Here is a 115212-nt window from a genome sequence, read left to right on the forward strand (position 1 = left end):
GTAGTAAATAAGTAGTAAATTGATGTATTTGTTCCCTTGAAAATGCTGATAGATACTGTGTTTTAGCGGATAATCAGATTTTTATTGTGTTTTTAGGATAATAAATATTTATAGGAAATTATTGTATATTTTTAAGGAGTGATTCTATGAGTATCTCCAATAATAATGATGAATTATGAATGATGAATTTAAGTTCATCATTCATAATTATATTAAATATCTAATAGGTTTCTCTTATATGAAGAGTATAACTTTCTTAGCTCTTCCATTTTTTCTTCTAACTCTATATACAGATTAGAAGCAAGTTCTAAATCTTTCTTATCAAAAGCTTCTTTTATCCTAGTGAATAAACTCTTATTTGTATATGTGTCTTTCATTATATAAACTCTTAAATTATTTATATTAGTCCAATTAGTTATATCTAAATCTAAGGCCTTGTCAACTGAATGTAGAGCCTTATATCCTCTTATCTTATCTCCATAGCTATTTATTACTCTATGGCTTATTTCTAAAATCCATCTATTAGTTACTGCCATTTTTACACTATCTATCAGTTGTTCAGTTAATACATCATTTCTCTTTAATACTTGCACCTTTTCTGGATATTTAGCAAGGGCACTGATATTTTCATAAATTGTTGCTGGTGCTTTACCAAAGTATTTATCTCTTTCTTCATCACTAAATGCTTCGAAGACATCCTCTTCACTTCTATACTCTCTATCTTTTTCTAAATAATCTGCAGCTTCCCCTGATTTTTTAGATATTTCAGCTAATAAATCATCTTGAGATTTATTATTATTTACTGCATATAGTATACCATCAAGCATTGCCATATACGATGTGGCCATTGTTAAATAAACATTGGAATGAGGATTTGGTGATCTAAGTTCAAACCTTGTAGCTAATGGACTTGCTAAATCTCTTATCAAGCCAACTAATATACTTCTATTTCTTGAAGGATTGCTTGGTGAAATTCCTAGTGATGTTACAATACATACTGGTGCTTCAAATCCTGGTTTTAATCTCTTTAATGAATTATTAGTTGAAGAAATAAATGGATTCATAACTTCATAGTTCTTTAATATTCCCATTAAGGCACCATAGCCAATAATTGATAAAAAGTGTTCTTTATCAGTATGGAATAAATTGATTCTCTTGCCATCCTTAAGCTTTAAGCTCACTCCTAAATGCACGTGCATTCCTGAACCTGCTACTCCATCAATTGGTTTGGCCATGAACGTAACTTCCAATCCTCTTCTTCTAAATGTTTCCTGTACAAGTATCTTTACAAATAATTCATTATCTGCTGCTTGAACAGCATCTGCATATTTCCAATCAACTTCTATTTGTTCCATTACATGATTAAAATCGCCACTTGAGCTTAGCTTAGCCTTAACTCCACCTACTTCCTTATGGCCCATTTCTGGCTCAAATCCATAAAGTTCCATCAGTATAAGTGTTTCTTCTAAAGCTGTACGAACACTTCCTTTTGTTCTAGTCCAATAATGTTCATGTAATTCTTGAGATGTTGATAACTGTTCTATTTCAGCTACATCATTAGGAGTCTTAACCCAAAATTCTAATTCAGTGGCTGAAGTAACTATAATTTCTTCTACATCATCTCTAGATATATTATATCCTGCTAGAACTTCAGGATGATTATCAAATATATTCCATAGATTGCCCTTAAATGTTTCTATGGAAGAGCTAAGTATATTTCTTGAATCTACTGCCTTATTATCGTGGTGTAAGAAACAAGGAATTCTTAGTGTACCAATTGGTTTTTGAGTTTCTGGATCCATAAAATCATAATTATAATCAACAAACCATTTTGCATTTAAATCCGCTATCATATCAACTTTAGCATTATTAAGAGTTGCTATTCCTGGAAGCACAACAGAAGATCCATCTGTCTGTACAGCAACTCCATTGATAAATGATTCTAAATCATCTAAAAAAAGACTTACTGGTATTTTTTCATCTGTATCATTTCCTGATAAGTCAACACCTACAAATGAAACAAATTTAATTTCTGAATGACTTTTTAATATGGCTTTGATATTTTCCTTAGTATGTTTTTCTTTAGGTATAGTATAAATTAAATCCTTCATCATAAAACAATTTCCTCTTTCTTATCAAATATTTTTTGATTTTTTAGAATATTAAATTCTACTCTATATTGCTTATATCTTCCTTATTGTTAAATATCTAGAAAACTTGTATTGAGCATTGAAAAATATTATAAATCATTATCAATTTTAGCACAATATATAAATTATACCATATACTTCTTATAATTTATATCTTATATATAAAGGAACCACTATAAGCTTAATTAATATCCCTAGTGGTTCTTATCTTTATTATATATTTGTAATATAATACTTTTAGAGTTAAAAATTTATACGAGGTGTTATTAATGAAAAAGATTTTAAGACCTGCATGGGCTGAAATAGATTTAGATGCAATAGCTTATAATACAAGAAATATAAAAAAATTAATTGGCGATAAAGACTTAATTGCAGTGGTAAAAGCAAACTGTTATGGTCATGGAGTCATAGATATAATTCCAACCTTGCTGGAAAATGGGGTTTCTCGCTTTGCTGTTGCCATGATTTCAGAAGCTCTTGAAATAAGAGATAATAAGATAACTGCACCTGTAATGATTTTAGGTTTTACACCTTTATACTTAGGTGAAGAGCTTATTAATAATAATATTGAACAAACTGTTTATGATTTAGATTATGCAAAAGAGTTATCAAAAATAGCCTTAACCCTTAATAAAAAGGCTAAAATTCACATTGCCATTGATACTGGAATGGGGAGAATTGGCTTCTTGCCTAATGAAAAATCAATTGATAACATAGCTGAAATTTGTTCCTTAGAAGGAATTGAGGTAATAGGAATTTTCACTCATTTCTCTACTTCAGATGAAAAAGATAAAGAATATAGTCATGAGCAATTTACTAAGATGATATCAGTGATGGATACACTAAAAAAAAGAGGTATAGATATTCCTCTTAAGCATGTAGCTAATAGTGGTGCTATTATTGATTTACCTGATACTTATTTAGATGCTGTCAGGGCCGGAATAATCCTTTACGGTTATTATCCTTCCGATGAAATAGATAAAAATAACCTTGCTTTAAAGCCTGCTTTAACCTTAAAAGCAACAATAACTAATGTAAAAACTCTAGAAAAAGATATGTATGTAAGTTATGGCAGAACATTCAAAACTAGTAATGAAACAATTGTGGCTACTATACCTGTTGGCTATGCCGATGGTTATTTAAGAAAACTTGCTGAAAATGGTAAAGTAATAATTAAAGGTGAATTTGCTCCTATCATAGGCCGCATATGCATGGATCAATTTATGATCGATGTAACAAATATTCCAGATGTAAAAATTGGTGATGAAGTAATTCTTCTTGGCGAAAAAAATGGTCTTAAATATAATGCAGATGATATGGCCAAAAAACTTGACACTATCAATTACGAAGTTACATGTATGCTTAAATCTAGACTTCCTAGAGTATATATCAAAGATACGCATATTATAAATGTTAAAAATCATATATAAATTATAGCTAATAAAAAATAGTAGATAAGTTTAATTTTATCTACTTTTTTTATTAGATTGATGATTATTTTCTAACACAAAAGAATAAAATTATCCTCTAAAATGTTTTACCATTGATTCTATTGATTCATTGAATTCTTCTGTTGATGAATTTTTAAATACCATTAGTCCTGGAATATCTGGTTTTTCAAAATTACACCTGCTTATATACTTGTCCCAATTTTCTAGTTTCCAAGTATCACGATCAGAATTACGTTCAATCATTCTTTGGTGACATACTTCTGGATCTGTTTCTACCCATATTACTACTAACTCAACATCTCTTTCTGCAAGTTTTTCACGTAAGTTATCCATATATTCTTTATCTCTTACTTCTCTAGTAAATGGAGCATTTACTAGTGCTGTATCACAGTAGTTTAAAGCTTCTAAAGCTAAATCTAACGCTACATCATACTCATAATTTCTTATATGCTCTTCAAAGAAATCGGAACTTCTGTTATACTCTTCTCCAGCAACAACAAAGATTTGCTTAGATAATCCAATTAAAGTATCTTTATCTAAGTATACTATTGGATTTAACGCTTTCGCTAATTCTTTTGAAACAAATGTCTTTCCACAAGCTGGTGGCGACGTAACTAAAAGTAAACTTTTCATATGTATTCCCCCTATTGTTTATTATTTAGAATAATAAACTAAATTCTTAAATTTATTTTTTTCACAGTAATATTATAATTTCATATATACAATTAGTAAAGGATATGAACCGTTAAAGAAAGCTATATTTTTAATAATAAAACAATTTTTTAACAAAATTCGCCTTTTTTATCAATAAAATTGTTCCTTAATGTATATTAAACAAGCTCTTTTCTAATAAAGCTGTTCTTTTCTACTTTGTATGGAATCTTAACTTTGCACATCATTCCAGGGTGTGGGCATGATTCTAATTTATTGCCTTCTAAATCATAAATTTCTTCTACTACAAATTCTCCACCATCAGAGTTTGAAGAAAGTATTTCTACCTTTTCTCCCATTGAGAACTTATTTCTTTGCTTACATGTAGCTATTTGAGTTTCTTCATCATATTCATGAACAATTGCCACTACATCATATTCTCTTACATGGTTATTTGTTTTATAAATTATTCCTTCATGCTTTGGCTCATTAAAGAAGAAACCAGTATGGTATTCTCTATGGCTTACTTTATACATTTCATCTAATAATACTTTAGGTAACTTATAGTTTTCTGGATCTTCACAGTATAAATCTATTGCCTGTCTATACGCCTTAACAACTAGTGCTAAATAATATTCACTTTTATTTCTTCCTTCTATTTTTAATGATTGTGCTCCTGCTTGCATAAGCTCTGGTATATGCTCAATCATACATAAATCCTTTGAATTCATTATATAAGTTCCATGCTGATCTTCTTCTATTGGGAAATATTCATTAGGTCTTTTTTCTTCTACTAAAGAATATTTCCATCTACAACTTTGTGCACATGCACCTCTATTGGAATCTCTTCCTGTCATATAGCTTGATAAAAGACATCTTCCTGAATAAGAAATACACATTGCTCCATGAACAAATATTTCAAGTTCTAACTCTGGAGAAATATTTTTACGTATATCCTTAATATCTTGCAGTGTGCTTTCTCTTGCTAGTACTACCCTTTCAGCTCCTAGCTCTTCCCACATATTACAAGCTGCATAATTAGTTGTGTTTGCTTGTGTACTTATATGTATTGCTAAATTAGTATACTTCTTAACCAACGCTAGTACACCTAAATCTGAAACTAAAACAGCATCTACTCCAACTTCATCTAGCTTTTTTAAGTGCTCAATTAAAGCATCTATTTCGCTATTCTTAGGCATTATATTAACTGTACAGTAGATTTTTTTTCCTAAACTATGTGCATATTCTACTCCTTCCTTCATTTCTTCATATGTAAACTTTTGTGCCGTAGCTCTTAGTGAAAAGGCTCCTCCTCCAAAATATACTGCATCTGCTCCATATTGAAATGCTATTTTTAATTTCTCCAAACTACCTGCTGGAGCTAATAATTCAGGTTTCTTTATCATTTCTGTCATATAGTATCTTCCTTTACAATTATTTTTTAATAATATCTATTATATATCAAATAAATAAATCTTAAAATTATATAAATGGAATATTTCATAATAATATTACATTAAAAAAAGGGATTTTTAATGCAAATCCCCTTTTTTATCTACGAAATATCAAATATTATTTTAATACAATCTCTTTAGATTATTTTCTTGTTTCATAAATTTCTTTTTCAACTGAAATGAATATATCAGCAATTACTTGGTAAGCTTTTTCCCATGCTTCCATAACTTCATCAGTAGCTGCATCTCCTAATACTTCTTTTATAGTTAATAAAAGATTTTTTCCTACTATTGGATAATGTTCAGCTTGAATTTCTTTATTACAGTGAACTTCTCCAATTTTCTTAACTACTGGTAAAATAGCTGGAAGATTATCTATGTTTTGAGCTGCAGCTAATATTGTCATTGCTAAAGCTTTTGGTTGTTCACCAGAATCTTGCTTGTCCATATTAAATAAAGGTTTTACTTCTGGGTTATTAGCAAACATATTCTTGTAGAAAGTAGTTGTTATTTCTAATCCGTGAGTTTTTAATGCTGGTACAGTACTTTTTATTATATCTCTTGTCTTTTGATCTAACATAATTATTTCTCCTCTATATTGATTATTAATTAATAATTATTATTTATCTATAAATTTAATATATCATAAAGATTTTAAATGTGCAAATAAAATATACATTTATTTATTATTTTCTATAAACTTTTCAATAGATTAAAACTTTCTAATACATAATTCATCTTAGTATTCTTTTTAAAAACTGCTCTTTAATCAAATATACATATCTATATAATAAATAATATGGATATATAAGCCATATTACCGCTGAAGATTTGTTAATAAATATACTTTCTTTTAATATATAAATAGCCATAAAAGTAATAATAAATAACGCAATAATACTTATAAATAATTCTTTCATAGAGTTAATCTCAATATTTCTCTTATTTACGAAAAATAGTATTATGGCTATTATAGTGCATAAAAATATTTTATTTAAATATGAAATTACATAAATATCAAGCATATATTTCTTCATATAAATAACATATTTTATCTTATCCATACATTCTTGAAAAAATTTACTCCAATAATCAAAATCAGACCATTTGTTTGGAAGAATATCCACTGGAATAGATATTTTGTATCTTGTTATACAAAAGAATGCAGTTATCCATACTATTATCATCATAATACTAAATATGAACAATACTGGTCTATCTTTAATTTCAATAGCTTTTTTTAAAGCACTCCATACTATAATCAACAATATTATCAATGGAAACATACTTGTACACATTTTTCCTAAGTTATAATAAACTGTAGAATTAACGCCATATTCTTTTACACCATATCTCTCACTTATAAGCTTTATATTTTTTATACCATCATTGCTTATATCCATAAGTAATCCTTGAATTTTATCTTTTGAATCACTTTCTGCCTTCATTATTATAGTATCTTCCATTGCTCTATGGATGCCTCTAATAATAAATTCTCCACTATCATAAATAATTGTATTACCTATGACGTCATTGCTACCAAAAAGCTTGTATGCTGTTTCTTCATCAATTAAGCACCCTTTTATATCATCTTCAAATAATATAGGTCCTTCTGCCACAAGAGAAGACTGCCCACAAATAAATATTATGTTACTTTCTACCCTTCTATTAAAATTACTATTTAATACTGTTTGCTTTTCTTTTTCATGCCATCCTGTAAATACTAGAGAGTTTCCCTTATCTTTTTCTTCTTTCTGCATTTTATAAATATCAGCAGGAAGATATTCTTCTTCATCAAAATATATGTTAAAAGTATTTTTTACTGAAGCTAATCTATTGGTGTATCCTATAGATAAAACCCAGCATATAATCATAGCCAAAACTAAAGCTATCTTAATTACATGGCTAAATACCCTTTTCATTTATTCTTCCTCCAAACGAACTCTATCGCCTTCTTTTATAGTCTTATTGCTACTAATTATTATTTTCTGACTATTGCTTATAGTACCTTCTTCTAAAGCTGCATAAGTATCATTTTTATCTGCAATAGATACATCAACTCTTATAGCAACTTTTTCTGTTCCTAGTATAGTTTCTTCTTCTCCTACCACTAAGATATAATATTTATCTTGCCCTTCTTGATGCAATGCTTCTAACGGTACACATACTTGATATTTCTTACTCTTACTAGATAAAGTAAGCTTACCTAAGTCACCTATTTCTCCTATACCAACTGGTAGTATCACTGAAATATTATAATTATCACTTTCACTTTTACTTATACTATCTATGGTTATATCTCCTATTTCATTATTGGAACTACCTATTTTCAATACAACTGATTGCCCTTGCTTAGCATATTTTTTTAAATCCTTAGATAATTCCGCTACAAACTTATATCCTGATTCTTTATCTGCTAAATATACTGTACTTCCTCCACTAGTGATATCTCCTACCGTTACTACTACATTAGTTATAATACCTTCCTTCTCTGATACAATCTTTCCTTCTGCTCCTTCAATTTTTTTAAGGCTTTCAAGCTTCTTTTTAAGCTCATCAGTATTAGATGCTTCCTTAATATCTTCTAAAGTTCTCTTTTCTGCTAAAAGATTGTTACTTTTATCATTCGTAGCTTGATCATAAGCCGATTTCTTTAAGTTATAATCATATTCAATACTTTCCTTATCTAATGATTGCTTTTCCTGTTCACTGGCATTATTATATTTGTTAACTAAAGCCTCAGCTTCCTTATATGCCGCTAATGCATCTGAAATTATTTTATCTTGCCTAGATACTGCTAAATTATAATCCTCCGTAGCTCTAGATAAATTCTTTTCCTTTTCAGATATTTGACTTTCAATTTGCTGAATCTGTGATTTTAAATCTGTTAAATCTATTTCAAACAATGTATCCCCTGCTTTAATTTCACTACCTGGATATACATTTACATATGAAACCTTTAAATTTTCCACTACAGCAATACCCTCTTCTCTATTTTGAATTATACTTCCATCTACCTCAACTTCATGAGTAATAGTCATTCCTTTTGATGTTTCAACCTTTACAATTGGTATCAATAAAGAATCTGCAAATCTTGATAATATAGTAAGGATAACCATTAGTACTAAAAAGTAGGCTAAAAGCTTCAAGGCTTTTTGCTGTAAGGTTTTATTTGTCTTGCTTTTCCACTGATATTTTATTATTTCTTTTATCTTCATACTATCATTCCTTTACTGCCGTTGCTGCTATTCCCTGCTCTAGATGACTTTGACCAGCAAAAAATACTATTATTGCTGTTATTAATGTTACAGCAGATGCTGCAAATGCTACATCTGCACTTTCCAGACCAATACTAGGTAGATATAATGATAAAGGCCAAAGGCTCTTATCCTTTAAAAATGTTAATGGCTGTTCAATTAAGTTCCAATACTCTAAAAATCCAAGTATCATTGCTGACATAATTCCAGGCTTTCCAAGAGGTATTCCAATCTTGATAAAAATTTTAAACTCGCTAGCCCCATCTAGTCTTGCACATTCTATAATGCTTTCTGGAATACTTATAAAAAATCTATACATTATGAATACAGGAAATGTAGAAAAAACTGCTGGTAACACTATACTCATTGCTGTATTTATAAGTTTAATCTTATCAAGCACTAAATATGTGGAAAGCATTGTTACTTGGAAAGGCATAAGCATCAGCACTATATATAAAGTAAATAGCAGTTTTTTATATGGAAATTCATATCGTGCAAATCCCCAGGCTGCTGTTACTGATACTACTAACTGTCCAATTAAAATACTTACTGTCATACCTACAGAATTCCAAAACATCACAAAAAACTTTGGTGTATCTAGTAAAAGCTCTACATATGATCTTAAAGTAGCATACTTTGGTAGTACACTCCAAGTAACATATCCGCTCCCATCATTTAATACTGGTCCCAAATACTCTTTGATTTCTGCAGCTCCCATAATAGATCCTGAAAGTAGAAATACTATAGGAAAACACATTATCATTGCTAAAATAAATAAAAGTAAAGTTATTATTTTCTTTTTCATATTATCTACCTTTCTTTAATTTTCTCTTTCCCATACTTTTTGTAATAATGCTATTAGAATATATATCACTATAGCCATAATCACTGAACCTGCTGACATTTTGCCAAAGGATAAATCTCTAAACCAATTATTAAATAAATGCTGCAATACATACATACTTTTATCAGGATAATCTCCACCAATAAGATAAGCTTCTCTAAATACCTTAAAGGAATTTAAAAGAGATAGCACTGCTACTGTATATAATGTAGTCTTCAAATTAGGAAGAGTTATTTGTGTAAAACATTTCCATTCACTGGCCCCATCAACTCTAGCAGCTTCATATACACTTTCAGGTATACAGCTTAAACCAGCTAGCCATAAAACAATATTATAACCAAGATTTTTCCATATATAACTAAAAACTAATATCCAAAAGGCAAATTTAGTGTTCATCCAGTCAAATCCATGACCCCCTACTTTAACTAACCATGAACTTAATGCCCCATTTTCATGAAAAATTATTTTCCATATCAATACTATGGAAGCTATAGGCACAGCCATTGGTATTAAAAAAGCTGTCTTTATTATATAAGCATTTCTTACAAACCTCTGCATTAATACTGCTATAATAAGAGAAATTATCAGTAATAATGGAATGCATATAAAAACAAACTTTATGGTGTTTGTTGCTGCTAACTTAAAAGCTGCATTTTTAAATACCTCCATATAATTTTTAAAAAATACAAATTCTCTAGTTATTGGACTTTGAAAAGATCTTATGACCACATCTGCAAATGGAATTAAAATAAATATACTTACCCCAATTAAGCTTGGAAGGATAAAAAAACACCCTTCCATTTCATATTTTTTTCTTTTCCTTTTCTTTAACTTTTCCATACTATTCCGCCAATATTAAATCAATATTATCGCCTATATTCTTAACAACTTCATCTAATGTCGCATTTCCATTTGCATATTTATCAAAGGCTTTTGCCACTTCCTCTAAAACAATAGTATTAACTGTAACTGGCGACTTTAAACTTTCTATTTCAGCTTTAAAGTTGTTAAAATATTCTTTCGTTGGCCAATACACTTTTAATTCCACTGTTGTTCCATTTTCATTTGAAAATCCCCATGTACCAATAGATTGATCTTCACTATAACCTTCTCCATTTTCTCCAACAAATTCATCGGCATATGGATATTCTGAAATTTTATCAAAAGCTGCTTTATTAATAGGTAAACCATCATAAGATTCTTTACTTTGACTTTCTTCACTTAATAAATAAGAAATAAACTTCTTAGCCATTTTCTTATTATCACTTTTAGCATTAATACCCATTAAGTTTTTTGGAACAAATACTCCTGATGTTTGTCCATTAATTAAAGCATAAGATATATCTTGATTCCCTTTACTTAAAGAATACATATACTCTATAAAATCTCTTCCACTAATAACCCCTACTGCAAGCTTTTTAGACGATTCATTCATAATACTCATCGGATTTAAATAATTATCTAAATAATAAATCCCTATATCTTCACCATATTCATCTATATAAGACTGCATACTTTCCTTATATTCTTCATATTGAGCTTCATCATAAGTAGCTAAATATGCATCATATATATTTTTTGTTTCCTCTAAAAATTCTTTTATATTATCTTCATTTATTGTATTATCCTCATTTAACCAAGTACTACCATTAGCATAGTAAAGCATACTGACTAACATTGATGGAGTATACATTTCAACATATTTATCATCATTGGCTTTACCAGAGTTTTCTGCTGATTTAACTAATGCTGCACTTAATGTCTGTAAATCAGTAACTGAACTTACATATTCAGTTTTTCCTACCACTACTGGAATTGTAATCTTTGTTGGAATTGAATATACTTTTCCATTTTTATCTGTATATGCATCTATTATATTTTCAAATAATAAGTCATTCTTTGTATAATCTGCTATAACATCACTTATATCTTCTAATAATCCTTGTTCAAAATATGCTTCTGACATACCATCAAGTAATATTATATCTGGACCCTTACCTGCCATTATCTCAGTATTTAAAGTTCTTAAAGCATCTGATTCTGTAACAGCATCCTCACCTGAAGTACCAATTTCAAGCTTAATATATATATCTGGATTAGCTTTTTGATATAGCACTATATTTTGTCTTATCTGATAATTTTCATATAATGAATAAACTGTTATTTGATTCTCTGGAACCTTTGGTGTATCAGCTGAATAAGTAAACCTTATGATACTTGTACCAACTTCATAGCTGTTATAATCTTGTCCACAAGCCAAGAAAGTATTATCTTTGCCTACTACAAACGTACTAATATACATATTGTCATCACCTATGGAGCTTAATGACCCTTCTATGATTTGCTCTACTTCCTTTTCACCTAATTTATACTTATAAAGCCCTGTGGTACTAGTATAATATATAGTTTTATCATCATCAGAAAATATATTTGAAATACCATAGAAATTTGAGTTATTTTCATATAATACTTCACTTTCTAAAGGTTTAATATTTCCTAGTTCTTTACCACTTTCTAAACTATATTCCTTTACAGAATTACCTCCAACAATAACTAAAGAATCTCCTACAGTAGTAAAATCACTAATATATGAATCATCTAAAACAAATTCATTTTTTATCTCACCACTAGCTGGATCTAATTGATATATCATTCCATTATCATTGGAGAATACAATGTCTCCATTCTTAGCAAACTTAAATGTATAATAATATCTACTATAAGACATATCCTCATCTTCTGCTGTATTTTGAGAAATTTCATCTAAAGAAATATCATGTATACTCCCTTCATCATCTATAAATGCATATTTGTATTCTGGTTCAAAATACTTATCATCTGTAGCATCTTCTGCATTGTCATCCACTGATTCCTCTTTTAAATTTTCATCTTCTTCAGATTTCATATAATCATAAAAATAATATGAAATAAAAATATTTCCATCTTTTGACAAAATAGCATTATTTACTGATAGCATGCTATTTTCCGAATCACCCTGTGGTAAATTTATCTCTTTTCTATTCCAGTTTTGACATTCATCGTCTGATATATAAAGTTCAATTTCTTTTTCCCCATACGCTAACATTCCTATAGTACCATCTGAAAGAACTCTTAAGTCTCTTACATCATAAATTCCTTCTGGTGCATCATAGAATTCTTCTATGTATCTTCCCATTTCTGCTGCTGATCCTACTTTAGTACAGCCAAACATGCTTAAGGCAAATACACTGCTTAAAGCTACTAAACCATATTTATTATTTACTTTTCCCATAAACTACCTCCAAATGTTAATAATACTCTGATTTTATCATAATATTTTATAAAAATATACATTAATGTATTTTTTTTGATTTTATTCATATTTTTATAATATTAGTTTGAATATTGATTATTTATATATCATTATAGCTTTGTTACAATTTAATAAAAAAACTTCCAGTAGCTAAAACTACTGGAAGTTTTTTTATATTATTTTATCTTCTTTTAATAATTTATATAACGTAGGAATCACATTAAATTCATTAATTAATGATTTTACTTCCTCTAAAGATTTCTCTTGTTTTTCTTGTGATATATTGGCTTTTGATGCTCTTATTAAAATATTTTTAGGAGAATGTGCAATATTAATAAACTCTAATAATTGAGTTTTATACCCAGCACATTCCAAAAGATTTGCTCTTACACTATCAGTCATTAATGCAGCAATTCTTTCTTTTACTATGCCGTATTTAGTTAATATTGAAAAATTATCACTTTTCATTTGAGCATTAAATTCATGCTGACAACAAGGAACTGAGAAAATCATTTTTGCATTCCACTTTATTGCATTATATAAAGCATAATCTGTGGCTGTATCACAGGCATGAAGTGTAATAACCATATCTACATTATTATTATACTTATATCCATTAATATCACCTAGTTCAAAACTTAAATTTTTATATCCATAATTTTTAGCAATATCGTTACATTTTTTTATTACATCTTCTTTTAAGTCTAAACCAATCATTTTTACATCAATTTTCTTAATTTCTACGAAATAGTAATATAAAACAAATGTTAAATATGATTTTCCACAACCAAAATCTAATATTGTAAGTTCCTTATAATCATTCTTCTTTATCTCATCGTCAATTATCTCTATAAATCTATTTATTTGCTTATACTTGTCGTATTTAGAATTTATCACTTTTCCTTCTTTAGTAAATACACCTAAGTCTATTAACGGTTCTATTATCATTCCTTCTTTAAGTATATAATTCTTTTCTTTATTATGTCCCTTTTTAGCAAATTTTTCGTTATTTCCATCTTTCTTGCTACAATGTACCTTTCCTTTTTTAGAAATCTTCACATCATATGTAGTTACATTTGACCAAGCTGTGAATTGTTTGTAATTTCCTGATGTATATTCTAATACCACAGATTTAATTTCCTCCAATGATATATTTTTGTGAAATACCTGTTTATCTGTAAACTTTTCTATTTGATAATATTTTTTAGTTTTAATTTCCTTTAAAAGAATATTTATCTTATTATATTTTACATCTTTATTAACCTTGTTACTTATAACTAATTTTATTATTTCTTCACTAAATATATCATTAATTGTTCTTTTTAACTCTTCCATAAATTTTAATTCACCTTTTTCTTTTTATAATTATGTTAAAAAAGTTATTGCTAATCACAACAACTATATTACTGCTAATACCAAAAACTTTATATTGTCTTCATTATCATTTGTTAATTTAAAATTTTGTTCATATTATTACTTTCGTAACTTATTCCATAAATGTTTATAAAATATATGCAAATTATGTAAAAGAAAAATACTTTAATTAATATAATTAGAGTTTTTTCTTTTACACTTAATCATAAACTAATTAAATTATTATTTTAATTCTTTAATAATTGCATTTTCTATATTTGAAACAACTTTATTTTCATCAAATTTTTCTACTGATGATATACACACTTCTTGTGAAGGCAATTCTATTTTGTTGTTTATTATATTATTTATTATTTCTGCAACCTTAAAATAATCATTTTTATCAACAAGCCACCCATTAACTCCATCTTGAACTATATCTTTAGGTCCCCCAGATTTAGTTGATATAACTGGTATACCTCTTGATAAAGCTTCTGCTAGAACCATAGAAAATCCCTCTGTATTTGAAGTTGAAATACATATACTAGCTTCATCTATATCTTTCCACGGTTCTTCTTTCCACCCACTCCAACTTATATTTTCATTTATTCTTAATATTTTAGCAACATTTTCTAATACCTTTCTTTTACTACCATCACCAATTATATTAGCTTTCCATTTTCCTCTTATCTTATTTAAAGCATGCATAAGCATAAATAAATTTTTTTCTTCTTCAAGCCTTCCAACACTTAAAATTTTAAAAATACCATCCTGCGGTCTTTTTATAATATTTTCCTTATTTATACTAATTGGATTATTAACTAAATATATATTTTTTTCCTTATCATAGCTTCTTATTCCATCACCAACTGCCGAACTTATCGCCAAATGCGCCTTAGCATAGCTTATTAAAAATGGATCTTTATAAATATTTATATCTCCATGGATCCAAGATAAAATTGGTATGACTTTATCTGTTTTTTCCCAATTAATACCTAAACTACATATATAGCTTTGAAATGGTATATGAGCTGCAATACATATATCTGGTAATCCTATTTTCTCCATAAGTTGTTTATAGCTTTCTCCTAAATATTCATACGAATCATTTTTCATTTCATTTCCATAATAATAAACTTCACCTAAGGAATCTATCCATTTTAAGTAAGGAGGAACATATGCTATAATCACCCTTACCCTATGACCTTTTTTCTTAAGATTTTCATATACTTTTGTAGTAACAGTTTCTACTCCACCTCGTCCTCCAACATAGTATAATGCTATATCTATTAACATCTTTTTTCACCTAACTTCTTTATCTTACACGTGTAAAACCATAAAATTTATAATAAGTTTTTATTATCACTTCTTCAATTTTATTTATAACTACTTGTTCATCAAACTTCTGTATTGAATCAATACAAACTTCTGCCTTTGGCAAAATATATTTACCATCTTGAATTTTAGATAATATTTCTGCTAATCTAATATAATCACCTACTTGGTATAACCATCCATTAACGCCTTCAACCACCATATCTTCGGGACCACCACATTTAGTAGTAACCACTGGAATCCCTCTAGCTAATGATTCAGCTGTAGTCATTGAAAAACCTTCATATAATGATGAAATTACTGTAACAGATGCTTCCTTAACAGTATCCCAAGGATTTTCATGCCATCCAGTCCACTGAATATTTTCATTGATATTCTTTTCTTCTGCCAAAGTTCTTAAAGTAGAATAATGTCCCCCATCACCAACTACTATAAGCCTCCATGGCTTTTTTAAAATTGCTAAAGCATTAATTAAAGTCTCAATATCCTTTTCTGGACTCAACCTTCCTAATGATAATATGGTCAGTATTTCTTTAGGTCTATTTATAACATCTAAATTCTTAATCTGTACTGGATTTCCCACAACATATATATTTTCTCTATCTAAAGCTAATGCTAAATCATCACCTAACTTATTACATAATGCCATATGTGAATTACTAAAGCTTAAAAGTTCTCGACCTCCATAGGCACTTACAGGTCCATGCAACCAAGAAATTTGCGGAATTACATTATAATTTTTCCCGTTTAAGGCAACATTACAAATATAACTCAAACTGGTGGATTGAGTTGCAATAACTATATCTGGCCTTCCCTTTTCTTCAATAGCCTGTCTATATTTCATTGCATATTGATGTAATCCTGAATTTATCATAGAAAAAGGAATATCTTCACCATAATAATATATTTCGTCAAAATTTCTTTCCCACTCAATATATTCCGGCCTATATGCTTGAAATACTCTAACTCTATGCCCTTTCTTAACTAATCCATTATATACTTTTGATATAACATTTTCTAATCCGCCTCTGCCTACGGCATAAACAAGAACTATATCAATTAGCATATATGCTCTCTCCTTATTAATTTTATAATTATTATCTGACAATTTAATATATGATTTGCAACTAAATTTTGTCCTCAATTTTACATACTTTATGTCATTTTATTTTTTTATATTATTTTTTCACTTATTATTTTAAAATATCTACTTTATACTTATATAAATATAAATTTTTCATATCCATTTCCATTTTTATACAATTTATGTTATGATAATTATATTACTTTTCATAAATGAAAGGAGTATTATATGAGTTGTTGGACCGTACTAGAAATTAATCCTACAAAAGATTTAAGGGAAATAAAAAAAGCATATTCAAGATTAATAAAATGCTATAACCTTGAAAAAGATACTAATGAATATACAATACTGACAAATGCTTATGTAAAAGCAATGTCACTGGTAAATACTTCAGTAAAAGATATGTCTAAATGCTTATCTAACAATTCAATTGATTATACTTATGAAAATATCAAAAGCTATTGTGATGACTCATTAGATAATAAAAATTACATATCTGATTTTAATTATAATCTTAACTATATATACACCAATCCAGTCTTAAGATTCAATATTGATAGCTGGATAGAATTATTAAAATCTTATATGTTTATCAATAAAGAAATACTAAATGTTTTAGAAAATGATTTAATAAATTATATTTTTATTCATAGATATATACCTCATGAAATATTTTTGCTTTTTGATAAATATTTAAAATTTAATGAAAGAGAAGCTGAGCTATATAAAAAATATCCTAAAAATACCATTGATTATCTACTACAAGAAATAAATCATCCTCTTAATTTAAGCTATAACTATCTTTCAACCATCAGCAAAGATAAAATAGAAGAATATCTTGAACTCCGAGAAAAAGCATTTATTTATATTAGTGATAAGAATGTTATTGAATATCTTAGTAAGGCCTATACTATCTACTCTTATGATTTGGATTTATTAAGACTTCTTGGTGCCTATTACCTTAATAAAAATGACACCATAAGCGCCTTAAGATATTTTAGAGAGGCTTTAGAAATAAATAGCTCTGATATGTACTGCTTAGCGAGTTTTGGGCATCTTTTAGTAAAAACAAAACAATATACTAAAGCAATTCTTTGCCTTGAAAAATACACTTCAAAATTAAAAAATAATCTTGATATTGATGCATTAACTGATTTAGCTTTAAGCTATTATTATTCTTATGAATATATTAAAGCTTTAGATTTATTCCAATTATTAAATAAGTTAACCCCCCTAAATGCATCTATTAAAAAATATATTAATGCTATCAAAGAAAAAATAAAAAATCCACCTAATGATAAAATCACTTCAGCACCAATGTATAAAAGATTTATTACTACAAAAGAAACTCTACTTATTAATAAATTAAATGAAATTTATACTAACTTCCAACTAAGAATAGATATTAATAACTGGAAAGACTTATTAAGTTATCAGATATTCTCTTTAGAAAACCTTTCTTTTTATATTGAACAAATAATCATTGAATATCTAACAACTCATAAGTTCATTCCTAACGAAGTATTTATCTTATTCTCTAATCACTTTAAATGGCTAGATAGAAAAAAAGAGCTTTTTCACTTATATACTAACCTAAATATAGACATTCTTTTCAAAAACTTATATGAACTACATCCATTATCATATAGCCATTTAAAAAATATTAATGCTGAAAATTTAGATAAGTACCTTAAATTAAGAAGTCTTGCATTATACTCGTTAGATAATAATATAAATGAAACTCTTAATTATTTATCTGAAGCATATAAAATTTATGATAATGATTATGAGCTTTTTAGAATATATGGTGATTATTTTTTATCCTTAAAAAAATATGATAAAGCAGCAAAATACTTTACTAAGTCTCTTTCCTTAAATGATTTAAATTATTACTGTATGTATAGACTTGGTCTTATTTTTTCTCAAAGGCATGAATATGATAAAGCTCTTATCTATCTAGAAAAGCTTTCTTTAATAAAAAAGGATGTGTATTTTATTCACTCAGAAAAATTCTTAATGGAAATTGCTTTATGCTATTACTATACTAATAATCTACTTCTTGCCAAGAAGTATTTTAAAAAACTAAGTCTTATTAATAATAGCCTTCATTTTATAGATATTTATTTAAAAAATATAAACTATAGATTAAACGGAGTTAATAAAAAAGAAATTCATATCTCTGTTATTTCTAATCCTAATTATAATGATGAGAATATCATCTTAAAATTATTTAAAAACTCCAAGCGAAAAATCTCTCTATTATTTACTTAATAAAAATAAGATATAGCATTACTATATCTTATTTTTATCCTCTTCAATTTTGCAATGCTCACAACATATTGCTTTTTCACATTCTAAAGTATTTCCACTAAGGATTACCTTACTTCTTGCTAAAGTCCTGCAAGTGTTTTTCATATGGTAGTTTTTACCATTAGGTGTCCAATAGACTATAATTTCTTTTTCTTCTGGAAATTCAATACTTTCATTGCTTTCAACTATCTCTTCTACCTTTTCATCAGCTTCTATTTTTGCTAATGGTGCTTCATTTATTACTTGTTCAGTTTTAATATTATTTTCATCTTTTTTAATATGAATTTGCTCTTTTTCATTAACCATTTTCTTTTTATTTTCATCTTTGAAAATTCCTAATGGCAAATTAGTCACTATAGTTATAACTGTATCTCTATGAAAAATATCTTTATTATATAAAAATAAAATTAATATTAAAACTACTATTAACGAAAGCATCATAATCATTTTCCAAGTACCTTTCCTCTCCTTATATTTGCTATTAACTCTTAACATAATAAATATTGCCATTATTCATTATATTGCATTTATTAAAAATTTAAATAGGTTTATAAAAAAAACTTATGTAATTAAACCCATCTCTTATTTTAATAGCTTCTAAAAAAAGATTAAAGGAACTCCCTTAGAGTTCCTTATCATCAATATCCTATTGTTCAGCAAATTGACTGTTATATAGTTCTTCATAGAAACCACCTTTAGCCATAAGTTCCTGATGATTTCCTTGTTCAATTATATTACCATCTTTTATTACAAGGATTAAATCAGCACTTTTTATAGTTGAAAGCCTATGAGCTATAACAAAGCTTGTTCTTCCCTTCATTACATTTTGCATAGCTTGCTGTAACATAAGCTCAAGTCTTGTATCTACAGAACTAGTTGCTTCATCTAATATTAAAATAGCTGGATCTGATAGTATTGCTCTTGCAATGGTAAGAAGCTGCTTTTCTCCCTGTGATATATTAGATGCCTCCTCATTTAATACCATATCATAGCCTTCTGGCAATGTCTTAATAAAATGATGTACATTAGCAATCTTTGCTGCTAATATAACATCTTCCTTACTGGCATTAAAGTTCCCATACTTTATATTTTCTTCAATAGTACCATTAAATAACCAAGTATCCTGTAGTACCATTCCAAAAAGACTACGTAAATCTTCACGCTTCATATCTCGAGTATCTACTCCATCAATCTTTATTGAGCCACCTTTTAGCTCATAAAATCTCATTAATAAGTTGATTAACGTAGTTTTTCCAGCACCAGTTGGTCCAACTATAGCCACCATTTGTCCTGCTTTAATTTCTGCATTTAAATCATGAATTAATATTTTATCATCATTATAACCAAATTTTACATGTTCAAAACTTACATCTCCTCTTGGATTATCTAGTTTGACACTTTGCTCTTTATCTGGAATTTGCTCTTCTTCATTTAAGATTTCAAACACTCTATCTACCGCTGCAAAAGCTGACTGTATTGCTGATGATAATTGAGTTACTTGTGATAATGGCTGATTTATTTGCCAAATATATCTTATAAAAGCCTGTAAATTCCCTACAGTAATTCTACCAGCTACTGCTGTAATTGCTCCTATAATTCCAATGGCAGCAATTCCAAGATAACTTACTAGTGATACTAAAGGCCCCATTGTACTGGAAATAAATTGAGCTTTAAAACCTGAAGCTTGTAATTTACTATTTATTTCAACAAATTCATTTATGGCACTTTCTTCTTTACCATATAGCTTTATCTCATTGAAACCTGTGAACATCTCCTGTACAGTTCCATTTAGCTTTCCTAAAGCATCTTGCTGTGCTTTAAAATAGCCTTGTGATTTACTTACCACAATTTTTGATACAAGAAAGCTTAATGGTATTATTAGTGTTGCCACAAAAGCCATTTTTACATTTATTCTAAACATCATAATCAAAGCTAATAAAACTGCTAAAATAGAATTAATTATCTGACTTAAACTTTGCTGCAAAGCATTTGATATAGTATCAATATCATTAGTAATCCTGCTTAATACATCACCATAGCTGTTTCCATCAAAATAACTTACTGGCAATCTTTTAATCTTATCCTGTATGGCTCCTCTTAAGTCTCTCATACTATTTTGTATAGAGTTAGTTAATAAAAAACTTGCCCCATAAGTTGATAATACATTACCTAAATATATACATACAAGAATCACCAATACCTTTAGTATATATTTAAAATTTACACTAGCGCCTTCAACACCTCTGATTATATCAAGAGAATCATTGGTAAGTTGAGTTATTATAAAACCTTCCACCATAGGAGCAAGAGCTGTAAATACAGCTGCTGAAATAATAAGTATTATGGCAAAAATAAACCCTTTCTTATAATTTTTTACAAAGGGGGCTATTTTTCTAATTGTATCTTTTATCTTATTCATTATGCAAGTTCCTCCTCTGTAAGTTGTGATAATGCTATTTCATGATATACGTTGCAAGTACTTAACAATTCTTTATGCTTACCAACGCCTACAACTTTTCCTTCATCTAATACAATTATCTTATCTGCATCCATGATTGATCCTATTCTTTGCGCTACTATTAAAACAATTGCATCTTTAGTTTCTTTTTTCAAAGCCTTTCTAAGAATAGCATCTGTCTTAAAGTCTAGGGCTGAAAAACTATCATCAAATATATATATTTCTGATTTTCTTACTAAAGCTCTAGCTATTGATAATCTTTGCTTTTGCCCTCCTGATACATTAGAGCCTCCTTCACTTATAGGTTCATCAAAGCCCTTTTCTTTAGTAGTAATAAAATCATAAGCTTGTGCAATTTTTGCACTATTTTCAACTTCATCATGAGTAGCATGAGGTTTGCCAAATTTTATGTTACTTTTTATAGTACCGGTAAATAATAAATTCTTTTGTCTTATAAAGCCTATTTTCTTTCTTAGTGCTTTTAAATTAAACTTTCTCACATCTATACCATCAATTCTTATACTTCCTTCTGTTACATCATAAAATCTTGGTATAAGATTAATAAGTGTTGACTTTCCACTACCTGTACTACCAATAAAAGCAATGGTTTCTCCTTTTTTAGCACTAAATGAAACATTTTTAATTACTGGTTCTTCTCCATCTGGATAAACAAATGTAACATTTTCAAATTCTAATGTTCCTTCATTATTTGTTTCAGTAATTCCTTGTTCTGGATTTTTAATCATAGGCTCTGCATCTAATATTTCCTGTATTCTTTCTGCTGAAACTTGTGCTTTAGGATACATAACAAAAACATTAGAAAATAACATTAAAGAGAACATTGCATGAAATAAATATTCTATAAATGCAACTAATTGCCCAACTTGCAATGAGCCAATATTTATCATCTTGCTAGCCATCCAGAATATAGCTATTATAGCTAAGTTTAATAATAAAAAGAAAGTAGGTTGAGCCACTGACATAAGTTTAAATAGCTTTTTTGAAATGAAAGCATATGCATTATTAACTTTTTTAAATCTCTTTCTTTCATAATCATCATTACCAAAAGCTCTAATAACCCTAATTCCTGTTAAATTCTCTCTAGATATTCTATTAAGCTTATCTAAATTATTTTGTTGTGTTTGAGACCATGGATGGGATGTTTTAGCAATTAAATATACGCCTAAAACAATAAGTGGTAAGGTAACTGATAAGATAGCAGATAATCTCACACTTGTTGATAAAATTAAAAATACGCTTATGATAAACATAATAGGACATATCATTGCCATTCTCAAAATAGTATTAGTAAATTGCATAACTTGAAAGGCATCATTGGTAGTTCTAGTTATCATTGATGATATACCAAATCTATCGTATTCACTATGAGAAAATTCTTGAGACTTTTTAAAGATATCATTTCTTATATCTCTAACAACGCTGGTGGAAATCTTCGCTGAAGTAAATCCTAAAAGTATTGACCCCATAACACCTAGCACAGATATAATAACAATAACAGTTCCCATTTTCTTTATATAGCTTATATCATTATAAGCTATACCTTTATCTATGACTGTAGCCATTATTGTAGGTATACCTAACTCAACTAAAGCAAATCCTAATACACCAATTATATTTAATAAAACTAAACCTTTATATCTGTTTAAATACTTTAATATTAATTTCATTTATTCATCTCCTCTTCATTATTATTCCATTAGTCTTTAGTATCATATCTACTTATTTATTTTGTGTCAATAATTAAATTTTATCTATATCCATCAAAAGAGAAATATATAAAACCATGCTATATACAAAATTACTATAAAAATCTATATTGGCACTTACACCTTTACATATATATTTAAAAGGGTCTGTTCATAGTGCGACAGCCCCTTCTACTTACCTTTTCCTATGTCTTACTAATAATACTATTATTAATATAATAATTATCACAGCACATAATATAATTAAACCCATATTAATTACATTAGGTGCAAAAAATGATAACCTCACTTCTGTATTTGTATTTAAATCCTGCAGAGTATAACTCCACTTGTTTGTATAATCATCAATTTTTGTTGTTGCATTACTTTCTGTAATCTTAAAAGGTATGGAAAGTGTTAAATCATATGGTATTTGTGCCACATAATTTTTGATGGTATTTGTTACATTTCCAATTAAAAAACTAGTTACATTACCATACAAATATTTTTGTATTTCTGGTGTAATATAGTTATTTATATTATTACTTACTTCATTTTCAATATTAGCATCTATCTCTAATAATAAATCTTTAGTAAGACCTATATTAATTGTATATTTATCCTTTAAAACTCCTTTTTCTCTTTTCACATCGTACTTAATAATATTGCCATAATCATATGACAAATTGCTTATATTTAAAGCATTAGATTTTAATAAATCCTTTATATTTATTTTGGAAGTTGTAATTGTAACCTCTTCAATAGTATTATTATCTTGTGAATACACATTAACTTCTGTCTCTGTACCTAATACCTGCTGTAGCAATCCATCTCCTACCACATTTTTTATACTTTCATCATAAACTAATCTAAATACTGTATTGCTGCTTCCATCTTTATTTACTTTTACATTTGTACTTACTTCCATTGTTCCACAACTTACTAAAAATATCATTAATAAACTTATAATAATACTCATAACCACTTTTTTTAATTTGTAATACATTGTACTTCCCCCTATGCATATTACTATAATAAAAAAACTTCATAATTTATATTTTAAACTAGCTATAATAAAAATATGATATAATCAATATTATTTATATAAAATTAAACTTGGTCTTATGTCAATAAAACCTATATGGTGTTAATATAAAGTAATGGACATATTAAAATAAATCTTTTAATAAAATTAAATCTACAAGAAAGCTAAAAAATACTTTAAAAAAAGATGTAAGTGTCTTCTTACATCCTTATATTACATTTATTAAAACAACTTTTTTTTCTTTCAATGATTTTTTTACATCAATAATTCTTTGATTTTCTGAACCTCTATATTTTAAGCTTAAATTTTTCATTTCAGCCTTAAATGGACCATCTATTAAAACATCAACTTGTTCTAATATTTCCTTTCTTTTTGGATTACTTATTATCTCTTCATAAGTATATCCTGACCAAAGCCATATTTCCTTATTAGTTTCTTCTTTTATTCTAGTTAAAAGTTTTAATAAAGAATCATCCATTAACTGCTGCATAGGCTCTCCACCTAAAATACTTACCCCATGAACATTGGGACTTTTTACATAAGAAACGAATTGTTCTTCCACTTCTTCAGTCCAAAATTCTCCATACTCAAAGCTTTGCTGATCTTTATTAAAGCACTGAGGACAATTATGTGTACATCCACTTACAAATAAAGTAGTACGCACCTTGGGCCCATTTGTGACGTCGAACTTCCTAATTTGTGCATATTTCATTTTAGAATTCCCCTTAATTTTTACTTTCATATGTTAATTTTATTGTTAATCATATTATACTACTAATTATATAAATATGCTAAATTCATAATTTATACTTATTATAAGTAAAAATATGATATACTTAATACTATTAATATTATTTATATAAATTTAACAAAAGAGGCGGTATTATTTAATGAAAAATTTAAAAATCTATTTTACATCTGACCTTCATGGATATGTTTATCCAACTGATTATGTAGAAAGAAATGAAAAAAATATTGGTTTGCTTAATATAATTAATCATTTCAATAAAGATGGAAATACATTAATAATTGATGGTGGAGACACTATTCAAGGTTCACCTTTTACAAATTACTTAAGTAATTCAAAATTTGATGTGCATCCATTAGCAACTATTATGAATGCTGGAGGATATGATTTTATAACTCTTGGTAATCATGACTTTAACTATGGAAAGGAATATTTAAAGAAGTACTTAAATAATTTAAATGCTACTTGTCTTTGTGCTAATGTTGTAGATAAAACTAATGAATTACCTATTTTCCCTTACAAGATAAAAACAATGGAAAATGGATTAAAAGTAGGTATAATTGGATTTACTACTGACTTTATAAACAGATGGGAGCGTCCTGAAAATATAAAAGATATAGATATCACTGATACTTTTGACTCAGTAAAGAAATATTATGAAACTGTAAAAGAACAATGTGATATCCTTGTAGGTGTTTACCATGGTGGATTTGAATATGATTTAGAATCTCACAAACAATTAAGCACTACAAAAGAAAATATTGCTTATAAAATATGTAAGGAATTTGATTTTGATATACTTCTTACAGGTCATCAGCACCTTCCTATAGCTAATAAAAATCTTCATGGAACTCACATAGTTCAAACTCCACATAATGGAAGTAAATTCTTAGAATTAAATCTTACTATAAATGATGATTGCAAAGTTGAAATAAATTCATCATTAAAAGATTTAGAATTAAATCCTAATAAGGAAATGTATGATAAATTCTTACCATTAGAAGATAAGGTTCAAGAATGGTTAGATACTCCTGTTGGTGTTTTAGATACTAAACTTCAGCCTACAACTCATTTAGATATGGCTTTAAATGGTTCAAATTTAGCTAACTTTATAAATCAAATTCAACTTGAAAGTAGCAATGCAGATATATCTTGTACTACCTTTGCAAATGTAATAAAAGGATTTAGTAAAAATGTTACTGTAAGAGATATTTTATCTACTTATCCATATCCAAATACATTAGCTGTTCTTGAAGTTAATAAAAATATATTAAAATTAGCATTAGAAAGAGCTGCTAGCTACTTTGAAAATAATAATGGAAATGTAACAGTATCTGAAAGATTCTTAAAACCTAAAGTTGAACATTATAATTATGATTACTTCTCAAATATAAACTATACTTTTGACTTAACTAAAGAAGTTGGAAATAGAGTTACTTCTATTAAATTTAATGGTGAAGAATTATCTGAAGATAAAAACTTAACTTTAGTTATGAATAACTATAGAGCTAGTGGTGCTGGTGGTTATGAATGCTATGAAAATTGTAAGGTTGTTAAGGAAATATTAATTGAAATACCTGAAATAATTATTAATTATTTTAAAAACAATCCTAAAGTTGTTGTAGATACAGCTAGATACTACAAAACTATATCTTAACCAAAATACTGTATTAACTCTTAGTATTTTAAAAAGTTAATATTTTAATATAAAACTTTAAACTCCAACAAATATAAAAAAGTTTGGTTGGGGTTTTTATTATGACTTTGGTTAAGCTAAGTCTTTTTATAAATAAAAAGAGAATCGGACGCATCCGATTCCCTTAGGTGTAGTCCGCAGACATTCACCGCTATTCGATATATATATTTTACTATATACATTAGCTGGAACACTTGGTTTAAAGTTATTTAAAATATTTTCAAAATCACTTACAAATTTATTTAGTTCAGTTTTAGTAGTATTAATATTCTTTAAAAGATATACTATAAGAATTATATAATCAACAATTTTATAACTGCTTTTTAGATATCATATAATTCTACATAAGCACTCTAATAACTTTATTTGATAGCATTTTTAAATTATTATTGTTTTTTACATTTATACTCCTAAAAATATAATTTAAAAAAAGGAGGATTTAAGTTCTAATCCCCCTTTTATTATATATTAGTATTAAAAATGATTTTCATACTATATATTTTATTTATCCTAACCTCTAGCAAGTTTAGTTCTTATTTTAGTTGAAATTATTTCTACAACTAATACTAAAATTATTAATCCACAAAGAATAGCACCAACTTCATCCCAATTAAATGCATTCATTGCAAATATTAATGGTGCTCCTATTCCCCCTGCACCAACTAGTCCTAATATAGAAGCATCCTTTATATTTATTTCAAATCTATATATAACTGTAGAAACGAAATTTGTAAATAACTGTGGTAATATTCCATATCTTATTTTTTCAAAAGTACTACATCCTGCAGCATCTAGAGATTCTAATATTTTAGTATCTAAATCTTCTATTGATTCAATAAATAATTTAGCTATCATACCTATAGATATTACTGATACTGTAAGAACCCCTGCAAAAGCACCAGGTCCAGTTACACGAATAAACATTAATCCATAAACAAATGCTGGGAATGTTCTAAGTGCTGCTATAATAAATAATCCTATAACACTTATCCACTTAGGCATTATGTTAGTAGAAGATAAAAATGCTAACGGAACTGCTAATACTGCTCCAATTAAAGTACCTATTAAAGCTATACAAATAGTTTCTAATAATAATGCTGGAACTTCAGTTAATAACATTTCTAAATCAGGATGTAGAATTCCTGATAATACATTTTTAGCAATATCAACTCCATTTGATTTAATTCCATTAAAATTAATTCCCTTTGAAGCCCATACTATTACAATTACTATAAATAATACAGTTAGGGCTTTACTTATCCATGTATTTGGCTGTTTTTCTAATTGTTTTTTTAATGATAATTCCATACTACCCTAACCTTTCTCTTATATATTTACTTCCATTTTCTATAATTAAGACTGTTATAAATAACATAACAAGGATCATACCAACCCTATCATATTCTCTCCAACCAATTTTTTCATTTAATATAAGACCTATACCACCAGCTCCTACATATCCAAGTATCGCAGCAGCTCTTACATTTATCTCCAAACTGTAAAGACAAATGGATAAATATGAAGGCATTATTTGAGGCATTATTGCTCCAACAAAGGCTTTTACTCTTGTCGCACCAACAGCTTCCATAGCTTCGAAAGGTCCCATATCAACAGTTTCAACCTTTTCATATAACATTTTAGTTACTATACCAAAAGTAAATATTGATATTGCAACAGTACCTGCAAAAGTTCCTAATCCAAATATATAAGTTGATATTAAAGCAATAATTAATGTTGGTAATGTTCTTGTAATACTCATTACAACTCTAACTAAATTTAAAATAATTTTAGATTTATTTATATTAACAGAACATAACATAGCAAAAGGAATTGCTATAAAACTTCCTATTAAAGAGCCTAAAACAGATATTTTTATAGTTTCTATAAGTGGTGGAATAACTGTCTTCATATAATCAAAATTAGGTGGAAACATATCTTTTAATATTACAAAAAACTCATTTCCTCTCTTAATTATTGTTTCAAAATTAAACCCAGTTACATCTCCTGCAACTATTAAAGATAAAAATAGTCCAATTATTACAAAAGGTGCAACTGAAGCTTTAGGCTGAACTTCTTTGCCATTGTTCAGAATAATCTTTTCAGGCTTAAATATATTTTTTATTTTTCCTAACATAATTAAGCCCCCATTACTTCATCAGCAGATAATTCACGGCCATATATTTGCTTTAATACTTCACTATCTACTTCTGCAGATGGTCCATCATATACTATTTCTCCTGCCTTTATTCCAATAACTCTATCAGCATATTTTAATGCTAAATCTACATGGTGAATATTAATTAATACTGACATATTTAATTCTTTATTAATCTTTTTGAAGTCATCCATAACTTGCTTTGCAGTTATTGGGTCAAGTGCTGCAACTGGCTCATCAGCAAGAATTATTTCTGGCTTTTGTGCTAATGTTCTAGCTAAAGCAACTCTTTGTTGTTGTCCACCAGAAAGTTGATCAGCTCTAACATAAGCCTTATCTAATATACCAACTTTGTCTAATGCTTCTAAAGCTATAACTTTATCTTCTTTAGAATATAAACCTATTATAGACTTCCATAATGGCATATCTGGCACTCTTGAAGTTAATACATTGTTTACCACTGTAGTTCTAGTTACTAAATTAAAAGATTGGAATACCATTCCTATTTTACGTCTAAATTTTCTTAAATCTTTTCCTGCTAAATCATTTATTTCTTGTCCATTTACAGTTAATGATCCTTCGCTAATGTCATGCATTCTATTAATTGTTCTTAATAATGTAGACTTACCAGCTCCTGATAAACCTATTATTGCTACAAACTCGCCTTGATTTATTTCAAGTGATATATTTTTTAGCGCATGTAATCCATTTGGATAAACCTTATTTACCTTATCAAACTTAATCACAAGTTTCCCTCACATTCTAAATTTATCTTTTTGTAAACTTTTTGTATATTATACTTTTATATACCAAATGAGTTCATGTTAAACATGAACTCATTTTTACAGCTAATAAAATAAAAGATATTTTCTTTTAAAATTATTGCATAGACTTAATTAATTTTTGTGCTTCTCTTTCTGCATCGTAGTCAGAACTATTTCCAATTTCATAACCTTTGTGGCTGTATATTGAAATAATTTTTTGACCTTCTTCTGTATTACCTATGTTAATGAAAGCTTGTTGTATAGCTTCCTTTAATTCTGAAGTCATTGATGCATCCTTAGTAACAGATATTGTATCATTGTAAATACCATCTGTTACACCAATAACATTTGTTTCATCCCATATAGAAGCTGTTCTTCCAAAATTAGAATTCCATTGATCAACATAGTCTAAACGTGCATCAGCATAAGTTACCATTACATCAATTTGACCACTTGCTAATTGAGATAATGATGTTGCATAGTTATCTAAAGCCACTTTACTTTTTAAATCTGTTATTGATATTCCAAAGTTCTCTTGTAACCAAAGGCTTGGATAAATATATCCTGCTGGTGAAGTTGTATTTGATGAAACTCCCCATGTAGCGCCTTGAATATCATCTAGAGTTAACTTTTCTCCGTTGTTAATCTTTGCAGCTAATTTTTGTCCTTTTTCACTTGGACCAGCAATTACTAATGATCTATAGTATTTAACTTTATTGTTTGTATTTTCTGTTGGAGCTGTATTCCAATCTGCTGGATTTTCTGAATCATGGTTTAATCCAAATCTAGTTGCTGTTAATGCAACATCTACACCATCATCATATAATACGTAAGTTCCCCCTGGAATAAATCCTACTTGAGCTGTTCCTGAAGATAATGCTTCACCAACTGCTTCAAAGCTTGTACCAACTTCAATTCTTACTTTTTCAAAATCGTAACCTAATTTTGATAATTCAGCCTTTAACATTTCTGCTAATGGTTTAGTTGCTTTTTGAATCTCTGCTGGATCTCTTGATGGTACAAAGTATACAACTAACTCATCATTATCTGCTGTTTTTGAACCGCATCCAACTAACATTGACATACTTAGTACTAAAACTGAAAGTAATGCTAAAAATCTTTTCATTTATCTTCCCATCCTTAAATATTTTTTCCTTTTTATCATAACATATTTTTCGACACATTTATATATCTTATTTAAAATTTTCTTTATTTTATATACACTTTTTATTAATTAGTATACATTATATTTGCACTTTTATTTCTTAAAATTAAGTACATAACTAAGTAAATAATATTATAAAAACAAAACCTATAGAAATTAAATTTAATACTATAAGTTTTATGTAAAATATTATTTTTTTGTATTACTATAAATCTTCTATTCTATAAACATTTCCTTCTCTAAATGGATAAGCAATATTCATCTCAACATACTTCTCAATTATTTCATCAAAACTTGATTGTGGCATTGATTCAATATGTTCTAATGATGCCTTTAAATACATAACAGGTGCAAATCTAAAATTTCCTTTTACAATATTAACATCACGTACTTTTCCTGCAAATTCATATATATCTTCAAATAAATATCTATGAATATCAATTAATAACCTTTTTGATTTTATTTTTATCTTAATTATAGCATTAATTTAAAAGATAAGTGTTATATTAAAACTTAATTTTATATAACACTTATCTTTTTTACTTATAGATGTAAGACTCTATCTCCAATTTCTGCTGTTCTTCCTTTATTCCAGAAATTAGTTCCAATATATCCACAAGTTCTTCTCATAACTTGCATTTCATTTTCATCACTATTTCCACATGATGGACAATGCCAAGTTAAATCCCCTTTATTTAATTGTATTTCACCTGTATATCCACATTTGTAGCATATATCTGGTTTTGTATTTATTTCAGCATATTGAATATTATGATATATAAAGTTTATTATATCTTCAACTGCTTCAATATTTTTACTCATATCAGGTACTTCTATATATGAAATGCATCCACCTAAAGATATATCATGGAATTGAGATTCAAATTTAAGCTTGCTAAATGCATCTATTTCTTCACATACGTGCACATGATAAGAATTAGTATAATATAACCTATCAGTTACATTTTTAATTTCCCCAAATCTAGCTTTATCTAATCTACAGAATCTATAAATTAAGTTTTCTGCTGGTGTTCCATAAAGACCAAATCCTAAACCAGTTTCCTTCTTCCATTCCATACATTTATCTTCCATATGATTCATTACTTCTAAAGCAAACTTTTCTCCTTCTGGAGTAGTATGGCTTACCCCTAGCATTGCATAAACCATTTCGCATACCCCTACATATCCTAATGATAATGTTGAGTATCCATCTTTTAAGTATTTATCTATTTTTTCACCTTTTCCAAGTCTTGCTATAGCACCATGTTGCCAGTGGATTGGTGATACATCTGAAGAAGTACCAAGTAACATGTTATGTCTAATCATTAAAGCATCCTTACAAAGTTCTAATCTTTGATCTAACATATCCCAAAATAACTCCATATCTTTATCTGCCGTAATAGCAATTTGTGGTAAATTTAGACTTACTACACCCTGGTTAAATCTACCATACCACTTGTAGTTACCATTTTCATCTTTACATGGTGATAAGTGCGATCTACAACCCATTGGTGGGAATGTATTCCCTTCATAATTCTTTCTCATAATTTTTGCTGATTGATAATCAGGTACCAATCTTTTGGCTGTACATTTAGCTGCTAATTTAGTGATATAATCATATTTTCCACCTTCTAAGCAATTATGTTCATCTAATAAATAAACAAGTTTAGGGAATGCTTCTCCTATTTCTTGCCCTCTATAATTTTTCATTCCTTCCAATCTTTGCTTAATCATTTCTTCACAAATTAAAGCCATTTCCTCTTCATAAGGATGACCTTCTTCTATTTCTAAATAAATTGTTGAAAATGGAGCTTGTCCATTTGTTGTTTGTAATGTACTTAATTGGTATCTTATAGTTTGTACACCATCTTTAAGCTCTTTCATTTTCATATCTAAAGCAAGCTTCTTAGCTAACTCTTCATCATTTAAAAGCTCCATATAGTGATTATAAGCTTTATCTTCTGTTACCTTTAAATATTTAGCTAAATGCTTAACTGTTATACTTTGACCACCATATTGGTTACTAGATACTTGTGCTATTATTTGCGTTGTTACAGTACAAGCTGTACCAAATGATTTTGGTGATTCAACTAATTTATCATTAATAACAGTACCATTTTCCAGCATGTCTTCTAGATTTATTAAACAACAGTTAAATATTGGTGATAAAGTGTATAGCGATAGGTAAGACTTTGATATTATCTTCATCTTTTCCCCCGCTCCACACCGTACGTGAGACTTTCGTACTCATACGGCGTTCCATCAATATTATCGAAAACAGTTTATTCAAACCAATTTGATTATGGCATTATCATTATTGGTTCTAGGTTTAACATTTTTCTAAGTTTATTTAAATATGCTTTATTAATTTTTCCTCCAAGATTTTTAATTAGTTTAATGTACCTTTGTATAGTTTCCTTATTAGAGCTATGAACTAATTTGTGTGCATATTCATTTAGCATAACTAAATTTATATATTTGTCACTGCCACCATTTACTTTTGCATCTTTATGGTGAATCTCAAATCCATCACTTAGTGGTAACTCTGTTATAGGACATTTACCATATTGTTCTGTATATAATCCCATAGCGTGTACTGCTACTAATGAGTTAACCCATTTACTATTACAATAGTTTTCTATTAATTGCTCTCCTTCTGAATTATCCCATTTTATAGTTTTATACCAATACTTGACTAAATCCTCTCTAACATATGGACTACTGTTTGGATTTCTTTGTGATAATTTTTTCTGCTTTACAGCCCATATAGGGTATATGACACCACCAAAGTTTGACATAAACGTAAACCCATTATATTCACTATATCGCTCATTAATTAAATTACTAACCTTTTTAGCTTCTTTCATACTAACGTATTTCAAAATCCCATAATATCTTTTAAGTACACTCATTCTAGTGTAATTTCTCAAATACACTTCATTTAAATCCCTGCTTGGATATGTACTTAATCTACAATAATTTTGCCATACAAGAATTTTTGCGTTTAATCGCCCAATAATCTTTGATGAATTATTAGCATCCTTGACTAGTAATTTAAGTGATTCCTTAAACTCTCTACTCATTTCACAAATTTTCTCTTTGCTAACTCTTACTTGTAATATATATTTGGTTTTTGAACTTTTATTCTTTACATTAGTTCTACGCTCCTTATGTTTCCTTTTGGTGTTCACAATTTTTAATTCAAAGCCTAAGAAGTTACTTTTACTTTTCTTCAAATTAACAATTTTTGATTTCTCTTCACTTATTTCTAAGTGTAGCCTTTTCTCTATAAATTGCTTAATTCCATTAAACCATTTTATAGCTTCTTTATAATTCGGAGTAAAAATTTTAAAATCATCAGCATATCTAACTATATATCCTGTTTTAAGTGTCTTCCATTTCTTAAAATATTTTATGTTCCCTTTTACTTTCCGCTTAGGATTATAATTAGGATTTGGAATCTTCTTTTTGTATTGCAATTCTTTAATGAACTCCCCTGGAGCTTTATTGCTATCACAATGTTTCTGAAATTCTTCCCATTGACTTGCTACCCATTGGTCTAATTCATTAAGAACTATATTACTAAGAAGTGGATATAAAACCCCACCCTGTGGTATACCTTTTGTTGGTACAACTCCATCAACAGGTGCTTTAATTATTTTCTTAATTAACATTAAAACTCTTTTGTCTCTTATTCCTATGTTCCATATTTGTTTCATAAGTCTATTACTATGAACATTATCAAAAAAGCCTTTAATATCTATATCTACACAGTATTCACATCTAGCATTTATAACTAGATGATGACAACGAGCAATAACTTCCCCAATTTGTCTAGTGGGTCTGAATCCATAACTATGTTTATAAAATTTCCCCTCACAGTAAGGTTCTAACACTTGTTTTATCATCTGCTGAATAAGTTTATCAATAGAGTTTGGAATACCTAGTAATCGTAGTTTTTCATTCTTTTTCGCAATGAAAACTCTTCTTACCCCTAAGGTTTCATAATTATCTATTAATTTACAAACCATTTGATGTAACTCGTCTGTAGAATGACTTTGTAGTAATTCTGTAAAAGTTATTCCATCTATTCCGGCAGTCTCTGCTCCTGTATTTGATTTCATACACCGTATAGCTATTAACATATTTCTCTTATCCTTTATTATTGACATAAGATTTTTCACATTAATATTTTTAATACTTTTTAAGTATAAATCTTCATATACTTTAGACATACCATAGTAATCAGCTGATTTAAAGAATTGCATTCTTGTCAGATTTTTAGTATATTCGGGCTTCATATATTATCCACCCCTCTTTTTCTTAACTGATCTATACTATTTCTAATTTAATATTTTACCATATTTTGTTTTCTAATATTGACTTAGGGTCTTCGCTCCATTACTTATTATCATAACTTCTTCGCTACTATACCCTTACTGCCACTCTCTTAAAAGAAACTTCGGTAAACCGACCTTATATTCTACCATCACCTCTAACAAAGGCTATTTAGATGTAGAGAGCTTCAAACGTTCCACATTACCTAGCATATGATTGATTTAGGTGTCTCCTATTGCCCTGTAAGCTTGATATCCACCATAAGGATATATGGACTTTCGCCAAGACTATGAACTACTAATCCACACTTACTACCCATTACGCATTTGTAAAGAGTATGTATACCTTTCGGTATACCCGATCTTTAGGACAGTACATTCGAAGATTCGTCAGTTATTTGTGTATATTTGCTTAACATTCTCACCATATCAATCGCCATCCGCACTATGCCTACCTAGTCACCTCTGACTTAGTTTTCCTCACCATTACGTGTTAGGGTAGGTTTCACTCGACTTTACCCAGCTTTACACATATTTATTTGTTAGCTAAACATGCATATGGGAGGTTTCAATGTAACCCCTTCGAACTTTATTGGTGTTCTCATTTGAGTTATCAATAATGCAGTTAGAGTAATTAGTTACTCCTTCAAATCCCCTCAAGTAATTAAGCTACTTGAGTTTCTTGAAAACGTTTCACACAATCCATATCATGCCAATGAATGGTTCCTTCATCATGAGCTTGAACCATATGTGATGGTATTAATCTTCTCCTTGAAATATCCTTCGATACTTCTCCTGCTATTAAATCTCTTTGTGTAGCAGCTATAGAAGCATTCTTATTAGAATTTTCCTTCATAACATCATCATTAGTCTTATTGATTAAGCTTAAGATACTTTCATCAGTTGTATTAGTATTTCTCTTAAACTCTTGTACTGCTCTATATCCTTCATAAGCTTTAGCTGTTACTGATTGTTCATAATGAACTAATCTATCATAGACATAGCTTTCTATCTTATATATAGTTGGGGTTTCATCTTCCTTACTAAAATATTTCTCTGCATCATCAGCTATTATCCCTGCAATATCCGGTAAGTATATACCACTACCATTTTTCATAGATTTACATATAGCTTCTCTTATTTTCGACTTATCGAAATCAACTGTACTACCATCGCGCTTAATTACTTGCATTCAAATCTCCCCCTATTTAGTTCTAATATATATTAATTTTGTTATTAATTAATATGACTATTTATTATAACTCAAAAAACTTTTTTTATCTTTTTTTCCTTTCTTTTTATTTGCTAATTTCCCATTAAAAACTTCATTTTGCTATAAAAATCTTTAATTTTAAATAATATAATCAATTTGACAGTATTATTCTTCCATTTTTAAAACACTATATATGTGTTCTATAAACCTCCTCATACACTATATATAGTTATTATCTGATTTTTGTACAAAAAATAAATTAATAGTTAAAATTTAAAGCCCTGCTACAATTCACTGTAACAGGGCTTTAAATTATTCAATCTTAATTTTATTATCTTCATTCATTGATTTCTCCTGTTTTGGTAAGGTAACTTCCAAAACACCATTTTCAAATTTTGCACTTATAGCAGATTTATCAATATTACCTACATAAAAGCTTCTTGAAACTTCTCCATAATGTCTTTCTTTCCTTATATAATTTTCCTTCTTATCTTCCTTAGTTTCATTCTTATGAGCGTGTATAGTTAAGTAATTTTGATTATATTCCAAGTTTATATCTTCCTTTCTCATTCCAGGAAGATCAGCTTCTAATATATAGGCTTCTTTAGTTTCTCTGATATCTGCTTTAATTGCAGTATTCATATTAAGATTATCATTAAAGAAATCTCCAAATAAATCATTAAACATTGTGTTACTATTATTAAGATCCTTATTCATTTTAAAAGGTACTAAACCAAACATATAAAATCCTCCTTTATGCTTTCACACATATAAATAATTTTAAATTGCTATTTTTTAATTAAAATATTCAAACACTATTGAATAGGTATTCCATTATAGCTTGATCTTTCAATAGTCATCTTAGGTAAGATAATATCTAAAACTCCATTTTGGAATCTAGCTTGTATTTGATTTTTATCAACATTATCAAAATAAAAGCTTCTTGCTATTTGTCCATAATGTCTTTCTTGCCTCAAATAATTATCTTGCCTATCCTCAAATGTCTCATTCTTCATTGCTGAAATTGTTAAATAATTATTATCATAATCTAAACGTAAATCATCCTTATTAACTCCTGGAAGCTCTGCCTCCACTAAATAAGCCTCATTTGTTTCTCTCACATCAGCCCTTATATCATTTCTGTCATCAAAAGTTGATATAAAATCATCACTAAAGAAGTTATCAAAAAGATTAGTTAATGATGATATTGTATTACCACTTCCTCTTGTCATTCTAAAAGGTATTAAACCAAACATACAAAAACCTCCTTTTTTCTTTACCTTAATATCCCTTAGCTCTTGTTCTTCATATCCCTCATCTCTTTTTACAAGTAAAGTATAAATCTAAAATCAAGGAAAGTCAAAGTTTAACTTTTTATGATTTAAAGAGATATTCAAAGTTTTTTCAAGCTTCCATTATCCATTTATTTTTTTTAAAACAAAACTAAACATCATCGCCCATTTTGTCAAATTTTAATCATTTTTAAATAGTTTATTAATTATTACATAATTTGTATAATAATAATGATATAGATATAAAAATTTAAGGGGAATGAGAATATTATGAAAGTTTTACTTATTAACGGAAGTCCTAAAGAAAAAGGATGCACTTATACTGCATTATGTGAAGTGGCTAAGACTCTTAATGAAGAAAATATAGAGACAGAAATTTTTCATATTGGCAATAAACCTATACGAGGATGTATTGGATGTGGTAATTGTGCTAAAACACAATCTGGACGCTGCGTATTTAATGATGATACCGTAAATGTTGCCTTAAAAAAAGCACAAGAAGCTGATGGTTTTATCTTTGGCTCTCCTGTACATTACGCCGCTGCTTCTGGTGCTATAACAAGTTTTTTAGATCGAGCTTTTTATGCTGGTAAAAAGTACTTTGAGTATAAACCTGGTGCTGCTATAGTTAGTTGCCGTAGAGCTGGTTCCACTGCCACTCTAGAACAATTAAATAAATACTTTACTATTTCAAATATGCCACTTGTTTCTTCGCAATATTGGTGTATGGTTCATGGTAATACTCCTGAAGAAGTAGTACAAGACCTTGAAGGTATGCAAATAATGAGAACATTAGGTAAAAATATGGCTTGGCTTTTAAAATGTATTAAAGTTGGCCAAGCAAATCACATTAATATTCCTAAAAAAGAAACAAAAATTCAAACAAACTTTATTAGAAAATAGTAAAAAAGATAGCTCTGGCTATCTTTTTTACAGACTGATGACTTTACTTATTAAAGATAAGCTGATTGAATTAATAACTTGGTATATTCATGTTGAGGATTATTAATAACCTCCTTTGCTTCTCCAACTTCTACTACTTTTCCATTTTTCATAACTGCTACTCTATCACAAAAACTACTTACTAATGCTAAATCATGAGTAATAAATAAGTATGAAATATTCATTTTTTCTTGCATTTCTTTTAGTAATTCAACTACTTGTGCTTGAACTGATACATCTAAAGCACTGGTAGCTTCATCACAAACTAAAATCTTAGGATGGGCTGATAATGCTCTTGCAATAGCTGCCCTCTGACATTGCCCTCCACTTAATTCATGAGGATATCTATCTTTATACTCCTTTGGCAAACCTACCATCTGCAAAAGATTATCTACCTTATGCTTTTTTTCTTCTTCCGTTGTAGAACATAAATTACAAACATACTCCATAATAGATTCTTCAATGGTTAGCCTTGGATTAAATGAGCCAATGGCATCTTGAAATACCATTTGAATTTCCTTATAAACTTCTTTTAATTCATTTCTTTTTACGTTAGTAATATCTTTATCATTTAATATTACTGTTCCACTATCTGCTTTTTCCAGCTTCATAATGATATTAGCTAAAGTGCTTTTTCCACTACCACTTTCTCCAACTACCCCTAAACACTCACCTTGCTTTATATACAGATTTATATCATCACAAGCAACATGTAAATGATTTTTCTTTTTATATGTCTTTCTTAAATTATTGCATTGTAAAATTATTTTATCCATATTTTTTCTCCACACCTTCTACATAATCACAAGCTATGTATCTTCCATCATGCATCTTCTTCAAATATTGCTGATTTTTTATACATACTTCATTACATTTTTCACACCTTGGTGCAAAACTACAACCAGTTATATTTTCTGTAAATAATGGTGGATTTCCCTTTATACCTTTTGGTATAGTTCCATCCATCTTAGGAACTGCATCTATTAAAGCCTTAGTGTAAGGATGTTTAGGATTTCTAAGTATATCTTCTTTATCTCCATACTCCACGATATTTCCACTATACATAACTGCTACTTTATCTACCATTTGTGATATAACACTCATACTATGAGTAACTATTATTATGCTTGTCTGAAAATTATCTCTAAGTGACATCATTTCCTTTACTACCTGTGCCTGTACCGTAACGTCTAATGCACTGGTGGGCTCATCAGCTATTAATATTTCTGGCTCTAAAATCATGGCCAAAGCTATGGTAACTCTTTGCTTCATACCTCCACTTAGTTCAAAAGGATAGCTGTTTAATATACATTTGCTATCCTTTAAATTAACCTTCTCAAGCATATTTGCAGCTTTTTCTAAAGCTTCATTTTTATTTATATTAATATGACTTTGCATAGTTTGTACAAATTGTTTACCTATTTTTCTAATAGGATTTAATGTTGCTCCTGGATTTTGAAAAATTACTGCCAGATTATTTCCTCTTAATTTTCTTATCTGCTTATTATCTAATGATAAAAGATTCCTTTCATTAAATAATATTTCACCACTAATTATTTCCTCTGATTTATTCATCATTTGAATCAAAGCTCTAATGAGCGTACTTTTTCCACAACCACTTTCTCCAACTATGCCTAATATCTCACCTTTTTTTATATTAAAAGATATATTCTTTAATATTTTTACGCTATTATTATTAACAGATAAATCTTTAACTTTTAATATCTCTTTCATCGCTTCACCTACTGAATATATGTATCTTTATTAAATTGATAATAATCTGTAGGATGCGCCTTAAATCCCACTACATTATTTTTCATCAAGAAACTAACCTTAAGATGTGCTATAAAATTATAACCATCATCATCTAAAACCTTTTGAACTATTTCTTCTGCTAAATTATTTCTTTCTTCTATATCAAATTCTAACTGCATTTTATCTAAAAGCATATCTACTTCCATATTACTATAATTACCATAATTTAATTCTCCATTACTTCTCATGGCATTATTTAAATAAGATAAAGGCTCTCCAGTAGATGATGTTACATTGGAATATAAACATAAATCAAAGCTTCCCTTAGATAATATATCTGAAATATTTTCAGATATTTCAATGGATACTTCTATACCAACCTCTTTTAAATCTGCTTGAAGTGCCTGGGCTATTGTTGGCAACTCAGCTCTTGCTGAATATGTAATTAATTTTAAAGTTAAATTTTCTCCATCCTTATCTAAAATTCCATCACCATTGGTATCGCTATACCCTTCTTTTGTAAATATTCTTATTGCTTCTTCTTTATTATAACTTGAATTATCAGTTACATTAGAACCATATGTAGTGTTCTTTGGAAATGGTCCTACTGCTGCTGTTGCATTACCATTTAAAAGTCCCTTTGCATACTCTTCTTTATTTATAAGCATATTAATTGCTTTTCTCACATTTTTATTATTTAAATTGCTGTTATTTTCATTAAAATACATTAATATTGCTCTTGAGGTATCTATACTACTTAACTTATAATCGTCATTTTCCTTTAACAAAGCCATAAGTGATGTAGATATTCCCTGAGCAATATCAATTTCTCCAGATTGTAGTGCCATGGCTAATGTGTCACTATCACTAATAGGAATAATCTTTAAATTGCTTAGCTTTACATCACCATCCCAATAATTATTATTTCTAGTTAAATAACTTGAGCTGATAGTAGTAAACTTTTCTACTATGAAAGGACCTGTACCTACTGGATTACTATCAGGAGTTTCTGTACCATTCACATCAATAATTGCTGCAAAAGGATCACACAAATCATTTATTAAAGTAGGATTTTCCTCTTCCATATTAAAAATTAAATATTTTCCATCTACTTCAATATTTTTTATTTTTAAAGTAGATTTAGCTCTACTATTTAATTCAATTACTCTGTCTAATGACTCTTTCACTTTTTTTGCTGTCATCTCTACTCCATTTTGAAAATATATATTTTCTTTAATCTCTATACGCCATGTTGTAGTATTTAATGCTTCATATCCTTGTGCTAGCCATGGAATTGGTTCCATAGCATCATCTAATTTAAAAAGCGTTTCTGCCACTCCATACCTTACAGTAAACCATCCACTATATCCTTGTGCTGGATCTAAACTTTTAGTACTGATTGTTGTTCCAAATACTAATTCTTCCTTGCTTTTCCAAACAGTATCATCATTACTTTTGCCACAGCCCGTTAATATAAGAAAACATGTTAAAATTCCTAAAGCCATTATGTTTATTTTTCTTTTCTTCACCAGTTAACTCCTTATTAATATTCTTTTTGCTTAGGATCTAGCATATCATGTACTACATCACCTAGAAGATTAAATAATATGACAATAATAAAAATTGCTATACCTGGTGCTATGGTTATCCATGGTGCAAATTGAATCATACTTTTTCCTTCATTCATCATTGCTCCCCATTCCGGTATAGGTAGTGGTGAACTTAATCCTAGGAAAGAAAGCGCTGCCATTTCCATGATAGTAGTTCCAATATCTAAAGATGCTGTAACTATAAGAGTACTTAAAACTCTTGGCATAATATGCTTAAAAACAATATACATAGAACTATTACCACTTAACCTAGCAGCTTTTATAAATGTTTCTTCCTTTATCTCCAATACTTCACCTCTAGCTAACCTAGCATACTTAGTCCAACCGATAACCCCTATGGCTATCATAGCATTAATCATACCACCACCTAAAACTCCTGCAACAGCAATGGCCAACACCAAACTAGGAAATGCTAAAAATACATCAACAATTCTCATTACTATATTGTCAAATAATCCACCTATATATCCACTAATAATTCCTATAAAGCTTCCAAATACAAACATTAGTGAAACTAAAATAAGTGATGAAAAAATAGTTCTAGATGCACCATATATCATTCTAGAAAATACACATCTACCTAAAGCATCAGTGCCTAAAAAGAATTCTCTACTTGGTGCCTTTAATGTATTTTGTAAATCTATTTTATACGGATCATTAGGTGCTATATATGGTGCTAACAAGCTTATACCCAAGATTATTACTATCAATATTAAAATCATTAAAAATTTATTCTTTCTTCTATCTTTTGTACTCATATTTATCCCCTCACTATGCTTCAATTCTTGGGTCAATAAACTTATATAGCAAATCTGTTATTAAATTTATCAGCACAAAAATTATTGCCATCCAAAGAACATATCCTTGAATAACAGGATAATCTCTATTGAATATAGCATTTAATGCTAAGCTTCCAATTCCAGGCCAAACAAATATAGCCTCAATTACAGCACTTCCTCCCATTAATGAACCTATAGATAATCCTACTAACGTTATTATTGTTATCATTATATTTTTAAGTACATTAAAATAGAGTATTCCTGCTTCACTTATTCCTCTAGACCTAGCTCCCCTTACATAATCCTTTTCTAATTCCTCAATAACAACTACTCTTATCTGACGTATATACTTACTTATCATAGGTATTGCTAAAGTTATAGAAGGTAAAATTATACTCTTAATACCACTTTCACTTAATATAGGAAACCATCTTAATTTTAAAGAAAAGACTAATAATAATATCAATGCTAAAAAGAATCCTGGAATAGAATTGCCTATAAAGCTGATTGTCCTTATTATATAATCTATATATTTATCTTTATTAATTGCTGCTATTATTCCAATGGGAATCGAAACAAGTATAGTTATAGCCATAGCTGTGGCTGTAAGTGTTATAGTATATGGTAAATGCTTAAATAACTCTTCCTTTACCGATACCCCTGTAGAATAGGAAATGCCAAAATCTCCTTTTAAGCAATTTTTCATCCAATTTAGATATTGTACTAAAAAAGGTTTGTCTAATCCCATCTCTACCCTAGTGCTTTCTAAAACTTCTGATGTTACAACAGCTCCCTGAGAAGTCAGTATTGCTTCTGCCGGATCTCCTGGTGCTAAATTCATAAGCCCAAATGATACAAATGATATTATTATCAAAATGGGTATTACTCCTACAACTCTCTTAAAGATATATTTTAATAATTTCATAAATTAATCTCCATTTCATAATGCAAATGATTTGCATTTACCTTTATAAATTTTATATCTTATCTCCTATTGTGTCAACATTATTATTAATTATTAAAAAAAATCATACATGCCATAACATGTATGATTTCTTTTACTCAAGCTTACCATAAGCCACTAAAGGGCTATCCTTTGCAACTGCTAACGCTACTGTATGATACATTACAACACCATTAAATTCTGCGTAATATCTATCTACTAAATTGCCAAAAAAGTCTGTAACTTCTCCTAATACCTGTCCTTTAGAAATTAATTCTCCAGCCTCCACAAAGCTAGTCCAACACCCTTCATTTAAAGCTTCTAGATAATTTGCTTCTGTAATATCTATAGGAATTTCCTCTTTAATAGTTTCTTCCGTTACCAATATCTCCATTTTATTTAAAACACTATATAAATCTTTCTTATATGCTTTAACATCTTCTGTAAGACATAACCCCATTCCTCCACGCTCTAAAAGCATACTTGGAGTTCCACTAATAGAACCATAGCTATGAACTCCTGTGGTAGAGTTAGACTTAACCATATATTTAACGTCTAGCACAGCAGCCACCTCTTTAATTTTATTAATAATTTTCAATTCTGCCTTTCCTGCATAATATAAATGTGGAGTTAATGCTTCATTTAAATCTCCTCCATGAATATCTAAATGGAAATCTGCTTTACTTTGCATTTCATTAACTATAATATAAGCTATTTTTTCTGCTATTGTTCCATCTTTTTTTCCTGGGAATATACTATTTAAATTCTTATTATCTTCTGGAACAACTGCTGGAGTTCTTTTAAAAAATGCCTCAACATTTACTGGATGTACAATTATTATATTTCCACAAACATCTGCTGGATTTATTTCTTTAGCTATTTCTATGGCAGCCTTTATACATGGATATTCTCCTCCATGAACTCCAGCTGTAATAAGAAGGCTCTTTCCTTCCTTTGCTCCATTAATAAGAGTTACTGGTATTTTTCTATCCGTATCTAAAATATTTATAAATCCTTGTACTTTAGTAGCTACTTCTGCCTTTAACCCATTTATTTCTAAAATATTTTTCATATTTACCTCATATATATTATTTATAATTATATTTTAATTGATAATAATTATCATTATAAACACTAAATGTTTTTATGTCAATAAATACAAAGTTTTAGAATTAAATTAAGTTGTTAGCAAATTCTTAACAGTTTCAACTCCACTTTTAGTTTGTGAAAGCATTTCTTGAACAGCTTGTTCTAATATTGAATTTTTAGAATATTAGAATTTATTCTATCTACCACAGTTCCATCATTTTTTATAATTAATAATAAAAAGTGCCTAAGCAATGAAACACTTAAGCACTTTTTTTATTATCTATTTTTCTTAAATAAGTATGCACCTATTAAAGCTATAACAGATCCAATAGAAACTATTATTCCACTACCAACTGCTGCTCCTGTAGTAGGTATCTTAGAACTATTTGTTGTAGAGTTATTATTTTCACTAATAACATTTTCATTCTTAGAATCACCACTATTTACATTACCAGTATTTTGTCCTGTGTTTGTCCCATTGCTAGAACTATTTATATTGTTTCCTGGATTACTTCCTCCATTATCTGGTTTATTTACACTATCTCCTGGATTGCTTCCTCCATTGTTTGGTTTATTTACACCATCTCCTGGATTGCTTCCTCCATTGTCTGGTTTATTTACACCATCTCCTGGATTGTTTCCTCCATTATCTGGTTTATTTCCACTATCATCAGGTTTTTGGTTATTATTTGGTTTTTCAACTACCTTTAAAATAGCTTTTACTTCTGATTCATTTCCATACTTATCAATAGCTTTATATGTTATTGTATATTCACCTGGTACACTTATATCATAGTCTTCAGATACTTGAACCTTTATTAAAGCCCCTGTAAAATCTGTAGCAGTAACTCCATCAAGCAGATCAAAATTTTCACCAACCTTTATTTCGATGTTACTCTTGACACCATTAATTACAGGTGCATCTTGTTTAACTACCTCTAATGTGGCAGTATCTGTAATTGTGTTACCATATGTATCAGTAACTGTATATGTTAATACATAACTTCCTACTACTTCTACATCATAACTTCCTGTAACATTAACAGTTAACTTTCTTCCTTGATAATCTGTTGCAGTAACACCAGCTAAAGGATCAAACTTATCACCTTGTCTTATTTGAATATTTTTATTTGTTATATTCATAACTGGATTGCTAACAGACTGCTGAACTTCTTCTACTATTACATTTACATCTAAATTAGTAGATTCTCCTTCTTTATCAGTTGCAGTATAAGTAACTTTATAACTTCCAGGTTTTTTATTATTAACATTTAAACTATTTGCAGTTATATTAACCTCTTCACCATCTTCATCATCTGTTGCTTTAACATACTCTAAAGGCTTAAAAACATCACCTGTTTTTATAATTATATTTCCTTCAACAATTTTAGGTGATTCTACTAATGAAATTACTGGTGCTGTATTTACTGTTAATTTATCTTTACTACTATTTACTATATCTGAACCCTTAACCTGTTTGTTAGTTCCATCAATAATATAGTTATATGCAATACCTTCCGAATTTACATTTGGTACAACAGTATATCCTTCTGTACTATTTTTATTTTCCTTAGCAACATTAATTTCACAAATTTCTAATAATCCACCATCAATTTCTATATTAGAATTTGATAATATAAATATATCCATTTGCTTTTTATCAGCACTTATTTTAACATCTGTTTTTAAATCATCATTTTGTGACTTAACTAACCACTTTATAGAATCATCAGTAAAAATAGCATTTCCTTCAATCTTAACACTTAATTGTAAAGATTTTGCTAAATCTGAAAAATTACTTAATGATAATTTAATTGTATCTTTATTTTGTTTATCTACATTAAGTTCTATAGCATTATCTGATACCTGTGCATATTGTTCAGCATTAGTTACATTATCACTTTTTAAATAAATAGCCGTCGTCATTACTGCAGCTGTTGATAAAGCTATAACTTTTGTTTTAGTATTAACCTTTTTCATGCATTTACTCCTTTGTACTATCTATTTTCTTTAATAGCATTTAATATATCAGTTTTTATATCAATAGCCTTAACTTCATTTACACTTCTACTTGAAGCAGATAATGTTATTTCAGGAAGTTCTTTTGGTACATCAATTTTAAATGTATCACTTACTAATCTTTGTCCACCTTCTAAAGCATCAGCCGCATCTGTTCTATATAACTCTGCAAAAATTTTCTTATTATCTTCTTTAAATTTAGTTGCATCTTCTGGATTTACCCAATAAATCCAAGTTCCTTCTGCTACTTCTTCCAAATTACCATTGTCAGGTACTTGAGCTAAAAGAATACATTGATACTTATCTGCTATATGTTGTTCTTTTTCATTAAGAACTAATGGAACATTAAATGCAGGATTTCCCCTATATTCCCCAGTTATTATAACTGAACCAGCTGGAATAAATTTTCTTTCATTTTCATTAGTATCTGGATTATCTGCTTGATATTCATAATCATTTTTTAATACACCAATTCCATTAGTATACGTAATATTATCATCAGAAAGTCCAATTTCAATATTATCTCCAGGAGGTGTTATTAAATCTAATTCCGACGCAGCAAAATTCTTAGTATCTAATGCTGTTATCTTCACATATCTAGCATTATATGAACTTAATTGGTTACCACCTGTAACACCTTCTGCATCAAAGTAAATTGTTTCTGTTGGATTTTGTGGATCTAAGTTTAAAGTACCTTCTTTAACAGTTGTCCAACTTGCTCCATCCTTACTTACTTCTATCTTATATTTCTTCAGTGCATTGTCAGCTATAGATGTACTCTTAAATATAAATCCTGATTTTGTTGTAGGTGCTGTATATTTTATACCTACTAAAGTTTTCATTTCAGTAGTATCTAAAATTACATATGGATTATTATTTGGATTCATTTCAGCAGTATGAATACTTGAGTTATATTCATCCTTTGTAAGCATTCTACCTTCATAAACAGTAGATTTATCATTATCTAAAGCATGTTTTAAATCTTCATTACCATCACATGAATGAATATCATTACTTTCTTCATGAAGACTTATAGTATTAGAAGATATTATTAAACTTTTCTTATCTACTCCACCTTCATGACGTATTTTAACAGTTCCTAATTGAACTTCATTTGTTGGATTTAAGTTATAATCATAAGCTACTGCTTTATACTCTACAACTCTATTATTTATATTTTCAACAGTATCAGTATATACAGTTTGTGAATTTGCTTTATCTCTTTCTATGAATCCACAAGGCTCACCATTTCTATAAATTTCATACCCTAAAATTCTATCATTACTTTTATCTACTGATAAATTAATTTTAACTTCTTTAGAATCTACATAAGAACCTGTAGTAATTCCATCTGCAAATGATGCACTTAATGTAGTACCCTCTTCCATATCAGCAGTTCCTGCTATTCTTTGTCTTCTGGCTTCATCATTTATATATTGAATCTTTTTAGTTTCCTTAGGGAACTTAGAAACATACGCTAATGTTGTTTCATTTGCAATTATTCCATGAGCCTCATAGAAATCAGTTAAATCTTTACCAACAACTTTAGAAGTTAATCTTATTAGCCATTGATCTCTGTCACCATTAACTCTTTCTTCTTCTGACATTTCTCTATATGCTCTATTTAATTTAGCAAAATATGAATCATTAGTTAAGTCAGCATCAACATCTGTAAATAACATTTCATAAGTAATATTATCTTCATATGCTAAATAAGGTTGCCATAACATATTTAAAACTACAGTTCTATCAGTAGATAAACCTATTGTATTAGAAGTAACCTTTTCATATACCTTTTTAAATGAATCAAAGTAAGGACTATTTTCATTTAACATAGTTCCTGTAATAGCAGTCATTAAGTTATTACTTGTTTCTGGATATAATCTATCACCAATATCCATAACATGTCCCATTTCATGACCTATTAATCCACCATATAAATGAGCAGAATCTGCATTAGTAACCTTTCCATTTTCATCAAATTTATAAGGAACACCTTGAATATATTGAGATGAGCTAAATCCTACACCTATATGATGATTAGATGCATAAGCTGCTGCTCCCATCATCATTCTTTGATATTTAATATTTAATCTTGTAAGTGGTGCTCTGTGCTTTCTAAAGTAAGCTCTATCTTCATCATCAATTTCACCATTACCATTAAAATCTTGAACTTCTTCAAATACACCTTTTTTAGCAAAACCAACTTTTACTTCTTGTTCCCATGCTAAAAGTGCATCATATACTCTATTAACTTGAGCTTCAGTATTACCTTCTAATCCACTTTCTATCCCTTTAAGAATTTCTGATGCTGGTAAAGTTAATGTAAATCTATCTCCTTCAATATCAGTTGTATTTAAAGGTGATGTTTGTTCATCATAAAGATATACATTATTAATCTTATCTTTATCAGAAACTTCTGATGGATATAAAGTATTTATATCATTCATATATGTTTTTAATTCTGATATATAATTTCTTATTTTATCTTTTACTTCTTTTTCCTTAGTAGTATCATTTATCATATTGTTAACATTTAAGTTAGGAATTTCAGTAACTCCACTTAAACGTATCTGAACATTGGCAGTTGTTGAACCTTGAGTAACTCTTGCCATAACTTGTCCACCTTTTTCCACATCAGCAGAAATGATTGATGGTATAGTTATTTCTGTTCTTCCTGGTGATACTGTTTGCACTTTACTCATATACGAACCTGGAAGCCCATAATTTTGTAAAAATACTATATCAACTCTAGTATTTGGATCACTTGACCCCATGTATACTACAATTTGCTTACTTGTACCCTTGTCATCAACTGAAGGTCTTGCAACACTTCCTAAAGATTGATAACTATTTCCCATTCCTAAAGATGGACCTTCATTATTAGTTCTAATACTAGCATCAAGAGTTGTAATTTTTTCTGAAACTTCCTTATCATCAAATAACTTTTGAGCTGTATCTAACTCTTTCTTTAAAACGTCCTTATCTGGATGATATTCTCCACTAATAGGATCTGGTGTATCTAATCTCTTAGCCAATTCATTTAATACATCTTGAGTAACAGATTTCTTAAGAACTAATCTTAAATCATCTTCATATAAATTCTTTATATCATCACTTAAAGTATCATATTCATAGAACTTAAGCTCTGATATTATTTGTGTACTTCCACCATATCCTGATGTGTCAACTTTTATTTTCTTTGCTCTTATAGGTTCATTTAATTTAACCATATAATAACTGTTTCCATTTGACCATTTTTCATTTATTGATTCTGTATAAACTACATTTTTATTATCATTTTCATCCCAATAAGTAACCTTTACTTTATAAAGTCCCATATAATGACCACTTTGAAGAGTTCTACCAATACCTATACTACCAATTGTATATGTATCATCAAATGTAATTTCTGAACCTCTATCTGCACCATAACTAGCCCCTGTATCCCAGTTATCAACCTTCCATTCAGTAGTAAAATCTCCATCTACTAATGCATATTTAGAATCATAATGTAAGTAGTCATCTTGTTGATTCCATCCATTTTCATCCTTCTTATTACGTACATCAACAATATGAGTAGTTCCTATTTCATTTTCACTTGTTGGTCTATTAATTAACTTGTATTCTTGCATTGATGGTGGAGTAACTGATGTTGTACTTGCTATATATGACTTAGACATTTCACTTGTACCTAAGTGGTTAGTAGCAGTAACTCTTACTTCATAAGTAGCATTATCATCAAGATTATTAACTGTATAACTATGACTTCTTACCAATTTACTCTTATCTGGATTTGTAATATCAGAGCTACCTTCAATAACTTCTTTGTGATTATCATTAGCCTTTATCCAGTTTTTATTGCTATCTCCAATTTTTCTATAATATATATCAAAATCTCTTGCTTGAGAATGTTGTTCCCAACTTACTGTAAAAGATTTATATCCTTGATTTGTAGTTAAATTTCTTGGTGGTTCAGGTGAGTTTAAAGGAATAACTTGTATTTCTGATACACTTCCCTTATCACCATTATAATAGCTATCTATTGGATTAAAATCAGCATCTACATTATCTGCTTTTCCATCAAATGCTGTAGGTACATCTTTTTCAGTTAAATATCCACTGCTCCATTCCCCACTTAAAGATTGAATACTTACTCTATATAAATCATAAGGTTTTATATCTTTATCTAATATATTTAAATTTGTTTTATTTGTTTGTAACTTTTTAGTGCTTATAACTTGACCACTTTCATTAAGCTTTTGATACATTACTTCATATGAAGTTACATTTGCTTGTGGTTCCCATGATATTGTTATTCTTTCATCATGAAGATTAGTAGAAGTTTCTAAAGATTTTATTGTTGGAATATTCATATCTGGCTTTGGAACTTCTTTATATACATTATTTAAAAACTCTATTTTTGCAATTTGAGAAATCTTCTTGTTTCCTCTATTTCCTGTTACATTTATAGATATTTGCTTTACAGCAACTTGACTTCCTAAATCAATAACAACATCATTTGATGCACCACTTCTTTTAAGATTTTCTTCATTGAATGGTACAGTTTCTGTGTTACCATCAACATCAGTGTAAGTTATGTATCCTTGTGATGGAATAGATGCATCTTCACCTTCAACTGCAGAACCTTTTATTACAACTGATTCCATTTCAACGCCTTCGCTATTAGCTGTTCTAAGAGTTCCATTTTTTGTAGTATCTAATCCCATAGATATAGTTAAAGGTTTGTCTGCACTTGGTGCTTCTCCATCTGCTCTCTCTAAATTAACAACAGTATCTGCACTTGTTAATATATCCTTGATATTTTCTGCACCTTTTAAATCTTTAGTGTCTATGTCAATATTTTCAGGGTCTAATATCTTTTCTAAATCTACTATTTCCACTTGTCCTTTAGTTTTTCCAATGTTTGAATTAACATAAGATAAATCTGCTATATCAACACTTCCATCTCTATTTAAATCATATTTACTGTCTTTGCTTCCAATAGCATCAAAAACTAATTTATAATCCTTCATGTCTATAACAAAATCATTATTAACATCTCCTGCTAAGAATACTGGATTATAATTTTCATTTGAAATCATCTCATTTATAGATGTTCCTAGTTTTATTCTCTTAGAATAATCAACTATATCTATATTATCTACTGTTGTATTTATGTATCCTTCTCCATCTATATCAACAGAATAATTTCCTCTTTCTAAACCTTCAAATACAACTCTTATATAATATATTGAATCTCCTTGCTCTAATGGTTGCTTTTTAGAATTTAATTTTTCAACAGTATAAGTAACACCTGAGTTTAAATTTCCATTTAAAATATCATTTATATCAACTTTTCCTATTAATTCTTTATTAGAATTTTTCAGATTTAAAGATATTCCTAAATTTGAAGTATCAGCTAGTGGTAATGGGAAATTCATATCAACTTCTAATTTTCCTACAACTTTACCTTCTGCTTTTTTAACTTCTATTTTTTCCTCTTTTTCTTTTGCTTTAGAAATTTCTTCCGATTTAACAACCTCTTCATCATCTTCTAAAGACTTTTCTCCTATAGTATTATCTTTTATTTCAGTATTATCTTTTATTTTATCTTCAACTACATCTGATTCATTTTTCACTTCATCTGTGCTTTCATCAGATTTATCTGCATCTTGATCTTGAATTTTTTCTGTATTTTCAATTTCTACTTCTACATTTTCCTTTAAATTTTCATCAGCATTATTTTCAACTGAATTATTTTCAGTTGCACTAACTACTTCACTATCAGCATTAGGTACTATTGATGTTGCCAATGTTGCTGCCAATGTATACGAAACTATCTTCTTATTTTTCACTAAGATATCCCCCTCATTGTTAATAATAAAATTAAAAATAATTTTATTATTATTATCGTCAATTATTAACGCTACTTTATACTGCATACCTACTAATTTAAACATAAAGTTTAATATTATTTAATTATTTAAAAAACCACAGAAAAAATACTTTTTTCTGTGGAAAATTTTGAAATTTATTCAAATTTAAAATACAACTAACTCAGTTTCTTCTATTGCCTTATTTACTAAAGCTTCAACATCTAATACTGATTCTGACTTTCTCATAGCTTCTAATTGCGGTTTAGTTTTTGGATGTTTTGGTACAAATATTGTACAACAATCTTCATATGGTAATATAGACGTTTCATATGTACCTATTTCTCTTGCTATATCCATTATATCTCCCTTATCCATTGTTATTAATGGTCTAAATACTGGTCTGTCAGCACAATCAGTACTTACTATTAAGCCCTCCATTGTTTGACTGGCAACTTGCCCAATACTTTCTCCTGATGATATTGATTGTACCCCATTTTTTTCAGCTAAAGCACATGCACATCTCATCATAAATCTTCTCATTAAAATTGTTAATTCATCTTCTCTGCAACCTTCAATTATTGCCATTTGAATTTCTGTAAATGGTACTATATATAAATTAACTCTTTCTGTATACTGAGCTAATATCTTAGCTAAATCTTTAACTTTATCCTTAGCTCTTTCAGAAGTATATGGATGGCTATGATAGTATACACAATTTAACTCAACACCTCTTTTAGCCATTAAGTATCCTGCCACTGGTGAATCTATTCCACCTGATAACATAAGCATAGTACTACCATTTATTCCGTAAGGAAGTCCTCCAACTGCTTTTATCTTATCTGCGCTAGTAAATATGTACGCATGCTCTCTTATTTCTATATTTAATACACACTCAGGATTCTTAACTTGCACATCTAAATCACCTTCATAGTGATGTAATATATATCCACCTACATCTCTTGAAACCTCTAAAGAATTCATAGTAAACTTCTTATTTGCTCTATTAGTTTCAACTTTAAAAGTCTTTGGCTTAACTTCATTAATTTTCTTTAAAGATTCTTCTTTTATTATATTTAAATCTCTTTCTACTTGAGTTACTATGCATACTTCTGCAACACCAAATACTTTTCTTACTCTTTCTACTGCTTCATCAATATTATCAGTCTTAATAAACCATCTGTTTTGGTCATTTATTATTTCATAATCTAACCCTTCAAGCTTTTGCTTAATATTATTTAAAAGTTTTCTTTCAAATTTCCCTCTATTTAATCCCTTTAAAAATATTTCTGCTGCATATTTTACTAAAATTAATTGATTCATTACTTACGCACTCTCCTTAAAAACATTAACGAAGTTTTTAACACTTCAATTACTTTGTCTACTTCTTTCTTTGTATTATTGTGGTCAAATGAAAATCTTATGGCACTTTCCACTTCTTTATTGTCTAATCCTAAAGCTTTTATTACATAACTTCCTGATGCAGCACTACTTTTTGATGTACATGCTGATCCTGTGGCAACATATATTTTAGCATCCTCCAACAAATGTAATAATACTTCCGCTCTTGCTCCTATAAAGGAAACATTTAAAATATATGGAGAAAAATCATCTTCTAGAGGACTGTTAATTCTTATATCTTTTATTTCCTGCAACCTTTCAATCATATATTTCTTTATGGCTAAAACACTGTTATAATTTTCATCAATCTTATCAAAAGTCATTTTAGCTGCTTTTTCAAAACCTATTATAGATGGTAAATTCTGAGTACCTGCTCTAAACCCTCTTTCTTGACTTCCACCAGAAATTAAAGAGTTTATACCAGCACCTTTTTTTATATAAACAAATCCTGTTCCCTTTGGTCCATGAATTTTATGTGCTGCTGCTGTAAAATAATCTATATTCATTTTTTTTACATCTACAGGAAATTTCCCATAACTTTGTACTCCATCCACATGGAATTTTGCTCTTGAGCTTCTTGATTTAATTATCTTACCAATAGCTTCTAAATCTTGTATTGTACCAACTTCGTTATTGATATGCATTATTGATACTAATACTGTATCCTTTGTTATTGCTTCATCTAAATCTTCTAATGAAATCCTCCCAGCTTTATCCACAGGTAAATATGTTACCTTAACACCATTATTTTCAAGTATTTTACACGTATCTAATACCGATTGATGTTCATAAGCTGTTGTTATTAAATGATGACCTGGTTTAAGTAATCCCTTTAATACAAAATTATTCCCTTCACTTCCTCCAGAAGTAAAGTATATATCATCTTTATCAGCTTTTATAGTTGAAGCAAAATACTCTCTTGCCTCATTTAATCTCTTTTCACATTTAAGACCTATATTATGTAATGAAGATGGATTTCCATAATATTCTCTCATAGCCTGGCAAGTTTCCTCTATAACTTCATCATAAGGCTTTGTAGTGGCACTATTATCAAAATAAATCTCCATGTTTCTCACTCCTTTCTTACTAGTATTTACATACTACCTATATTCAATTCTTCAATCATTCTGCTATAAAAATGTACTTTTGTCAAATAAAAATAAAAATGATGAATTATTAATAAAAACTAACAATTCATCATTATTTTTTATTCTATTGCAATAAGCTCAACATTATCAACACCATTAATATTATTTATTTCATTTAAAAATATCTTAAAGTTTTTTTCCATACTACTTATATCCATAGTTATACTTAAATTAGCCACATCATTTATAGGAATTCCTTGATTAATAGTTAGTATATTTCCACCTTCCTTAGATATTTCATTTAAAATAGTTGATAATAACCCTTTTTCATGTTTTACCATCATGCTAAAAGTAACTTTTCTGCCAGCAGACATCTTAGAAAACTCAAAAACATAATCCTTATATTTATAAAATACGCTTCTACTTATACCTGTTACCTTAGTTGCTTCTGTTATTCCTTTTGCATCACCATTTTCTATAATCTTTTTAGTATCAATTACCTTCTGAAAAATTTCTGATAGTACTTTCTTATCAATTACTAAATAATCGTCCTTCATTTTTATTCACCTCTAAAACCGTTGCCCCAATTTTGTCTATTTTTAGTTCAACAACAGTATATTTTAAGTTATTCTCTTCAATAAATTTCTTAATATTGCTTTTAAATGCTTTATCCTCACTACCTACAACTGTCATTATAGTTGGACCTGCTCCACTTAAAAAGCATCCCAAAGCTCCAAGCTCCATACTTTCCTTAATTAACATATCATATCCTTCTATTAATCTGCTTCTATATGCTTGATGAAATTTATCTTTCATTGCATATTTTAACAAATTATAATTACCATTTGCAAATGCAGAAACAAGTAAAGCAGTTCTTCCAACGTTATAAACTCCATCTTTCAATGAAATTTCCTTAGGTAAAATACTTCTTGCTTTTTCTGTAGAAAATTTAAATTCTGGAATAAGGGCCACAAACCTAACCCCTTCCTTAATATCTATTTTATTAAATATAGGAGCATTATCTTCCATTACAACTGTGACCATACCTCCATAAATAGCTGGACATACATTATCAGGATGACCTTCTATTTCTACGGCATATTTTAATACTTCACTTTTATTACTATCCTTGCCCATTATTGAAAATGCCCCTATAATTCCTGCAATTATGCAACTGGAACTTGAACCTAAACCTCTTGAAACTGGTATATTGCAATTGATAATTTCAATCCTTAAACCACTATAATCATAATTATAATCTTTAAATACCTTTTCCATAGCTTTAAATATTATATTATTCTTGTTGGCAAACTCACTTTGAAAACCTATAAATTTTACTCCACTTTCAATTTCAGCAAAAATATATTCATTGAACAACTTAAATGCTATCCCTAATGAATCAAAACCAGGCCCCATATTAGCACTGGTTGCTGGAACCATTACTTTAAAATATCTATCATTCATATAAAAAACTTAAAAGCTCCTTTTTAATATCTTCTTTCTTACAAACAGCTTTGTGTAGTATTGGCTTACTATCAAGGTTTCTTAAATTTTCTGGAATAGGTATCTTAGTATAGCTATTTAATATATTTAATACTTGAAAATCACTATAATTTTTCACGTCAATACCTAAAGCACTACAAATGCTTCTTGGAAACTTATAAGGACTTGCTGTCGCTATTATAAGAGATTGCTTATAATCCTTACTTTCATTTTTATATTTTCTTAGTACAGTATGAGCAACAGCAGTATGAGTATCCATTAAATATTTTTCTTCATGATAAAGCCTATTTATATCTTTAAAAATTTCGTCTTTAGTTGCATAATTTCCATAGAAGTCAACTAAAAACTTCTTTGAAATTTCATCTAAAACATATATTCCATTATTATTTAATTGTTGCATCAAATTAGAAACCTTTTCTCCATCTCTGCACACTGCTTCAAAAATCAATCTTTCCAAATTAGATGATACTAATATGTCCATAGATGGTGAATCTGTTATAAATAATTCCCTTTTTCTATCATAAGTTCCTGTCTTAAAGAAATCTGACAAAACATTATTTTCATTAGATGCACAAATAAATCTATCAATTGGTAACCCCATTCTCTTACTGTAGTAAGCTGCTAATATATTACCAAAATTACCTGTTGGCACTGCAACATTAATCTTTTCTCCAAGTTTTATCTTCTGCTTATTAACAAGTTTAAAATATCCATAAAAATAATAAACTATTTGTGGCACTAACCTGCCTATATTTATAGAATTTGCTGACGACAATAAGATTCCATGATTTTTAAATTTATCCCTTAACTCTTCATCAGCAAATATATTTTTCACACCTCTTTGAGCGTCATCAAAATTACCTTCTATAGCTATAACCTTAACATTATTCCCCACCTGTGTATTCATTTGCCTTTCTTGAATTGCACTTACTCCATTCTTAGGATAGTAAACTACACACTTAAATCCTTCTACATCATGAAATCCTTCCAATGCCGCTTTGCCAGTATCACCAGATGTAGCTGTCAATATAGTTATTTCATCATTAATGGCAAGTACTTTCTTTGCCTTTTTCATAATTTGTGGAAGAAATAAAAGTGCTACATCTTTAAATGCTGATGTAGGCCCATGATATAATTCTAAAAATGCCCCTTTTTCCAGTATCTCAAATCTACCTCTATATGCTTCATCAATAGCTTCCTTTAAATCTTCCTCTGGAATATCATCAAAAAACTCTTTTATTATTTCAAATGATAACTCTTCATATGAAATACTTGCTTTCTCTTTTAACTTTTGAAAAACCTTTGGAAAATACTCTGGTACAAATAATCCTCCATCATCAGCTAACCCTTTAATTATAGCTTCTGCTGCTGAAACTTTTCCACTTTTTCCTCTTGTACTTATAAACCTCATTCCCTCTCCCCCAGATTTAATTAATTGCTTATATATGTTAAAATTAACATTTTTTAACTTAAAAGAATTTTATCATTTGCTTTTTACAAATACAAGTGTTTTCTTTGTTAACAATGGATTAGGAGGAAAATAATTATTTTATTTTTAATTATTATGAAATTTGTTTTGTAACACAAACTAGTCCAATCTTAGTAAACCTTGTATGTAGTTTGTGTTCCTCAGACTAAGATTTGCCTTAGACTTCTTTCAGATTCTACCTCACCATAGACACCTTTATCCTTTGCTAGTAGTTACCAATACCAAGCCCACAACTGACTTTCACCGTCAAGTTATTGCCAATTCTCTGATCACATATTAAAAAATAGACAGTAAAGTTACTGCCTATTTAATGCCTAATATACCTTTAGTTCTATTTAATGAAGTTTCTACCCTTTCATATACATCACTACTTATGCCATATTTCTTTGGATCTGCCAGTGCTTCTTCTACAGGAATTATTTTATGATAATATGTTCCATTCCCTTTTTCTTCCTTATAAACCCATGTTGGGATTATCTTATATTCTTTTAAAGATACATTTCCATCTTTCTTTTCTAAAGTAAACTTTATCATTATTCCATCTTCACTTTCAGCTACACCAATTTCTTGCTCTGATTGATTAGACAGAGAATTTCCCTGTGAATATATTACAAAAGTAGAATTTCCACTTTCATTTCTCATTATTTCATATGGCTGAATAACATGGGGATGTCCACCTAAAATAATGTCCACACCTAATTTATTAAGTCTTTTAGCTATTTCATTTTGAGATGCTTCTATATATGTATTATATTCTTCTCCCCAATGCATTGATGTTATAATAAACTCAACACCTTCTGATTTCATTGCTGATATTTCATTTTCAATTTTCTTATAAAAGCTTTCTAAATCATTATAATTAAAAGTATTTATAAGATTTTCACTATATGTGGATAATATATTACTATTTATTGTTTTATGGCCATTAATCATTGATGTTTCAAAAACATACGCTAGAAATCCTATCTTTATTCCATTTACTTCCTTCACTAAATAATTTTTTTCTTTTTCTGTAGATTTTACTCCTAAAACATCTAATCCCTTTTCCTTTGTAACATCAATAGTTCTTTGTAAACCTACATCTTCATAATCATAAATATGATTATTAGCGTAATTAATTATATCAATTCCTGTATCTTTTAAAGCATCAACTACTTCATCTGGCGAATTAAAAAATGGATAGCCACTTGGTTCACAACCTGCTAAAGCACCCTCTAATATTCCCATTGATATGTCTGAATCTAAAATCATTTTCTTAATATATTGAAAACTCGGCGAAAAATCATAAGAATTTTCTTGTTTTGCTCCATCTATTTGTGATTGATGTATTATTAAATTTCCTAGAGATATAATATCAACATATTGCACTTCTTCATTTACTGAATCACTATTTTCTTCAGTTTCATCTATACCATTATTTAAATAAATATTTTCTTCATTTTCCTTTTCCTTATAATATGTATTAGCTAAAACTACTATTGCTACTAGAAACATCATACTCATTAATATTTTTATCATATTACTATTTTTTTTCATGCATATCTCCCATGAAAATAAAAGCTTGTCTAAAATTAGCACTTTATTTTCTTAATTTGCTATAATAAAATTCTTCTTAATTATATACTCCTAATTTCATATTTTCAACTATATTATAGTATATACTAAATATTTCATAATAATGTTCTATTAACCTTTTATTATAAACAAAGAAAGCTAGATAATATTTAATAGTATATTACATACAAAATATTATCTAGCAACCTTTTTAATTATACTCCTTCTTTCCCTTACTTTTAATATATAAATACACGCTATTTATTAAGAATATTATTCCTGAAAAAAATAATACTAATGCCCATTGATCTAAATTTAATGAAACAGTATTAAACACTGATTTCAAGAAAGGTATATATAAAATACTACATATCATAATTACAGAAACACATACTGCTCCCAATAAATATGGGTTAGAAAAAATCTTAATTTCAAATATGGAATGCCTTTCAGACCTACATTCAAAAACATGTAATAATTGAGACATTACAAGTGTACATAATGAAATAGTCCTACAAGTAGCCAAATCCATAGCAAAAAGCCTTGCAAGCTCAAAAGAAAATAATGTACATACACCAATAAGACATCCTCTAACTATTATCTTTTCCCATAGACCTCTAGCAAATATCCCTTCACTCTTTCTACGTGGTTGTTGCATCATAATATCCTTATCTGGTGGGTCTACTCCTAAAGCAATGGCTGGAAGACCATCAGTTGCCAAGTTAACAAATAAAATTTGTATTGGTGTCAATGGATTAGGTAAGTAAAATACAGACGCTAAAAACATTGTAAGAACTTCTCCTAAGTTACATGATAATAAATATCTAATAAATTTTCTTATATTATCATAAATAATTCTACCTTCCTCTACAGCAGATACTATAGTTGCAAAATTATCATCAGTCAGTATCATTGCTGCTGCTTCCTTAGTTACATCTGTACCTGATATTCCCATTGCTATACCTATATCTGCTTCCTTTATAGCTGGTGCATCATTAACTCCATCACCAGTCATGGCTACTATATTATTATTCTTTTTAAATGCTTTTACTATCCTTAACTTATGATTTGGTGATACCCTAGCAAAAACTCTTACTTTCTTAACTGCTTCTTCTAAATCATCATCACTGATTTTTTCAAGTTCTTCTCCGGATAAACCTTGATCATCACTATTACATATATTTATACTTTTTGCAATTGCCAGTGCAGTATTTTTGTGATCTCCTGTTATCATAACAGGCTTGATTCCTGCCAGCTTACATTTCATTACTGCCTCTTTTACTTCTGGTCTTGGCGGATCCATGCTACCTGCAACACCTATAAATATTAAATTATTTTCCACATCTTCTGATTTCTTTATATCCTCTTTTTTATATGCTGCTGCAATACACCTTAAAGCTTTGTTGGACATAATATCAATATACGAACATATCTGTTTCTTTTTGGCCATGGTCATAGGCTTTACTCTGCCATTTTCTAAAATATAATTACACTTATTTATAACCCTCTCTGGTGCACCCTTCATATAACAAGTCTCACAATTATCTTCCTTCATTATTACAGTCATCATTTTTCTAGTAGAATCAAAAGGAATATCATAAACTCTTTTAGCTTTTTCCACAAAGTTTTTCATTTCCTTAACATCTTTAAAAAATGCACTTATAAGTGCTGTTTCTGTAGGATCTCCCATCAGTGCTTTTTCTACTTTGCTGACGTTATAGTCATAGTTAGTATCATTACAATATACAAATGCTTTTTTCAACATTTCATAATTACTTGGCAATTCTCTATCTAATTCATATATTCTTCCATTTATAAAGATTTCTTTAACAGTCATTTTATTTTGAGTTAAAGTACCAGTTTTATCAGAGCATATTACTGATGTACACCCTAATGTTTCCACTGCTGGCAGTCTTCTTACAAGTGCATTTCTTTTTAGCATTCTATTTACACCAAGTGCTAATGCTACTGTTACTATAGCTGCTAACCCTTCTGGTATTGCTGCCACTGCTAACGAAACTCCAAGTAAGAACATTTCAGTAATATCATTACCTCTTATTATTCCTAAGATAGTTACTACAGCACAAATAACTAAACAGGCAATTACAAGAATCTTTCCTAATGAATTTAATCTTTCTTTTAGTGGTGACCTTTCTTCCTCTATATTATCCAAAAGATTAGCTATTTTACCCATTTCTGTATTCATGCCAATAGCATCAATAAGTATCATACCTCTTCCTTTTAAAATTATTGTCCCCATATATCCATGATTTTTATCTTTCGTAGTATCTTTAGAAACTCCTACAGACTCTCCTGTAAGCAATGATTCATCCACTACCATATTAGAAGCATCAATAAACTTACCATCTGCTGGTATTCTATCTCCTGCTTCTACCACCACTACATCACCTAAGGTCAATTCCCTAGACGTAATTACTTTTAAACTTCCATCTCTAATAACCTTACATGTGGGAGCAGCTAATTCCTGCAATGCTTCTAATGATTTTTCCGTCTTAAACTCTTGAACAAATCCTAATATAGCATTGACAAACACAATTATTAATATGGTTACTGCATCTGCCTTATCTCCCATTATACCTGATATAACTGTTGCAACTATTAAAACCCAAACTATAAAATCATTAAATTGAGATAAAAAAATTAATATGGCTGATTTATTCTTTTTATGTTTAAGTTCATTATAACCATATGTTTGTATCCTCTTTTCTGCTTCCCTAGTTGTTAGTCCTCTTGTGAATTCTCTTTCCTGAATCACATCTTCTCCTCCCATAAAATAACTCTTCTATAAATATATATTAAATCCAATATAAATTAAGAATTAAAAATTATGAATTTCATTGATTTTTAATTTTACATTTTTAATTATTTACAACCTTTATACTTATGCGATAAAATATTGTCATATGCTTATTTTTAGAAAATACAAAGGAGGCAATTGATTTGAAAGATATAATATATGTAACTGGTCATAAAAATCCAGATTCAGATTCTATATGTGCAGCATATTCTTATGCTGAATTTAAAAATCTAACAGGAGATACAAAAGCTGTTCCTGTAAGACTTGGTAACGTAAGCCAAGAAACACAATTTGTTCTTGATTATTTTGGTGCTAAAGCTCCAGAATTATTAAAAACTGTAAGACTTATGGTTGAAGACTTAAACTTCGATAAAATAAATCCAGTTTTACCTACACTTTCATTAAAATCTGCTTGGAATGTAATGAAAGAAAACAACATGAAGACATTACCTGTTGCTGATGAAAACAATCACTTATTAGGTGTTCTTTCTGTTTCTAATTTAACTTCTTGCTACATGGACATGTGGGACAACACAATATTATCAAAAAGCAATACTACGTTAGAAAACATATTAGATACACTTTCAGCTACAGCTTGCTATATAAATGAAAACTTAAAAACATTCCCAGGCAAAATAGTAGTTTCTGCTATGGATCCAAAGAGCATGGTTGATCATATAAATGATGGAGATATTGCTATCGTTGGTGATAGAGAGGAAGCTCAAGTAGCATTAATAGATAAGAAAGTATCATTAATGATTGTAACAGGTTCTCATACACCATGTGAAAACATCATTACTTTAGCTAGAGAAAATGGCGTTACTGTAATAGTTACTCCTCATGACTCATTCACAACTTCAAGACTTATTGTACAAAGCGTACCTGTTGAATATGTAATGGCTAAGGAAAATATCGTATCATTTACTAATGATGACTTAGTGGACGATATAAAAGATGCTATGGCTCAAACTAGATTCAGAAGCTACCCAGTAACTGATGAAAATGGTAGAGTTTTAGGAATGGTTGCTAGATACCACTTAATTTCTAAACACAAGAAAAAAGTTATCCAAGTTGACCACAACGAAAGAGGTCAATCTGTTGATGGATTAGAAGATGCAGAAGTATTAGAAATCATCGATCACCACAGAGTTGCTGATATTCAAACAAGCAATCCTATCTTCTTTAGAAATGAACCAATAGGAAGTACTTCTACAATAGTTGCTAAATGCTTCTTTGAAAGAGGTTTAACTCCATCCAAGACTGCTGCTGGTTTATTATGTAGTGCTATAATCTCTGATACATTATTATTCAGAAGCCCTACTTGCACACCTCAAGATGAAGAAATCTGTAGAAGACTTGCTGAAATAGCTGGTATTTCATCTGTTGAAGATTACGCTAAAGAAATGTTCAAAGCAGGAACTTCATTAAAAGGAAAAACTGTGGAACAAATCTTCAATCAAGATTACAAACCATTCTCAATTGAAGATATCAAAGTTGGTATAGCACAAGTTAATACAATGGATATTGATGGATTTATGCCATTAAAAGAAGAAATGTTAGCTTACATGAATGAAAAAGCAAAAGAATCATCATTAGATATGGTTATGTTATTATTAACTGACATAATCACTGAAGGTTCTCAAGTTCTTGTTGTTGGTGAAAGATCTGACATAGCTGAAAAAGCATTCAATGCAACATTAGTAGACAATACTGCTTTCCTTCCTGGAGTTCTTTCAAGAAAGAAACAAGTTGTACCGCCAGTAACAAACGTAATAACAAATGCTTAAAAAAATAAGAGATGCTTTGCATCTCTTATTTTTTTACCTATTAATTATTTAAGTAATTGTATTATTTGCTCTGGTGCAGAATTAGCCTGTGCCATCATAGATTGAGCTGCTTGTAATAATATATCACTCTTTGCATTTTTAGTAACTTCTAAAGCCATATCCGTATCTCTTATTTTTGATTCAGATGACATGGCATTTTCAGATGAATTATTTAAATTGTTAACTACAAATTCTAATCTATTTTGATATGCACCTAAGATTCCTCTTTGTTCAGATACTCTTCCAATAGCATTATCAATTACTCTTATTGACTTTTCAGCATTTTCAGAAGTAGTTATGTCTAATGCACACTCATAATTTCCATTTCCATCATTAACTTTATATTCATTGCTATACCCATCTCCTGGTCCAACTAATCTTAATGCCTTTGCAGTCATTTCATTTATAGTAATCAATACTGATTCATTTTCATTTGCTCCAACTTGAAGGTTTAGTTCAAGTTCATTTCCAGTTGCATTTCCATTAAATACTTCCAGATTACTATTTGCTCCAACTACTTGAGATGTAATGATTAATTTATTACCATCTTTAGCTAAATCAACTCCTTGTAATTTATTTTGAGTTTGAGCTATTATTGCATCAACTAATTTTTCTGGATTAGTTACACCTTTTATATCTATTTTTATAGCTTTACCCATATATGGACCATCATCTGAATTAAAAAACTGTATAGTTTGTCCATTAATACTCATACCTGTCCCTACAAGATCTTTTATATCACCTGGTGTAGCAGCAGCTTTAGAGAAATCTATTGTAGTGGAAGCTCCCTTCGCTGGTATATCTTGCCCTGCTATAGTTCCTCCTGCACCAATTTGTCCACCAGTATTAACATCTGTTACAGTAAATGCTTTATTAACAGAAGATATTCCTGTAATATTCATTGTTGCATTTGTACCTGTACTATTTCCAGAATCTAAAGCTTCAACTATAATTTGACCACCTTTAGCATATGCTCTAAAATCGCCATTTAAAGCTGGATTAGTATCAATTTGACTTTGAACTAATTTAGCTGTAGCTTCTGCTACTTTTTCAATATCTTTAGCTTCCAAAGTTCCATTGGGAGTATTAGTAATTTTAATTTGGCCTCCCGTAACTACACCATTGGGAGTAGGTGATTGAGTTATAAATCCATTTGGATCTTTTACTCCATAAGTAATATCTCCTACATTTCCATTAGGTAAATAAACATATGTAACCCCTAAATCTATTCCATTTATCTGAAAACTAAAACGATCAGGTTGAGGATAAGTATTGCTTGATATACCAGCATCTAATGTCATTGCAACCTTCATATTCTTCGTTATAGCATCATTCCCCTTAGTGTGAGTAACTTCTGTACCTGCAAAATCTAACTTTATAGGCTTTACTCCATTTCCATTGCCACCAATTAATATCTTTTTAGTATTATATTCTGTAGTATTAGCAATTCTATTTATTTCTGATGTAAGTTCATTCATTTCTTCTTGAAGAGCTTTTCTATCACTTTCAGTATTAGTGTCATTAGTAGCTTGTACAGAAATCTCTCTCATTCTTTGAATTATAGAATGAGTTTCAGTTAATGCACCATCTGCCGTTTGAATTAAAGAAATACCATCTTCTGCATTTATTGAAGCCTGATCTAATCCTCTAATTTGTGCTCTCATTTTTTCAGAAATAGCAAGACCTGCTGCATCATCTCCAGCACTATTTATTCTTAAACCTGAACTTAATTTTTCTATTGATTTAGAAGAGATTTTACTATTAATTTTCATATTTCTTTTTGAGTTCATGGCACCCATATTATGATTAATTTTCATTATTTCTTCCTCTGTTATCTAAAATTTCTCTCTATATCTATTGTCGAAAAAACTCTTATTAAATTAATAGTTTATTAAAAAATAATGGATAAAATTTATTTTAAATTTTATCCATTATTTTTTATCTAAGATTATTTATCATTTGCCACATTTCATCAGCAGCTGTAATTCCCTTAGAACTTAATTGAAAAGCTCTTTGAGCTACTATCATATCCGTCATCTCTTGTGAAAGATCCACATTGGAAGCTTCTAAATATCCTTGATACATATCGGCATCTAGAGTTCTATATACTTGAACTCCATTTAACTCTTTAAATAAATTATCTCCAACAGATGTAAATGCATCATTGCCTACTGCTGTATATACTGCAATTTCTCCAACCTTTTCAAAGTTACCATTGTTTTCTGCAAATATTTCCCCTTTTTTATTTATAGTAAAATTATCAGCTGTAAGACCTGTATTATTTTGTGAATACCCATTTGCATACTGAACCTCTAAAATATTCCCATTGGCAGTTACAAGTCTTCCATAAGAATCTAATTTAAAACTGCCATCTCTAGTATAATACCCTGTTCCATTACTGGAAATCACTTTAAAATATCCTTCACCATCTAATGCCAAATCAGTTTTTTGATTTGTTGCTTGTAAACCACCTTGGCTATTATCTTTAGTAAAATTACCAGCTTTAACTCCACTTCCTACTGTAGCTGTTTTATCATTTAATGGATTTCCCCATTCATCTAACGAAGATGAAATTAAATCCTTAAAACCTGCATTAACTTTTTTATATCCTGTAGTATTTACATTTGCTATATTATTTGATATTACATCTAATTTCTCTTGATTGGCATTAAGTCCTGATTTACTTGTCCATAATGTTGTTAACATCTATATATCCTCCTACACTTTACCTATGCTGTTAGCAGCTAAATCTAAAGTACCATCTATCATCTTAAAGATACTTTGACTACTTTGGAAATTACGCATTGTACTCATCATATTAACCATTTCATTTGTTACATTAACATTAGACCCTTCCAAATAACCTTGATGTGTTTTTACTACAGAATCCATAATAGGATTTTCTGCTGTATAATAATTATCTCCTACTTTTTTTAATGTACTATAATCTTCAAAATCAGCTGTAACCATTTGATAATTAGCTAATCCCTCAACATTTAAAATATTATTTGCTCCTAATGTATATTGATTATTGCCTACAAAAATAGGTTCCATTATCCCTGTATTCATATTTCTTCCCATTACAGAATCTCCTGAAGTAGTCTTTAAAGTTCCATCAGCTCCCACAGTAAAATCTCCATCTCTTGTATACAAATATTCATTACCTTTTTGAACTACAAAAAAACCTCTTCCATTTATAGCAAAATCCGATGAATCTGATGTACTTTTAAGTCCACCTTGAGTAAATGATTTTTGTACTGTGTCAATGGCAGCTCCCAAACTCAAACTACCTATTACACCATTTTCTCTATTACCTATGTATACTTCATTAAAACTCTTAGTAACTAAAGATTCTGATTTATATCCATTTGTATTAGCATTAGATAAATTATTTGTTATTGATGTTTGCTGATTTTCTAAAGTAATCATTGATGATAATGATGTATATAAACTTCTAATCATTAAATATATCCTCCTCATTAGCTTCTGTGGTGCTATTAGTAGTAGCATCATTACTTGAAGAATTATCATTTTCAAAAAAAACCTTACATTCATCTTCATAATGCATTCCCATAGCTCTTGCTGCTTTTTCTATTTCTGCATTTGACATTTTATTAGTGCCAGATAAAAATAATATTAATGTAGATATAATCATCCCAATTCCAATTCCCATTAAAATCTTTTTATCTCTAAATATATAAATACTTTCTTTTATTGATTGTATAATCCTCTTACTAATAATACTTCACCCTTTCCTATACTAAGTGAACTACATATTTCTTCATCACTTTTTCCTTCATCAATCATCATTTTAATATTTTCAAACTTACTATCATTACCATGATTATCCTTTAAATTATTAAAATTAATTTCAGAAATTATATCGTTATCTATACAATCCCTTTTTATATCGTTATCTAATTTCACTTGCTTTATATTCTCTTTTATATTTACATTACTATTTTCTATATTAAAAACTTCAGTTCTTAATTCTTGAATTTCTTTTTGTAAATCAAGAATACTTTCCGCCATATCTTTTCTCATATCTACAAATTTCATATCATAGTCTGTAAATTCTTTTTCTTCATTTTTTAGAATATTAGCAAAAGAGCCTCCATCATCGGCTCTTTCATTTTTTATATCTCTATTAACAACTATTAAAACTATTCCTATAACTATAAGTAAAATATGTATCACTTTTTATACCTCTATGTAATTTATTTTTTGAAGCATAACCCTTAAATTCTTAATAGCTCTACTATGTAACTGACAAACTCTCGATTCAGATACCTCTAGTACTTTACCTATTTCTTTTAATGTCAAGCCCTCATAATAATAAAGATTTAATATTGTTCTGTCTTTTTCTTTTAATTTTTCAATACATTCAGCTAATATTTCTACTTTTTCTTTATCTTCATAAGAATCATGAGGACTTGGGCTATTTTTATCTTCAACAACTCCCATAACAGTTAATTCATCATCTTCTGAAAATAGAATTCCTTCTAAAGATACTACTGACATAAAATTAATATATCTTTCGATATCAGCAACTTCTGACACAGTTATATTTAAATATTCAGCTATTTCATCTATGATTGGTTCTCTAAGTAACCTATTCTGTAATGCATCAATAGCTTCATTATACTTTGCTAATTTATCCATTGCCCCTTTAGAAATAGGCCTTGCTTTTCTTATCTGATCTATCATTTCACCTTTTATTCTTATTGATGCATAAGATGAAAATTTTATTCCCTTATCTGGATCAAATTTACTTATGGCATCCATTAACCCTATCATTCCATAACTAACTAAATCTTCATACTCTATATAAGTACTCCTTCCAATCATTATTCTAGACGCAATATATTTTACTAAAGGAATATATTGTTCCACTATTTTTTCCTTATTATCTATATTAGTCCAGCTCATTGTTACCCCTCCTTAGTTAGCTATAATTTTTGCATACATAATACATCTAATCTTCCATTTATTTTTAATTGAAACTTGGCCATTTCCCTCTCCTCCTAAGAAAAAATATCAAATAACTTATTAAATAATCCTTTTGCACCATTTCCTCTTATAGAACTTTCTCTACCCATAATTTTTTCTGATACATGCACTATGGATTTTGCTGCTTCAGATTTAGGATATTTTATTACTATAGGAATTTGATTTCTCACTGCCATGGTAATATGCTTATCCTCATATATACATCCCAAATAACTTGGATATCCATTTAAAAATTTTCTAGTTGCTAAGTCAAATTTATTAAATGTTGATTTTCCCTCTGTTTCACTTATAACTCTATTAATTACTATATTAACATGAGTTTCTATTTTAAAATGCTTAAGTGCTTTAAATAGGCTATATCCGTCCGTCAATGATGTAGGTTCTGGTGTTAAAATAAATATAGCTTCATCAGAACTAGCAATAAAAGCAAGAACTGTTCTACTTATTCCAGCACCTGTATCAATTAATATATAATCATATCCATCAATTCTATCTATTTCTGAAATAAATCTTTCTCTTTGTTCTTCTGTCAAATCTTCAATATTATTTATTCCTGTTCCTCCAGGTAATAAGTGAATTCCATGTGGCCCTTCAATAATTCCATTTTCAATTGAAACTTCACCATTTATAACATCCATAATATTGTACTTATGATATATTCCCATTAATACATCATCATTTCCCATACCAATATCAGCATCAAAAAGCAATATTTTTTTCCCTTCTTTTGCAAGAGCTATTGCTAAGTTTACTACAAAATTACTTTTACCTACTCCACCTTTTCCTGAAGTTATAGTTATAATTTTTGATTTTTCATTTAATCCACTACTTTTACTAGCTAATTGTCTTAAAATTTCTGCCTGGTCCATCATATTGAATCTTCTCCCATTATAAGCTTAATAATTTCATCTTTACTTGGAACCCTTATGTCATTTGGTACGTTTTGACCTGTAGTTAAAAAAGCTACCGGCTTATTACTTTCCTTTAATATGGTATGTATAATTCCATATGATGAAGTTTCATCTAACTTTGTAATAATAAGCTTTTCGTACTCTATTTGCTCATAACCTTTAAGTATCATCTTTACATCTTTGTTTTTAGTTGTACTACTCATAACCATAAGAGTATGATCTGGATTAGCTTTTTGAACAAAAGCTCTTAGTTCTGAAATCTGCATATTATTCTTACTGCTTCTTCCAGTGGTATCTATTAATACCACATCTAAATCTGTCATGGAATTAATTGCTTCTTCCATTTCTTTTATGGTTATAACAACTCTAAATGGTATATTCATTATTTCTGCATAAGTTTTAAGTTGTTCTACAGCTCCAATTCTATAAGTATCTATGGTGATTAACCCAACTTTTTTCTTATCCATAAGAGCTAATTTTCCTGCTAATTTTGCTATTGTGGTGGTTTTTCCTACACCTGTAGGTCCAACCAACACAACTCTACCATTTATATCTTCATTTGATATTTGTACTACCTCTGACAAATAACTTTTCATGGCTTCTTCTTTATCTTCAGCTTCATTCCAAACTCTTCTAAACTCTTCTAAATAAACAGGATTTAAATCAAGACTATTAACATAATTTAATAATAAATCTTCATTATCTTCACCTTTAGTATTATTTAATATCTCATTTAAAATACTCTTCATTTCTTTAACTTCATCTTCAAGAACATTTTTCTCTTCTTTAGGTTTTACAACATCCTTATTCATTATTGCTTTAATACTTTCAACAGATTCCTTTAACACATCACTACTTGCAAAAGTACTTTGTGGTTTTTGTGTTTTCATTGGTTCTGTAGTGTTTTCTAAGGCTGCTGTAACTTCTATAAGCTTAGGTGAAAAGTATTTTTTAAATCCTGATTGTCTTATTTTTCTTTGACTTATAATTATTGCATCTTTTCCTAATTCATATCTAATTCTCGTCATAGCCTCATTCATATTTTTAACTACATATTTTTTTATTATCATTATAAAGCTACAACTCCTTCTGTTCTTATTTGTACATCATTCGGTATTTCATTTAAAGAAAGCACCATAACATGTGGAAATACCATTTCTATAAGTTTTCTAAATACCGGTCTTATATTAGGTGATACCAAAATAATTGGTTGATTATTATAGAAATAAACACTATCTATTGTTTGACGTATTTTTTCTAAAATTCTTGTAGTTGTTTCTGGATCAACTGACGGGAATGATCCTTGCAGAGATTTTTGTGTATTATTTGCAATTATATTTTCAATTTGTGGATCTAATGTGATCACTGTAACAGTTCTATTTTCATCTACTACTGTATTACATATGGTTCTTGCCATAGCAAATCTTACATATTCAGTTAATAACTCTATATCCTTAGTATTTCTTGAATTATCTGCTAAAGATTCAAAAATTGTTACAGTATCCTTTACTGGTACTTTTTCTCTTAATAAATTTTGTAATACCTTTTGTACTTCACCGATGGTCATTAAATCAGGTATAAGTTCCTCTACAACTGTGCTATACTTCTCCTTCATATTATCAACTATCATCTTAACTTCTTGACGTCCTAATAATTCATGTGCATGAGATTTTATAGTTTCAGTTAAGTGAGTAACCATTACTGTTATTGGATCTACCACTGTAAATCCTCTTATTTCAGCTTCTTCTTTTTGATCTGCATTTATCCATACAGCTGGCAGACCAAATGTTGGTTCAATAGTTTTAATTCCTGGCATAGTGCCACTTTCTCCTGATGGATCCATACAAAGAAGCATGTTTGGCATCAATTCAGAAGAAACTATCACTGTTCCCCTAATTTTTAATATGTACTCATTATTTTTAAGCTGTAAATTATCCCTTATTCTAATAGGCTGTACAATTATACCCATTTCAATGGCACACTGTCTTCTAACTGAAGCTATTCTTTGTAATAAATCTCCACCATTTCTTTCATCAGCTAAAGGTATAAGACCATATCCAATTTCAACTTCCATAGGTTCTACAGAAATTAAATTCATAACATTCTCAGGTTCTTTTCTTATTTGCTCTTCTTGCTCTTCAACTTCTTGAACCATGGCAACTTCTTGTTTCTTTTCCTCTTCCTTTATAAGCATAAATGATAATCCACCCATAGATGCCCCTGCCAATGCAAATGGCACTGTTGGCATTGATGGTATTATTGCAAAAGCAAACATTATTGCTGCTGCAATTCCAAGAGCCACTGGGAAAGCTGATAACTGAGTAGTTAAAGTTTTACCAAAATTATTTTTTGAATTTGATCTAGTTACAAGAATACCAGCAGCAGTAGAAATAAGTAATGCTGGAACCTGACTTACAAGCCCATCACCTATTGTTAAAATAACAAAACGACTAGCTGCCTCTCCAGCTGACATACCCATTTGAGTAATACCAATTATAATTCCACCTAAAACATTTATTACAGTAATTATTATACCTGCTACAGCATCACCTTTAACAAACTTAGATGCCCCGTCCATGGTTCCATAAAAATCTGCTTCAGACTGCAAATCAGCTCTTCTTTTTTTAGCTGTTGCTTCATCTATTAATCCTGAATTTAAATCAGCATCAATACTCATTTGCTTACCAGGCATTGCATCTAATGTAAATCTTGCAGAAACTTCTGCTACTCTAGTAGACCCATTAGTTATAACAAGAAACTGTATTATCATAATTATTAAGAATATAATAACTCCAACAACATAATTTCCACCAACTACGAAATCACCAAAGGCAGTAATTATACTTCCTGCATCACCTTTACTTAATATAAGTCTTGTGGAAGAAATATTAAGTCCCAATCTAAATAAAGTAACTACCAATAGTAATGTTGGGAAAACTGATAATTGTAATACACTTGTGGTAAACATAGTAATCATTATTACAATAATGGATAAAGTTATGTTGAGTGCCAGTAAAATATCTAAAACTATTGATGGTAATGGTATTATTATCATAAGTACAATACCAATTACCCCAAAAGCCACCAACACATCAAGATTTTCTTTTAAATTAAACTTTCTATCGATAGCCAATTTCATCAATCCTTTTAATTATCTTATTTTTTCATCTTATATATAGCCACAAGAATTTCAGCTACAGCTTGATACATTTCCTGTGGTATTTCTCTGTCCAATTCTACTTCTTTATAAATCATTCTTGCTAAAGGTTTATTTTCTATTATTGGCACATCATTTTCCTTTGCCTTTTCCTTAATTCTAATGGCTAAATGATCTATTCCCTTTGCAACTAATTTAGGAGCATTATTCTGTCCATCTTCATACTTTATAGCTACAGCTATATGAGTTGGGTTGGTAATAACTACAGTGGCATCTCCCACGGCATTCATCATACCTTGAGTTATCATGGCTCTTTGTTTTTGCTTTATCTTAGCCTTTACCTGTTGATCCCCTTCCATCTGCTTATATTCATCCTTTATTTCTTGCTTAGACATTCTAAGCTCTTTATTATGAAACCTAAATTGAATAAAATAATCGGTAGCTGCTAGCACTATTAAAAGTATTACTATTTTAGTAAATAAACCAACAACTATCTGTTTTATTTCACTACCTATGCTTGAAACATTTAATGTTGATATATGAAGAATATCATTATACTTATCTTTCATATAAGAATATGTAATGTAAGTAACAATAGTTACCACCAATAGATTCTTCAAAAGATCAAAGGCGCTTTTATTAGAAAACATATTTTTAATACCATTTAAAGGATTAAGCTTTTTTAAAGAAGGTTTTAATGGTTCTCCAGTTAATAAAAATCCTGTTTGCATTAAACTAGCTATTATTCCTGCAACCATTATAGGTATTGCTACCAATATAACTGTTGAAGCAAATTTAGTTAAAGAATTACTTGCAACGGACTTTAATAAACCATCTGTTAACTCCATAGAGCCTACATTGCTTAAATAATAAATTATTATTTCTTTAAAGTTATTAATTATCTTATCACTTAAAGTCATAATCACCAATAAAGTTGCTATGGTAGTAAGAGCAATTCCTACATCTTTACTTTTAGCAATTTGACCTTTTTTTCTAGCATCAGATTTCTTTTTAGGAGTAGCTTCTTCTGTTTTATCATCTGACATAAAAATAAGTGCTACAGGAGCTACATTTAATATTCTTCTTATAACTGAAGGTAAATAACTTAAAGCACCTATAAAAACTTTATTTATTATTGCTATAGAAAGTGTAATCATTAATAACCCTACTATCATCTTTACAGGCATACCTAAAATCATTACATTTATTTGTGGAACTACTCTAGATACTAATCCCATACATATATCTGTCATTATAATTATAATAACTATAGGTAATGCAATTTTTATTCCCATAAAGAAATATTCTATTATTATCTGCATACTTTCCATCATAGATTCTGATGAAATTATTGATGAACCTACAGAAACAACTGAAAAACTTTCTATTAACGACTTAATAATCAAATGATGTGCATCTGTTATAAAAAATAATACTAAAGTACAATATTCAAGTAATTTTCCTGTGGCAGTAGTAGTTGATGATGCACTGGCATCTGCCAGTGACAACATACTAAATCCTATATGAAGATCAATCCAACTTCCAGCAAGCTTTAATATTTGAAATAAACTTTTAGTTACAAGTCCTAAAAGTGCTCCAGTAATCCCTTCGTTTAAAAAGTATATCAGTAGCTTATTATTATTATTTATAATTTCCATACTTGCATTGGAAACCGTTGGTTCAATTGCAAAAGCTAAAATCATTGGAATAGCTAATTTCAGTACCTTTGGTGTTCCATTTGGAAAAATAATATTAAAAACTATAAAAAATGCTGATAACCTTACGAAGATAAACATAACAGTAAAAATAATTTCTGAATCTATCATTTATCCTCCTAAGATATCTTAGTAATGATATTATATATATTTTCTGTATATTGAACCATAGTTTTTGATATCCAAGAAGCTAAAAATAATCCTATTGCACATATTCCTAACAATTTTGGAACAAAAGTTAAAGTTTGTTCCTGTATTTGGGTTGTTGCTTGAATTATACTTATTATAAGACCTATAATTAATCCAGCAGCTAAAAAAGGTCCTGCCACCTTTATTACTGTCATTATAGATTCTTTTATTATTCCATTTAATAACGCTTCACTCAATTTTATTCACCTCACGAAAAACTTGTAATTAATGATTTTATAATTAAATTCCATCCATCTACCATTACAAATAATAACAATTTAAATGCCAAAGATATAACTGTTGGTGGAATCATCATCATACCCATAGACATAAGCACACTGGCTACTATCATATCTATTACCATAAATGGTACAAATAATAAAAACCCTATTTGAAATGCTGTTTTTAATTCACTTATGGCAAAAGCAGGAACAATAGAGTATAAAGGAATATTTTTTCTTGTTAACTCTCCACTATTAAGCTTTGCGGCATCAACAAATAATTCCAAATCCTTTTGCCTTGTTTCTTTTAACATAAAATCCTTTATTGGATTAGATGCATTTTCAAGTGCTTGCTCAAAAGTTATTTCTTCATTTGAATACGGCTTTAATGCAACTTCATTTATTTCTGTATATACTGGTTGCATTATGAAAATAGTTAAAAAAATAGCTAATCCAACTAAAATTTGACTAGGTATTGATTGCTGCGCTCCTATGGCATTCTTTAATAATGAAAATACCACCGTTATTCTAGTAAATGATGTAAACATTATTATAAATGATGGTAATAATGTTAACATTGTAAAAAATATAAGTATTTTTATACTATCCACATAATCTGCTGGAGTATCTCCACTACTAACAGATAAATTAAAATGTGGCGATGCAAAAGCTTCCTTTGGAATCATGAAAGTAATTGCTATTATAAAAAACACTATTAATTTATAAGCTTTTTTATTTTTCATATTTATTTTTCCTTTTCTTTAGTTTATTTATTACTTCCCCAAAAGGCTTTATAATATTATTAAAAGCTTCTTTATTTTTTTCAATTTCAAATTTCTTTAAAACTTCAATCTCATTTAGCTCTTCTTCAGTTAGCTCTTTTATAAATTCACCTTTAGAAGGTGATACTGACATTACATATGCTTTTTTTCCTATCTTTATTATTTGTAAAGATACATCTTTTGATAACTGAGTTCTTTCAATTACTCTTATAGTTTTTCTTGAATTTACCTCATTTAATTTGCTTTCATTAAATTTTAATAGTAAGAGCATTAAAAGTATAAGAACTATTAATGTTCCTATAATTTTAATACTCATCAATACAAATTCCATATATATGTACTTCCTATTATTGAACTAAAAGTTCATTAAATTTAATATCTATAATAGTTCCAGATTTTAAATTTGAATTTAATCTTTGTACTAAATCTCTCTTTAAATTAACTTCATTATCAGCAGTAAAATCTGAAGTTTTTAAAGATTTTAAATAAAATATTGCTGAATCTCTTAAAGCAACAAGCTTAGTAGTAATTTCTTCTCCTACTTCTGTATTAGCACTGTCATAAGTAACAGTAGCAGTCATTTGCACATATTTTTTGCTACCTTCATCACTTAAATTTACAAGCAATTGCCCTAATTCAGTATAAGCTTCTACTATTGGTGCTTCTTCAGCATTTGCCTTTGACATACCATAATATACTCCAGCAAAAACTCCTCCACCTAGCAGTAATAATGCTACAACTATAATAATAATTAGTTTACCTTTACCTTTTTTCTTTTCTTCTGCCATTTCTTACTCCTTATCATCAGCTATAATTAAAATATTTACTCTTCTATTTTTAGCCATATTTTCTTCAGTATCATTAGGCACCACTGGATGATGTTCACCATATCCTGTAGCACTTAATCTTTTTGGATCTATGCCTGTATTTTCAACAAAATATTTTACTACATTTACAGCTCTATCCACTGACAATTCCCAGTTAGAAGGGAATTCTGCTGTAGAAATAGGTCTATTATCAGTATGCCCTTCTACTACAATAGTATTATCTATAGAAGATAATAATTCTGCAATAGATGCTAATACTTCCTTGCTATCTTCCCTTAAAGTTGATTTTGAAGTTTCAAAAAGTATACTTTCTCTAACTTGAATGGCAACACCTTGTTCAGTTTCAATTATTTCCACTGCCGCTTCTAATTCATGCTCCTTAACAAATTTACTTACTTGATAGTACATACTTTCTTCAATATTTTCACCATCTACAGTATCTGTTGGTGTTTCTCCACCAATTAAAGGAACATCACCATTATATAAATTATATTCTAAAATACTATCACCAACTTCACCTGCCATTACACTTCTGAAAGCTTGAGAAAGTGCTCTCATTTTAGCTTCATCAGTAGAAGACATTGCATATAAAAGAACAAAAAAAGTCATCAAAAGAGTAACACAATCAGAGTAGGTAGCTAACCATTCATCACCGCTTGGTTCATCACGCTGTACTTTTTTCCTTGCCATAACTTATGCAACTCCTTCTGTATTTTCTGTATTACTATTTATATATTCTAATCTTTCTTTTGCAGATAAATAAGTTAAAAGTTTTTCTTCTACAATTCTTGGGTTAACACCTGATTGTATTGCTAAGATACCTTCTAACATCATAGTTCTTGTACCAGTTTCTAATGCACATTGTCTTTTTAAATTTGCACCTATTGGATTACAAAAGTAATTAGCTAGGAATGAACCATAGAAAGTTGTAAGAAGTGCAACTCCCATACCAACAGCTATACTTTGAATATCATTTAAGTTTTGCATCATTTGAACTAGCCCTATTAATGTACCTATCATACCAAATCCTGGAGCATATCCACCCCAAGCAGTATACATACCTGCCACATTCATTCCTCTATTTTCAGTTTCATATATGTCTAGCTCTAATATTTCCTTAATAGTTTCCGGCTCAATACCATCAACAACCATTTGCATACCCTTTTTTAAGAATGGATCTTCTAAATTACTTATATCTTCTTCTAAAGATAATAAACCGTCTTTTCTTGCTCTTTGTGAAAGATTTGAAAACTGTACTATTATATCTTTTTGAGAAGCACTATTTTCTTTAAATGCATTACCAAGACTTCCAAACATCTCTTTGATTTCATCCATAGTATATGTGATAAATAAAGCACTTAAAGATCCTCCAACACATATGAATATTGATGGAATATCAATAAATATACTAAAAGGACCTCCAGAAACAATTCCATATCCTATTAAGGCAGCTCCAAGTACAAACCCAGCCGGCGTCATAATATCTGTTTTCTTCACATCAATTTCCCCCTAAATTCTATACGTAGCTATTCTATTTTTATATCTTATAACCTTATCTTTTACTTCATGTATAGTTTCTAAAACAATATACTTTTTCCCATTGGTAAGTGTTATTAAAGTTTCAGGAACTTCTTCAATCTTTTCTATATGATCTGCATTTAAAGTAAATTCTTTATTATTCATTGCTGTTAAATCAATCATACTAACACCTTTCTTGCTTATTGAATTACCAATAATGAATCAATTAAAAATAATTAACTCATTTTTGGTAATTCAATTTTTTACTATAATTTATGAGCTGAATGATAAATTAAATTTAATCCATCATTCATTGCTCATAATTGATAATTTACAAACTATCTCTTTAAGTTAATTATTTCTGAAAGAATTTCATCACCTGTAGTGATTGTTTTTCCTGCTGCTTGGAAAGCTTTAGTAGCAACTATCATATCAGTAAATTGTTCTGCCATATCTACTCCTGACATTTCTAAATATCCTTGAAGAATATCTCCATATCCTGAGCTATTCCTACCGGCAGTACTATTTTTACCACTTGAAATTATTGCTGCTCCTGAACTTCCTGATGGTTCATACATATTATTTCCTATATCTGTTAAACCAACTTCATTTTTAAAGCTTGACATAGCTATTTGACCAAGAGCTGTTATTTCACCAGTTTCTAATACACCTGTTATTAATCCATCAGCAGATATATTAAAACTCTTTACAGCAACATCTGTTCTTGTACCCTGTGCATCAATTTTTGTTACTTTATCAGGTATTTTTAAAGATACTAATTTATCATCTATAGCTTTTGTACTATTATTTGATTCAACATATAATACATTTCCATTATCCTCTATATTATCAATTTTAGTATTTTGCTGAGGATCTGTAGTTTCCATAGCAAATCCTAAAACTCTATAACCTTTTGAAGTTAAAAGATTACCTTCATTATCTAATACAAAAGAGCCATCTCTTGTATATGCCACTGAACTATTAGCTGGCATATTTTCTACTCCATTATCCTTTATTGTTATAGCATCAGTATTTCCTCCTGTAAGTGCTGGTCCAGTAGCTACCATAAAGTATCCACTTCCATCTACTGCTACGTCAAGAGATCTTGATGTTGATTGCATTGAACCTTGAGACATTATTTTATCAATACTTGAAATTTGTGCTCCAAGACCTATTTGCTTACCATTAACACCTCCTAAAGAATCTGATGCTGCACTAGCACTACCTAATGTTTGACTTATTGTAGTACTGAAATTTACTCTTGACCCTTTAAATGCTGTTGTACTTACATTGGCTAAGTTATTACCTATAACGTCTAACTTAGTTTGATTTACTTTCATTCCTGAAATCCCTGAATATAACGATCTTAACATAAATATTTCCTCCTAAAAATTTTTCATTTATTTCTTGCTTCTATCTTTCCACAAGACAAGGCCTCCATATTTGGTCCAGCCTAATAAATTTTTATAATATAACTACACTATCTATATTGGTAAAAACATTATTTTCTGCTCTTTCTTTCTCTACAGCAGTTATTATTGTTCTATTTTTTATATTAGCTATTAATGCCACATCCTTATATATAAACACTGCATTTTTAGCACCCTTTTCTTTTGCTAAATCAAAACCATTATTTATCACATTCATATCATCTCTTGAAAAGCTTATTTCATTGAATCTTTTACAAGCATGTTTAGATAAAATAAATCCTTCATTTTCTGTCTTTATATTATTTAATACATCATTAAAGCTAACTTCCCCTGTATTACCATTAGTTAATTTTGATTCACTTTCCAGGTTAAAAAAATTACCTACAGCATATGCTCTTCCATTAACTATTCTATACCCCATAACTCACCTTCTTTTGTTATATTGGAGTATCTTGCACCTTTTCAACTAAACTATAGTCGTAAGTCTTTACTTCTCCATCTAAAAGCTTAACTTTAATATTTATAGCACCATTTTCTCTAGATACAGACATAACTTGTCCTGTTACCTTTTCATTATTACCATTTTCTTTACTTTCAGTAAGCTCCACATATTTTCCTATATAAGAACTTGCTGTCATCATTGCAATATTTGTATTCATATTGTTTAAAGCTGAAAGTGATGAGTCTCCTACATCTAAAACCGTTTGAATACTACTCATTGGAACATCAATATACTTTGTTTGATTATCCTCATAAACCTCTATTGATACTGTATAACTCGTCCCATTGTTTCCACTTACACCTCTAACTATACCAGTGTAAGGAATACCTTTATTATCAAGAACATTAACTGTAACACCTTTACCTACTAAGTTATATGCTGCTGAATTAGACATTGTAGTATTTAAATTAGACATTTGTTCCATAGTTGAAAACTGTGCTAATTGTGATATGTATTGTGTTGAATCTGTATCAGCCGTTGGATCTAAATTAGATAATTCTGCCACTAATATTTGTAAAAATGCATTTTTATCTACACTTCCACCTGCTTCAACAATTGAAGTTCCTCTATCAGTTTTTCCTCCAACAGTATAATTACCACCAGCTCTACTTTGCCCTGAAATTGTACTTATATCTGACATATGTATTCTCTCCTATGCTAATAAGTTAACATTAGAAATTTCTTCTGAAATTTCTTCATTTTCTTCTTTATGTATATTTATAGAATCATTATCTTCTACAGAATAATTTTCTTTATTTCTTTCATCATTAAATTCATTACTAAAACCTTGTCCACTATAATAAGTAGTATCTTCATATAAGCCAATATTTACTTCTTTAATAATTAAACTTTCATTGCTTAAATGCTTTTTAATTTCTTCCATATTAGAATTTAACAATGTATATGTTTCTTTAGATGTTGATTTAATATCTGCCTTCATTATTCCATCTTCAGATATTATCTTTATGGTTATTTCACCTAATTCCTTAGGATATATCTTTACAGTAAGTTGCTCCACTTGATTTTTAACCATATACTTAACATTAGAAACCACATCAGTAGCTACTGTTTCTCTTGAAACTGCCACAGGTTTCACCTCTGATATTAGACTTGAAGCAACATCATTTTTACTATTTAAAACTTCTGTAAATATAGGTGTGTCTTCAACTATGTAATCTTCAACTTTATTTATGTCTTCATCCATTGTCATAAGCTTGGCTAAAATATCTTCTTCACCTTTTTGCTCACCATTAGATTTATCTATATTAAATACCATCTTTAACATTTCAACACCTTGTGAAGTATCTTTTTTACTTTCGCCTTTAGAACTATCCACAACTTCTATAAATTTATCCTTTTTAATTTCATTGCCATCTTTATCACACAAAACAGTTAATATTTTATCTATATTATCTGTTGTAACAACTTTATCTTCTTCTAAATTTAAAGTTTTAACAATTTCTTTAATAGGCAAATTGATTATATTAGATAATGTTTCTTCATTTAAATCTATATTTTCACTATTATTTAAAGACACTTCTTCTATTACATTTTCAAATATATTAATATTTTCTGATTCAAATACAGTATTATTTTTAAGCAAATTTATATTTTCTAACACATTAGAGTTATTGTTATTTATTGGCTCTGATGAAATATTTAAATCAGCAATTTCACTTAAATAATTTATATTTTTTAAAGTATTGATACACTCTAAACTAGAAGTATTACCAAATTCTAAGCTAGAAGTATTGCCAGATTCTAAATAAATTTTTATAGGTAAATTACTATTATCAATAACTGGAATATTTAATGCTTGAAGTAATACCATTACTTCTTCAATTATTTCCTCCTTAGTTCCATTTTCAATTTTTTCAATAACTTCAGTTTTATCTATAGCTTCATTTATATCTTTAGATACATTCTCAACAGTTGTTTTGTTATCTTCTGTAGTTTTAGAAAGAGAATCTTCCTTGGAACTCATCACTGATTTAAAATTACCATTACTGCTTTTATTTTCAGTTTTAACTGAATTATCACCATTAACATTACTGTTATTATCAACTTTTCCCATATTGGCTATTACAGCATTTAAATTACCTAAATCCATGTTCTTTCACCTCCTTTCCAATCTTTCTCATATGGGCATATAGTGCAAATTCATCATTGGCTATTTCTTCTTTTCTTTTTTCATCTGCCATAAACTGATTAAATCTCTTTTCTCTTAATATATCTACAGTTTTTCTTTCAATTTGCCTAACCTTTAATTGCTCTCTTCTATAATCTACTTCTTTTTGTTTTTTCTCTATTTCTATTTCAGTTTGTTCAATACCTTTATTTAAAGCTATTAAATAATTTTTCTTTAATTTTTGATATATAACAGTTTCTCCTGCTGCAATTCCATTATATTGTTTATACTTATCATTAAGATCATTTAACTTATTAATGGACTTTTGCAGTTCCTGCTGACTATTATTAAAAAGCTTCTTACCTTCTTCTTCTCTTGTTTTTCTCATTTCTAACAATTTCTCAAGAGAAAATTTAAATCCATTTGCCAAAATTAATCTCTCCTAAAATTATCATCCAAATATAGCAAATAAATTATTTAAATTATCTGCAAAAGTTGTTTTTTCATCAATTCCTTGCTTTAAATAAGCATTAATACTATCATTAAATTGAATAGCTAAATCTATCTTTTTACTGGAGCCCTTAACATACGCTCCTAAATTTATAAGGTCTTCTGATTCCTTATAAGTAGCAAGTAAATCTCTTGCTTGTGATGATACTGCTTTATGCTTATCATCAGCTATTTGAGACATTAATCTACTTACGCTATTTAATACATCAATGGCTGGGTAATGATTCTTGTGAGCCAATGCTCTTGACAGAACTATATGACCATCAAGTATACCTCTTACTGTATCTGCAATAGGCTCATTAAAGTCATCACCATCAACTAGCACCGTATAAAAACCTGTTATGGAACCAACATCTGATGTACCAGCTCTTTCTAAAAGTTTTGGTAACTTAGCAAAAACTGACGGTGTATACCCCTTTTGTGCTGGTGGCTCTCCAATGGCAAGTCCAATTTCTCTTTGCGCCATGGCAAATCTTGTTACAGAATCCATCATAAGAATAACTTTCTTACCTTTATCTCTAAAGTATTCTGCTATGGCAGTGGCTGTTAATGCACCTTTAACTCTTTCTAAGGCTGATTTATCAGAAGTAGCACAAACTACCACTGATTTTTTCATACCTTCCGGTCCCAAGTCTTTTTCAATAAACTCAAGAACCTCACGGCCTCTTTCTCCAATTAGACATATAACATTAACATCTGCCTCGGCTTCTCTTGCAATCATTCCTAATGTTGTACTCTTACCTACTCCTGAACCTGCAAAAATACCTATTCTTTGTCCATCACCACAAGTTAAAAAACCATCAATGGCTCTTACCCCTGTAGGTAGTATATCCTTTATTCTTTTTCTTTTTAATGGATCTGGTGGTTGATTTTCTAAAGGATATGGTGTTCCAGTTAAAAGTTCTCCACCATATATTGGTTTACCTAAACCATCTAATACCATTCCCATTAAATCATCAGAACACTGTACTTCAAGAGGTCTTCTTTCAGGAACAACTATACATCCTGGAGATATACCTACAAGTTCACCTAAAGGCATTAATATGACTTTGTTGTTTTTAAATCCTACCACTTCACAACTTACAGGATTATTATAAACATTATATATAGTGCAAACTTCCCCAACAAAAGCTTTTATTCCCTGCACTTCAATGGTAAGACCTATAACTTCACTTACTATACCTTCACAGTAAGTAGTATCTATTTCATTAACTCTTTTCCTAATTAAATTAAAATCTATATTAAGCATCTTCTTCACCACAAAATTCCTTTATAGATTCTTCTAATTTTTCTAAGCTAACATCTAAACCAACTACAACTTTACCTGTACTTTTTTCCAAAACTGCATTTCCAAGTTCCATTAATGGATCTTCAAGAACTAGTATTTCCCCAGAAATAGCATATGACTTTTTCCATTCATTAACTTTAGACTCAATGGCTACAATATAGTTTCCATTACATTTTATAACTATATTTTCCTCACCTCTAAATTGCTCCAGTACAGGATTAATTAAGCTTATAACACTTTCATCATTTTCAAAATTTTTATTTGTTATAATCTTTGCCATTTCCAATGAAAGTTTCACTATTTCCTTTTCTTTTTTTATTTTATAATCTTCCACTTGCTTTTCAGCACTTAATAAAATTTCTCTAGCTTTTTTTACAGCTTCTTCTATGATACCTTTAGCTTCTTCCTTTGATTCTGCATATCCCTGCTTATTGCCATCTTCATATCCATTATTTACACCTTGAGCATATCCTTTTTCATAAGCTTCTTTTTCAATATTTTTTGAATATTGAAAAGCTTCCATAATAATATGATCAGAATCTTTTCTTGCCTTATCTAATATACTTGCCCCAATGGCTTCATAGCTTTTAATTTGACTATTTTCGATTTCTTGAAAATGTTGCTCTTCTTCAGTAACAACACATTCTGTTACTATTTTAATATCACCTTTAACAGATGTATTACTAGATTTTATAAGATTACATGATGAGTGCATCTTCTCCACCTCTTGAAATAATTATTTCTTGTGCATCTTCTAATCTTCTAATAACAGCTACAATTTGTTGTTGTGCTTTTTCAACATCAGTTAATCTTACTGGCCCTAAGTATTCAATATCTTCTTTTAATGAAGCTGCTGCTCTCTTAGATTGATTTTTATAAATAACATTTGCCACTTCTTCTGAAGCTCCCTTAAGAGCAAGAGCAAGCTCTTTAGTTTCAACATCTCTAAGAATTCTTTGAATTGCCACATCATCAAGAGTAATAATATCTTCAAATACAAACATACAGCTTTTGATTTTCTCTGCAAGCTCATAATCTTGTTCTTGTAAGCTTTCAGTTATATTCTTTTCAGTTGTTCTATCAACTTGATTTAATATACCTACTAAAGTATCTATTCCACCTAATACTGTAGTTTCAGTTTTAACAATAGTAGATAACTTATCATCTAATACTTTTTCTATTTCTCTAATAACATCTGGTGATGTAGTATTCATAGTAGCTATTCTTAAAGCTACTTCACTTTGAATTTCCTCAGGTAGCTCAGAAATTATCTGAGCTGCCTTTTCCACTTGTAAATAGCAAAGTATTAATGCAATGGTTTGAGGATGTTCATAATTAATGATATTAAGTATTTGCTGAGCATCTGCCTTTCTTGCTATGGCAAAAGGTCTATTAAGTTGTGATGCTTCTGCTACCTTGTTTAATATTTCCCCTGCTCTTTGTGGTCCTAAAGCTTTAGATAGTAATTCTTTAGCATAGTCAAGTCCACCTTCTAGAAGATAATCTTTAGCCTTATTCATTTCTAAAAACTCTTGTAATATGCTATGTCTTTGCTCTGATGTAACAGTTGAAATATTTGCTATTTCATAAGTTATCTTTTGTATTTCATTTTCAGGTAATCTTTTTAAAATATCTGCTGATGCTTCTGGCCCTAAAGTAATAAATAATAGAGCTGACTTTTGAATACCTGTTAATTGTTTTTTCGCCATTTATCTATCTCTCACTTTCTACTAACCAAGATTTAACTATATCAGCTACCTGTTGTGGCTTTTCTGCTGCATATTTCTTAATTTCATTTTCAATATGTATATTTTCATTTGGAACTTCAAACTCTATAGGTTTTAATTCTTCTTCCTCTACTTTTGAAATCTTATCTTCTATAACTATATCCAGTAGATTTCCTTCTTCTTCTGTAACTACTTCTTTATTAACCTTTTTCTTTTTACTTCTTAATACAATAAATACTATTAATAAAATAGCACCTACTACTCCTGCAATAATCATATAAATCATATTGTTATTATTTGCTTCTGGCTCTGCAAATGGATCAGTAATATTTCCTGTATCTTTAGTGTTAAATGTAATTCCTGCTACACTAACTGTATCTCCTCTTTCAGCATTTAACCCTACTGCTGCTGACACAGATTGTTCAATGGCAGTTCTTAATGCATCATTGATTTCTCCATCAACTATTACTGATGCACTTAATGATTTAACTTCACCTGGAGCTTTAATTTTTATTGTTTCAGTTTTTCCAACTTCATAATTAGTTGTTTGTTCTTCAGTTGTGCTCTTTGTGTTTTTATCATTGGTAACTATTGTATTTCCCATATTTTCATCAATTACACTTCCGCTACCACTTGCATTATCATTACCTTCTGATGAATTATTCTCACTTTTTGAAGTCTTTTGACTGATTATTACTTTATTAGGATCCACCACTGTTTCTGTAACCTTTGTTGAATCAAAATCTAAATCAGCACTTACCATTACTTTAACTTTTCCATTTCCTAATACCGGTGTTAACAGTTCTAAAATTGATTTTTGTAATTGAGCTTCATACTTCTTTTCTAACTCTAATTGAGTTGCAATGGAAGTAGAAGTTACATTTTGATCACTATTTTCATCTAATTTAAAGCTTGAATCTTCTGATAAAAGATTCATATTGCTATCCATTACTTGAATATTATCCTTAGATATGGCTGTACTTCCTGAAACTAAAGCCACTATTGATTTAACTTGCTCTTGTGATAAAGTTTTTCCTGCTACTAACTTAACATATACTGCTGCACTTCCTGGTTCTTTTTCATCGGCAAATACCGAATTTGTAGGAAGAGTAATATGTACTCTTGCATCACTTATTTGTTCAAAACTCTTTATGGTTTTTTCTAATTCACCTTGTTGCATTCTAAGCTTTTTAATTTGAAATTCTTCTTCAGTCATACCAAAAGAGCTTCCTGAGTCCATTAGTTCATAGCCTGTACTTCCCATAGTTAAATTAGAAGCTAATTGTAATCTAAGCTTATCTACTACAGATTTATCTACTAAAATTGAATCACCTTCAACTTTAAAATCTACACCTTGCTCCTCCAATGCACTTAAAACTGTTTTTGAATCTGCTGAGTCTAAACCTGAAAATAAAACAGAATATTTATTGGAAGATTGATAAAAAAACAATGATGAAATAGCTATGATAAGTGTTATAGCAGATACAATTGACGCTATCTTTACACCTTTGCTTAAATTTTTAAATTTTTCTAAAAGCTTTTTAAAAACTTCTAAAAACTTGTCCATGCTTAAGCACTCCTAACTATATTTGTAAATTTGTTAATTCTTTAATTGCTTCTGTTAATTTATTTCTAACTTGCACTGCTGTTTGTAATGCCAATGAAGCTTCTTCTGCCGCCAGCATTACCTCATGAATTTCCACATCTTCACCTAAAACAAGTTTATTTGTCATTTCATCAGAATAAACTTGTTTATCATTGACAGCTTGTAATGCACTTTTAAATACTTGTCCAAATCTATCTTTATTTTCATCTTCTATTGCTATTCTTTTTTCAAATATTTTTTCACTGGGTGTAAAATTGTCTATCTTCATTTGTTATATCCTCCTATTTTCCTATAGATAATGCTGTAGTAAACATTGATTTAGATGCACTTAATGCATCAGCATTAGCTTCATATGTTCTAGTAGCAACTATCATATCTGCCATTTCATTTAATATGTTCACATTAGGCATAGTTACATATCCGTCTTCATCAGCGTCCACATGAGTAGGATCGTACACCCTTTCCAGCTCTGATTCATCATTTACTATTCCCACTGCTGATATACCTTTGCATCTTCCTGCTTCATCTAATGCTTCCTTAAAAACAGCTACCTTTCTCACATATGGTCCACCATTTTCTGTTCTTGTTGTTTGAGCATTTGCCACATTAGAGCTTATGGTATCCATTCTTAATCTTTCTGCTGATAATCCACTGGCACTAATTCTCATTGAATCAAACATTCCCATTTTAATTTCCTCCAATCACAGTTTTCATTGATGCTAACTTTCCACTGGCACGTGATGTTAATGCTTGATACATTAAAGTATTTGCTGCTTGATTTACCTTTTCTAAATCTAAGTTAACATTGTTTCCATTTTCATTCATGCTTGTATCTTCGTCTCTAACAGTAGTAATACTTCCTGGTTTTTCCTTTTGAATATGTTTTTCATTGGTTGCCTTCATATTAAAACCAGAATCTTTATATTTTTCTTCAAAAACAACTTTAAAAGCCTTATATCCACTGGTGTTAACATTTGCTATATTATTGGCTATAGTTTCACTTCTTACAGCAGCGGCATTTAATCCTCGCTTTATTAAGTCATATGTATTTAAACTATTAGACAATTAATTTCCCTCCAAACTCTATAAATGTCGAAACTTTAGTTTTAATTATATTACATTTAATGAATGTTTTCTACATGATTTTTAAAATAATTTAATATATTATTAGCATTTATAAAACTTTAAACTATTTTTTCTGATAATATTAAATAACATTGAATTTTCAAACAGAAAAACATTTTCAACTTTTAAATTCAAAATAAAATTTTTATAGTTTTTTTCTAAATTTATTCCATTATCTACTTCTATTTACTTAACAAAAATAAAAAAAGAACTAAAATGAATTTTAACCACATTTTAGTTCTTTTATTATATGTTTAACTTTATTATTTAATTTTTTGCTTTATATTTTTATTTATTTTACAAATTTCATTATTTTTATTTAAAAACTCGATTACATCTCTAGTATTTACAATTTCATTTTCTATATAAAATAGATTGTATATTATCTCCATTAATTTATAATCTTCTAGTTCGTCTACACAAATTCTAATATTTTCATTTTTAAAAACTTCTTCAACATTTGGTCTTCCAACTTTAAAAAAATCACTTTTATTATACATTATCCATGTTACATGTTCTTTTTCTTCTTTTTTTTCCGCTAAATCATATGCTCTATTTAATGCATTAATAGAAAATACTTCTGTATCTAATCCTCTAATAATTCCTTCGGGGCTACCTGGACTAACATAATCATAATTATTATCCAAAAAATATTTAACTAAGTAATCTATTATTGTTGGTTCTATCATTGGACAATCACTTGTAACCCTTACAATTACATCTGCATTATAATATTTTGCTGCATCATAATATCTCTTTAAAACATTTTCCTTGTCCCCTCTAAAATATTCAATAGAATTTTCAATACAAAATTTTTCTATTTCATCATCTTCAATCTTATTTGTTGTGGCAATAATTATTTTATCTATAAAATGAGTTCTTTTTACTCTCTCAATTACATGATATAGCATTGAATAACCAGCTAAATTTTTAAAAACTTTATTAGGTAATCTAGTAGACGTTGTCCTAGCTTGAATTATACAACATACATTTTTCTTACTTACCATATACATCTTACCAACTTTCAAACACTATTTAACTTAAGCTTCTACAGTAAATATCCACCAAGAATGTTTTTCTTTCAAACAATTTTTATAAAATTCAATTTTCTCATATTTTAATATTTTAAATCCATACTCTTTTAATAAATTACTAGCTTTATCAAAACTCAAAAATGTATAATATGCATTTTCATATGATCCTGTACTTTCATCAAGTATATATGAATAATCGCCAATTTTTTTGCCTTTTCCATTTAAATAATCATCTTCAGCTCTAAAATTAACAATCATTTTTCCACCTTTTTTCATTATTCTCTTTATCTCACTTAATAATTGTCTCATTTCATTATATTCATTTAAAAATAAAACTCCATAAATTAACACTACATCATAAAAGTCACTTTTTAAATTAACACTTTTTAAATCTCCAAAATATATTTTTTTTAATCCTTTTCTATCTTCAAAAGTTTTTTTAACCGTTATACAGCACTCTTCATTAAAATCAATCCCATAACAATTAAACCCATAATCTAGTGCTGGAATTAAGTTTCTTCCAGATCCACACCCGATATCTAATACATTTTTTTCATAATTATTTTGCTCCTTAAAATTATTAGCAAAAAATGCTACTACTCTTTCATCCGGATATAACATTTTATTTTTCTCTAATTGCTTTTTCCACACACTTTTATTTAATTCTCTTTCTATATTCATTAATATTTCTCCTATGAATTTAAATAGCTATAAATATCTTTTAAATTTTCATCCATCTCTTTATAACTATCTCCTTTTAATAAAATAAATCCTCTTTTATATACATCTTTACCTGATTTAAAAGTATCAATTTCATCACATTTCATAATATTAACGTTACTATCCAATAGATTAAATCTTTCTTTTAACTCTTCATTACTTGGAATATTATGCAACCCATGATTCAAATCACTTAAAAAACTAATTCTAACTAATTTATTGCTTTTTACAGTAAAATTATACTCTCTATTTAAAACCATATTTAAACCTTCTTTTAAAAAATTAATTCCTGTTACATATGGAATAACTTTTTTAGAAATATAATATCCTGATGGTCTTCCTGATAATTCAATAATATATACTTTGTTATTTTTATCAATTATTATATCAGCATTAATTAAACAATTATCAATACTTATTCCTCTACATACATTTTCAATAGTTTTTCCTATTTTTATAGTTAATGATTCTTCTATATCAGCAGGACATATATATCCAGTCTCTTGTCTATATGGTATTTCAGTTATTGTTTTCTCTCTTACTAAAATTAATTTGAATATTCCATCATAAATAACTGCATCTATTCCAAATTCACGCCCAACTATTTGAGATTCAATTAAACTATCATCATCGCCTCTTTCATTTAAATGCTCACTGATAATTCTATTTTTATCATACTCATTATATATTATTCTAACTCCTCTATTTCCTGATCCAAATCTAGGTTTAATTATACATGGAATTCCAATTTTATTAATTGCACAAATTATTTCATTTTTACTTTTTGCCACAAGCTGACTAGCACAAAGAACTCCTTTTTTATTCATCTCTTTATTAAATTCAACTTTGTCAACACATTTTAATGCTGATTCTTTTCCTATTCCCTTTAAATTTAAAGCATCATTCACAGCACCTACAGTTGATAAATATCTTCCTATTGGTGTTGGTAATACAGCTTTAATATTATATTTTTTAGCTATATTTATTATTTCTTCCTCGTTTTTAATATCTATTATATATGATATATCTGCAAATTTTAAACCTACTGCTGATTTATCTCTATCAACAGCTATAACTTTATAACCTAATTCCTTACTCAACAAAATACTTTCCAAATGCTCAATACCAGCTCCAATTGAAAGAACATAAAACATTTATATTACTCCTTGTATATATTTATAACTTATCTATCTTGTATTTAATAATTAAACAAATCAAAATATTACATATTATACTTTCTTATTTTAATTTTAGCAGTATTTTATTTAATGATTCATACTTTTAATAATTTTATCTTTTAATAAATTATTATATTGCTTTATTTCAATATCTTCTTTAATTAAAGATGTTTTATTTTTAATATCATATTTTATTCCTTTAATAGTATCATCCATAATCAAAATTCTAGTTGACAACTTTATCGCTTCATCTACATCATGAGTTACAAAAACTATAGTTATTTTATACTTTTCCCATATATCTAATATTAATTTTTGTATTTCATTTCTAGTTATAGCATCTAATGAACCCAAAGGTTCATCCATTAATAATACATCTGGTTTTAAACTTAATGCCCTAGCTAATGCAGCTCTTTGTTTCATCCCACCAGATAGTTGATGAGGATAACTATTAATATATTCCGATAATCCTACCAATCCTAAATACTCTATTGCTATATTATTTGCCTTTTTTTTATCTTCTTCTATTTTAGTTGCTTTTAATGCATATACTAAATTATCTTTTATAGTTTTCCAAGGAAATAACTGATCAAAGCTCTGAAACATCATGAATATTTTAGGAGTAGACTTAGTTATTGTTTTCCCATCTAACAATATCTTACCTTTTTCTATTTCTTCAAAATTAGCTATAATTCTAAGCAATGTTGATTTTCCACAGCCAGAATAACCTAATATACACACAAACTCACCATCATATATAGTTAGATTAACATTATCTAATATAATCCTTTTATTTTCATTATTAAAAAAAAATTTTTCTATTCCAACTAACTTTAATTTTTCTTTCATATATTTATTTTCCCTTTTATCAATGTTTAGTTATTTCCATTTATTGATAGTTTTATTTTCTATAAATTTAAATACAACTTCCTCTATAAATATACCTATAACCATTACTATAATTAATCCCGCGAAAATTCCTGATGGATTTGCAAATGCTCTTTGCCTATATATATATATACCTATCCCACCAACTGATCCTACTGCTCCAAATATCATTTCTGCACTTATTAAAGCCCGCCAAGCTCTAGCCCATCCTATCTTAAATCCTGAAATAATAAACGGCATGGTGCTATAAAGTAATATATCTTTTATAAATTTTAATGAAGATAACCCTAAATTCATAGATACTTCTCTATAAACCTTTGGCATATCATTTAATCCTGTGTTAAGATTTATAATTAGTGGCCAAACAATAGCATGAACTATTATTGCTAATATAGCATTTTCACTGATTCCAAACCAAATCATAATTAATGGTAAAATAGCTACTCCAGGTAAAGGATTTAAGATTAATATTACTGTATCTAAAAAACTTTTAAATATTTTTGATATTTCTGATAAATAAATTATTATTAGAGCCATAATAAATGATATTACCATAGCTTTCAATATAATTGAAATAGAATTAAATGTTTGCCTTAATAATTCTCCTTTTGTAATAGATTTAATAAGTTCTTTACAAACATCTCCAATACTCGGCAACGCTGATTGAGGAATTAATTTCAATAACACTGTTATTTCCCATACTAACAAAAGTAACACAATCCATAATAATCTCTGTATAAATATATTTTTTAATACCTTTTTCATATCTTAACACTCTCTTGATTTTCTATTTAGACATTGCTTCTTTTAATGTTAAAGGTTTAGATTCTATATATCCATTTTCATACATAAATTCACCTATTTCATCAAAACCATAAATATTTGTACTAAATAAAACTTTATTATATATATCTTTTAATTCTTCAGCACTCATATTAAATTTTTCTGCTAAAATTTCAATACATTCTTCTTTATTTTCTTTCATATAATTAAAAGTTTCTTCTAATGATTTAACATAAGCTTCACATATATCTGGATTTTCCTTTGAATATTTATCATTTGCCACGGCAACTACCGTTGTTATTTTACCAATATAATCCTCAACATCAGCAATAACATGAGTATTTTCTAAATTTATAGCCTTTTGTATTGTAGGCTGTGATCCTAAATAAAGTGAAACTTCAGCGCCAGACTCCATTGCAGCTACTGAATCAGATTCAGGCATTATTACCATATTATTTTCAAATTTATTTGCATCATTAAAAACTTTTTTTGATATCATTGAAAGCATAATATGATTAATACTTCCATATTGTAAAATTGCAATTTTATCAATATCACCTATATCTTCAACACTTTGAATATTATCTTTATTTGCTACTAACATATATTTATTTACTGCAAATCCATTTAAAAGTTTTAATTCCATGCCCTTATCTATTCCAATAAGAAACGGAGGTATTCCCATACCACCTATATTGACATTGTTAGTTGTTATGGCTTCTCTTACAGCTGCTCCACCACCTGTTATTTCTACCAATTCAACTTTAACATCATCTGGTAAATTCTTTTTTAATATACCTAATTCATTCATTAAAATTGTTCCTGAATGAGATAATCCAATTTGCGTTGCTATTACCAATTTTCTATCTTTATTTACTTCACTTCTATTACAACCTGTTAATGCAAAAATTACAGGTATTAAAAATAATATAAAAAAATTTCTTATTCTCATAATATTTCCTATATTCCTTCTTTTAAAAATTATCTATCATATTTTTTCCTTTTATATCTTTTATTTTTAATTTTTCCTTAACTATTTTTTCATATTTATATGCTAAATATAAATTTTCTGCTACTATAAATATCCTTCCAGCTATAGACATCATATCTCCAGTATCTTTAACTTCATCTCCAATATTTTTCATTTTATCTATATGTGATACAAATGATAATTTTTTCACCTCATTTAAATTTTCAATATCCCCTATAACTCCACTCTTTAAAATCACAGGAAAAAATATACAACTTTTTTTTATAATTTTATCATCATGTTCTAATAACTTCATATCCACTTTACCATTTAAAATATAATCAAAAAATAATTTCAATGTATTTATTCCACCAATTTTCTCATTTACTTTATGATCATTAACACCTGAAATTCTTCCTAATACTTCTATTACTTTCAATCCCTCTTTAGATAAAATTGTTTGTATAATACATGGTCCATTTTTAAATTTAAATGAACTTACTATATTATTAAGTAGGTTCTCAGCTTCTTTTTCAATATATTTAATATGTTTTGATGGAATAATATTTCTTATTGCTTGACCTGCTCTTCCTTTATCTTTTATATATAATTCTCTATCATTTATAAATTGTATATAAGGTTTTCCATTGCATACCCAAGCACTTATTATTACTTCTTCACCTTCAATAAATTCTTCTAGTAAAATTTTATTTATAATTAATTTTTCATTATTACAAGTACTTAATACCATTTGAATATTTTCTCGTATTTCTTGTATATTGTTAACTATAAATATTCCTTTAGAGCCACTACTAACCAAAGGTTTCATGACTAATGGAAATTTTAAATCCTTAATCTCATTTTCAAAAAACTCTTTTCCTATATATGTAAACTTAGCAGTTGGTATGGAGTCTTGTAAAAATTTATTTTTCATTTTCTCTTTATTAATTAACAACTCCACTAATTCTGGTGTTAAAGTGCAATTTAAATCAAATTTTTTACACATATCTGCATAAACCTTTAAAGTTTTATCTGAAAATGATGTAAAAATAGCATCTATCTTTTCCCTTTTTATTATTCTCTCTATACTATCATAATCATTTATATCAATATCATAATATTTATCAGCATATTTTTTAGCTACTCCTTCTTTAACTCCATCACAAACAATAACATATAATTTTTTTGATTTAGCTATATTAACAACGTCTATAAAATCTTCTCCTGAACCTATTATAAGTATTTTTTTCATTTATAATCTCCTTATTATATTAATATATCTCAAATTTAATTGTACACTTAAAAATTAACATAAAAAAATTTCTTAGAAAGATTAATTAAAATTATATGCTTTAAAAAATTAGGTAATTCCACAAAATAATAAGCTATTTTTTATAAGAATTTAATAAAATATATATCTATTAATCCATTTATTTAATTAACCCTGATAATATATTTAATATTTCTTTAGGGAAATTATTGCTTTGATTCATTAGTGATATTGATGACTCCATTAATATTGATGTTCTACTAAACTCTAACATTTCTAATGCTATATCAGCATCAATCATTTCACTATATGAGTTTTCATATGTATTACCATTGCTTAAAACAATATTTATAGACTCTTCCATTCTATTATATATACTACCATATAAAGATCTGCACTCCGTTACTTCAGATAGAGCTTTTTCCAATGAACTTATTGCACCAGAAGGATTATCAATTACATTTATATTTTCTATGTTTAAATTTTTACATGTTAAATTATAATATGGTATATCCATAGTCTCTCCAACTTCTGAACCAATTTGTAACTTTTTTAATATTGGTTTTGTATTATCAACTACCTTATCATCCCCTAATAATTTATTCCCATTTATATTAGTATTTTCAACTGTTTCATCTATAAATTTACTCAAATGATCAATTTCTAATGCTATACTTTCCCTATCTTCCTTAGTATAACTATCATTAGCTGCCTCAACACTTAATTCTCTCATTCTAATTAATGCATTACTTATCTCCCCCATACTTGAATCAACTATTTGTATACATGATATCCCATCCTGAAGATTTTCATTTGCTTTTTGCAAAGCTCTTATTTTAATATTTATATTTTCACTTCTCTCAATTTTAATTGGATTATCCTTAGAAGAGTTTACTTTTTTTCCACTTGATATTCTCTCTAAAGCAGTAGCATTATTTTTTACATTTTTAGTATAATTTTTGAAAATATTTAATGAATATATATTTTTATTTATCCTCATATAATCACATCCTATCTTTATTATTTTACATTTGTTAATTAAATAATTTTAATATGGTACATTCTCCAAATCCTCTACTGTATCTATTTCATAAACACAATTAAAATCTACTTCTTCTACATTTATATTAAAATTTTCAACTTCTTTTCTCACAATATCATCCCAATATAAATTTTTAAAATTTTTATTTTTTATTAATTTATTTAATTTATCTTTTATCACTTTTGTGTCATCAATGTTCCAATATGATATTCCAGACATCACATATGCACCTTTTTCATATCCTATATAAATTTCTTGTAATCTTTTCTTATTATCATACTTCAAAACCCATTCATTTTCATACATTTCTTTTTTTACAGCAAAGTATGTAGAGTGTTTTAAATTTTCTATAAATAAATTTTTAGTTAAGTATACATCTCCTTCTAATATATATGTATTATTTAAATAATCTTGTGCTAAATATAAACTATAAATATTGTTATATTCTTTATATTTATTATTATATATAAGTTTTACATTATATTTCTTTTCTAAAAATTTAAATTTATCACTCATATATCCTATAACTATAATAATTTCACAAATGCCTGCTTCTTTTAATAAATATATCTGTCTTTCAATTAAACTTAACCCATTTACTTTAACTAAAGGTTTAGGAACCTCTTTAGTTAATGGCTTTAACCTACTGCCTAAACCTGCAGCTAAAATTATTGCATTCATATTTTCACCTTTTAAAATTATATTTTTGCTGAAAAATCTTAAAATTTTCTTTCATTCTAATATATCTATTTAAACCATACTCCATTAAATCATCACCGTTATATGATTTAACAAGTGCCCAAATACTCCATAAAAAATCTTGATAAATTTTATTTATTAAAACTTTAATCATTATTTTTTCTTCTACATTTCCTTCAAAATAATAATTTAAAAATAATTCTTCCTCATATTTTGAAAATTCATTTTCTAAAATACATGATGCTAAATCCCATGTATAATCATTTAATCCTGAATACTCCCAATCAATTAAATACAATTTTTCATTTTTATCAAGTATAAAATTTTCAGCCAATGAATCATTGTGGCATGATGTAATTTCCTTACCTAAATTACACATTACTTCTTCTAATTTAAATATCTGCTCTCTATAAAAATAATAATCTTCAAAGAACTCACCATTACATTCATTCAATAATTTTTCATACTCCTGAATTTTATTTATTATATTAAACTCATTTTTCATTAGTTTATTACTTTTATGAAGTATTTTAAATATATTAGTTATTTTTTTCATATTTATTTTATAACTACATTTATTTTTATCTAATGCTTTAGCTTCCTTTATAAATTCACTTATTTTTATTCCACTATCTTCATCAAAATATAGTAATTTTGCATCTATATTTAATTCATTTACTAAAACAGTATTTTCTTTTTCTATTTTTCTATTTATCATTTTTTCTGTTCCATTACCAGGAATTCTTAAAATATATTCATTATTTTCTGTACTAACTTTATAATTCTTATTAGTAAGTCCATTTATTTGTATAATTTCTTTCACTTTACTATTATCTATTTTATTTTTAATCATTATTTTTTCAAAAATACTTTGTATATATTCCATATTTTAAACCACTTAAAATATAATTCTTGATTTTATATGCTCAATAATTATATTAGAATATTTTTCAGCTATATCTATTTCTTTTAAAGTTTCATCTTCATCGTTTTTCTTATTGATTAATTTAATATTATATTTTCTTAATTTAACTCTTCCATCTATAGTTACTTTTTCCTCACTTTCAAAAAAGAATTTATAATACTTATCATTTATTGTAGCTTTATAAGTTTCATTAGGAAAAATACTTTCACTTATAGTATAATCTCTTTCTTTATTTCCACCAAAATATTTAGGCAGATTTGCATCATTATTAAATTTATCTTCTATTCCAATAGCATTTAAAATTATCCGATACATATCATAAGCTTGAATCATTTCATCATATTGCCCACTACTTATATTTTTTCCTTTTATCATTAATGGCACCTTTACTCGCTCTTCTTCTAACATATCTTTCCCATCTTCTATAAAATATCCTTGTCCATGATCAGAAAATATTGAAACTATTACTTCATCATTTTTATAATTATCATTAATATAATCATATATAATTTTTAAATATCTATCTATTCTTTTTAACTGTATTCTATATCTTTCTATTTTACCAATATCATACCTTTTACGAACACTAGTTCCAATCGTTTTATTTTTAACTCGTACATTTATATCACTTTCTATTTGTGTACTTAATCTTGTTTCATATTCATCTGCAATATCATGTAAATCTGGTATACAAATCCATAAAAAATTATTAGTTTCTTTAAATGCTTCAATATGTTCTATTGCTTCATCTATTACTTCATTAACATGCATTCCTCTAATTGATGCTTGATAAACATATCTATTCATTCCTTTAACATATCCAACTTTAGGACAACTTCTCCAATCACCATCTATTTTAGCAGTATTATACCCATTTTCTTTAAATATCTCTGTATATAAATCTAATTTTTTAATATTATCTGTGTTTATATTAGGATGGAAAACCATATGATTAACTGTTGATAAACCTGTAAAGTGACTAGCTAAACTTACATATGTCCACTCTCCACTACTATAACAATTATTATTTATAGCTCCATCTAAAAAATATTTATAAGTATTAGGCATTATTTCTTCTAATTTATTTTTTTCAATAAATTTTTGAGATAATCCATCTATAAATATATTCAAAATTAATTTAGGTTTACTTTCATTTAACTTTAATTTTATTATATCTCCTATAATAAAATTTTTATTTGATTTTATTAATACTTCATCTCCAGATTTTACTTTATAATAATAAAATCTATTATAAATCAAACTATTAAAATTATATTTTTCTTTATTTATAAAAATTTCAATAATACTACCTTCATCTATTTTCATTATTGGAATTACAGTATCTACTTCTGCTTTATATTTAAAATATTTATGTACTTTTCCTGGAATAACCTCTATCTTAAATAAATTAGATAATTCTGATGCAATGTCTTTAAATAATGCATCTCTTTCATAATAATAGTAGTCATAAAGTCCAACAAAGTAAGTTTTTCCTAATACCTTAATTGCTTTTCCTATATCATATATTCCATCATAGTTAATACTATACTCTTTATCTAAATTTAAGAATTTATTTTTCACATCTTTTAATAAAATTATTTGTTGATTTAAATCTATATAATTATTTAATATATCATTAGTTATTTTTTCAATTTCATAATTCTTACTTGTATTTAATACATTACATATTATTAATTGTCTCATAGATTCATAATAATTTTTATTTTTATAGTGTATTTCACATAATAACAAATTCACTTCAAAGTTATATTCATATTTTGTATATATATTTTTCAATTTAATTTCAGCATCATGTAAATTTCCTTTTAATATATCTAATTTAATTTCAAATAAAATTCCTTCTAAATCACAAATATTGCTGTCTATATATTTTTTTATTTTATTTTGCATTTCTTCAATATTATATTCATTAAATTTATGTAATACATTTTTCTTCAATATTTTATAGTTTAATATATTAAAATTTTTAGTAACCATTATGTAATCCAACTTTCTATTTTATATCTATATATATTATTGAGTAAATAAAATTTATAAAAATAAACAAAATCATCCTTTTTTCATATAATAATTTGGATTTCATATTAATATATGAAAAAAGTAATTTTTTTATGCTACACTTCTATCAAATAATTCACATTAATTTGGAGTCATATAATTAATAGAAGAGTGCAGACTTTTTCTGTTATACTAACCTTCAATATATTTAAAATAGTGCTATTAACTACATAGTTCTTTTAACTCATTACTAGTATATTGAGAGTCTAAATCGTTATGAAATATTAATCGCTTATTCTTATTAGAAAATTGGCTATAATAAACATTCTTTAAGACTTTAGTAACTAAATCATTAATCATTCTCTGACTAAAAGCATAGCTAATTATATTTTTAGAATATAAATCTAGAACTGAAGGTAAATAACACCAAGCATTTTTTATAATATGAATATATGCAATATCCCCTACAAATTTTTCATTATATATAAGTATTAGTAAAATCCCTTTTAAAAACTTTTTCTAAACATTCTACTACCTTTTTACTTGAATACGGTTTGTATTTCTTACATTTATTACACAAATATCAATTTCAGTCATTAGTCTCTAAACTCTATTCAATGATACATTGAAGCCTTATATACAGAATATATAATGAATTCTATGATCACCATATATACCTTTATTGTCTTTATATATTCTTTTAATATCTGACTTTAACTCATCATTTTCTTCTTCTCTTACATACTTATAGTTTTATCAAAAAATTTTACAATATTTGCTTCTAGCTATGCCTATAATGGTACACATAGCCTTAATATTATGCTTATGATTATTTATAAATTCTATTACCTCATCTAATTTCTTGTTGCAAATATGTCCATAACTTTTTTGACTAAATCCCAAACTTTAGCATAATATTTTTATGTTGTTTTTAAATATTATATATTTTTACTAGATAATTTTCATATATTGCAACATATTTTTTTGTAATATACATTATATATTAATATTATTAGTTTTTATATAAATTTCTATCTTCGCTTATAAATTAAAAATTTATAATATATAAAATTTAATCATATTATACTTCTCATCTAAACTTTGTTATGCTAAATTACTTACTATAAATTCATCTGCTATTATTACCAAAACTTTAATTCTTTATATTTTCCTGCTCTATTTCATTAAAACATTTTTTTATAAATTCTATTTTTTCTATATATATATTATTTATTTTGGAATAATACAACTCTTTTCTTTTTATTTGTTTTATTATCTCATTAATATTATTATCATTATTTTTTATTATATATTCTTTTTCGTAATTAACTTCATATATTATTGGATAAAGAATTTCTTCAAAAAAATATATTCCTTTTTCAATATTAGTATATTTTTCTTCTAACTTTTCTAATTTATAAAAAATATATTGCTTATTTTTTAAATCAAATTTAATACTTTGTTCTGCTTTTTTTAATAAATCTAATATTTCTATAGTTAATTTATTAATTTTATTTATATTAACAATAGTATTTTTAATACAATTTATAATTTTATTTTTTACAATAATATTTTCATGTATTTTTTCTTTTACAGTATTAGAATTATCTAAACTATAGTTTATATTTTCTAAAGTTTCTTTTAAAGTTTTATTTTCAGCTCCCTTTATTAATGCTCCACCTTCAGTAGCATTAATGAATTCTATATGTTTATGTTCATCTATTATATATTCCATGTTTTTTTTAAAAAGATTTAAATATTTACTTGTTCTAAGAATACTTCCATCTAAAGATTTTACATATACATCATCATCTTCTTCATAATTTTTAATATCTACTCTTTTCCATGGACTACTAGCAATATCAGCATGTCCTTTATCATTTGTATATGCAAAATCTTGCCCTATAAATATTATAGGATTACATCCCATAAGAATAGCAAGCTCTGTCATTGTATGTGATACTGATCCTCCTGAATATTTTTTTATATGTTCTTCTATATATATTCTTTCTATTTTTTTATTGTCTGAAAGTATTATTTTTTTCCCTTTATGCTTATTTAAAATTTTATTATTAATATTATCCATATATATTAAAGTATTATGATAAAAACCTATATAATCTTTTACTAAAGCATATGAATATTCACTTGGATCAATAATTGTTACATAATCTGGAATAACATTAATTCCTAAAAGAGATTTTAAAGTTCTTCCACCACTAATTATCAAGGCATTTTTATTATCTTTTAAGCATTCTATATTTTTACTTAAAGAAGGCCCAGCAGAAACAATTATTGCTGGTTTATTTCTATATTTTCCTTTTAGTTCAGTTATATATGTGCTTTCACATAAATATTTTAAATTTTTAATTCTAAATTCAAACCAAATATCATGGAATTTGATCTTTGTATTAATATTGATAATAAGTTTTTCAAAATACTCTTTTATATACTTACATTCATAAGCAATATCTTTTTCATATATTTTATTATAGTTAGCATAAGGAATTATTTTTAGATAATGTATATTAAATTCATTTACATAGTTATATAAAAAATTTTGAATATCCTCTATACTTTTTGCCACAATTACATCTTTATCTTTAAAATTTAATTTATTACTCCATTCTTTTTCACATTCAATAACAAGTATTTTTGCTTGATTATGTTTAGCTTTAATTAGTTCTTTTATATGATTTCCTGTTCCTAAACCTAAAACAACATAATTATCTTTTTCAGTCATTTCACCAGCTAAATTTATAAATTTATCTATTTCTCTTTTTTCATTATATTTACTTCCTATGTATATACTTCTCTTGTCATTTACTATTTTCAATATATCATAATTATCTTTACTTTTTTCTACAATATATTTATCCATGCTATTTACCTCTTAATAATTATTATCATATATTATTTATTATATCTAATATTCTATATGAACCTTTTTTATCAATAATATTCTTACTATTTTTATTTAATTTTTTTCTTATTTCAAAATTATTAATTAAATAATATATTTTTTTAATTAATACATCTAAATCAAGATTATTGCAATCTCCTCCATATATAATTGATTTTTTCTTTAAAAATGATTTTGCTGCTAAATCTGACCCATTACTCAATAATATACATGGTACACCAATGGAACATATTTCATACATTGTAAATCCTGCTGCACTAATTACTATATCTGATTCTTTTATTATTTTAGACATATCATTGATATTTTCTACTAAATTTATGTTAGAATATCTATTATAAAAATTTTTTTCTTCCTCTATAATATTGAAATATTTTCCTATTATAATATTAAAATTTATATCTTTAAAATTATCATCTTCTATAATCCTATTTAATATTAATCTATTTATATTATTTATATCTGTTCCACCTGTAGTAATTAGTATATTTTTTACTTTTCTTTTTAATACATACGATATATTTTCATATACTTTATTTAAAGGAACATATTTAGTACCTTTAAATATTTGATTATTTTTATAATATTTTGAATACTCAATATACTCAGAAAATATATTATAATTTATAATTGCATCAACATCATATCTAAATTCTAAAAAATCATTAATATATATAATCTTACAAACTTCTTTTAAAGCTTTTAAATAATAATCTGTAACAAAATAACTATCTATTAATAATTTAGATATTTTATACTTATATATTATTTTTTTAATTTCATAAACTTCATTATTTAAATCATCATATTTGTTTAAAAGTTTAATACAATTAAAATTTCTATTTTTGATAATTTTTTCACATTCATTGTCACACACAATAAATAATATTTTATCTCTGTTTTTACTAGCCTCTGCAATAGATAGACATCTCATTACATGCCCTAAACCTATATTTTTATTTGAATCAACTCTTATTCCTATCATTATAAATCACCATTTTATTTATTACTTAAAATATTCTAATTTTATTGGTTCTCCATAATTTATATTAACTTTAGATTTTTCACCTAAAATTTCATCATAATATTTAGGTTCTAGTCCATATCCTGGTCTAATAACTCTTATATTATCTTCTGTAAATTCCTCGCCTATTTTTATATCTTTCACACAAAAAATAGACTTTCTTGTATTTTTAGCTCTTTTTTCTTCTTCACTTAAATAATAAGATACTTTTCCTTTAATTCTTAAAGACAAATTTACTGCCTCTACCATTTCTTTAAATTCTTTAGGTTCCATTGAAAATTCACTATCTGGATTTTTAATTTCTCTACTTAAACAAAAATGCTTTTCTATTACTCTTGCTCCTAAAGTTGTAGCTACAACTGGTGCAACACTTCCCATTGAATGATCTGATAACCCTACTGGTAATTGAAATCTTTCTATCATATCAGTTATAGTTAAAACATTCATATTGTCATAATTTGCCGGATATTGACTACAACATTTTAATAAAATTATATCATCATTGCCTTCAGATTTTATTGCATTTATTGCTGTTTCTATTTCTTCTATACTCCCCATACCACATGACATTATTATAGGTTTTCTTTTTGATGCAACATATTTAATTAATGGTATATCAACTAATTCAAATGATGCTATCTTATAAAATTCAACACCAAGTTCTTCTAAAAAATCTACAGATGTTTTATCAAAAGGTGTAGATAAAAAATCTAATCCATATTTTTCTGCTTCATCTTTTATTGCTTTATGCCATTCCCATGGTGTATGCGCTTCATTATATAAATCATACAAATTATATCCCTTCCAAAGTCCACCTTTTAATTTAAAGTACTCATTATTACAATTTATAGTTATTGTATCTGCTGTATATGTTTGAATCTTTATACAATCTGCTCCACAATCTTTAGCTACTTTTACTAATTCTAAAGCATTTTCTAAACTTCCTGCATGATTTGCCGACATTTCTGCAATAATATATACGCCATTTTTAATTTTATCTTGTAACTTCATACTATCTCCTTTTCCTTTTTAAGAAAATATAAATATAAATATTTATCATTTTCTTCAATTTCAAAAAAGCCATTATTAATAAATATTTTTCTAGATAACATATTGTCTTTTTTTACACTAGCCTCTAATATATCTATATTATTAATAATAGCTTCTTTTTTTATTAATTTAATTGTTTCATTACCATATCCATGTCCTCTGTATTTATTATCTATTAAATATGATATTATCGCTTTTGAATCTTTTTTTTCTAATCTAATTGTACCTATCTCTTTATTATCATTTAAAATAATATATATATATATATTATTTAAATTTATTTTTTCATTAAACCATCTTATATGTGATTCATAACTAATATAACTACTATTAAAAGAATTTTTTCTAACTTCAGCATCATTTATCCATTTAAATATTTTATCTAAATCATTATAATTACACTTTCTTAATGTTATCATATATACCTCATTAATATTGTTAATATAATTTTTTCTGCTCAATATTCTTATTTATATTTACAACATCTAAATTGTTATCCAAATAATTCACAACATCTTTTAATTTAAAATACTTATTTTTAAAATATAAATTTTCAAATATATTTTTTATTACAATATAATCTTCAATAGTATCTAAAGTAACTCTATATTTAGAATAGTTTTCTTCAAATTCAAATCCTTCTTTTAAAAAACCATTTTTATCATCATAAATATATGGAGTTACATGCTCTCTTTCATATGCTTTATTTGAATTAATATACGCTTTCTCTAAACTCTTAAAGGTAAATACTTCTACATCATATCCTCTTGGATAAGTTCTTCTCAATGTATTTGATACATAGTCAATATTCCTATCCTTATTAGCTTCTTTAAAATACTTCACAACATCATCTAATATTTCAAAATCTATACATGGACAATCACTCGTTACTCTAACAACAATATCTGCATTTTCTTCTTTAGCAGCATGATAAAACCTAGATAAAACATCATTTTCTGAACCTCTAAAATATTTAACAGATAAATTTTTTACATGATTTACAACTTCATCATCATTTGTATTATTAGTTGTTGCTACTACTATTTCATCTATTTCTTTACATTTTTTTAATCTGTCAATTTCATGATTCAAAATAGTTTTCCCACATACATTTTTTAAAATTTTCCCTGGTAATCTAGTAGATCCGACTCTTGCCTGAATCAAACATACAACTTTCATGTTACTTCCTACTTTCTATAATAATTAATAACCTTTTTCACTGCTTTTATAACATCTTCAATATCCTTATTACTCATTGAAGGAAATAATGGTATAGTTATCATTTTATTATAAATATCTTCTGCTATAGGACAACTTCCTTTTTTATATCCTAATTCTCTATAATATGGATGCAAATATACAGGTAAATAATGGACATTAACACCTATATTTTCAGCTTGTAATGCTTCAAATATAGTTTTTCTATCACACTTCAATTTATTTAAATTTAACAATAAAACATATATATGATATCCTGATTTTGAATATTCATATTCAAAAGGTATAACTATTTCATCAATGTCTTTAAAATTTTCATTATATATTTTAACAATTTCTCTTCTTTTTTTTATAAATTTATCTATTTTCTTTATTTGAGATAATCCTAAAGCACTTTGAATATCAGTTAATCTATAATTATATCCTAAATCAATCTGTTCATAATACCAAGGCCCTTGATTTTCAGTCATAAATTCACAATTTCTTGTGATACCATGACTTCTAAATAATAACATTTTTTCATATAACTCCTTGCTATTCGTTACAACAGCACCACCTTCACCTGTTGTAATTGGCTTTACAGGATGAAAACTAAATGTTGTCATATGAGCTTTTATTCCAACCTTTTTATTTTTGTACTCACTTCCAAAAGCATGAGCTGCATCTTCAATTACAATTAAATTATATTCTTCAGCAATTTGTAAAATAGAATCCATATCTACAGATTGTCCTGCAAAATCTACAACTATAATTGCCTTTGTTTTATCATTTATTTTTTTCTTTATTTCATTAACATTAATATTATAACTATAAGGATCCACATCTACAAATACTGGTGTTCCACCACAATACAAAACACAATTAGAGGAAGCTGCAAAAGTAATAGCTGGTACTAACACTTCATCTCCTTTTGAAATTCCTGCTACATGACACGCCATATGCAATGCTGCAGTACCATTGGATACTGCTACTGCATATTTACTACCTACATAATTCAATATACTATTTTCAAATTTATTTACTATAGGCCCTGTAGTTAAGTACTCACCTTTTAAAACACTTACCACATTATCTATATCATCATCATCAATAGTTTGTTTTCCATAAGCAAGATATGTATTCCTAATTGGTTTTCCTCCATTTATTGCTAACTCACGCATTCTAATCTCCTTAAATTTAAAATTACTTTTTATGTGTAAATATACCTAAATCATTCATAGCTCTTCTTAACTCCTGAACTGAAAGCCATTGTGAATTCGTTCCTGAATCATATTCAAATCCCAATTCTATTAATTTTCCACCTTTAGTAAAATGCTTTTTCTCATCCCACCAATCAAAATTAGGATATATTATATAATTATTTTCATATTCATATGTTCTTCTTGAATCATCTTTTGTTATCATTACTTCATGAAGTTTTTCCCCTTCTCTAATACCTACTTCTCTCATATCAACATCATCTAACATAGCCTTTGCTAAATCTGTTATTCTAAAAGAAGGAATTTTTGAAATATATGTTTCGCCACCTTTTGATTCTTTTAATGCTTTAAAAACTAAATCAACACCTTCATCTAATGTTATCCAAAATCTAGTCATTCTAAAATCAGTAATAGGAAGCACCTTTTTTCCATCTTCAATTAAACTTTTAAAAAACGGTATTACAGAACCTCTGCTCCCTGCCACATTTCCATATCTAACAACTGAAAATATCGTACCAAACTCTCCAGAATATGCATTAGCTGAGATAAATAATTTGTCTGATACAAGCTTTGTTCCTCCATATAAGTTAATTGGATTAACAGCTTTATCTGTTGATAGTGCAACACATTTCTTTACTCCTCTATCAATACATGCATCAATTAAATTTTGTGCTCCATTTATATTTGTTTTTATTGCTTCAAATGGATTGTATTCACATGCTGGAACTTGCTTCATAGCAGCTGCATGAATAACATAATCTACACCAACTAACGCTCTATACAATCTGTCTTTATCTTTTACATCACCAATGAAAAATCTAAGTTTATGATATTTATTTTTCGCCTTTTTCATAAATTCTTTTTTCATTAAATCTTGCTTAAACTCATCTCTTGAATAAATTATTATCTTTTTAGGATTATATTCATGTAGTATTCTCTCTACAAACTTTTTACCAAATGATCCTGTTCCACCAGTTATTAAAATTACCTTATCATTTAACATCTATTTACCACCTTTGATAAAATTTTCATTACTATAGTTATTTAACTTCTAGTTGCTATTCCTTTATTTGACAAATACATTTTAGCTTCTTTAGGAGTCATTTCTGTAAAATGAAATATACTAGCTGCAGCAACAGCTGATGCTTTACTATAATTTATAGCTTTAAACATATCCTCATACTTACCAGCACCGCCTGATGCTATAACAGGAATACTTACAATATCAACTACTTTTTTTATTATTTCTAAATCATAACCACTCATGGTTCCATCCTTATCTATGGAAGTCAAAATAATTTCTCCTGCTCCTGCTTCTTCAACAATTTTAACCCATTCCTCTACTAAAATTCCAGTGTTAAAATTTCCTGATTGTGAAAAACAATAATATTTTTCATCAATACATTTAAAATCTACACTTATTACTATACATTGAGAGCCAAATAATTTAGCACCTTCTCTTATTAAATTTAAATTATTATATGCCTCTGAATTTATACATACTTTATCTGCTCCAGCTCTTAAAAGACCTCTTATATGATCAATAGATTTTATACCTCCACCTACACAAAAGGGTACAAAACATTCTTTAGAGAACTCCTTGATAGACTCATAATCTGGTTCTTTACTTTTAATAGTTGCTTCTATATCTAATAAAATTAATTCGTCTACCTCTCTCATATTATAAACTTTAATAGCAGGCAATACTGTATCTATTCTTCGCCATGAATTAAAACCAATCCCTTTTACCAATCCAACTTCTTTATACAATAATGTAGGTATAACTCTAACTTTTAACATGTAAGTATTCCTCCACCAATCTTATAAATTTAGAAAGTTATTAATTAATTTAAATCCTGATTTTTGACTTTTTTCTGGATGAAATTGAACTCCCCAAATATTGTCTTTATTTATTACAGATGTAAACTCTCCACAATAATTTGTTTTGCATACAATATCTTCTTCATTCTTTGTTATGTATTTATAACTATGAACAAAATAAAAATCAGTATTATCCTCAATACCTTCTAATAATTCATTATTGTTTATCTTTCTTATATCATTCCAACCAACATGAGGTACTCTTTCAAAGATTTCTTTTGCTTCTAGTTTTACAACTTCACCTTCTATATAATTTAATCCTTCTACTTCTCCAGATTCATATCCATATGTAGCAAACAATTGCATACCTAAACAAATTCCTAAAATAGGTATCTTTTTTTCTTTAACTATTTCATCTAAAACCTTATCCCATTTTCCTACTTTTAAATTATTAATACCATCAGCAAAAGCTCCTACTCCTGGAAGTATAATATGTGTTGCTAAATATAGTTCCTCTGGTTTTTTTGCTATTTTCACATCAGCTCCACATTTTTCAAAGGCTCTTTTAACTGATAGTAAATTTCCCATTCCATAGTCAATTATACATACACTCATTGCTTTACCTTTCTTAAATATAACTAATTTTAATCATTGTCATAATTAATTTTCACTAAATTTCCTTTTTTATCTTTTATTAGCTCCCCATTTCTATCTATTTTAAATAACTTTTTATTTGTAAATTGGTCACAAATCTTTATAAATTCATCTACTGTTATATCCAATGGTTCTAAAATTTCTTCTAGTGGTTTATCTAAATATGTCCATGGGAATTTACCATCACAATTTTTAACAATATTCATTCCTTGTTCTCTTGTTAATCTACCTCTTCTTATATGCATAGATACTAAATCAGATGCTCTTCCAAAACCAAATTTTAAAAATTTGAAATAATCATGAATTCCTACTTGATAATTATCTATATTTTCATAATCCACTGCTGAACCTTCTATAGTTTTGCCCCAACTTTTAAATCCATGTGCTTTTGCTAAAAGTACATTCGATAATCCATCCCATGGTATATAATGCCCTAAAAATAATCCTGTAACTCCAACTTCTTTTAGTTCTTCATCTGTGGGATATGTATATGGAATTAATTGATTTTTCTTTATTCCTTCATATCCTATAAGATCACTTACTCTTAATCCTAATAATCCACCAAATTCCTCTAACCATTTTCTATCTAAAATATTATTTTCTGTTGATGCCGCTGGTCCTCCATACTCATTTTGAGAATTCTCTCCCCATATTAATAAAGGAATATTCATATTCACAGCTATTCTTACAGGTATTGTAAAAATTCCAACATGTTCTGGCCAAGATATATCTCCTACTTCAAATAATCCTATTCTATTTAAGTGTTTTCTTACCTTCTTATTAGGAGTAATTTCAATATAATCAACACCTAAATTTTTAATATTCTCTATATTTTCTCTACCTATTTCAGTTAAATGACAAGTAGTTGAAGTAACACATAATGGATTCATACCTAATTCTAACATTGTAACAACTTGATATGTACTGTCTTTTCCTCCACTTACAGGAATAATACAATCCCAATTTAAACCATCCTTACTTCTATATTTATCTAAAATAGACATAAGTTCTTCTTTTCTTTTATTCCAATCTACTGCATCTCTTTTTTCATAATTTCTACATGCATTACAAATTCCTTCTTCATCAAATGATAAATTAGGTTTTGTATTAGGCATCACACATCTTTTGCAATATTTAATCATTTATTTCATCACCTTCAAACAATTTCTTCATAGTAGTAAATTTTGCACCTTTTATTTCTGCTCCTAAACTACAATTATAAAATTTAATTTTATTATTATCTTTAATTAACTTTTCAATATTTTCTTTAAATAATAAATAGCCTTTATTTGTATACATAATTTGTCCATTTCTACCAATTACTTTTTTAGAACTTTTATTGATTAAAACCTCATTTTTTAATCCATATTTTTCTAAAATACCTTCAGAATGACTTTTATCATTTAAATATGCTAAATCTTGACCTATAAAAATTATTTTTTCACTATTATTCTTTATTGCAATATCTAAAGCTGCTACTGCTACAGTTTTACCAGTATTTATAATAATATTTCCCTTATTTGGCTTATTATAAAAAATATATTTAGGACCTTTGTAATTATTTATTGCTTCTTTAGATGCAGTAAATAAAAATAATAATGGTACATCTAATTCATTATATCCAATAAATTGATTAGCTACTATATCCTCTGAATCTATTATAATTATAGCAGTAGGTTTAATATTATTTTTCATAAGTGTTGACAATGCTGAACCTACTACATATATATCATAGTTATCTTTATATTCTTTTATACTATTTATTAATAAATCTAATGATGGGCCTGAAGATACTATTAATTTTATTCTTTTACTAGGTATTTTAAAAAAATAATTTATATTATTACATTTTATATTAATATTATTAATTTCATTTTCACTCATAATTTCTTTAAATTTATTAATTCCAAACTTACTTATTACAAAATTATCAATAACTTGCTTAATGTCATCATCTAAGCAAACTTTAAGTAATGGTCTATTAATAATAATATCACTACTTAAATCTAATGTTTGACAAAATTTATTTATATTATTACTATTATATAGTTTTACATTTTTCTTTTTTAATATATCAATTATTTGTTGCTCATTTTTCACTTTATTGTATATATATTCATTGGTACAATATATTTTTATAGTTTGATTTTCTTTAACTCTATCTAATAAATCAACTATATGATATCCCATTCCAAGCCCTATAACATGAATAATATCATCATTTAATAAATTCTTGTACCCATCTATTAATACTTTTGCTTCTTTTTTAGCATTATATACGCTATTTAAATAAATATTATTTACTTTAAGAATTTTTTCACATTGTTTAGAATGTATAAATTCTATTTTCATTATTTTATACTCTCTTTAATTAAATTTATTAAATCATTTAATAATGGACTAATTTCATAATTTAATATATCTGCAATTAGTATATAATCTTCATTTTCTAAACTCTCAACTATAACATTAAAATGTTCTATAATAGTATTATTTAAACTTTCCATATTTACTATATCATTTGTTAACTCTAATCCTTTAAAAATCCATGTCAATTCTTCTGATATAAAAGCTAACCCTTCAAATGCAATTTTATCATCACCTTCATATAATTTATTTGCTATTGCATTTACATATAAATTTATATTGCTTGTACTTTCTATAATAGTTTTTAATAAACTTATCTTTTTTTCTCTACTATTCATTTACATCCCACTCCTTCTCTATAAAATTTAAAGCATATTCAGTTTTTCTTTTCATTGTAGAATATAAAAATTTAGTTTTATCATATAATTTTTCAAATTTTTCACTTTCTAATTCTGTATCATCTTCATTCCATATAGGATTTATTTCAACATCAACAACTATTGGATAAATTAAACTTTTTATATACGGTACTTTTAAATATAACTCTTTCAACTCTTTTTCTAATATGTCCATTATTTTTGCAAGTTTATCATAAGCAAAAAGTTTATCTTTATTATATAAATTTTTTAATTTTTCATTAAATTCAATAAGTTTACTACATTTAATTTTTATATATCTTAAGTATTGTATTGTCTTTTTAAATTCATTAATAATTAAGTCTTTTTCTTCTTCTGTTAATGTAGGTTTTAATTCTAAATTTTTATTTATACTTTCCGAATTACCATATAAATCAATAACTTCATTTAAAAATTTTACTTCACTTCCATTTATATGTGCTCCACCTTCTGTAGCATTTATAAATTTAATATCTTTATGTTGTTTTATTATAACTTCAATATTCTCCCTAAACATGTTAAGAGGATTGCTTGTTCTTACTTTTTTACCATAAATATCATCCACAAATAAATCATTTTTGTTTATTATATTATCAAAAACTTCTTCCTCTTTATATTTATCATCCTTAGCTTCACAAAATTCTGCATGAACTTTATCATTAGTATATGCAAGATCTTGACCAATAAAAATTATATTATTACATCCTAAATAAATTGCTGTACTTATGCATGCATGTGCTACAGACCCTCCTCCAAATCTTCCTTCTGCATTTCTGTTTAATATATTCATTATAAAATCTACACTAGTTGGTTCATATATTTTTATTCCATCATGATTTTGTAAAATTTTCTCATTTGTAGCATTACAAAAAATAAGTGGTATATTAAATTTTAAATTCTCTTTAACTAAATCATATGCTATTTCATCTCCATCAATCATAATAAAAAAATCTGGTTTTACACCTATTTCTTTTAATTTTTCAAGTGTTCTTCCACCACTTATAATTACAAATTTTTCATGACACTCTTTAAGAAGCTCTATATTTTTTTCTAAAGATGGTCCAGCTGATATAACTATTGCAGATTTATTTTTAAATTTATTTTTTATTTCTTCAAAAAATATACTATTTAAAGTGTATTTAAAATTTTTAACAAAACTTTCAAACCAACGTTCTGAAAAATGCTTTATTGTATTATCATTTATAATGTTATGAGTAATTATTTTTTTCAATTCCTTTGTTATTTTTAAAATCTCTTCACTATTATAATAGTATAAAATTTCATTATCTACTGTTTTAACGTTATATATATTTGCTAATTCTAATTCATTTTTTAAAATTAAATCAATTTTACTTTCATCATATTTAAAAATTTTAATTCTTTCATCTTCAATAAAATCATTATAATATTTATCATTTTTCATTTTTTTTATTAATTCATCACTTTTCTCAAACACTATTATTTTAAAACTTTTACTTTTTATCCTGCTTAATTCTAATAAATATTCACCATCTAATACTCCATAAGTAACCACTACCGTTTTATCATTTATTTTTCCTATAGCATTTATAAAGTTATCTATATCTTTCTTATGATTATAATAACTTCCCAAATATCTTTCTTTATTATTTATTTTTACTTTTAATATCCTTAAATTATCTTTACTTTTTTCCATAGTATACACGATAATTCATCTCCTGTTTTTTCATTTATATTTATATTGTCGTTATTTTTTTTTTTATCTTTAATAAAACTTAAAATACTTTTTAAAATAAAAAAAGTCACCATAAAGCAATATTATTTACTCTTATGGTAACTTATTTTTAAATTATCTTAATAAATTTAATACATTTTGTGGTTGCTGATTAGCTTGTGCAAGCATTGATTGTGCTGCTTGATTTAATATATTATTTTTTGAATAGTTCATCATTTCTT

Annotated in this window: 101 protein-coding genes and 1 pseudogene; 5 read left to right on the plus strand and 97 right to left on the minus strand. The window is 27.7% G+C overall.

What is annotated here, in order from left to right; all coding sequences use genetic code 11:
- Window positions 1-212: 212 nt before the first annotated feature.
- On the minus strand, window positions 213-2114 hold the full coding sequence (locus tag Q5O29_RS09155; RefSeq protein ID WP_022212652.1) for a glutamine synthetase: 1902 nt from the start codon (window positions 2112-2114) through the stop codon (window positions 213-215).
- A 305-nt stretch (window positions 2115-2419) separates the two neighbouring features.
- Here Q5O29_RS09155 and alr point away from each other — a divergent pair, with 305 nt between their 5' ends.
- Window positions 2420-3580 (plus strand): alanine racemase, encoded by a 1161-nt coding sequence (gene alr, locus Q5O29_RS09160; RefSeq protein ID WP_022212653.1) that lies wholly within the window; start codon window positions 2420-2422, stop codon window positions 3578-3580.
- A 90-nt stretch (window positions 3581-3670) separates the two neighbouring features.
- Here alr and Q5O29_RS09165 read toward each other — a convergent pair whose 3' ends face one another.
- The 11 genes from Q5O29_RS09165 to Q5O29_RS09215 all read right to left on the minus strand — a co-directional run bounded on the left by Q5O29_RS09165 (window position 3671) and on the right by Q5O29_RS09215 (window position 16853).
- Window positions 3671-4234 (minus strand): AAA family ATPase, encoded by a 564-nt coding sequence (locus Q5O29_RS09165; protein WP_022212654.1) that lies wholly within the window; start codon window positions 4232-4234, stop codon window positions 3671-3673.
- A 197-nt stretch (window positions 4235-4431) separates the two neighbouring features.
- A complete protein-coding gene (locus tag Q5O29_RS09170; protein WP_022212655.1) occupies window positions 4432-5667 on the minus strand; it encodes a U32 family peptidase in 1236 nt (411 codons plus the stop codon).
- Window positions 5668-5848: 181 nt separating this feature from the next.
- Complete coding sequence (locus Q5O29_RS09175; protein ID WP_022212656.1) at window positions 5849-6286, minus strand: globin domain-containing protein; 438 nt, start codon at window positions 6284-6286, stop codon at window positions 5849-5851.
- Between the two features lie 154 nt (window positions 6287-6440).
- The gene (locus Q5O29_RS09180) at window positions 6441-7628 is read right to left on the minus strand and encodes an ABC transporter permease (RefSeq protein WP_022212657.1); all 1188 of its coding nucleotides are present in this window, start codon (window positions 7626-7628) and stop codon (window positions 6441-6443) included.
- On the minus strand, window positions 7629-8924 hold the full coding sequence (locus Q5O29_RS09185) for an efflux RND transporter periplasmic adaptor subunit (RefSeq protein WP_022212658.1): 1296 nt from the start codon (window positions 8922-8924) through the stop codon (window positions 7629-7631).
- A gap of 4 nt (window positions 8925-8928) precedes the next feature.
- Complete coding sequence (locus Q5O29_RS09190) at window positions 8929-9768, minus strand: carbohydrate ABC transporter permease (protein ID WP_022212659.1); 840 nt, start codon at window positions 9766-9768, stop codon at window positions 8929-8931.
- 15 nt (window positions 9769-9783) lie between these two features.
- Complete coding sequence (locus Q5O29_RS09195) at window positions 9784-10647, minus strand: carbohydrate ABC transporter permease (RefSeq protein ID WP_022212660.1); 864 nt, start codon at window positions 10645-10647, stop codon at window positions 9784-9786.
- 1 nt (window position 10648) lies between these two features.
- Entirely contained in the window at window positions 10649-13078 is a 2430-nt protein-coding gene (locus Q5O29_RS09200) for an ABC transporter substrate-binding protein (protein ID WP_022212661.1), read from the minus strand.
- A 192-nt stretch (window positions 13079-13270) separates the two neighbouring features.
- Window positions 13271-14434, minus strand: coding sequence for an SAM-dependent methyltransferase (locus Q5O29_RS09205; RefSeq protein ID WP_022212662.1), 1164 nt, complete (start codon window positions 14432-14434; stop codon window positions 13271-13273).
- A gap of 261 nt (window positions 14435-14695) precedes the next feature.
- Window positions 14696-15748 (minus strand): glycosyltransferase, encoded by a 1053-nt coding sequence (locus Q5O29_RS09210; protein WP_022212663.1) that lies wholly within the window; start codon window positions 15746-15748, stop codon window positions 14696-14698.
- A gap of 19 nt (window positions 15749-15767) precedes the next feature.
- Complete coding sequence (locus Q5O29_RS09215; RefSeq protein ID WP_022212664.1) at window positions 15768-16853, minus strand: glycosyltransferase; 1086 nt, start codon at window positions 16851-16853, stop codon at window positions 15768-15770.
- A gap of 246 nt (window positions 16854-17099) precedes the next feature.
- Between Q5O29_RS09215 and Q5O29_RS09220 the strand changes: the two genes are divergently transcribed.
- Window positions 17100-19142: a tetratricopeptide repeat protein gene (locus Q5O29_RS09220; protein ID WP_022212665.1), complete on the plus strand. Its 2043-nt coding sequence runs from the start codon at window positions 17100-17102 to the stop codon at window positions 19140-19142.
- Between the two features lie 21 nt (window positions 19143-19163).
- Here the strand turns inward: Q5O29_RS09220 and Q5O29_RS09225 are convergent, their stop codons facing one another.
- From Q5O29_RS09225 to nrdG, 5 genes are all read right to left on the minus strand, one after another.
- Window positions 19164-19676 carry a hypothetical protein gene (locus Q5O29_RS09225; protein WP_302632044.1) on the minus strand — a complete coding sequence of 171 codons (513 nt, stop codon included), beginning with the start codon at window positions 19674-19676 and terminating at the stop codon, window positions 19164-19166.
- Window positions 19677-19827: 151 nt separating this feature from the next.
- Window positions 19828-21600: an ABC transporter ATP-binding protein gene (locus tag Q5O29_RS09230; RefSeq protein WP_022212667.1), complete on the minus strand. Its 1773-nt coding sequence runs from the start codon at window positions 21598-21600 to the stop codon at window positions 19828-19830.
- A complete protein-coding gene (locus Q5O29_RS09235; protein WP_022212668.1) occupies window positions 21600-23327 on the minus strand; it encodes an ABC transporter ATP-binding protein in 1728 nt (575 codons plus the stop codon). Before Q5O29_RS09235 ends, Q5O29_RS09230 begins: the two co-directional genes overlap by 1 nt.
- Before the next feature lie 214 nt (window positions 23328-23541).
- Window positions 23542-24351, minus strand: coding sequence for a hypothetical protein (locus Q5O29_RS09240; RefSeq protein WP_022212669.1), 810 nt, complete (start codon window positions 24349-24351; stop codon window positions 23542-23544).
- Window positions 24352-24598: 247 nt separating this feature from the next.
- A complete protein-coding gene (gene nrdG / locus Q5O29_RS09245) occupies window positions 24599-25102 on the minus strand; it encodes an anaerobic ribonucleoside-triphosphate reductase activating protein (RefSeq protein WP_022212670.1) in 504 nt (167 codons plus the stop codon).
- 178 nt (window positions 25103-25280) lie between these two features.
- Between nrdG and Q5O29_RS09250 the strand changes: the two genes are divergently transcribed.
- Window positions 25281-26795 carry a bifunctional UDP-sugar hydrolase/5'-nucleotidase gene (locus Q5O29_RS09250; protein WP_022212671.1) on the plus strand — a complete coding sequence of 505 codons (1515 nt, stop codon included), beginning with the start codon at window positions 25281-25283 and terminating at the stop codon, window positions 26793-26795.
- A 549-nt stretch (window positions 26796-27344) separates the two neighbouring features.
- Here Q5O29_RS09250 and phnE (Q5O29_RS09255) read toward each other — a convergent pair.
- The 10 genes and pseudogenes from phnE (Q5O29_RS09255) to Q5O29_RS09300 all read right to left on the minus strand — a co-directional run bounded on the left by phnE (Q5O29_RS09255) (window position 27345) and on the right by Q5O29_RS09300 (window position 37724).
- On the minus strand, window positions 27345-28142 hold the full coding sequence (gene phnE / locus Q5O29_RS09255; RefSeq protein ID WP_022212672.1) for a phosphonate ABC transporter, permease protein PhnE: 798 nt from the start codon (window positions 28140-28142) through the stop codon (window positions 27345-27347).
- 1 nt (window position 28143) lies between these two features.
- Window positions 28144-28968 (minus strand): phosphonate ABC transporter, permease protein PhnE, encoded by an 825-nt coding sequence (gene phnE, locus Q5O29_RS09260; RefSeq protein ID WP_022212673.1) that lies wholly within the window; start codon window positions 28966-28968, stop codon window positions 28144-28146.
- A 2-nt stretch (window positions 28969-28970) separates the two neighbouring features.
- Complete coding sequence (gene phnC, locus Q5O29_RS09265) at window positions 28971-29735, minus strand: phosphonate ABC transporter ATP-binding protein (protein ID WP_022212674.1); 765 nt, start codon at window positions 29733-29735, stop codon at window positions 28971-28973.
- A gap of 133 nt (window positions 29736-29868) precedes the next feature.
- A complete protein-coding gene (locus Q5O29_RS09270) occupies window positions 29869-30879 on the minus strand; it encodes a phosphate/phosphite/phosphonate ABC transporter substrate-binding protein (protein ID WP_022212675.1) in 1011 nt (336 codons plus the stop codon).
- Between the two features lie 268 nt (window positions 30880-31147).
- Window positions 31148-31363, minus strand: a pseudogene (locus tag Q5O29_RS09275) (Fic family protein); the annotation flags it as partial.
- Window positions 31364-31461: 98 nt separating this feature from the next.
- Window positions 31462-33126, minus strand: a complete 1665-nt coding sequence (gene nrdD / locus Q5O29_RS09280) for an anaerobic ribonucleoside-triphosphate reductase (RefSeq protein ID WP_022212676.1) — start codon at window positions 33124-33126, stop codon at window positions 31462-31464.
- Between the two features lie 92 nt (window positions 33127-33218).
- Window positions 33219-35219: a reverse transcriptase domain-containing protein gene (locus Q5O29_RS09285; protein WP_022212677.1), complete on the minus strand. Its 2001-nt coding sequence runs from the start codon at window positions 35217-35219 to the stop codon at window positions 33219-33221.
- 700 nt (window positions 35220-35919) lie between these two features.
- The gene (nrdD, locus tag Q5O29_RS09290) at window positions 35920-36447 is read right to left on the minus strand and encodes an anaerobic ribonucleoside-triphosphate reductase (protein ID WP_022212678.1); all 528 of its coding nucleotides are present in this window, start codon (window positions 36445-36447) and stop codon (window positions 35920-35922) included.
- A 333-nt stretch (window positions 36448-36780) separates the two neighbouring features.
- Entirely contained in the window at window positions 36781-37209 is a 429-nt protein-coding gene (locus Q5O29_RS09295; protein ID WP_022212679.1) for an Hsp20/alpha crystallin family protein, read from the minus strand.
- Window positions 37210-37283: 74 nt separating this feature from the next.
- Window positions 37284-37724 carry an Hsp20/alpha crystallin family protein gene (locus tag Q5O29_RS09300; protein WP_022212680.1) on the minus strand — a complete coding sequence of 147 codons (441 nt, stop codon included), beginning with the start codon at window positions 37722-37724 and terminating at the stop codon, window positions 37284-37286.
- Between the two features lie 306 nt (window positions 37725-38030).
- Here Q5O29_RS09300 and Q5O29_RS09305 point away from each other — a divergent pair, with 306 nt between their 5' ends.
- Window positions 38031-38663, plus strand: a complete 633-nt coding sequence (locus tag Q5O29_RS09305; protein ID WP_022212681.1) for a flavodoxin family protein — start codon at window positions 38031-38033, stop codon at window positions 38661-38663.
- Window positions 38664-38713: 50 nt separating this feature from the next.
- Here the strand turns inward: Q5O29_RS09305 and Q5O29_RS09310 are convergent, their stop codons facing one another.
- From Q5O29_RS09310 to Q5O29_RS09380, 15 genes are all read right to left on the minus strand, one after another.
- Window positions 38714-39478 carry an ABC transporter ATP-binding protein gene (locus Q5O29_RS09310; protein WP_022212682.1) on the minus strand — a complete coding sequence of 255 codons (765 nt, stop codon included), beginning with the start codon at window positions 39476-39478 and terminating at the stop codon, window positions 38714-38716.
- Window positions 39471-40436 (minus strand): ABC transporter ATP-binding protein, encoded by a 966-nt coding sequence (locus Q5O29_RS09315; RefSeq protein ID WP_022212683.1) that lies wholly within the window; start codon window positions 40434-40436, stop codon window positions 39471-39473. Before Q5O29_RS09315 ends, Q5O29_RS09310 begins: the two co-directional genes overlap by 8 nt.
- 8 nt (window positions 40437-40444) lie before the next feature.
- Entirely contained in the window at window positions 40445-41986 is a 1542-nt protein-coding gene (locus Q5O29_RS09320; RefSeq protein ID WP_022212684.1) for an ABC transporter substrate-binding protein, read from the minus strand.
- Between the two features lie 14 nt (window positions 41987-42000).
- Window positions 42001-42825, minus strand: a complete 825-nt coding sequence (gene nikC / locus Q5O29_RS09325) for a nickel transporter permease (protein WP_022212685.1) — start codon at window positions 42823-42825, stop codon at window positions 42001-42003.
- Window positions 42826-42838: 13 nt separating this feature from the next.
- A complete protein-coding gene (gene nikB, locus Q5O29_RS09330; protein ID WP_022212686.1) occupies window positions 42839-43771 on the minus strand; it encodes a nickel ABC transporter permease in 933 nt (310 codons plus the stop codon).
- Window positions 43772-43904: 133 nt separating this feature from the next.
- A complete protein-coding gene (locus tag Q5O29_RS09335; RefSeq protein ID WP_022212687.1) occupies window positions 43905-44861 on the minus strand; it encodes a M14 family metallopeptidase in 957 nt (318 codons plus the stop codon).
- 293 nt (window positions 44862-45154) lie between these two features.
- Window positions 45155-46858: an immunoglobulin-like domain-containing protein gene (locus tag Q5O29_RS09340; RefSeq protein WP_022212688.1), complete on the minus strand. Its 1704-nt coding sequence runs from the start codon at window positions 46856-46858 to the stop codon at window positions 45155-45157.
- Window positions 46859-46875: 17 nt separating this feature from the next.
- Window positions 46876-52755 (minus strand): M60 family metallopeptidase, encoded by a 5880-nt coding sequence (locus Q5O29_RS09345; protein ID WP_302632048.1) that lies wholly within the window; start codon window positions 52753-52755, stop codon window positions 46876-46878.
- A 186-nt stretch (window positions 52756-52941) separates the two neighbouring features.
- A complete protein-coding gene (gene thiI, locus Q5O29_RS09350) occupies window positions 52942-54096 on the minus strand; it encodes a tRNA uracil 4-sulfurtransferase ThiI (RefSeq protein ID WP_022212690.1) in 1155 nt (384 codons plus the stop codon).
- Window positions 54096-55241: a cysteine desulfurase family protein gene (locus Q5O29_RS09355; protein ID WP_022212691.1), complete on the minus strand. Its 1146-nt coding sequence runs from the start codon at window positions 55239-55241 to the stop codon at window positions 54096-54098. The genes thiI and Q5O29_RS09355 overlap by 1 nt, the downstream gene beginning before the upstream one ends.
- A 140-nt stretch (window positions 55242-55381) precedes the next feature.
- Complete coding sequence (locus tag Q5O29_RS09360) at window positions 55382-55819, minus strand: ACT domain-containing protein (RefSeq protein ID WP_022212692.1); 438 nt, start codon at window positions 55817-55819, stop codon at window positions 55382-55384.
- Entirely contained in the window at window positions 55794-56726 is a 933-nt protein-coding gene (gene thrB / locus Q5O29_RS09365) for a homoserine kinase (RefSeq protein ID WP_022212693.1), read from the minus strand. Before thrB ends, Q5O29_RS09360 begins: the two co-directional genes overlap by 26 nt.
- A complete protein-coding gene (thrC, locus tag Q5O29_RS09370; protein WP_022212694.1) occupies window positions 56719-58176 on the minus strand; it encodes a threonine synthase in 1458 nt (485 codons plus the stop codon). Before thrC ends, thrB begins: the two co-directional genes overlap by 8 nt.
- Before the next feature lie 381 nt (window positions 58177-58557).
- Window positions 58558-59790 (minus strand): CapA family protein, encoded by a 1233-nt coding sequence (locus tag Q5O29_RS09375; protein WP_022212695.1) that lies wholly within the window; start codon window positions 59788-59790, stop codon window positions 58558-58560.
- A gap of 229 nt (window positions 59791-60019) precedes the next feature.
- Window positions 60020-62584, minus strand: a complete 2565-nt coding sequence (locus Q5O29_RS09380; RefSeq protein WP_022212696.1) for a calcium-translocating P-type ATPase, PMCA-type — start codon at window positions 62582-62584, stop codon at window positions 60020-60022.
- Window positions 62585-62769: 185 nt separating this feature from the next.
- Between Q5O29_RS09380 and Q5O29_RS09385 the strand changes: the two genes are divergently transcribed.
- A complete protein-coding gene (locus tag Q5O29_RS09385) occupies window positions 62770-64413 on the plus strand; it encodes a putative manganese-dependent inorganic diphosphatase (RefSeq protein WP_022212697.1) in 1644 nt (547 codons plus the stop codon).
- A 44-nt stretch (window positions 64414-64457) separates the two neighbouring features.
- On the opposite strand, the gene Q5O29_RS09390 is transcribed toward Q5O29_RS09385, so the two are convergent.
- The 55 genes from Q5O29_RS09390 to Q5O29_RS09655 form a co-directional block, all read right to left on the minus strand.
- Entirely contained in the window at window positions 64458-66269 is a 1812-nt protein-coding gene (locus tag Q5O29_RS09390) for a flagellin (protein ID WP_022212698.1), read from the minus strand.
- Between the two features lie 121 nt (window positions 66270-66390).
- Window positions 66391-67158 (minus strand): flagellar hook-basal body complex protein, encoded by a 768-nt coding sequence (locus Q5O29_RS09395; RefSeq protein ID WP_022212699.1) that lies wholly within the window; start codon window positions 67156-67158, stop codon window positions 66391-66393.
- Window positions 67159-67170: 12 nt separating this feature from the next.
- Window positions 67171-67914 (minus strand): flagellar hook-basal body complex protein, encoded by a 744-nt coding sequence (locus Q5O29_RS09400; protein ID WP_022212700.1) that lies wholly within the window; start codon window positions 67912-67914, stop codon window positions 67171-67173.
- Window positions 67907-68125: a hypothetical protein gene (locus Q5O29_RS09405; RefSeq protein ID WP_022169189.1), complete on the minus strand. Its 219-nt coding sequence runs from the start codon at window positions 68123-68125 to the stop codon at window positions 67907-67909. Before Q5O29_RS09405 ends, Q5O29_RS09400 begins: the two co-directional genes overlap by 8 nt.
- Window positions 68126-68163: 38 nt before the next feature.
- Window positions 68164-68649, minus strand: a complete 486-nt coding sequence (locus Q5O29_RS09410) for a hypothetical protein (RefSeq protein ID WP_022212701.1) — start codon at window positions 68647-68649, stop codon at window positions 68164-68166.
- A gap of 3 nt (window positions 68650-68652) precedes the next feature.
- The gene (locus Q5O29_RS09415) at window positions 68653-69381 is read right to left on the minus strand and encodes a FliA/WhiG family RNA polymerase sigma factor (RefSeq protein ID WP_022212702.1); all 729 of its coding nucleotides are present in this window, start codon (window positions 69379-69381) and stop codon (window positions 68653-68655) included.
- A gap of 95 nt (window positions 69382-69476) precedes the next feature.
- Complete coding sequence (locus tag Q5O29_RS09420) at window positions 69477-70334, minus strand: MinD/ParA family protein (protein ID WP_022169192.1); 858 nt, start codon at window positions 70332-70334, stop codon at window positions 69477-69479.
- A complete protein-coding gene (flhF, locus tag Q5O29_RS09425) occupies window positions 70331-71443 on the minus strand; it encodes a flagellar biosynthesis protein FlhF (RefSeq protein WP_022212703.1) in 1113 nt (370 codons plus the stop codon). The genes Q5O29_RS09420 and flhF overlap by 4 nt, the downstream gene beginning before the upstream one ends.
- Window positions 71443-73506, minus strand: coding sequence for a flagellar biosynthesis protein FlhA (gene flhA / locus Q5O29_RS09430; protein WP_022212704.1), 2064 nt, complete (start codon window positions 73504-73506; stop codon window positions 71443-71445). The genes flhF and flhA overlap by 1 nt, the downstream gene beginning before the upstream one ends.
- A gap of 23 nt (window positions 73507-73529) precedes the next feature.
- Window positions 73530-75356 (minus strand): fused FliR family export protein/FlhB family type III secretion system protein, encoded by a 1827-nt coding sequence (locus tag Q5O29_RS09435; protein ID WP_022212705.1) that lies wholly within the window; start codon window positions 75354-75356, stop codon window positions 73530-73532.
- Window positions 75357-75364: 8 nt separating this feature from the next.
- A complete protein-coding gene (locus Q5O29_RS09440) occupies window positions 75365-75631 on the minus strand; it encodes a flagellar biosynthetic protein FliQ (RefSeq protein WP_022212706.1) in 267 nt (88 codons plus the stop codon).
- An 11-nt stretch (window positions 75632-75642) separates the two neighbouring features.
- Window positions 75643-76398: a flagellar type III secretion system pore protein FliP gene (gene fliP, locus Q5O29_RS09445; protein WP_022212707.1), complete on the minus strand. Its 756-nt coding sequence runs from the start codon at window positions 76396-76398 to the stop codon at window positions 75643-75645.
- Window positions 76388-76768, minus strand: coding sequence for a flagellar biosynthetic protein FliO (locus tag Q5O29_RS09450; protein WP_022212708.1), 381 nt, complete (start codon window positions 76766-76768; stop codon window positions 76388-76390). Before Q5O29_RS09450 ends, fliP begins: the two co-directional genes overlap by 11 nt.
- Window positions 76769-76784: 16 nt before the next feature.
- Window positions 76785-77225 (minus strand): flagellar basal body-associated protein FliL, encoded by a 441-nt coding sequence (gene fliL / locus Q5O29_RS09455; protein WP_022212709.1) that lies wholly within the window; start codon window positions 77223-77225, stop codon window positions 76785-76787.
- A 3-nt stretch (window positions 77226-77228) separates the two neighbouring features.
- A complete protein-coding gene (locus Q5O29_RS09460) occupies window positions 77229-77954 on the minus strand; it encodes an OmpA family protein (protein WP_022212710.1) in 726 nt (241 codons plus the stop codon).
- Window positions 77955-77957: 3 nt separating this feature from the next.
- Window positions 77958-78761 carry a motility protein A gene (locus Q5O29_RS09465; RefSeq protein WP_022212711.1) on the minus strand — a complete coding sequence of 268 codons (804 nt, stop codon included), beginning with the start codon at window positions 78759-78761 and terminating at the stop codon, window positions 77958-77960.
- A 12-nt stretch (window positions 78762-78773) separates the two neighbouring features.
- A complete protein-coding gene (locus Q5O29_RS09470; protein ID WP_022169202.1) occupies window positions 78774-78965 on the minus strand; it encodes a flagellar FlbD family protein in 192 nt (63 codons plus the stop codon).
- 155 nt (window positions 78966-79120) lie between these two features.
- A complete protein-coding gene (locus Q5O29_RS09475) occupies window positions 79121-80155 on the minus strand; it encodes a flagellar hook-basal body complex protein (RefSeq protein WP_022212712.1) in 1035 nt (344 codons plus the stop codon).
- 91 nt (window positions 80156-80246) lie between these two features.
- The gene (locus tag Q5O29_RS09480; protein WP_022212713.1) at window positions 80247-80633 is read right to left on the minus strand and encodes a TIGR02530 family flagellar biosynthesis protein; all 387 of its coding nucleotides are present in this window, start codon (window positions 80631-80633) and stop codon (window positions 80247-80249) included.
- A gap of 16 nt (window positions 80634-80649) precedes the next feature.
- A complete protein-coding gene (locus tag Q5O29_RS09485) occupies window positions 80650-81354 on the minus strand; it encodes a flagellar hook assembly protein FlgD (RefSeq protein ID WP_022169205.1) in 705 nt (234 codons plus the stop codon).
- Window positions 81355-81366: 12 nt separating this feature from the next.
- Window positions 81367-82824 (minus strand): flagellar hook-length control protein FliK, encoded by a 1458-nt coding sequence (locus Q5O29_RS09490; RefSeq protein WP_022212714.1) that lies wholly within the window; start codon window positions 82822-82824, stop codon window positions 81367-81369.
- Window positions 82811-83272, minus strand: a complete 462-nt coding sequence (gene fliJ / locus Q5O29_RS09495; protein WP_022169207.1) for a flagellar export protein FliJ — start codon at window positions 83270-83272, stop codon at window positions 82811-82813. The genes Q5O29_RS09490 and fliJ overlap by 14 nt, the downstream gene beginning before the upstream one ends.
- A gap of 21 nt (window positions 83273-83293) precedes the next feature.
- Window positions 83294-84601, minus strand: coding sequence for a flagellar protein export ATPase FliI (gene fliI, locus Q5O29_RS09500; protein WP_186835482.1), 1308 nt, complete (start codon window positions 84599-84601; stop codon window positions 83294-83296).
- The gene (locus Q5O29_RS09505) at window positions 84594-85355 is read right to left on the minus strand and encodes a FliH/SctL family protein (protein WP_022212715.1); all 762 of its coding nucleotides are present in this window, start codon (window positions 85353-85355) and stop codon (window positions 84594-84596) included. The genes fliI and Q5O29_RS09505 overlap by 8 nt, the downstream gene beginning before the upstream one ends.
- A complete protein-coding gene (gene fliG / locus Q5O29_RS09510; protein ID WP_022212716.1) occupies window positions 85339-86349 on the minus strand; it encodes a flagellar motor switch protein FliG in 1011 nt (336 codons plus the stop codon). Before fliG ends, Q5O29_RS09505 begins: the two co-directional genes overlap by 17 nt.
- A 4-nt stretch (window positions 86350-86353) precedes the next feature.
- Window positions 86354-87934, minus strand: a complete 1581-nt coding sequence (gene fliF, locus Q5O29_RS09515; protein WP_022212717.1) for a flagellar basal-body MS-ring/collar protein FliF — start codon at window positions 87932-87934, stop codon at window positions 86354-86356.
- 16 nt (window positions 87935-87950) lie between these two features.
- Window positions 87951-88241 (minus strand): flagellar hook-basal body complex protein FliE, encoded by a 291-nt coding sequence (gene fliE, locus Q5O29_RS09520; protein WP_022212718.1) that lies wholly within the window; start codon window positions 88239-88241, stop codon window positions 87951-87953.
- A gap of 13 nt (window positions 88242-88254) precedes the next feature.
- A complete protein-coding gene (gene flgC / locus Q5O29_RS09525; protein WP_022169213.1) occupies window positions 88255-88659 on the minus strand; it encodes a flagellar basal body rod protein FlgC in 405 nt (134 codons plus the stop codon).
- 1 nt (window position 88660) lies between these two features.
- Window positions 88661-89038 carry a flagellar basal body rod protein FlgB gene (gene flgB / locus Q5O29_RS09530; RefSeq protein WP_022212719.1) on the minus strand — a complete coding sequence of 126 codons (378 nt, stop codon included), beginning with the start codon at window positions 89036-89038 and terminating at the stop codon, window positions 88661-88663.
- A 323-nt stretch (window positions 89039-89361) separates the two neighbouring features.
- On the minus strand, window positions 89362-90105 hold the full coding sequence (locus Q5O29_RS09535) for a cytidylyltransferase domain-containing protein (protein ID WP_022212720.1): 744 nt from the start codon (window positions 90103-90105) through the stop codon (window positions 89362-89364).
- Between the two features lie 33 nt (window positions 90106-90138).
- The gene (locus Q5O29_RS09540; RefSeq protein ID WP_022212721.1) at window positions 90139-90813 is read right to left on the minus strand and encodes a class I SAM-dependent methyltransferase; all 675 of its coding nucleotides are present in this window, start codon (window positions 90811-90813) and stop codon (window positions 90139-90141) included.
- 11 nt (window positions 90814-90824) lie between these two features.
- The gene (locus tag Q5O29_RS09545; protein ID WP_022212722.1) at window positions 90825-92006 is read right to left on the minus strand and encodes an acetyl-CoA carboxylase biotin carboxylase subunit family protein; all 1182 of its coding nucleotides are present in this window, start codon (window positions 92004-92006) and stop codon (window positions 90825-90827) included.
- A gap of 111 nt (window positions 92007-92117) precedes the next feature.
- A complete protein-coding gene (locus Q5O29_RS09550; RefSeq protein WP_022212723.1) occupies window positions 92118-92879 on the minus strand; it encodes an ABC transporter ATP-binding protein in 762 nt (253 codons plus the stop codon).
- A gap of 30 nt (window positions 92880-92909) precedes the next feature.
- Entirely contained in the window at window positions 92910-93683 is a 774-nt protein-coding gene (locus Q5O29_RS09555) for an ABC transporter permease (RefSeq protein WP_022212724.1), read from the minus strand.
- Window positions 93684-93705: 22 nt separating this feature from the next.
- Window positions 93706-94653, minus strand: a complete 948-nt coding sequence (locus Q5O29_RS09560; RefSeq protein WP_022212725.1) for an ABC transporter substrate-binding protein — start codon at window positions 94651-94653, stop codon at window positions 93706-93708.
- A gap of 22 nt (window positions 94654-94675) precedes the next feature.
- Window positions 94676-95923, minus strand: coding sequence for an ATP-grasp domain-containing protein (locus Q5O29_RS09565; RefSeq protein ID WP_022212726.1), 1248 nt, complete (start codon window positions 95921-95923; stop codon window positions 94676-94678).
- Between the two features lie 178 nt (window positions 95924-96101).
- Window positions 96102-96941, minus strand: coding sequence for a flagellin (locus Q5O29_RS09570; protein WP_022212727.1), 840 nt, complete (start codon window positions 96939-96941; stop codon window positions 96102-96104).
- Between the two features lie 48 nt (window positions 96942-96989).
- Window positions 96990-97664: a sugar phosphate nucleotidyltransferase gene (locus Q5O29_RS09575; RefSeq protein WP_022212728.1), complete on the minus strand. Its 675-nt coding sequence runs from the start codon at window positions 97662-97664 to the stop codon at window positions 96990-96992.
- A 4-nt stretch (window positions 97665-97668) separates the two neighbouring features.
- Window positions 97669-98568 carry a choline kinase family protein gene (locus Q5O29_RS09580; RefSeq protein WP_022212729.1) on the minus strand — a complete coding sequence of 300 codons (900 nt, stop codon included), beginning with the start codon at window positions 98566-98568 and terminating at the stop codon, window positions 97669-97671.
- 12 nt (window positions 98569-98580) lie between these two features.
- Window positions 98581-100605 carry a sulfatase-like hydrolase/transferase gene (locus tag Q5O29_RS09585; protein WP_022212730.1) on the minus strand — a complete coding sequence of 675 codons (2025 nt, stop codon included), beginning with the start codon at window positions 100603-100605 and terminating at the stop codon, window positions 98581-98583.
- Window positions 100606-100848: 243 nt separating this feature from the next.
- The gene (locus Q5O29_RS12055; RefSeq protein WP_370545601.1) at window positions 100849-101127 is read right to left on the minus strand and encodes a DDE-type integrase/transposase/recombinase; all 279 of its coding nucleotides are present in this window, start codon (window positions 101125-101127) and stop codon (window positions 100849-100851) included.
- Between the two features lie 652 nt (window positions 101128-101779).
- Window positions 101780-103507, minus strand: coding sequence for a motility associated factor glycosyltransferase family protein (locus Q5O29_RS09590; protein WP_022212731.1), 1728 nt, complete (start codon window positions 103505-103507; stop codon window positions 101780-101782).
- A gap of 25 nt (window positions 103508-103532) precedes the next feature.
- A complete protein-coding gene (pseG, locus tag Q5O29_RS09595) occupies window positions 103533-104534 on the minus strand; it encodes a UDP-2,4-diacetamido-2,4,6-trideoxy-beta-L-altropyranose hydrolase (protein WP_022212732.1) in 1002 nt (333 codons plus the stop codon).
- Window positions 104535-104555: 21 nt separating this feature from the next.
- Entirely contained in the window at window positions 104556-105584 is a 1029-nt protein-coding gene (gene pseI, locus Q5O29_RS09600) for a pseudaminic acid synthase (RefSeq protein WP_022212733.1), read from the minus strand.
- Window positions 105581-106042, minus strand: coding sequence for a GNAT family N-acetyltransferase (locus Q5O29_RS09605; protein ID WP_022212734.1), 462 nt, complete (start codon window positions 106040-106042; stop codon window positions 105581-105583). Before Q5O29_RS09605 ends, pseI begins: the two co-directional genes overlap by 4 nt.
- A gap of 19 nt (window positions 106043-106061) precedes the next feature.
- A complete protein-coding gene (locus tag Q5O29_RS09610) occupies window positions 106062-106802 on the minus strand; it encodes a cytidylyltransferase domain-containing protein (protein WP_022212735.1) in 741 nt (246 codons plus the stop codon).
- Window positions 106803-106810: 8 nt separating this feature from the next.
- Window positions 106811-108001: a UDP-4-amino-4,6-dideoxy-N-acetyl-beta-L-altrosamine transaminase gene (pseC, locus tag Q5O29_RS09615; protein ID WP_022212736.1), complete on the minus strand. Its 1191-nt coding sequence runs from the start codon at window positions 107999-108001 to the stop codon at window positions 106811-106813.
- A 22-nt stretch (window positions 108002-108023) separates the two neighbouring features.
- Window positions 108024-109043, minus strand: coding sequence for a UDP-N-acetylglucosamine 4,6-dehydratase (inverting) (gene pseB, locus Q5O29_RS09620; RefSeq protein ID WP_022212737.1), 1020 nt, complete (start codon window positions 109041-109043; stop codon window positions 108024-108026).
- 41 nt (window positions 109044-109084) lie between these two features.
- Window positions 109085-109840 (minus strand): imidazole glycerol phosphate synthase subunit HisF, encoded by a 756-nt coding sequence (gene hisF / locus Q5O29_RS09625; RefSeq protein ID WP_022212738.1) that lies wholly within the window; start codon window positions 109838-109840, stop codon window positions 109085-109087.
- Window positions 109841-109861: 21 nt separating this feature from the next.
- Window positions 109862-110476, minus strand: coding sequence for an imidazole glycerol phosphate synthase subunit HisH (hisH, locus tag Q5O29_RS09630; RefSeq protein WP_022212739.1), 615 nt, complete (start codon window positions 110474-110476; stop codon window positions 109862-109864).
- Between the two features lie 29 nt (window positions 110477-110505).
- A complete protein-coding gene (locus tag Q5O29_RS09635) occupies window positions 110506-111657 on the minus strand; it encodes an N-acetyl sugar amidotransferase (protein ID WP_022212740.1) in 1152 nt (383 codons plus the stop codon).
- A complete protein-coding gene (locus Q5O29_RS09640; RefSeq protein ID WP_022212741.1) occupies window positions 111650-112867 on the minus strand; it encodes a motility associated factor glycosyltransferase family protein in 1218 nt (405 codons plus the stop codon). The genes Q5O29_RS09635 and Q5O29_RS09640 overlap by 8 nt, the downstream gene beginning before the upstream one ends.
- A complete protein-coding gene (locus Q5O29_RS09645; protein WP_022212742.1) occupies window positions 112867-113220 on the minus strand; it encodes a hypothetical protein in 354 nt (117 codons plus the stop codon). The genes Q5O29_RS09640 and Q5O29_RS09645 overlap by 1 nt, the downstream gene beginning before the upstream one ends.
- Window positions 113213-114952 carry a motility associated factor glycosyltransferase family protein gene (locus tag Q5O29_RS09650; protein ID WP_302632074.1) on the minus strand — a complete coding sequence of 580 codons (1740 nt, stop codon included), beginning with the start codon at window positions 114950-114952 and terminating at the stop codon, window positions 113213-113215. The genes Q5O29_RS09645 and Q5O29_RS09650 overlap by 8 nt, the downstream gene beginning before the upstream one ends.
- A gap of 153 nt (window positions 114953-115105) precedes the next feature.
- Window positions 115106-115212 (minus strand): flagellin (locus Q5O29_RS09655; protein WP_302632076.1); only part of this gene is annotated, 107 nt, incomplete at its 5' end.

Origin of the sequence: Clostridium sp. CAG:265, assembly GCF_000436575.1 — a bacterium.
GTDB lineage: Bacteria > Bacillota > Clostridia > Clostridiales > Clostridiaceae > Clostridium > Clostridium lentum.

Bases quoted from the DNA above. Each gene is read 5' to 3' on its own strand.
- flhF (WP_022212703.1), bottom strand. From the start codon at position 71,443: ATGATAATAAAAAAATATGTAGTTAAAAATATGAATGAGGCTATGACG.
- Q5O29_RS09175 (WP_022212656.1), bottom strand. From the start codon at position 6,286: ATGTTAGATCAAAAGACAAGAGATATAATAAAAAGTACTGTACCAGCA.
- fliL (WP_022212709.1), bottom strand. From the start codon at position 77,225: ATGGCAGAAGAAAAGAAAAAAGGTAAAGGTAAACTAATTATTATTATA.
- hisH (WP_022212739.1), bottom strand. From the start codon at position 110,476: ATGAGTGTATGTATAATTGACTATGGAATGGGAAATTTACTATCAGTT.
- nrdD (WP_022212678.1), bottom strand. From the start codon at position 36,447: ATGCAAGTAATTAAGCGCGATGGTAGTACAGTTGATTTCGATAAGTCG.
- Q5O29_RS09475 (WP_022212712.1), bottom strand. From the start codon at position 80,155: ATGTTAAGATCGTTATATTCAGGGATTTCAGGAATGAAAGTAAATCAA.
- Q5O29_RS09400 (WP_022212700.1), bottom strand. From the start codon at position 67,914: ATGATTAGAAGTTTATATACATCATTATCATCAATGATTACTTTAGAA.
- Q5O29_RS09270 (WP_022212675.1), bottom strand. From the start codon at position 30,879: ATGAAAAGATTTTTAGCATTACTTTCAGTTTTAGTACTAAGTATGTCA.
- Q5O29_RS09550 (WP_022212723.1), bottom strand. From the start codon at position 92,879: ATGAAAGAAAAATTAAAGTTAGTTGGAATAGAAAAATTTTTTTTTAAT.
- Q5O29_RS09195 (WP_022212660.1), bottom strand. From the start codon at position 10,647: ATGGAAAAGTTAAAGAAAAGGAAAAGAAAAAAATATGAAATGGAAGGG.
- Q5O29_RS09205 (WP_022212662.1), bottom strand. From the start codon at position 14,434: ATGGAAGAGTTAAAAAGAACAATTAATGATATATTTAGTGAAGAAATA.
- nrdG (WP_022212670.1), bottom strand. From the start codon at position 25,102: ATGAAATATGCACAAATTAGGAAGTTCGACGTCACAAATGGGCCCAAG.
- Q5O29_RS09580 (WP_022212729.1), bottom strand. From the start codon at position 98,568: ATGGAATATATACAAAGTATTTTTGAAAAAATAATGATTAAAAATAAA.
- fliI (WP_186835482.1), bottom strand. From the start codon at position 84,601: ATGCTTAATATAGATTTTAATTTAATTAGGAAAAGAGTTAATGAAATA.
- nikC (WP_022212685.1), bottom strand. From the start codon at position 42,825: ATGAGTACAAAAGATAGAAGAAAGAATAAATTTTTAATGATTTTAATA.
- Q5O29_RS09285 (WP_022212677.1), bottom strand. From the start codon at position 35,219: ATGAAGCCCGAATATACTAAAAATCTGACAAGAATGCAATTCTTTAAA.
- Q5O29_RS09310 (WP_022212682.1), bottom strand. From the start codon at position 39,478: ATGGATAAAATAATTTTACAATGCAATAATTTAAGAAAGACATATAAA.
- Q5O29_RS09220 (WP_022212665.1), top strand. From the start codon at position 17,100: ATGAGTTGTTGGACCGTACTAGAAATTAATCCTACAAAAGATTTAAGG.
- Q5O29_RS09590 (WP_022212731.1), bottom strand. From the start codon at position 103,507: ATGGATAAATATATTGTAGAAAAAAGTAAAGATAATTATGATATATTG.
- Q5O29_RS09650 (WP_302632074.1), bottom strand. From the start codon at position 114,952: ATGGAAAAAAGTAAAGATAATTTAAGGATATTAAAAGTAAAAATAAAT.
- Q5O29_RS09560 (WP_022212725.1), bottom strand. From the start codon at position 94,653: ATGAGAATAAGAAATTTTTTTATATTATTTTTAATACCTGTAATTTTT.
- fliE (WP_022212718.1), bottom strand. From the start codon at position 88,241: ATGAAGATAGACAATTTTACACCCAGTGAAAAAATATTTGAAAAAAGA.
- thrC (WP_022212694.1), bottom strand. From the start codon at position 58,176: ATGAGGTTTATAAGTACAAGAGGAAAAAGTGGAAAAGTTTCAGCAGCA.
- Q5O29_RS09200 (WP_022212661.1), bottom strand. From the start codon at position 13,078: ATGGGAAAAGTAAATAATAAATATGGTTTAGTAGCTTTAAGCAGTGTA.
- fliG (WP_022212716.1), bottom strand. From the start codon at position 86,349: ATGGCGAAAAAACAATTAACAGGTATTCAAAAGTCAGCTCTATTATTT.
- pseC (WP_022212736.1), bottom strand. From the start codon at position 108,001: ATGCGTGAGTTAGCAATAAATGGAGGAAAACCAATTAGGAATACATAT.
- Q5O29_RS09180 (WP_022212657.1), bottom strand. From the start codon at position 7,628: ATGAAAAGGGTATTTAGCCATGTAATTAAGATAGCTTTAGTTTTGGCT.
- Q5O29_RS09335 (WP_022212687.1), bottom strand. From the start codon at position 44,861: ATGAAAAATATTTTAGAAATAAATGGGTTAAAGGCAGAAGTAGCTACT.
- Q5O29_RS09185 (WP_022212658.1), bottom strand. From the start codon at position 8,924: ATGAAGATAAAAGAAATAATAAAATATCAGTGGAAAAGCAAGACAAAT.
- Q5O29_RS09165 (WP_022212654.1), bottom strand. From the start codon at position 4,234: ATGAAAAGTTTACTTTTAGTTACGTCGCCACCAGCTTGTGGAAAGACA.
- Q5O29_RS09420 (WP_022169192.1), bottom strand. From the start codon at position 70,334: ATGATGGACCAGGCAGAAATTTTAAGACAATTAGCTAGTAAAAGTAGT.
- Q5O29_RS09315 (WP_022212683.1), bottom strand. From the start codon at position 40,436: ATGAAAGAGATATTAAAAGTTAAAGATTTATCTGTTAATAATAATAGC.
- Q5O29_RS09215 (WP_022212664.1), bottom strand. From the start codon at position 16,853: ATGCTAATTGATATAGTTCTTGTTTATGCCGTAGGCAGAGGCGGATTA.
- Q5O29_RS09240 (WP_022212669.1), bottom strand. From the start codon at position 24,351: ATGTATTACAAATTAAAAAAAGTGGTTATGAGTATTATTATAAGTTTA.
- Q5O29_RS09155 (WP_022212652.1), bottom strand. From the start codon at position 2,114: ATGATGAAGGATTTAATTTATACTATACCTAAAGAAAAACATACTAAG.
- Q5O29_RS09390 (WP_022212698.1), bottom strand. From the start codon at position 66,269: ATGAAAATTAATCATAATATGGGTGCCATGAACTCAAAAAGAAATATG.
- Q5O29_RS09305 (WP_022212681.1), top strand. From the start codon at position 38,031: ATGAAAGTTTTACTTATTAACGGAAGTCCTAAAGAAAAAGGATGCACT.
- Q5O29_RS09300 (WP_022212680.1), bottom strand. From the start codon at position 37,724: ATGTTTGGTTTAATACCTTTTAGAATGACAAGAGGAAGTGGTAATACA.
- Q5O29_RS09565 (WP_022212726.1), bottom strand. From the start codon at position 95,923: ATGAAAAAAATACTTATAATAGGTTCAGGAGAAGATTTTATAGACGTT.
- Q5O29_RS09375 (WP_022212695.1), bottom strand. From the start codon at position 59,790: ATGAAAAAAAATAGTAATATGATAAAAATATTAATGAGTATGATGTTT.
- Q5O29_RS09435 (WP_022212705.1), bottom strand. From the start codon at position 75,356: ATGATAGATTCAGAAATTATTTTTACTGTTATGTTTATCTTCGTAAGG.
- Q5O29_RS09360 (WP_022212692.1), bottom strand. From the start codon at position 55,819: ATGAAGGACGATTATTTAGTAATTGATAAGAAAGTACTATCAGAAATT.
- thrB (WP_022212693.1), bottom strand. From the start codon at position 56,726: ATGAATGATAGATATTTTAAAGTAATGGTTCCAGCAACCAGTGCTAAT.
- Q5O29_RS09635 (WP_022212740.1), bottom strand. From the start codon at position 111,657: ATGATTAAATATTGCAAAAGATGTGTGATGCCTAATACAAAACCTAAT.
- Q5O29_RS09210 (WP_022212663.1), bottom strand. From the start codon at position 15,748: ATGTTAATAGATATAGCATTATACTATGTTGGAGGACGAGGTGGAGTA.
- phnE (WP_022212673.1), bottom strand. From the start codon at position 28,968: ATGTTAGGAAAAATAAAAAATATATTTAAGCCTGAAAAGATTATTCTG.
- Q5O29_RS09170 (WP_022212655.1), bottom strand. From the start codon at position 5,667: ATGACAGAAATGATAAAGAAACCTGAATTATTAGCTCCAGCAGGTAGT.
- Q5O29_RS09610 (WP_022212735.1), bottom strand. From the start codon at position 106,802: ATGAAAGTTGTATGTTTGATTCAGGCAAGAGTCGGATCTACTAGATTA.
- Q5O29_RS09540 (WP_022212721.1), bottom strand. From the start codon at position 90,813: ATGAATATAGAAAGAGAATTAAATAAAAGTGTGTGGAAAAAGCAATTA.
- nikB (WP_022212686.1), bottom strand. From the start codon at position 43,771: ATGAAATTATTAAAATATATCTTTAAGAGAGTTGTAGGAGTAATACCC.
- Q5O29_RS09545 (WP_022212722.1), bottom strand. From the start codon at position 92,006: ATGTTTTATGTTCTTTCAATTGGAGCTGGTATTGAGCATTTGGAAAGT.
- thiI (WP_022212690.1), bottom strand. From the start codon at position 54,096: ATGAATCAATTAATTTTAGTAAAATATGCAGCAGAAATATTTTTAAAG.
- hisF (WP_022212738.1), bottom strand. From the start codon at position 109,840: ATGTTAAAAGTTAGAGTTATACCTACATTATTGTATAAAGAAGTTGGA.
- Q5O29_RS09645 (WP_022212742.1), bottom strand. From the start codon at position 113,220: ATGAATAGTAGAGAAAAAAAGATAAGTTTATTAAAAACTATTATAGAA.
- Q5O29_RS09340 (WP_022212688.1), bottom strand. From the start codon at position 46,858: ATGAAAAAGGTTAATACTAAAACAAAAGTTATAGCTTTATCAACAGCT.
- Q5O29_RS09585 (WP_022212730.1), bottom strand. From the start codon at position 100,605: ATGGTTACTAAAAATTTTAATATATTAAACTATAAAATATTGAAGAAA.
- Q5O29_RS09470 (WP_022169202.1), bottom strand. From the start codon at position 78,965: ATGATTGATTTAACAGCAATGAATAATAAAGAATTTACTTTAAATGCA.
- Q5O29_RS09460 (WP_022212710.1), bottom strand. From the start codon at position 77,954: ATGGCAAGGAAAAAAGTACAGCGTGATGAACCAAGCGGTGATGAATGG.
- Q5O29_RS09395 (WP_022212699.1), bottom strand. From the start codon at position 67,158: ATGTTAACAACATTATGGACAAGTAAATCAGGACTTAATGCCAATCAA.
- fliP (WP_022212707.1), bottom strand. From the start codon at position 76,398: ATGAAAAATAAAAAAGCTTATAAATTAATAGTGTTTTTTATAATAGCA.
- Q5O29_RS09230 (WP_022212667.1), bottom strand. From the start codon at position 21,600: ATGAATAAGATAAAAGATACAATTAGAAAAATAGCCCCCTTTGTAAAA.
- Q5O29_RS09505 (WP_022212715.1), bottom strand. From the start codon at position 85,355: ATGCACTCATCATGTAATCTTATAAAATCTAGTAATACATCTGTTAAA.
- fliF (WP_022212717.1), bottom strand. From the start codon at position 87,934: ATGGACAAGTTTTTAGAAGTTTTTAAAAAGCTTTTAGAAAAATTTAAA.
- Q5O29_RS09190 (WP_022212659.1), bottom strand. From the start codon at position 9,768: ATGAAAAAGAAAATAATAACTTTACTTTTATTTATTTTAGCAATGATA.
- nrdD (WP_022212676.1), bottom strand. From the start codon at position 33,126: ATGAAGATAATATCAAAGTCTTACCTATCGCTATACACTTTATCACCA.
- flgC (WP_022169213.1), bottom strand. From the start codon at position 88,659: ATGGGAATGTTTGATTCAATGAGAATTAGTGCCAGTGGATTATCAGCA.
- pseB (WP_022212737.1), bottom strand. From the start codon at position 109,043: ATGTTAAATGATAAGGTAATTTTAATAACTGGTGGAACAGGATCATTT.
- Q5O29_RS09405 (WP_022169189.1), bottom strand. From the start codon at position 68,125: ATGGGAATTGGAATTGGGATGATTATATCTACATTAATATTATTTTTA.
- Q5O29_RS09640 (WP_022212741.1), bottom strand. From the start codon at position 112,867: ATGAAAATAGAATTTATACATTCTAAACAATGTGAAAAAATTCTTAAA.
- phnE (WP_022212672.1), bottom strand. From the start codon at position 28,142: ATGGAATTATCATTAAAAAAACAATTAGAAAAACAGCCAAATACATGG.
- Q5O29_RS09575 (WP_022212728.1), bottom strand. From the start codon at position 97,664: ATGAATGCAATAATTTTAGCTGCAGGTTTAGGCAGTAGGTTAAAGCCA.
- Q5O29_RS09295 (WP_022212679.1), bottom strand. From the start codon at position 37,209: ATGTTTGGTTTAGTACCTTTTAAAATGAATAAGGATCTTAATAATAGT.
- Q5O29_RS09535 (WP_022212720.1), bottom strand. From the start codon at position 90,105: ATGGTAAGTAAGAAAAATGTATGTTGTATAATTCAAGCTAGGACAACG.
- Q5O29_RS09605 (WP_022212734.1), bottom strand. From the start codon at position 106,042: ATGATAACATTAAGAAAGTGTAATTATAATGATTTAGATAAAATATTT.
- Q5O29_RS09225 (WP_302632044.1), bottom strand. From the start codon at position 19,676: ATGTTAAGAGTTAATAGCAAATATAAGGAGAGGAAAGGTACTTGGAAA.
- Q5O29_RS09235 (WP_022212668.1), bottom strand. From the start codon at position 23,327: ATGAAATTAATATTAAAGTATTTAAACAGATATAAAGGTTTAGTTTTA.
- Q5O29_RS09450 (WP_022212708.1), bottom strand. From the start codon at position 76,768: ATGGAATTTGTATTGATGAGTATTAAAATTATAGGAACATTAATAGTT.
- Q5O29_RS09485 (WP_022169205.1), bottom strand. From the start codon at position 81,354: ATGTCAGATATAAGTACAATTTCAGGGCAAAGTAGAGCTGGTGGTAAT.
- alr (WP_022212653.1), top strand. From the start codon at position 2,420: ATGAAAAAGATTTTAAGACCTGCATGGGCTGAAATAGATTTAGATGCA.
- Q5O29_RS09570 (WP_022212727.1), bottom strand. From the start codon at position 96,941: ATGAGGATAAATAAAAATATATATTCATTAAATATTTTCAAAAATTAT.
- Q5O29_RS09250 (WP_022212671.1), top strand. From the start codon at position 25,281: ATGAAAAATTTAAAAATCTATTTTACATCTGACCTTCATGGATATGTT.
- Q5O29_RS09480 (WP_022212713.1), bottom strand. From the start codon at position 80,633: ATGGGGTATAGAATAGTTAATGGAAGAGCATATGCTGTAGGTAATTTT.
- Q5O29_RS09415 (WP_022212702.1), bottom strand. From the start codon at position 69,381: ATGAGCTGGACTAATATAGATAATAAGGAAAAAATAGTGGAACAATAT.
- Q5O29_RS09355 (WP_022212691.1), bottom strand. From the start codon at position 55,241: ATGGAGATTTATTTTGATAATAGTGCCACTACAAAGCCTTATGATGAA.
- pseI (WP_022212733.1), bottom strand. From the start codon at position 105,584: ATGAAGTTACAAGATAAAATTAAAAATGGCGTATATATTATTGCAGAA.
- Q5O29_RS09555 (WP_022212724.1), bottom strand. From the start codon at position 93,683: ATGAAAAAGGTATTAAAAAATATATTTATACAGAGATTATTATGGATT.
- Q5O29_RS09490 (WP_022212714.1), bottom strand. From the start codon at position 82,824: ATGGATTTAGGTAATTTAAATGCTGTAATAGCCAATATGGGAAAAGTT.
- pseG (WP_022212732.1), bottom strand. From the start codon at position 104,534: ATGATAGGAATAAGAGTTGATTCAAATAAAAATATAGGTTTAGGGCAT.